General features: G+C 71.2%; 105 protein-coding genes and 1 pseudogene (1 of these 106 cut by a window edge). 42 read left to right on the top strand and 64 right to left on the bottom strand.

Annotation, left to right across the window (positions count from 1 at the left end; all coding sequences use genetic code 11):
- Positions 1–100: 100 nt before the first annotated feature.
- Together ACGFIO_RS00680 and ACGFIO_RS00685 are read right to left on the bottom strand one after the other, a co-directional pair.
- The gene (locus tag ACGFIO_RS00680; RefSeq protein ID WP_392820220.1) at positions 101–1,417 is read right to left on the bottom strand and encodes an MFS transporter; all 1,317 of its coding nucleotides are present in this window, start codon (positions 1,415–1,417) and stop codon (positions 101–103) included.
- Between the two features lie 100 nt (positions 1,418–1,517).
- The gene (locus ACGFIO_RS00685; RefSeq protein WP_392820223.1) at positions 1,518–2,945 is read right to left on the bottom strand and encodes a M1 family metallopeptidase; all 1,428 of its coding nucleotides are present in this window, start codon (positions 2,943–2,945) and stop codon (positions 1,518–1,520) included.
- Between the two features lie 71 nt (positions 2,946–3,016).
- Here ACGFIO_RS00685 and gatB point away from each other — a divergent pair, with 71 nt between their 5' ends.
- Positions 3,017–4,510 carry an Asp-tRNA(Asn)/Glu-tRNA(Gln) amidotransferase subunit GatB gene (gene gatB, locus ACGFIO_RS00690; protein WP_392820225.1) on the top strand — a complete coding sequence of 498 codons (1,494 nt, stop codon included), beginning with the start codon at positions 3,017–3,019 and terminating at the stop codon, positions 4,508–4,510.
- Between the two features lie 622 nt (positions 4,511–5,132).
- Entirely contained in the window at positions 5,133–5,549 is a 417-nt protein-coding gene (locus ACGFIO_RS00695; protein ID WP_392820227.1) for a VOC family protein, read from the top strand.
- Positions 5,550–5,919: 370 nt separating this feature from the next.
- On the opposite strand, the gene ACGFIO_RS00700 is transcribed toward ACGFIO_RS00695, so the two are convergent.
- The 8 genes from ACGFIO_RS00700 to mnmA form a co-directional block, all read right to left on the bottom strand.
- Positions 5,920–6,864, bottom strand: coding sequence for a hypothetical protein (locus ACGFIO_RS00700; RefSeq protein WP_392820229.1), 945 nt, complete (start codon positions 6,862–6,864; stop codon positions 5,920–5,922).
- 579 nt (positions 6,865–7,443) lie between these two features.
- Positions 7,444–8,907 (bottom strand): Asp-tRNA(Asn)/Glu-tRNA(Gln) amidotransferase subunit GatA, encoded by a 1,464-nt coding sequence (gene gatA / locus ACGFIO_RS00705; RefSeq protein WP_392820232.1) that lies wholly within the window; start codon positions 8,905–8,907, stop codon positions 7,444–7,446.
- A gap of 4 nt (positions 8,908–8,911) precedes the next feature.
- Complete coding sequence (gatC, locus tag ACGFIO_RS00710) at positions 8,912–9,211, bottom strand: Asp-tRNA(Asn)/Glu-tRNA(Gln) amidotransferase subunit GatC (RefSeq protein WP_364315059.1); 300 nt, start codon at positions 9,209–9,211, stop codon at positions 8,912–8,914.
- Positions 9,212–9,376: 165 nt separating this feature from the next.
- Positions 9,377–9,937: a DUF6245 family protein gene (locus ACGFIO_RS00715; RefSeq protein WP_392820234.1), complete on the bottom strand. Its 561-nt coding sequence runs from the start codon at positions 9,935–9,937 to the stop codon at positions 9,377–9,379.
- A 39-nt stretch (positions 9,938–9,976) separates the two neighbouring features.
- Complete coding sequence (locus ACGFIO_RS00720) at positions 9,977–11,983, bottom strand: putative bifunctional diguanylate cyclase/phosphodiesterase (RefSeq protein WP_392820236.1); 2,007 nt, start codon at positions 11,981–11,983, stop codon at positions 9,977–9,979.
- Positions 11,984–12,110: 127 nt separating this feature from the next.
- The gene (ligA, locus tag ACGFIO_RS00725) at positions 12,111–14,216 is read right to left on the bottom strand and encodes an NAD-dependent DNA ligase LigA (protein ID WP_392820237.1); all 2,106 of its coding nucleotides are present in this window, start codon (positions 14,214–14,216) and stop codon (positions 12,111–12,113) included.
- 167 nt (positions 14,217–14,383) lie between these two features.
- On the bottom strand, positions 14,384–15,367 hold the full coding sequence (locus ACGFIO_RS00730; protein ID WP_392820238.1) for a methionine synthase: 984 nt from the start codon (positions 15,365–15,367) through the stop codon (positions 14,384–14,386).
- Positions 15,360–16,550, bottom strand: a complete 1,191-nt coding sequence (gene mnmA, locus ACGFIO_RS00735) for a tRNA 2-thiouridine(34) synthase MnmA (protein ID WP_392820240.1) — start codon at positions 16,548–16,550, stop codon at positions 15,360–15,362. The genes ACGFIO_RS00730 and mnmA overlap by 8 nt, the downstream gene beginning before the upstream one ends.
- Before the next feature lie 116 nt (positions 16,551–16,666).
- On the opposite strand from mnmA, the gene ACGFIO_RS00740 reads away from it, so the two are divergent.
- A complete protein-coding gene (locus tag ACGFIO_RS00740; protein WP_392820242.1) occupies positions 16,667–17,836 on the top strand; it encodes a cysteine desulfurase family protein in 1,170 nt (389 codons plus the stop codon).
- 132 nt (positions 17,837–17,968) lie between these two features.
- On the opposite strand, the gene ACGFIO_RS00745 is transcribed toward ACGFIO_RS00740, so the two are convergent.
- Both ACGFIO_RS00745 and ACGFIO_RS00750 read right to left on the bottom strand, forming a co-directional pair.
- Positions 17,969–18,928 carry an electron transfer flavoprotein subunit alpha/FixB family protein gene (locus ACGFIO_RS00745; RefSeq protein ID WP_392820245.1) on the bottom strand — a complete coding sequence of 320 codons (960 nt, stop codon included), beginning with the start codon at positions 18,926–18,928 and terminating at the stop codon, positions 17,969–17,971.
- A 14-nt stretch (positions 18,929–18,942) separates the two neighbouring features.
- Positions 18,943–19,719: an electron transfer flavoprotein subunit beta/FixA family protein gene (locus ACGFIO_RS00750; RefSeq protein WP_392820247.1), complete on the bottom strand. Its 777-nt coding sequence runs from the start codon at positions 19,717–19,719 to the stop codon at positions 18,943–18,945.
- A 315-nt stretch (positions 19,720–20,034) separates the two neighbouring features.
- On the opposite strand from ACGFIO_RS00750, the gene ACGFIO_RS00755 reads away from it, so the two are divergent.
- Genes ACGFIO_RS00755 through ACGFIO_RS00765 form a run of 3 tightly spaced genes read left to right on the top strand, consistent with a single transcriptional unit; the run spans position 20,035 to position 21,163 of the window.
- Positions 20,035–20,421 carry a YidH family protein gene (locus tag ACGFIO_RS00755; RefSeq protein ID WP_392820250.1) on the top strand — a complete coding sequence of 129 codons (387 nt, stop codon included), beginning with the start codon at positions 20,035–20,037 and terminating at the stop codon, positions 20,419–20,421.
- The gene (locus tag ACGFIO_RS00760; RefSeq protein WP_392820252.1) at positions 20,418–20,759 is read left to right on the top strand and encodes a DUF202 domain-containing protein; all 342 of its coding nucleotides are present in this window, start codon (positions 20,418–20,420) and stop codon (positions 20,757–20,759) included. The genes ACGFIO_RS00755 and ACGFIO_RS00760 overlap by 4 nt, the downstream gene beginning before the upstream one ends.
- Positions 20,760–20,797: 38 nt before the next feature.
- Entirely contained in the window at positions 20,798–21,163 is a 366-nt protein-coding gene (locus ACGFIO_RS00765; RefSeq protein WP_392820254.1) for a PLD nuclease N-terminal domain-containing protein, read from the top strand.
- A 49-nt stretch (positions 21,164–21,212) separates the two neighbouring features.
- On the opposite strand, the gene ACGFIO_RS00770 is transcribed toward ACGFIO_RS00765, so the two are convergent.
- The 4 genes from ACGFIO_RS00770 to ACGFIO_RS00785 are packed head-to-tail and all read right to left on the bottom strand — an operon-like array spanning position 21,213 to position 25,924.
- Positions 21,213–22,823: an acetolactate synthase gene (locus ACGFIO_RS00770; RefSeq protein ID WP_392820257.1), complete on the bottom strand. Its 1,611-nt coding sequence runs from the start codon at positions 22,821–22,823 to the stop codon at positions 21,213–21,215.
- A gap of 39 nt (positions 22,824–22,862) precedes the next feature.
- Positions 22,863–24,521, bottom strand: a complete 1,659-nt coding sequence (locus ACGFIO_RS00775) for an Hsp70 family protein (protein ID WP_392820259.1) — start codon at positions 24,519–24,521, stop codon at positions 22,863–22,865.
- Between the two features lie 27 nt (positions 24,522–24,548).
- Positions 24,549–25,109, bottom strand: a complete 561-nt coding sequence (locus ACGFIO_RS00780; protein ID WP_392820261.1) for a hypothetical protein — start codon at positions 25,107–25,109, stop codon at positions 24,549–24,551.
- Positions 25,110–25,150: 41 nt separating this feature from the next.
- Positions 25,151–25,924 (bottom strand): enoyl-CoA hydratase/isomerase family protein, encoded by a 774-nt coding sequence (locus ACGFIO_RS00785; protein WP_392820264.1) that lies wholly within the window; start codon positions 25,922–25,924, stop codon positions 25,151–25,153.
- Between the two features lie 50 nt (positions 25,925–25,974).
- Between ACGFIO_RS00785 and ACGFIO_RS00790 the strand changes: the two genes are divergently transcribed.
- The 3 genes from ACGFIO_RS00790 to ACGFIO_RS00800 are packed head-to-tail and all read left to right on the top strand — an operon-like array spanning position 25,975 to position 27,961.
- Complete coding sequence (locus ACGFIO_RS00790; RefSeq protein ID WP_392822510.1) at positions 25,975–26,433, top strand: DUF6232 family protein; 459 nt, start codon at positions 25,975–25,977, stop codon at positions 26,431–26,433.
- A 56-nt stretch (positions 26,434–26,489) separates the two neighbouring features.
- Positions 26,490–27,032 (top strand): PAS domain-containing protein, encoded by a 543-nt coding sequence (locus tag ACGFIO_RS00795; RefSeq protein WP_392820266.1) that lies wholly within the window; start codon positions 26,490–26,492, stop codon positions 27,030–27,032.
- The gene (locus ACGFIO_RS00800) at positions 27,029–27,961 is read left to right on the top strand and encodes a methyl-accepting chemotaxis protein (RefSeq protein WP_392820268.1); all 933 of its coding nucleotides are present in this window, start codon (positions 27,029–27,031) and stop codon (positions 27,959–27,961) included. Before ACGFIO_RS00795 ends, ACGFIO_RS00800 begins: the two co-directional genes overlap by 4 nt.
- Here ACGFIO_RS00800 and ACGFIO_RS00805 read toward each other — a convergent pair.
- Positions 27,939–28,733 (bottom strand): alpha/beta fold hydrolase, encoded by a 795-nt coding sequence (locus ACGFIO_RS00805; protein ID WP_392820271.1) that lies wholly within the window; start codon positions 28,731–28,733, stop codon positions 27,939–27,941. The two genes, ACGFIO_RS00800 and ACGFIO_RS00805, sit on opposite strands and share 23 nt — an antisense overlap.
- An 88-nt stretch (positions 28,734–28,821) precedes the next feature.
- Here ACGFIO_RS00805 and ACGFIO_RS00810 point away from each other — a divergent pair, with 88 nt between their 5' ends.
- Complete coding sequence (locus ACGFIO_RS00810; RefSeq protein ID WP_392820272.1) at positions 28,822–29,316, top strand: MarR family winged helix-turn-helix transcriptional regulator; 495 nt, start codon at positions 28,822–28,824, stop codon at positions 29,314–29,316.
- Here the strand turns inward: ACGFIO_RS00810 and ACGFIO_RS00815 are convergent.
- The 3 genes from ACGFIO_RS00815 to ACGFIO_RS00825 are packed head-to-tail and all read right to left on the bottom strand — an operon-like array spanning position 29,272 to position 32,183.
- Positions 29,272–30,162, bottom strand: a complete 891-nt coding sequence (locus tag ACGFIO_RS00815) for a ribokinase (protein WP_392820274.1) — start codon at positions 30,160–30,162, stop codon at positions 29,272–29,274. The two genes, ACGFIO_RS00810 and ACGFIO_RS00815, sit on opposite strands and share 45 nt — an antisense overlap.
- Positions 30,162–30,989, bottom strand: a complete 828-nt coding sequence (locus ACGFIO_RS00820; protein ID WP_392820276.1) for an ABC transporter ATP-binding protein — start codon at positions 30,987–30,989, stop codon at positions 30,162–30,164. The genes ACGFIO_RS00815 and ACGFIO_RS00820 overlap by 1 nt, the downstream gene beginning before the upstream one ends.
- Positions 30,990–31,004: 15 nt before the next feature.
- Complete coding sequence (locus tag ACGFIO_RS00825) at positions 31,005–32,183, bottom strand: ROK family protein (RefSeq protein ID WP_392820278.1); 1,179 nt, start codon at positions 32,181–32,183, stop codon at positions 31,005–31,007.
- 156 nt (positions 32,184–32,339) lie between these two features.
- On the opposite strand from ACGFIO_RS00825, the gene ACGFIO_RS00830 reads away from it, so the two are divergent.
- The 4 genes from ACGFIO_RS00830 to ACGFIO_RS00845 all read left to right on the top strand — a co-directional run bounded on the left by ACGFIO_RS00830 (position 32,340) and on the right by ACGFIO_RS00845 (position 35,542).
- Positions 32,340–33,758 (top strand): glycoside hydrolase family 3 protein, encoded by a 1,419-nt coding sequence (locus ACGFIO_RS00830; RefSeq protein WP_392820281.1) that lies wholly within the window; start codon positions 32,340–32,342, stop codon positions 33,756–33,758.
- A 173-nt stretch (positions 33,759–33,931) separates the two neighbouring features.
- The gene (locus tag ACGFIO_RS00835) at positions 33,932–34,435 is read left to right on the top strand and encodes a hypothetical protein (RefSeq protein WP_392820283.1); all 504 of its coding nucleotides are present in this window, start codon (positions 33,932–33,934) and stop codon (positions 34,433–34,435) included.
- On the top strand, positions 34,432–34,857 hold the full coding sequence (locus ACGFIO_RS00840; RefSeq protein WP_392820286.1) for a thiol-disulfide oxidoreductase DCC family protein: 426 nt from the start codon (positions 34,432–34,434) through the stop codon (positions 34,855–34,857). Before ACGFIO_RS00835 ends, ACGFIO_RS00840 begins: the two co-directional genes overlap by 4 nt.
- Positions 34,838–35,542, top strand: coding sequence for a TetR family transcriptional regulator (locus tag ACGFIO_RS00845; RefSeq protein ID WP_392820288.1), 705 nt, complete (start codon positions 34,838–34,840; stop codon positions 35,540–35,542). Before ACGFIO_RS00840 ends, ACGFIO_RS00845 begins: the two co-directional genes overlap by 20 nt.
- Before the next feature lie 482 nt (positions 35,543–36,024).
- Here the strand turns inward: ACGFIO_RS00845 and ACGFIO_RS00850 are convergent, their stop codons facing one another.
- Together ACGFIO_RS00850 and ACGFIO_RS00855 are read right to left on the bottom strand one after the other, a co-directional pair.
- The gene (locus ACGFIO_RS00850) at positions 36,025–38,136 is read right to left on the bottom strand and encodes a heavy metal translocating P-type ATPase (RefSeq protein WP_392820290.1); all 2,112 of its coding nucleotides are present in this window, start codon (positions 38,134–38,136) and stop codon (positions 36,025–36,027) included.
- A 46-nt stretch (positions 38,137–38,182) separates the two neighbouring features.
- Positions 38,183–43,114: an NAD-glutamate dehydrogenase gene (locus tag ACGFIO_RS00855; RefSeq protein WP_392820291.1), complete on the bottom strand. Its 4,932-nt coding sequence runs from the start codon at positions 43,112–43,114 to the stop codon at positions 38,183–38,185.
- Positions 43,115–43,395: 281 nt separating this feature from the next.
- On the opposite strand from ACGFIO_RS00855, the gene ACGFIO_RS00860 reads away from it, so the two are divergent.
- A complete protein-coding gene (locus tag ACGFIO_RS00860; RefSeq protein ID WP_392820293.1) occupies positions 43,396–45,300 on the top strand; it encodes a penicillin-binding transpeptidase domain-containing protein in 1,905 nt (634 codons plus the stop codon).
- A 1,028-nt stretch (positions 45,301–46,328) separates the two neighbouring features.
- Here ACGFIO_RS00860 and ACGFIO_RS00865 read toward each other — a convergent pair.
- A pseudogene (locus ACGFIO_RS00865) lies at positions 46,329–47,483 on the bottom strand (arginase family protein); the annotation flags it as partial.
- 19 nt (positions 47,484–47,502) lie between these two features.
- A complete protein-coding gene (locus ACGFIO_RS00870; RefSeq protein WP_392820295.1) occupies positions 47,503–48,435 on the bottom strand; it encodes a tetratricopeptide repeat protein in 933 nt (310 codons plus the stop codon).
- Positions 48,436–48,622: 187 nt separating this feature from the next.
- On the opposite strand from ACGFIO_RS00870, the gene ACGFIO_RS00875 reads away from it, so the two are divergent.
- Positions 48,623–49,465: a DNA-3-methyladenine glycosylase family protein gene (locus ACGFIO_RS00875; protein WP_392820298.1), complete on the top strand. Its 843-nt coding sequence runs from the start codon at positions 48,623–48,625 to the stop codon at positions 49,463–49,465.
- Between the two features lie 170 nt (positions 49,466–49,635).
- On the opposite strand, the gene ACGFIO_RS00880 is transcribed toward ACGFIO_RS00875, so the two are convergent.
- Positions 49,636–50,130: a MarR family winged helix-turn-helix transcriptional regulator gene (locus tag ACGFIO_RS00880; protein ID WP_392820300.1), complete on the bottom strand. Its 495-nt coding sequence runs from the start codon at positions 50,128–50,130 to the stop codon at positions 49,636–49,638.
- A 28-nt stretch (positions 50,131–50,158) separates the two neighbouring features.
- Here ACGFIO_RS00880 and ACGFIO_RS00885 point away from each other — a divergent pair, with 28 nt between their 5' ends.
- A complete protein-coding gene (locus ACGFIO_RS00885; protein WP_392820301.1) occupies positions 50,159–51,802 on the top strand; it encodes an FAD-dependent oxidoreductase in 1,644 nt (547 codons plus the stop codon).
- Positions 51,803–51,972: 170 nt separating this feature from the next.
- On the opposite strand, the gene ACGFIO_RS00890 is transcribed toward ACGFIO_RS00885, so the two are convergent.
- Both ACGFIO_RS00890 and ACGFIO_RS00895 read right to left on the bottom strand, forming a co-directional pair.
- Positions 51,973–54,138: a ricin-type beta-trefoil lectin domain protein gene (locus tag ACGFIO_RS00890; RefSeq protein WP_392820303.1), complete on the bottom strand. Its 2,166-nt coding sequence runs from the start codon at positions 54,136–54,138 to the stop codon at positions 51,973–51,975.
- A 141-nt stretch (positions 54,139–54,279) separates the two neighbouring features.
- On the bottom strand, positions 54,280–55,395 hold the full coding sequence (locus tag ACGFIO_RS00895) for an FAD-dependent oxidoreductase (RefSeq protein WP_392820305.1): 1,116 nt from the start codon (positions 55,393–55,395) through the stop codon (positions 54,280–54,282).
- 63 nt (positions 55,396–55,458) lie between these two features.
- Between ACGFIO_RS00895 and ACGFIO_RS00900 the strand changes: the two genes are divergently transcribed.
- Complete coding sequence (locus tag ACGFIO_RS00900) at positions 55,459–56,043, top strand: PadR family transcriptional regulator (RefSeq protein WP_392820308.1); 585 nt, start codon at positions 55,459–55,461, stop codon at positions 56,041–56,043.
- Here ACGFIO_RS00900 and meaB read toward each other — a convergent pair.
- Entirely contained in the window at positions 56,026–56,973 is a 948-nt protein-coding gene (gene meaB / locus ACGFIO_RS00905; protein ID WP_392820310.1) for a methylmalonyl Co-A mutase-associated GTPase MeaB, read from the bottom strand. The two genes, ACGFIO_RS00900 and meaB, sit on opposite strands and share 18 nt — an antisense overlap.
- Entirely contained in the window at positions 56,970–58,148 is a 1,179-nt protein-coding gene (locus ACGFIO_RS00910) for an acetyl-CoA C-acetyltransferase (protein ID WP_392820313.1), read from the bottom strand. The genes meaB and ACGFIO_RS00910 overlap by 4 nt, the downstream gene beginning before the upstream one ends.
- 47 nt (positions 58,149–58,195) lie before the next feature.
- Between ACGFIO_RS00910 and mce the strand changes: the two genes are divergently transcribed.
- The 4 genes from mce (at position 58,196) to ACGFIO_RS00930 (ending at position 63,049) form a co-directional block, all read left to right on the top strand.
- Positions 58,196–58,630, top strand: a complete 435-nt coding sequence (gene mce / locus ACGFIO_RS00915; RefSeq protein WP_392820316.1) for a methylmalonyl-CoA epimerase — start codon at positions 58,196–58,198, stop codon at positions 58,628–58,630.
- A gap of 257 nt (positions 58,631–58,887) precedes the next feature.
- Positions 58,888–60,195 carry a DivIVA domain-containing protein gene (locus ACGFIO_RS00920; protein ID WP_392820318.1) on the top strand — a complete coding sequence of 436 codons (1,308 nt, stop codon included), beginning with the start codon at positions 58,888–58,890 and terminating at the stop codon, positions 60,193–60,195.
- Between the two features lie 210 nt (positions 60,196–60,405).
- On the top strand, positions 60,406–61,899 hold the full coding sequence (locus tag ACGFIO_RS00925) for a Laminin subunit beta-1 (RefSeq protein WP_392822512.1): 1,494 nt from the start codon (positions 60,406–60,408) through the stop codon (positions 61,897–61,899).
- Between the two features lie 22 nt (positions 61,900–61,921).
- Entirely contained in the window at positions 61,922–63,049 is a 1,128-nt protein-coding gene (locus ACGFIO_RS00930; RefSeq protein ID WP_392820320.1) for an AI-2E family transporter, read from the top strand.
- A gap of 78 nt (positions 63,050–63,127) precedes the next feature.
- On the opposite strand, the gene ACGFIO_RS00935 is transcribed toward ACGFIO_RS00930, so the two are convergent.
- Positions 63,128–63,928 carry an alpha/beta hydrolase gene (locus tag ACGFIO_RS00935; protein ID WP_392820322.1) on the bottom strand — a complete coding sequence of 267 codons (801 nt, stop codon included), beginning with the start codon at positions 63,926–63,928 and terminating at the stop codon, positions 63,128–63,130.
- A gap of 10 nt (positions 63,929–63,938) precedes the next feature.
- Positions 63,939–64,265, bottom strand: coding sequence for a hypothetical protein (locus ACGFIO_RS00940; protein ID WP_392820325.1), 327 nt, complete (start codon positions 64,263–64,265; stop codon positions 63,939–63,941).
- A 38-nt stretch (positions 64,266–64,303) separates the two neighbouring features.
- Between ACGFIO_RS00940 and ACGFIO_RS00945 the strand changes: the two genes are divergently transcribed.
- From ACGFIO_RS00945 to ACGFIO_RS00955, 3 genes are read left to right on the top strand one after another with little or no spacing between them, the layout of a single operon-like run.
- Positions 64,304–65,797: an aldehyde dehydrogenase family protein gene (locus tag ACGFIO_RS00945; protein ID WP_392820327.1), complete on the top strand. Its 1,494-nt coding sequence runs from the start codon at positions 64,304–64,306 to the stop codon at positions 65,795–65,797.
- A 23-nt stretch (positions 65,798–65,820) separates the two neighbouring features.
- The gene (locus ACGFIO_RS00950) at positions 65,821–66,456 is read left to right on the top strand and encodes an ATP-binding cassette domain-containing protein (protein ID WP_392820329.1); all 636 of its coding nucleotides are present in this window, start codon (positions 65,821–65,823) and stop codon (positions 66,454–66,456) included.
- Positions 66,457–66,461: 5 nt separating this feature from the next.
- The gene (locus tag ACGFIO_RS00955; RefSeq protein ID WP_392822515.1) at positions 66,462–67,931 is read left to right on the top strand and encodes a DUF6297 family protein; all 1,470 of its coding nucleotides are present in this window, start codon (positions 66,462–66,464) and stop codon (positions 67,929–67,931) included.
- A gap of 336 nt (positions 67,932–68,267) precedes the next feature.
- Here ACGFIO_RS00955 and nucS read toward each other — a convergent pair whose 3' ends face one another.
- Complete coding sequence (nucS, locus tag ACGFIO_RS00960; protein ID WP_392820330.1) at positions 68,268–68,927, bottom strand: endonuclease NucS; 660 nt, start codon at positions 68,925–68,927, stop codon at positions 68,268–68,270.
- Between the two features lie 56 nt (positions 68,928–68,983).
- Between nucS and ACGFIO_RS00965 the strand changes: the two genes are divergently transcribed.
- From ACGFIO_RS00965 to ACGFIO_RS00985, 5 genes are read left to right on the top strand one after another with little or no spacing between them, the layout of a single operon-like run.
- Positions 68,984–69,574 (top strand): DUF4126 domain-containing protein, encoded by a 591-nt coding sequence (locus ACGFIO_RS00965; RefSeq protein ID WP_392820333.1) that lies wholly within the window; start codon positions 68,984–68,986, stop codon positions 69,572–69,574.
- A 23-nt stretch (positions 69,575–69,597) separates the two neighbouring features.
- Positions 69,598–70,947, top strand: coding sequence for a hypothetical protein (locus ACGFIO_RS00970; RefSeq protein ID WP_392820335.1), 1,350 nt, complete (start codon positions 69,598–69,600; stop codon positions 70,945–70,947).
- A gap of 37 nt (positions 70,948–70,984) precedes the next feature.
- A complete protein-coding gene (locus ACGFIO_RS00975) occupies positions 70,985–73,558 on the top strand; it encodes an FtsK/SpoIIIE domain-containing protein (RefSeq protein ID WP_392820338.1) in 2,574 nt (857 codons plus the stop codon).
- The gene (locus ACGFIO_RS00980; RefSeq protein WP_392820341.1) at positions 73,545–74,276 is read left to right on the top strand and encodes a hypothetical protein; all 732 of its coding nucleotides are present in this window, start codon (positions 73,545–73,547) and stop codon (positions 74,274–74,276) included. The genes ACGFIO_RS00975 and ACGFIO_RS00980 overlap by 14 nt, the downstream gene beginning before the upstream one ends.
- Before the next feature lie 51 nt (positions 74,277–74,327).
- Positions 74,328–75,926, top strand: a complete 1,599-nt coding sequence (locus tag ACGFIO_RS00985) for an alpha/beta hydrolase (RefSeq protein ID WP_392820343.1) — start codon at positions 74,328–74,330, stop codon at positions 75,924–75,926.
- A gap of 3 nt (positions 75,927–75,929) precedes the next feature.
- Here the strand turns inward: ACGFIO_RS00985 and ACGFIO_RS00990 are convergent, their stop codons facing one another.
- On the bottom strand, positions 75,930–76,517 hold the full coding sequence (locus tag ACGFIO_RS00990; protein ID WP_392820346.1) for a TetR family transcriptional regulator: 588 nt from the start codon (positions 76,515–76,517) through the stop codon (positions 75,930–75,932).
- Positions 76,518–76,569: 52 nt separating this feature from the next.
- On the opposite strand from ACGFIO_RS00990, the gene ACGFIO_RS00995 reads away from it, so the two are divergent.
- A complete protein-coding gene (locus ACGFIO_RS00995) occupies positions 76,570–77,016 on the top strand; it encodes an SRPBCC family protein (RefSeq protein ID WP_392820348.1) in 447 nt (148 codons plus the stop codon).
- Positions 77,017–77,099: 83 nt separating this feature from the next.
- Here the strand turns inward: ACGFIO_RS00995 and ACGFIO_RS01000 are convergent, their stop codons facing one another.
- The gene (locus tag ACGFIO_RS01000; protein ID WP_392820350.1) at positions 77,100–77,948 is read right to left on the bottom strand and encodes a 3-hydroxyacyl-CoA dehydrogenase family protein; all 849 of its coding nucleotides are present in this window, start codon (positions 77,946–77,948) and stop codon (positions 77,100–77,102) included.
- A gap of 105 nt (positions 77,949–78,053) precedes the next feature.
- On the opposite strand from ACGFIO_RS01000, the gene ACGFIO_RS01005 reads away from it, so the two are divergent.
- Positions 78,054–78,392 (top strand): hypothetical protein, encoded by a 339-nt coding sequence (locus ACGFIO_RS01005; protein ID WP_392820352.1) that lies wholly within the window; start codon positions 78,054–78,056, stop codon positions 78,390–78,392.
- 59 nt (positions 78,393–78,451) lie between these two features.
- Here ACGFIO_RS01005 and murA read toward each other — a convergent pair whose 3' ends face one another.
- Positions 78,452–79,738: a UDP-N-acetylglucosamine 1-carboxyvinyltransferase gene (murA, locus tag ACGFIO_RS01010; protein WP_392820354.1), complete on the bottom strand. Its 1,287-nt coding sequence runs from the start codon at positions 79,736–79,738 to the stop codon at positions 78,452–78,454.
- 152 nt (positions 79,739–79,890) lie between these two features.
- Here murA and ACGFIO_RS01015 point away from each other — a divergent pair, with 152 nt between their 5' ends.
- Together ACGFIO_RS01015 and ACGFIO_RS01020 are read left to right on the top strand one after the other, a co-directional pair.
- A complete protein-coding gene (locus ACGFIO_RS01015) occupies positions 79,891–80,466 on the top strand; it encodes a cob(I)yrinic acid a,c-diamide adenosyltransferase (protein WP_392820356.1) in 576 nt (191 codons plus the stop codon).
- Positions 80,463–80,855 carry a VOC family protein gene (locus ACGFIO_RS01020; protein ID WP_392820358.1) on the top strand — a complete coding sequence of 131 codons (393 nt, stop codon included), beginning with the start codon at positions 80,463–80,465 and terminating at the stop codon, positions 80,853–80,855. The genes ACGFIO_RS01015 and ACGFIO_RS01020 overlap by 4 nt, the downstream gene beginning before the upstream one ends.
- Here the strand turns inward: ACGFIO_RS01020 and ACGFIO_RS01025 are convergent.
- The 13 genes from ACGFIO_RS01025 to glyA form a co-directional block, all read right to left on the bottom strand.
- Positions 80,819–81,295 (bottom strand): DUF2550 domain-containing protein, encoded by a 477-nt coding sequence (locus ACGFIO_RS01025; protein WP_392820361.1) that lies wholly within the window; start codon positions 81,293–81,295, stop codon positions 80,819–80,821. The genes ACGFIO_RS01020 and ACGFIO_RS01025 overlap by 37 nt on opposite strands.
- 7 nt (positions 81,296–81,302) lie before the next feature.
- On the bottom strand, positions 81,303–81,584 hold the full coding sequence (locus ACGFIO_RS01030) for a F0F1 ATP synthase subunit epsilon (protein ID WP_392820364.1): 282 nt from the start codon (positions 81,582–81,584) through the stop codon (positions 81,303–81,305).
- 56 nt (positions 81,585–81,640) lie between these two features.
- Positions 81,641–82,774 (bottom strand): LCP family protein, encoded by a 1,134-nt coding sequence (locus ACGFIO_RS01035; protein WP_392820366.1) that lies wholly within the window; start codon positions 82,772–82,774, stop codon positions 81,641–81,643.
- Between the two features lie 161 nt (positions 82,775–82,935).
- Positions 82,936–84,378 carry a F0F1 ATP synthase subunit beta gene (gene atpD / locus ACGFIO_RS01040; RefSeq protein WP_392820369.1) on the bottom strand — a complete coding sequence of 481 codons (1,443 nt, stop codon included), beginning with the start codon at positions 84,376–84,378 and terminating at the stop codon, positions 82,936–82,938.
- Positions 84,378–85,307 (bottom strand): F0F1 ATP synthase subunit gamma, encoded by a 930-nt coding sequence (locus ACGFIO_RS01045; protein WP_392820370.1) that lies wholly within the window; start codon positions 85,305–85,307, stop codon positions 84,378–84,380. The genes atpD and ACGFIO_RS01045 overlap by 1 nt, the downstream gene beginning before the upstream one ends.
- A 2-nt stretch (positions 85,308–85,309) precedes the next feature.
- Positions 85,310–86,956: a F0F1 ATP synthase subunit alpha gene (gene atpA, locus ACGFIO_RS01050; RefSeq protein ID WP_392820373.1), complete on the bottom strand. Its 1,647-nt coding sequence runs from the start codon at positions 86,954–86,956 to the stop codon at positions 85,310–85,312.
- A gap of 59 nt (positions 86,957–87,015) precedes the next feature.
- Positions 87,016–87,837: a F0F1 ATP synthase subunit delta gene (locus tag ACGFIO_RS01055; protein WP_392822517.1), complete on the bottom strand. Its 822-nt coding sequence runs from the start codon at positions 87,835–87,837 to the stop codon at positions 87,016–87,018.
- Entirely contained in the window at positions 87,834–88,376 is a 543-nt protein-coding gene (locus ACGFIO_RS01060; protein ID WP_392822518.1) for a F0F1 ATP synthase subunit B, read from the bottom strand. Before ACGFIO_RS01060 ends, ACGFIO_RS01055 begins: the two co-directional genes overlap by 4 nt.
- A 38-nt stretch (positions 88,377–88,414) precedes the next feature.
- On the bottom strand, positions 88,415–88,642 hold the full coding sequence (locus ACGFIO_RS01065; protein ID WP_392820376.1) for a F0F1 ATP synthase subunit C: 228 nt from the start codon (positions 88,640–88,642) through the stop codon (positions 88,415–88,417).
- 85 nt (positions 88,643–88,727) lie between these two features.
- Entirely contained in the window at positions 88,728–89,519 is a 792-nt protein-coding gene (gene atpB, locus ACGFIO_RS01070; protein WP_392820379.1) for a F0F1 ATP synthase subunit A, read from the bottom strand.
- A gap of 16 nt (positions 89,520–89,535) precedes the next feature.
- Positions 89,536–89,670, bottom strand: a complete 135-nt coding sequence (locus ACGFIO_RS01075; protein ID WP_392820382.1) for a hypothetical protein — start codon at positions 89,668–89,670, stop codon at positions 89,536–89,538.
- A 307-nt stretch (positions 89,671–89,977) separates the two neighbouring features.
- Positions 89,978–90,508 (bottom strand): hypothetical protein, encoded by a 531-nt coding sequence (locus tag ACGFIO_RS01080; RefSeq protein ID WP_392820384.1) that lies wholly within the window; start codon positions 90,506–90,508, stop codon positions 89,978–89,980.
- On the bottom strand, positions 90,505–91,767 hold the full coding sequence (glyA, locus tag ACGFIO_RS01085) for a serine hydroxymethyltransferase (RefSeq protein ID WP_392820387.1): 1,263 nt from the start codon (positions 91,765–91,767) through the stop codon (positions 90,505–90,507). Before glyA ends, ACGFIO_RS01080 begins: the two co-directional genes overlap by 4 nt.
- A gap of 79 nt (positions 91,768–91,846) precedes the next feature.
- On the opposite strand from glyA, the gene ACGFIO_RS01090 reads away from it, so the two are divergent.
- Positions 91,847–93,358 (top strand): SDR family oxidoreductase, encoded by a 1,512-nt coding sequence (locus tag ACGFIO_RS01090; RefSeq protein WP_392820389.1) that lies wholly within the window; start codon positions 91,847–91,849, stop codon positions 93,356–93,358.
- Here the strand turns inward: ACGFIO_RS01090 and ACGFIO_RS01095 are convergent.
- From ACGFIO_RS01095 to prmC, 4 genes are all read right to left on the bottom strand, one after another.
- On the bottom strand, positions 93,282–94,220 hold the full coding sequence (locus ACGFIO_RS01095) for an L-threonylcarbamoyladenylate synthase (RefSeq protein WP_392820392.1): 939 nt from the start codon (positions 94,218–94,220) through the stop codon (positions 93,282–93,284). The two genes, ACGFIO_RS01090 and ACGFIO_RS01095, sit on opposite strands and share 77 nt — an antisense overlap.
- The gene (locus ACGFIO_RS01100) at positions 94,217–94,792 is read right to left on the bottom strand and encodes a phosphotyrosine protein phosphatase (RefSeq protein WP_392820394.1); all 576 of its coding nucleotides are present in this window, start codon (positions 94,790–94,792) and stop codon (positions 94,217–94,219) included. Before ACGFIO_RS01100 ends, ACGFIO_RS01095 begins: the two co-directional genes overlap by 4 nt.
- Before the next feature lies 1 nt (position 94,793).
- Positions 94,794–95,438 (bottom strand): L-threonylcarbamoyladenylate synthase, encoded by a 645-nt coding sequence (locus ACGFIO_RS01105; protein ID WP_392822520.1) that lies wholly within the window; start codon positions 95,436–95,438, stop codon positions 94,794–94,796.
- A gap of 148 nt (positions 95,439–95,586) precedes the next feature.
- Positions 95,587–96,459: a peptide chain release factor N(5)-glutamine methyltransferase gene (gene prmC / locus ACGFIO_RS01110; RefSeq protein ID WP_392820396.1), complete on the bottom strand. Its 873-nt coding sequence runs from the start codon at positions 96,457–96,459 to the stop codon at positions 95,587–95,589.
- Positions 96,460–96,511: 52 nt separating this feature from the next.
- Here prmC and ACGFIO_RS01115 point away from each other — a divergent pair, with 52 nt between their 5' ends.
- On the top strand, positions 96,512–98,029 hold the full coding sequence (locus tag ACGFIO_RS01115) for a diguanylate cyclase domain-containing protein (RefSeq protein WP_392820399.1): 1,518 nt from the start codon (positions 96,512–96,514) through the stop codon (positions 98,027–98,029).
- Positions 98,026–99,435 (top strand): hypothetical protein, encoded by a 1,410-nt coding sequence (locus ACGFIO_RS01120; RefSeq protein WP_392820402.1) that lies wholly within the window; start codon positions 98,026–98,028, stop codon positions 99,433–99,435. The genes ACGFIO_RS01115 and ACGFIO_RS01120 overlap by 4 nt, the downstream gene beginning before the upstream one ends.
- On the opposite strand, the gene prfA is transcribed toward ACGFIO_RS01120, so the two are convergent.
- Together prfA and rpmE are read right to left on the bottom strand one after the other, a co-directional pair.
- On the bottom strand, positions 99,419–100,510 hold the full coding sequence (gene prfA / locus ACGFIO_RS01125; RefSeq protein WP_392820405.1) for a peptide chain release factor 1: 1,092 nt from the start codon (positions 100,508–100,510) through the stop codon (positions 99,419–99,421). The genes ACGFIO_RS01120 and prfA overlap by 17 nt on opposite strands.
- A gap of 69 nt (positions 100,511–100,579) precedes the next feature.
- The gene (gene rpmE, locus ACGFIO_RS01130; RefSeq protein ID WP_392820408.1) at positions 100,580–100,804 is read right to left on the bottom strand and encodes a 50S ribosomal protein L31; all 225 of its coding nucleotides are present in this window, start codon (positions 100,802–100,804) and stop codon (positions 100,580–100,582) included.
- Positions 100,805–100,979: 175 nt separating this feature from the next.
- On the opposite strand from rpmE, the gene ACGFIO_RS01135 reads away from it, so the two are divergent.
- Positions 100,980–101,390, top strand: a complete 411-nt coding sequence (locus ACGFIO_RS01135; RefSeq protein ID WP_392820410.1) for an AAA family ATPase — start codon at positions 100,980–100,982, stop codon at positions 101,388–101,390.
- On the top strand, positions 101,387–101,962 hold the full coding sequence (locus ACGFIO_RS01140; protein WP_392820412.1) for an RNA ligase family protein: 576 nt from the start codon (positions 101,387–101,389) through the stop codon (positions 101,960–101,962). Before ACGFIO_RS01135 ends, ACGFIO_RS01140 begins: the two co-directional genes overlap by 4 nt.
- Before the next feature lie 91 nt (positions 101,963–102,053).
- Here the strand turns inward: ACGFIO_RS01140 and ACGFIO_RS01145 are convergent, their stop codons facing one another.
- The 3 genes from ACGFIO_RS01145 to thrB all read right to left on the bottom strand — a co-directional run bounded on the left by ACGFIO_RS01145 (position 102,054) and on the right by thrB (position 106,673).
- Positions 102,054–103,241 carry a nitric oxide synthase oxygenase gene (locus tag ACGFIO_RS01145; protein ID WP_392820415.1) on the bottom strand — a complete coding sequence of 396 codons (1,188 nt, stop codon included), beginning with the start codon at positions 103,239–103,241 and terminating at the stop codon, positions 102,054–102,056.
- A gap of 109 nt (positions 103,242–103,350) precedes the next feature.
- The gene (rho, locus tag ACGFIO_RS01150; protein ID WP_392820418.1) at positions 103,351–105,414 is read right to left on the bottom strand and encodes a transcription termination factor Rho; all 2,064 of its coding nucleotides are present in this window, start codon (positions 105,412–105,414) and stop codon (positions 103,351–103,353) included.
- A gap of 314 nt (positions 105,415–105,728) precedes the next feature.
- Entirely contained in the window at positions 105,729–106,673 is a 945-nt protein-coding gene (thrB, locus tag ACGFIO_RS01155; protein ID WP_392820420.1) for a homoserine kinase, read from the bottom strand.
- 38 nt (positions 106,674–106,711) lie between these two features.
- Here thrB and ACGFIO_RS01160 point away from each other — a divergent pair, with 38 nt between their 5' ends.
- The gene (locus ACGFIO_RS01160) at positions 106,712–107,095 is read left to right on the top strand and encodes a hypothetical protein (protein WP_392820422.1); all 384 of its coding nucleotides are present in this window, start codon (positions 106,712–106,714) and stop codon (positions 107,093–107,095) included.
- Here the strand turns inward: ACGFIO_RS01160 and ACGFIO_RS01165 are convergent.
- On the bottom strand, positions 107,016–108,272 hold the full coding sequence (locus tag ACGFIO_RS01165; protein ID WP_392820425.1) for an MFS transporter: 1,257 nt from the start codon (positions 108,270–108,272) through the stop codon (positions 107,016–107,018). The two genes, ACGFIO_RS01160 and ACGFIO_RS01165, sit on opposite strands and share 80 nt — an antisense overlap.
- A complete protein-coding gene (locus ACGFIO_RS01170; RefSeq protein ID WP_392820427.1) occupies positions 108,260–108,724 on the bottom strand; it encodes a MarR family winged helix-turn-helix transcriptional regulator in 465 nt (154 codons plus the stop codon). Before ACGFIO_RS01170 ends, ACGFIO_RS01165 begins: the two co-directional genes overlap by 13 nt.
- 90 nt (positions 108,725–108,814) lie before the next feature.
- Between ACGFIO_RS01170 and ACGFIO_RS01175 the strand changes: the two genes are divergently transcribed.
- Entirely contained in the window at positions 108,815–109,393 is a 579-nt protein-coding gene (locus ACGFIO_RS01175; RefSeq protein WP_392820430.1) for an NADPH-dependent FMN reductase, read from the top strand.
- Positions 109,394–109,521: 128 nt separating this feature from the next.
- Here ACGFIO_RS01175 and ACGFIO_RS01180 read toward each other — a convergent pair whose 3' ends face one another.
- Entirely contained in the window at positions 109,522–110,079 is a 558-nt protein-coding gene (locus tag ACGFIO_RS01180) for a TIGR03086 family metal-binding protein (protein ID WP_392820432.1), read from the bottom strand.
- A 168-nt stretch (positions 110,080–110,247) separates the two neighbouring features.
- Here ACGFIO_RS01180 and ACGFIO_RS01185 point away from each other — a divergent pair, with 168 nt between their 5' ends.
- Entirely contained in the window at positions 110,248–110,928 is a 681-nt protein-coding gene (locus ACGFIO_RS01185) for an SGNH/GDSL hydrolase family protein (RefSeq protein ID WP_392820435.1), read from the top strand.
- A 47-nt stretch (positions 110,929–110,975) separates the two neighbouring features.
- Here ACGFIO_RS01185 and ACGFIO_RS01190 read toward each other — a convergent pair whose 3' ends face one another.
- The 4 genes from ACGFIO_RS01190 to ACGFIO_RS01205 all read right to left on the bottom strand — a co-directional run.
- Complete coding sequence (locus ACGFIO_RS01190; protein WP_392820437.1) at positions 110,976–111,665, bottom strand: SDR family NAD(P)-dependent oxidoreductase; 690 nt, start codon at positions 111,663–111,665, stop codon at positions 110,976–110,978.
- Positions 111,666–111,757: 92 nt separating this feature from the next.
- Entirely contained in the window at positions 111,758–112,153 is a 396-nt protein-coding gene (locus ACGFIO_RS01195) for an ester cyclase (RefSeq protein ID WP_392820440.1), read from the bottom strand.
- Positions 112,154–112,367: 214 nt separating this feature from the next.
- Entirely contained in the window at positions 112,368–113,060 is a 693-nt protein-coding gene (locus ACGFIO_RS01200) for an NADPH-dependent F420 reductase (RefSeq protein WP_392820443.1), read from the bottom strand.
- On the bottom strand, positions 113,057–113,086 hold the end of the coding sequence (locus ACGFIO_RS01205; RefSeq protein WP_392820445.1) for a helix-turn-helix transcriptional regulator. Its footprint extends 855 nt past the window's final position; 30 of the gene's 885 nt are visible here — the last part of the coding sequence; its start codon lies beyond the right edge, outside the window; the stop codon is at positions 113,057–113,059. The genes ACGFIO_RS01200 and ACGFIO_RS01205 overlap by 4 nt, the downstream gene beginning before the upstream one ends.

Consider the following 113,086-nt stretch of genomic DNA (forward strand, 5'->3'; position numbering starts at 1 on the left):
CGCCCCGGTCACCGCTCAGCCCCGGTCACCGCTCAGCCCCGGTCACCGCTCAGCCCCGGTCACCGCTCAGCCCCGGTCACCGCTCAGCCCCGGTCACCGCTCAGCGGCGCCTTGCTGCCGCCGCGAGCAGTGCCACGGCGGCGGTGGCCGCGGCGGCGACCAGCAGACCGTCGGCGGCTCCGCCGTGGTCGACCGCCCAGCCCGTCGCCGACGACGCCGCCGCCGAGCCCGCCACGCTCGCCGTGTTGAGCCACGTGTAGGCCTGGGTCAGCACCGCCCGCTCGACGATCAGGGTGGTCCGCACGTTGCTCAGCACCAGAATCACCGGAACGACCAGGCCGGTCAGCACCAGCCCGGCCCCGACCAGCAGCACCCCACCGGGCCACCCGTCCCCAGTCAGCAGCAACCCGTCCCCGGCCGACGCCAGCCCATCCCCAGCCAAGCGCAACCCGTCCCCGGCGAATGCCAGCCCATCCCCAGCCAGGGGCAACCCGTCCCCGGCGAATGCCAGCCCATCCCCAGCCAACGACAGAGCGGCGGCCCGCGACGGCCCACCGAACGGCGCGGAAGCGAGGGCCAGCAGAACGCCGCCCAGGGCCATGAGCGCTCCCACGGTGGCGAAGCCGAGACGACGAGGGCGCCGGCCATAGAGCCATCCGCCCAGCAGGCTCGCCCCGCTCGACATCGCGAACAGCGCCGTCACGGCGTACCCCCGATGTCTCTCGATCGTGAACGCGGTGACCGCGACCGGCACCGCCCCGAAGAAAACGCCCAAGGCCGCGTTGAGGCCGGCCAAGGTCAGGAAGGCGGGGCGGAGCAGCGTCCCACCCGTGCCGGCCCGGCGGACGCGGCCGGCCGGCGGTGGCGCGGTGCCACGCAGGGCGGCCAGCCACAGGCCGCCGACGACGATCAGCCCGGCCGCCACCGCGGGGCACAGCACCGGATGTCCCGTGGCGGCGATCGCACTGACCAGCACCGGGCCGACGAGGAACGCCGCCGAGTTGGCCAGCGACTCCAGCGCGAAGGCGGCCGGCAGCGCCTCCGAATCCAGCAGCGCCGCCCAGCGTGTGGCCGACAACGCCCCCAGCTGCGGAATCGTGGCACCGAGAAGCACACCGGCGACCGGCGGCATCCATCGTGGACCGGCGGCGAGCAGCAGTCCGGCCGCGGCCGCGTGACCGAGCAGCAGTGGTGGCAGGACGCGGGTCTGCCCGTACCGGTCGATCAGCCGTGCCATCTGTGGCCCGGCCACCGCCTCGGCCGCGGCGAAACAGCCGGCGACCAGGCCGGCCGCGGCAAAAGACCCGGTTCGGTGCTGAACCAGCAGGACCACGGCCAGCGCACTGGCGGCGATCCCGACGCGACCCACTCCGGCCGCGACGAAGAACGGAACACGCGACAAATCGCGATAACGCACGGAAATGCCCCTCCATCGACCGGAGGGGCGAGACTTCGCCGGGGGCCGTGCTGTGCCGGCCCCCATCGCCGGAGCTTTACGTGAAAGTCGAGGCTAACAGTTATGCCGGAGTGGTTTTCGAGTCGAGCCAGGTGTTGATCAGCTTGGTGAAGTCCTTGCCCGTCTTCTTGTTGACGAAGGCGATGAACGAGGCGCGGTCCTGGTGGCTGTTCTTCTGGGTCTGCACCCAGTCGCGGGCCAGGGCCAGGAACGCCTTGTCGCCCAGTTTGTCGTTCAGTTCCTTGAGCATGGCGGCGGGACAGATGTAGACGTTGCTCTCGGCGAAGTAGGCGGGGTTCGGCTTGCCGGGCGGGCCGGCCTTCTTGCGCAGCTTGGCGTCGCCGTCGCGGAGGAAACGTTCCAGGTCGGCGTCGCTGAAGCCCTCCTGCTCCTGCTCCCAGAGGTATTCGGCGTAGGTCGCCCAGCCCTCGTTCAGCCACAGATCGGTCCAGGTCCGCGGGGTCACCGCGTCGCCGAACCACTGGTGGGCGTACTCGTGGACGAGCACGCCGCCGAGACCGGTGATCTTGTCGCCGAGGGTGACCATCTGTTGCGTCTCCATGGCCGACGTCGAGTCGACGGTCACCGCGCCGACGGTCGGGAACGGGTACCGGCCGAACTTCTTCTCCAGCCACGAGATCGCCGCCGGTGACTTCTTGAGCTCGGCGAGCTTCTTGTCGTCGACGCCGGTCCGGGTCCAGTAGGTGAGCGGCAGGCCGTGCGGGCCGGTGGCGGTCGTCTTCCGATATCTGCTCGCCGCCATCGTCACCAGGTAGCTCGCCACCGGATCGGTGCTGCGGTAGTGAAAGCCCTTTCCGGGTACGGGCGTGCCGCTCGCCACCGCCGACCAGCCCGCGGGCACCGTCACCGCGATGTCGTAGAGCGCCTCGTCGGACGGGTGCTCGTTGACCGGGTACCAGGTGAGCGCGCCCCACGGCTCCTGCATGGTCCACAGCGAGCCGTCCTTGGTCACGTGCATGCCCAATCCCTCTTCGGCGTCGCCGCGGCGGGACGGCATCGGCACGGACTTCGGCGTCCCGTGGTAGCCGACGATCAGCGTGACCGGCTGGTCGGCGGTCACCGCGACCGGCACCGTCAGCTTCTCCTTGGTCACGGTGCCGGTCGCCGGGGTGTTGTCCACGGTCACCTGGTCGACGGTCAGGCCGGTGAAGTCGAGCGAGATGCCGGCGGCGTCGCGGGTGGGGCGGATGCGGAGGGTGGCCGTACCCGTCAAGGTCTTGGTCTTGGGCGACCACTCCAGGGCGAGGTCGTAGTGCAGCACGTCGATCCCCGGGTTGCCGCGCGCCGGGTAGAGCTTGTCGGCCACCGGCGTCGACGTGCCGCCGGACCAGGCCGCGTAGTCGATCGTGGGGGCGGCGGACGCGGACGGGGCGACCGACGACGCGGGTGCGGACGCGGCCGGCGAGGGCGTGGAGGTGCAGCCCGCGACGAGCAACAGACAGGGAATTACGGCGAGGGGACGCGGCATGCACGAGACCGTAACGAACTGATCTTGACCCGTGGGGGCGGCCCGATCCGCCGGCCGATTAGGCTTGCCCCATGACCGTCACCACCCTGCCGTCCTACGACGAGGCGACCAGCCGATACGAGCCCGTGATCGGCCTCGAGACGCATGTCGAGCTGGGGACCAGGACGAAGATGTTCTGCGGCTGCCCGACGGAGTTCGGCGCCGAGCCGAACACCCAGGTGTGCCCGGTCTGCCTGGCGCTGCCCGGCTCGCTGCCGGTGGCCAACCGGGCCGGCATCGAGGCGACGATCCGCATCGGCCTGGCACTCAACTGCGACATCGCGACCTGGTGCCGCATGGCCCGGAAGAACTACTTCTACCCCGACATGCCGAAAAACTTCCAGACGTCGCAATACGACGAGCCGCTGTGCACCGACGGCTACGTCGACGTCGAGATCGACGGCGAGACCGTGCGAATCGGCATTGAGCGCGTCCACCTCGAGGAAGACACCGGCAAGACGCTGCACGTCGGCGGGGCCACCGGCCGGATCCACGGCGCGACCGAGTCGCTGGTCGACTACAACCGGGCCGGCATCCCGCTGGTCGAGATCGTCACCAAGCCGGTGCCCGGCATCGGCGCGCGGGCGCCCGAGGTGGCCCGGGCCTACGTCACCGAGCTGCGCGACATCATCCGCTCGCTCGGCGTCTCCGACGTCCGCATGGAGCAGGGCTCGCTGCGCTGCGACGTCAACACCTCACTGAACAAGCCCGGCGACGAGTGGGGCACCCGCACCGAGACCAAGAACGTCAACTCGCTGCGCTCGGTCGAGCGCGCGGTCCGCTCCGAGATCATCCGGCAGGCCGGCATCCTCGACGCGGGCGGCCGCATCCTCCAGGAGACCCGCCACTTCCAGGAGGACACCGGCGACACCCGGTCCGGCCGGTCCAAGGAAACGGCGACCGACTACCGCTACTTCCCCGAACCCGACCTGGTGCCGATCGCGCCCGACCCGGCCTGGGTCGAGGAGCTGCGCGCGTCGCTGCCCGAGAAGCCGAGCATCAAGCGGTCCCGGCTGCGCGAGCAGTGGGGCATCAGCGAACTCGACATGCAGTCGGTGGCCAACGCGGGCGCCGTCGAGCTGATCGAGGAGACGATCGCCGCCGGTGCCTCGCCGGCCGGCGCACGCAAGTGGTGGATGGGCGAGCTGGCCCGCCGCGCCAACGAGTCGGGCATCGAGCTCGCCGCCGTCGGCGCGACCCCCGCCCAGGTGGCGCAGCTGCAGGCGCTGGTCGAGGAGGGCAAGCTCAACGACAAGCTGGCCCGCACGGTCCTCGAGGGCGTCGTGTCCGGCGAGGGCGATCCCGCCGCGGTCATGTCCGCCCGCGGCCTCGGCGTCGTCTCCGACACGGGTGCCCTGCAGGCCGCCGTCGACGAGGCCATCGCCGCCAACCCCGACATCGCCGCCAAAATCCGCGACGGCAAAATCGCCGCAGCCGGTGCCCTCGTCGGCGCGGTCATGAAGACCACCCGAGGCCAGGCCGACGCCAAGACCGTCCGCGAACTGATCCTGTCGCGTCTTTCCTAAAACCCTTCCCCTGGTACGCCCACCCGAAAGCCGGCGTGGCACTCACGCCGGCTTTCGCGTCGGCCCACTCCCTCCGCCCCACCGCCGGGTCGTCCCGGTGGGGTCACCCCCGCACGCCCTGCCCCGCACTGACCGTGTCCCACACTCACCGTGTCCCACCGTGCCTCCGCCCGGCCCCCACCGCCCATCCACCCCGCACCGCATCACCTCAACCGCGCGCAGCACCGCCCCGCATCGCCCCACTCCGCGTCAGCCCACGCCGTCCCACCACCGCCCCACTGCTGCCCACCACCGCGCTGTATCACCGCGCGCCGCACCACACCGACCGCATAGCTCCTGCGGCGCCACCACCGCGCCGCACCACCGCGTGACCGCACCGCACCCCGCCCACCGCACCGCCCGCATAGCTCCTGCGGCCCCACCACCGCGCCGCACCACCGCGTGACCGCACCGCACCGCGCACCGCACCACCGCGTGACCGCACCGCACCGCGCACCGGGTGCTGCCACACCCCCTTGCACACCGCGCCGCACCACCACACCGCGCCAGCCGATTCACCCGGTCGCGCGGCTGGTCCAGACGCGCGTTTCCCGCACCGCGTACATGGGCAACTGATTCGATCGTGGTCGACTATCCCCAGATGCTGCACACCGTCCTCGACACCCCGAACGCGCGCGAGCTGGCTGACTTCTACCGCCACCTCCTCGGCTTCCACTATCGACCCGGCGACGAGCCACCCACCGACGCGGACGCCGACGACAACCCCGACTGGTTGGTCCTGACCGACGACGCGGGCAACCACAAGCTGGCGTTCCAGCAGGTCGACGAGCTCAAGCGGACAACGTGGCCGAAGCACGAAATCCCGATGCAGCTGCACGTCGACTACACCGTGCCGACCATCGAGGAACTGCAACGCCAGCGTGCGCGAGCCGAATCCCTGGGCGCCACGATCCTGTTCGACCGCTCCGACGACAAGACCGAGCCGCTCTACGTATTCGCCGACCTGGCCGGCCACCCGTTCTGCATCTTCGTAGCCTGATCGCCCCCCACCGCCCACACCAACCACTCCCAAACCAGTGGTAGTCCAGCGCGCCATCCGCCCCGCGCAAGCCGCCCGGGCTACCACTCACCCCAACAGTGGTAGTCAGGGCACGGACGCCGCGCGCCCACCACCGCCTCGAAGTGTGGTAGCTCAGCGCGCCGTCCGGGGCGTGGACGCCGCCCGCCGCTACCACTTCCACGAGCAGTGTTAGCGCAGGGCGGGGCTGGGGGCGTGGACACCTGGCCAGGGCCCATCACTTCGACGAGCGGTGGTAACACGGCGCGGCGACCGGGGCCCGGACGCCGCCAGGGTCTACCACTTCTGCGAGCGGTGGTCGGTCGAGCGCCATGGGGCGGGGCGGGATGGGCTACCAGTGGGGCGGGGCGTTGAAGTGGGGCGGGAGCTCGGAGGGCAGGGGCGGCCAGGATGGGTCGGGGCGGAAGTCGCACCATGTGCCGTCGAACGGGAAGTTGCCGGATTCCGCCAGCGCGATTATGGAGAGGCCGGCCTTGCGGACTCGGGGTTCGTCGTGGACCCAGTACGACTCCGGTTGGGTCAGGCGCTTGGTGAAGACGTCCTCGTCCTTCCACGCCCACGTGCGGTCGGGGTGGATGACTACGTCGAGGTCCCAGTCGACGGTGTCCAGGAAGGCCGCATACATAGGCGAGGCGCCCGACTGGTCGGCGGCGCCCGGAGAAGGCCAAGGGACGCCGTCTCCCGGGGAAGGAGAAAGGTCGGCACCGGGAGACAGCGAAGGGACGGCGCCCGGAGACGGCGAGGAGTCGGCAGCCGGAACGCGGGAGGAATCGGCGGGCAAGGAGCCGTCAGCCAGACGAGGCGTGGGGCGGGCAACTGGAGAAGGCGAGAAACCGCCGGCCGGTGACGAGGAGCCGTCAACCGGCAGAGGCGCGAGGCGGGCAGCCGGAGGGGGCGGGAGACCGCCGGCCGGCGGGGGCGCAAGGCCGGCGGGCGGGAAGTTGGGTGAGAGGGCGGCGGGAGCTTCGAGGTTGCCGTACCAGCGGGCGAAAGTGCCGTCGGGGTGGAAGAACCAGCGGAGCGAATAGTCGCGGGCGGTGGGATGCCAGGACAGTGTGGCGTGGCCGGAGGGGTGGGGGACGGGAACGCGCGGGGTCGACGACCACGATGCCAGCGGGGTTTCGGGCAGGCGGCGGCCGTCTGGCATGTTGAACAGCCAGCCTCGGGTGGAAGCCGGCGCCCACAGCAGGATGCCCTCGTCGTCGCGGTGGAGCAGGTGGAACGGGAACACCCCGCCGAGTTGGTCGCGCTGCCAGTGCCGGACGTAGATCACCATGGGCGGAGACGCTCCACTTCGGAGGCGGAAAGGGTTGGTTCGCAGGGCGGCATTCTCGGCGGGTCTGGTGCGCACGTCCGGCGGGAGGTTCGGGTCGCGAGGATGCGCACGCGCGGGTCGCGGCCGGGGGCTAAGCGGCGTGGGTGTTCCGGCGGGAACTCGGGCGCGGAAAGCACGGACGCTCGGCGGCGGCCGGGGCGACCCGATCGCCGACGTTCCGGAGCATCGCGGTGCCGACGTTGCTGTCCGCGTCGTCGACGGGCCACCACACAAGATCCGGCAGGAACAACGCCCACCCACACGAACTCCGGCGGGAAATGAGGCGAGCACGGACTCCGGCCGGAACACCGCCCGCCCACACGAACTCCGGCAGGAGCACGGCCCGCCGCACAACCTCTGGCGGGGAACGCGGCCACCGCACGAAATCCGGCGAGAGCCCGGCCCGCTCACCACAGCGAAGGGGACCATCATGGCGCAACCGACCGGGACAACCCGGCGGTGGGGCAACGGGGGTGACCACCGCGAAAGCCGGCGTGTGAGCCACGCCGGCTTCTGCGTCGCGCGTACCCCCGAATGGTTTTAAAGAGCCGGCGGCGTCAACGTGCCGACCGCCGACTCGAGGGCGGCCGCCACGCGGTACATGCGGTCGTCGGCCATGGTGGGAGCCATCACCTGGAAACCGACCGGCAGGCCCTCGGAGAGGCCGCACGGGACGGAGATCGCCGGGCCGCCGTAGAGGTTGGTCGGGATGGTGTAGAGGTCGGCGAGGTACATCTGGTAGGGGTCGGACGTGCGCGAGCCGAACGGGAACGCCACGAAAGGGGTGGTGGGCGAGACGAGGACGTCGACGCGTTCGAAGGCGGACTCGAAGTCGCGGGTGATCAGCGTGCGGACCTTCTGCGCCTGGCCGTAGTAGGCGTCGTAGTAGCCGCTGGACAGGGCGTACGTGCCGAGGATGATGCGCCGCTTGACCTCGGGACCGAAGCCGGCCTCGCGGGTCAGCGACATGACCTCCTCGAGCGAGCGGTTGCCGTCGTCGCCGACGCGCAGGCCGTACCGGACGCCGTCGAAACGGGCCAGGTTGGACGAGCACTCGCTGGGGGCGATCAGGTAGTAGGCGGGCAGCGCGTACTCGAAGTGCGGGCAGGACACCTCGACGACCTCGGCACCCAGTTTGACCAGGGCGTCGAGTGACTCGCGGAACGAGGCGAGCACGCCCGGTTCGGCGCCTTCGCCGGCGAACTCCTTGACCACGCCCAGTTTGACGCCGGTCAGGTCGCCGTCGGAGCCGAGGCGCGCGGCCGCGACGACGTCGGGCACCGGCTGGGGGACTGAGGTCGAGTCGCGCGGGTCGTGGCCGGCGATCACCGAGTGCAGCAGCGCCGCGTCGGCGACGGTGCGGGCGCACGGCCCGGGGGTGTCGAGCGAGGACGAGAAGGCGATCAGCCCGTACCGTGACGTGCCGCCGTAGGTGGGCTTGGCGCCGACGGTGCCGGTGACTGCGCCCGGCTGCCGGATCGAGCCGCCGGTGTCGGTGCCGATGGCCAGCGGTGCCTCGTACGCCGCGATGGACGCGGCGCTGCCGCCACCCGAGCCGCCGGGGATGCGCCCCAGGTCCCACGGGTTGTTGGTCGGCCCGTAGGCGGAGTATTCGGTGGAGGAGCCCATCGCGAACTCGTCCATGTTCGTCTTGCCGAGCATCACGCTGCCGGCCGCGCGCAGCCGCTCGACGATGGTGGCGTCGTAGGGCGGCCGCCACCCCTCGAGGATCTTCGACGCCGCCGTCGTTGGCACCCCGCGCGTGGCCAGCACGTCTTTGACGGCGACGGGCACTCCGGCCAGCGGCGCGGACTTGTCCCCGGCGTCCACCTCGGCCGCGGCGGCCAGCGCGCCTTCGCGGTCGACGTGCAGGAACGCGTGCACCTGCGGGTCGACCGCCTCGATCCGGTCGAGGTGCGCGGTGGTCACCTCGACGGCGGAGACGTCCCCGCTCTTGATCAGCCCCGCGATCTCGGTCGCGCTGAGCCGGGTCACATCGGTCACGGGGTCAGACCTCCTCGTCCAGGATCCGGGGCACGCGGAAGCGGCCCTCGGCCTGATCCGGCGCGCCGGACAGCACCTCGGCCTGGGTGAGGCTGGGCTGCACGACATCGTCGCGGTAAACGTTCGTCAACGGCACGCTGTGTGACGTGGGCGGAATGTCGTCGGCGGCGACCTCACCCACCCGCGCGACCGACTGCAGGATGACGTCGAGCTGCCCGGCGAACCGGTCCAGCTCCTCCTCGGTCACCGCGAGCCGCGACAGGCGCGCGAGATGCGCGACCTCGTCACGCGAGATGGCAGCCATCGTCCGTCCTCCATCGCCGTTGGTCCGTCCCGAGGAGTCTATTTCGCGGCGCGTGGGGTCCACCGGCCGGGGCAAGATCAAAAGATGGGGGTCGCACCTGGGTGGGTGGTACAGACCGCTGCTCCCGCCGAGGTCGCTTCGCTCCACGTGCGTGAGGGGTCACCCTCAAAGATCAACCGACCCCAGCAGCTCCAGCAACACATCGGTGTTGTCCAGGGCCGCCTGCAGGGCCTTGCGAGCTTCCCGCAACCGCGAGGCCTGCACGGCCAGCCGCCGCACATCGCCGTCCTCCACCGCGCCCCGGGTGGCCGCGCCGACCGCCAGCAGCGTCTGCAACGCCTCGGCGGCCTGCGCGGCGGCCAACGGGATCGGATCGCTCCGGTGCTCCTGCGCGATGGCCGGCAGCTGGGCCGAAGCCCGCCGCACCTGCCACTGGATGAGGGCGGCCCGCCGGGCGGGATCGGACGAGACCCCGGCCGCGTCCAGTTGCCGCTGCCACACCGCATAGCGGGAGTCCCGGCTCAACGGCAGCCGATCGGCGACCATGGCCTCGGCCTGAGCCGCCCCCAGCAGGGCCGAGGCCAGCCACGCCCGATAGGCGTCCGGTCCACCCAGCTCGTCCACGGCCGCCAAGTGCTCTTCCTCGGTGCGGGCACCCTCGACGCCCAACGCCACCAGAGCCGAACTGAGCCGCCAGACCGAAGCCCGAACATCATCGCCGTCCACAACCGCGAACCTATCGACTCTCGTGGAGACGTTCCACACCTACCCGACCGGATGCACCGGCCGGTACCGTCCCCACCACCCCGCCAGCTCCCCGGCGGGCATGGGCCGGGCGTGGAACCACCCCTGGCTGGCGTCGCACCCGAGCGCCCCCAGCACCCGCCAGGTCCGCTCGTCCTCGACCCCTTCGGCCACCACCCGCAGCCCCAGCGCCCCCGCCAGCCCGATCACCGACCGTACGATGGCCGCGTCGTTGCGATCCCCGGCCATCCCCAGCACGAACGACCGGTCGATCTTCACCTCGGCCAGCGGCAGCCGCCGCAGATGCTGCAACGACGAATACCCGGTCCCGAAGTCGTCCAGGCTGATCGCGATCCCCATCCGGTCGAGGCGCGAGATCGTGTCCATCACCCGGTGCGGATCAGCCATCAACGCGCTCTCGGTGATCTCCAGTTGGAGCAGCGACGCCGGGACCCCGTGCGCGGCGAGCATGTCCGCGATCCGGTCGGCGATGTCGCCGGCCCGCAGATCGCGCACGCTGACGTTGACCGAGGCCCGCACGTCGCGCCCGGCCCGCCGCCACTCGGCCACCTGCGCGACAACGGTCCGCAGGACCCGATCGGTCAGCAGCCGCATGACCGGTGTCGGCTCGACCACCCGCAGCAGCTCGTCCGGCCCGACCATCCCCCGCACCGGGTGCCGCCACCGCAGCAGCGCCTCCACCCCCACCACCTCCCCGGTCGCGATGGCGATCTGCGGCTGGTAATAGATGGTGACGCCGTCGTCCGCGGACGACGAGGACAGCGCCCGGCGCAGATCGGACTGCAACGTCAGCCGCTCGGGCGAGTGGTGCGCGGCGTCAGGCCCGTAGACCGCTACCCCGGCCCCGCGCTGCTTGGCGTCGTACATGGCCGCCTCGGCCTGCCTGAGCAGGGCCGCCCCGTCGGACCCACGTTCCTGCCGGACCGCGATCCCGATCGACGCGCTGACGTCGACGGTCGTACCGTTCAGGGCGAACGGCCGCCCCAGCGCCTCGGTCAGATGCCCGGCGATCCGGCGGGCCGCCGCCGCGCCGTCCACCCGCGTGGCCAGCACCGCGAATTCGTCCCCGCCGAGCCGCACGACCAGATCGTGCGCCGGCACCACGTCGGCGAGCCGGCGGGCCACCTCGACCAGCAGCCGGTCCCCCGAGGCGTGCCCGAGCGCGTCGTTGACCGTACGGAACCGGTCGATGTCGAGCAGCAGCAGGGCACCCACCCCGCGCTGGACGACGGAACTCTGCAGGGCCCGCCGGTTGGGCAGCCCGGTGAGCGCATCGGTCCGTCCGGCCCGCTCCGACTCCCCGCTCGACCGCACCAGCCGATGCACGGCGATCAGAGCGAGCAGCGCCAGGGGTACGAGCGCCGGCCCGCCGTCCGCCGCCGCCAGCACCACCGGCCCGAGCAGCAGCAGCGCCGCCGTGGCGAAGAGCTCGACCGGCCGCACCCGCTGTCTCCGGGGCTCCGATCGCCAGTGCGCGACCAGCGCGGCGAGCCCGTACCGGGCCCCCATCCAGGCCGCCGCCGCCCCGACCGTGACCAGCGCGTCGTCCCAGCCCGGATCACCGGCTCGCAGGCCGGTCAGCGAGACGACCAGGGTCACCGCGGCCAGAGCGGCGCCGTGCTGCAGCATCAGGTGCAGCGTGCGGCGCACCGGCCGCCGCGTCTGTCCGGCGGCGACCGTCACCGCGGCGGTCTCGGCCGCCAGGGCCGGGACGATGCCCCAGGCCAGCGCGATGGCGAAGGTGAAGCAGATGGACGGCAGGATGACCGAGCTGGCCCGCCGGTCGGCGACCAGGTAGGGCCGCACGTCGACGGCGACGGCGAGCACGGCCATCACCCAGTACGCCGCCGGCAGCCGGTCGAGCCCCGGACCGGCCCACAGCGCGAGTTCGGCGCCGGCCGCGAGGACGAACACGGTCAGCCGGCCGGAGGGGCGCGGCCGCCACCGTTCGGGCACTCCCGCCTTGAGCCTGACGGGCACCGCGCGGCGCAACAGAGCGGTCCCCATGCGACCTCCACGATGGCATCGATCGACCGATGTTCCTCACCATAGGCGTGAGTGAACATATCTACGCGAAACAGACTCGCCAGATATCAGGCCGAGAAGGGCCGCCGAACGCGCTACGGCGAAAGAATCACTCGTCCGTGGCGATCTCCGCGACCTCACGGGCGGCGTCCGGGCCGTCGGCCAGCAGCACTGCGAAGCCCGCGTCGTCGAGCACCGGCACCTTCAGCGACAACGCCTTGTCGTACTTGCTGCCCGGATTTTCACCAACCACCACGAACGACGTCTTCTTGGACACCGAGCCGCTCACCTTGCCGCCCCGCGAGGTGACCGCCTCGGTCGCGGCGTCGCGCGAATAGCTGGCCAGGGTGCCGGTCACGACCACGGTCAGGCCGGCCAGCGGCTTCGGGCCCTCGTCGGTCCGCTGGTCCCGCATCCGCACCCCGGCGTCCCGCCACTTGCGCACGATCTCGCGGTGCCAGTCGACGGTGAACCACTCGCGCAGGCTGACCGCGATCGTCGGGCCCACCCCGTCGACGTCGGCCAGCCGCTCGGCGCCCTCGTCCGAGGCGACCGCCTCCTCGATGCCCTCCATCGCCCCGAACTCGCGGGCCAGCGCCTGCGCCGCGGTCGGGCCGACGTGCCGGATGGACAGCGCCACCAGCACCCGCCACAGCGGGCGGCCCTTGACCTCCTCGAGGTTCTCCAGCAGCTTGGTCGCGTTGGTGCCCAGGCTGCCGTCCTTGTTGACGAAGAACGGTGAACGCCGCAGATCGTCGGCGGTGATCCCGAACAGGTCGCCCTCGTCGGCGATGATCTGCTCGTCGAGCAGCGCCTGGGCGGCCTTGTAGCCCAGCACCTCGATGTCGAAAGCACCCCGGCCGGCCAGGTGGAACACCCGCTCGCGCAGCTGCGCCGGGCAGGACCGGGTGTTGGGGCAGCGGATGTCGACGTCGCTCTCCTTGGCCGGAGCGAGCGTCGTGCCGCAGGACGGGCACTCGGTCGGCATCACGAACTGGTGGGCGTCGTCCGGCCGCAGCTCGATGACCGGGCCCAGCACTTCGGGGATGACGTCGCCGGCCTTGCGCAGCACGACCGTGTCACCGATCCAGACGCCCTTGCGTTCCACCTCACGCGCGTTGTGCAGGGTGGCCAGGCCCACAGTGGAACCGGCCACCTTCACCGGCTCGAGCACAGCGAACGGGGTGACCCGCCCGGTCCGCCCGACATTCACCTGGATGTCGAGCAGCTTGGTGTTGACCTCCTCGGGCGGGTACTTGAAGGCGATCGCCCAGCGCGGCGCGCGGCTGGTCGAGCCGAGCCGCCCCTGGATGGACACCGGGTCCACCTTGATCACCACGCCGTCGATCTCGTGCTCGACGTCGTGCCGGTGCTCGGCGTAGTAGTCGATGTAATCCCGCACGCCGGGCATGCCGTCGACCAGTTTCCACCGGCTGCTGGTCGGCAGCCCCCACGATTTCAGGGCTTCGTACGCGTGCGACTGCGAATCAGGCGTGAAACCCTGACGCGCGCCGATGCCGTGCACCACCATGCGCAACCCCCGGGACGCGGTGATCCGCGGGTCCTTCTGCCGGAGACTGCCCGCCGCCGCGTTACGCGGGTTGGCGAACGGGTCCTTGCCCTGCTCGACCAGGAGCGCGTTGAGGTCGGCGAAGGCGGACACCGGGAAGTAGATCTCGCCGCGCACCTCGAGCAGCTCGGGCGGGTCGTCGCCGGCCAGCCGCTCGGGGATCTCGCGGATGGTGCGGACGTTGGCGGTGACATCCTCGCCGGTACGCCCGTCGCCCCGGGTGGCCCCGCGGACCAGCCGCCCCTTCTCGTAGGTCAGGTTGATCGCCAGCCCGTCCACCTTGAGCTCACAGATGAACGGCACCGGCCCGCCCGCGTCCCGCACCGTGCGGTCGGACCAGGCCTGCAGCTCATCGAGGCTGAAGACGTTGTCCAGCGACATCATCCGCTCGGCGTGCTCGACCGGCGTGAACTGCGTGGAGAACGAGCCGCCGACCCGCTGCGTCGGCGACTCGGGCGTACGCAGCGAGGGGTATTTCTCCTCCATCGCCTCGAGCTCTTTGAGCTTGGCGTCGAACTCGGCGTCGGAGACGGTCGGCGAGTCCAGCACGTAGTAGCGGTACTGATGACCGAGCAACTCCTCGGCCAGCTCGGCGTGGGCCGCGCTGACCTCGGCCGGCGGGTCGGCAATCTCGTCCGTGGGCACCGTCTGACCTCCGTGTTTCGTGCTTGGAGGCCCAATTTAGTACGCGCCCCTGACAGTTTCGGGGAGCCCGTCCCCAGGTCTTGTCTCGCAGTCCGACCGGGGCCGCGGGGTGGCGGCGGGCGGCCTCGCCACACGCCTTCAGCTCGGTTGGACGGCGGAAACTCGGCCTAGACTTCGGCGAGGCGGCGGGCGGCCTCGCGACACGCCTTCAGCGCCGCGCGGACGTGCTGCGGCGTGGACGACGCCAGGCCGCAGGCGGGCGTGACGACGACCTGTCCCGGCAGCCGGGTGACCGGGAAGCCGAGGCGCTTCCACAGGGTGCGTACCCGATCGGCGACCTGTTTGTCGGAACTGACAGCGTCGGTGGGAAAAGCACCGGCGAACAGGCCCAGCCCGGCCTCGATCGCCTCACCGAGCGGGTCGAGATCCCTGAGCAGCGCCAGGTCGAGCGCCACCGCGGTCGCGCCCGCGTCCCGCAGCACCTGAAGCGGCACGTCGGGCGCGCACGAGTGCACGACCACGGGTACGCCCGCCGCCTCGATCACCTCACGCAACGTGGCCGCCGCCAGGGCACGGTCGACCGCCCTGTACGCGCTCAGCCCGCTCTCGGTCGGCACCTGCCCGGCCAGCACCGCGGTCAGCGACGGCTCGTCCAACTGCAGCAGCACCCGCGCCCGGGGCAGCCGCTTGCGGACCTCGTCGACGTGCCGGCGCAGGCCCTCGGCGAGCGACCCGCCAAGATCGCGCACCGCACCCGGGTCGCGCAGCATCCGCCCGCCGATCGGCAGGTCGAGGCCGGCCGCCAGGGTCCACGGGCCGGCCGCCTGGATCTTGATCGTTCCGGCGTATCCCTCGCCCTGCTCGGTCAACTGGTCGAGGTCGCGTTGCCGCAGGTCGGCGGTGACCCGCAGGTCGCGGCCGGGCCGGGGAGCGACCTGCCAGCGCCCCGCATAGAGCTGCACCGGCAAATCGACCAGCAGGCCGGCGCCGCGGCCGATCAGGTCGGCCCCCGGCCCGCGGGCGGGCAGCTCGGCCAGGTGGGGCAGGTCGGGCAGCTCGCCGAGAATCAGCCGCTGCGCCTCGGCGATGTCGGTGCCGGGCAGCGACCCGATGCCGGTGGCCGCCCCGGCCGGCCAGGGAAAGTCAGGCACCGGAACGCGGCTCGGCCGACGGAAGAGCACCGGAACGCGGCCCGGCCGACGGAAGAGCACCCGCCGGCGACCCGGCCGATGCAGCCGACGCGGCCGCACCGGAGGGCGAGCCGGCGGTTTCCGAGATCGTCGCCGACCCGAGCACGATGTCACCGGCCGGGTCGGTGCGGTATGCCACCAGCGCCTGACCCGCGGCTATACCCCGGGCCGGCGTACGCAGCTCGGCCGTCAACGTGCCGCCGTCCACCGTCACCACCCCGGGCACGACCTCGCCGTGCGCCCGCATCTGGATGTCGCACTCGACCGGCGACTCGGCCGAGCCGTGCCAGATCGGCCTGGTCGCGGTGACCCGGGAGACCTCGAGCGCCGACCGCGGCCCGACCGTGACCGTGTTGTTCACCGGCGTGATCGACAGCACATAGCGCGGCTGCCCATCTGCCGCCGGCACCCGCAGGTCGAGACCCTTGCGCTGGCCGATCGTGTACGCGTACGCCCCCTGGTGCCGCCCGATCGTCGCCCCGGTGGTGGCGTCGACGATGTCGCCCGGCGCCTCGCCCAGCCGCTCACGCAGGAAGCCGCGGGTGTCCCCGTCGGCGATGAAGCAGATGTCGTGCGAGTCCGGCTTGTCGGCGACGGCCAGCCCACGCACGGCCGCCTCGGCCCGCACCTGCTCCTTGGTCGAGTCGCCGAGCGGGAACATCGCCCGCGACAACTGCGCGCCGGTCAGCACGGCCAGCACGTACGACTGGTCCTTGGCCAGGTCGACGCTGCGCCGCAGCAGCCCGTCGGGGCCGAGCCGGGCGTGGTGGCCGGTCACCACCGCGTCGAAGCCCAGGGCGACGGCCCGGTCGAGCACCGCCGCGAACTTGATCTTCTCGTTGCAGCGCAGGCAGGGGTTGGGGGTACGGCCGGCCGCGTACTCGGCGACGAAGTCGTCGACCACGTCGTCGTGGAACTGCTCGGCCATGTCCCACACGTAGAACGGGATGCCGATCACATCGGCGGCCCGGCGCGCGTCACGCGAATCTTCCAGCGTGCAGCAGCCGCGGGCGCCGGTGCGGTAGGTCTGGGGGTTGCGGGACAACGCCAGGTGTACGCCGGTGACGTCGTGCCCGGCCTCGGCCGCACGCGCGGCGGCCACGGCGGAGTCCACCCCGCCCGACATCGCCGCAAGAACACGCATGGGGTCAAGGGTAACCGTGCCGGCGCCACCGACCGCCCACAGCCTCACAGTGATGTGACGCAGGCGATGACACGTGCGGGCGGCGTCGCACCGCGTAGGCATAAGCTGTCGAATTGATGGCCTACCTGGATCACGCGGCGACCACACCGATGCTTCCCGAGGCGCTCGACGCGTATGTCGCAGCGGCCCGGCAGGTCGGCAATGCTTCGTCCCTGCACGCCGCCGGCCGGGGCGCCCGCCGGCTGGTCGAGGAGTCCCGCGAGCGGATCGCCGCGGTGCTCGGCGCCCGCCCCTCCGAGGTGGTCTTCACCAGCGGCGGGACGGAAAGCGACAACCTGGCGACCAAGGGCCTGTTCTGGGCCCGGCGCGACACCGATGCCCGGCTGCGCCGGGTGGTCGCCTCCGCGGTCGAGCACCACGCGGTGATGGACGCGGTCGACTGGCTGGGCGCACACGAGGGCGCGGCGCCGGAGTGGCTGCCGGCGAACGCGGCCGGCCGGGTCGATCCGGCCGGCCTGGCCGCGCTGGTCGACGAGCACGACGACATCGCGATGATCAGCGTCCAGTGGGCGAACAACGAGGTCGGCACCGTCCAGCCGATCGCCGAGCTGGCCGCCGTGGCCGCCCGGGCCGGTGTGCCGTTCCACACCGACGCGGTGCAGGCGGTCGGTCAGATCCCGGTGGACTTCGCGGCCAGCGGTGCGGCCGCCCTCACGCTGACCGGCCACAAGCTGGGCGGTCCGGTCGGGGTGGGTGCGCTGTTGCTGGGCCGCGACGTCGCCTGTACGCCGATCCTGCACGGCGGCGGCCAGGAGCGCGACGTGCGCTCCGGGACTTTGGACACGGCGGGCGTGGTCGCTTTCGCCGTCGCGGTCGAGACCGCGGTGAAGACCCAGGGTGAGTACGCTGCCCGCGTCGGCGCCCTGCGCGACGACCTGGTCCGCCGGGTCTGCGCGGCCATCCCCGACGCCGTCCACAACGGCGACCCGGCCGACCGTCTGCCTGGCAACGCGCACTTTTCGTTCCCCGGCTGCGAGGGCGACGCCCTGCTGTTGCTGCTCGACGCCCAGGGCATCGCCTGCTCGACCGGTTCGGCCTGCTCGGCCGGCGTCGCCCAGCCGTCGCACGTGCTGCTGGCGATGGGCGCCGACGACGACCGGGCCCGCTCGTCGCTGCGCTTCACCCTCGGTCACACCTCGACCCGCGCCGACGTCGACGCTCTGCTGGCCGCCCTCCCCGGCGCGGTAGAGCGCTCCCGCCGCGCCGCCGCCTGGAAGAGCCGCTGACCACATAGTGGTAGCCCCACGCACCGGTGGTAGCCCACAACGGATGCCGCGCGGGGCTACCACCCAAACACCCCAGTGGTCGCCCCGCGCGCTATCCGCGCGGCGGATGCCGCGCGGGGCGACCACTGTCGATTACTTGCGCTTGCGGATCTCCTCGGCGGCCTGCGGCACGACCTTGAACAGGTCGCCGACCACGCCGTAGTCGGCGAGCTCGAAGATCGGCGCCTCGGGGTCCTTGTTGACCGCGACGATGGTCTTCGAGGTCTGCATGCCGGCCCGGTGCTGGATGGCGCCGGAGATGCCCAGGGCCACGTACAGCTGCGGGGACACCGTCTTGCCGGTCTGACCGACCTGGAACTGGTGCGGGTAGTAGCCCGAGTCGACCGCCGCGCGGGAGGCGCCGACCGCGCCGCCGAGCAGGTCGGCCATCTCCTCGACGAGCTTGAAGTTGTCGGCGTTGCCGACGCCGCGGCCGCCGGAGACCACGATGGAGGCCTCGGTCAGCTCGGGGCGGGAGCCCTTCTGCTCGGCGACCCGCTCGACCACCTTGGTCAGCTTGTCCTTGGCGCCGACCTCGACGGTCAGCTGCTCGACCGACGGGGTGGCCGCCTGCGGAGCCGGGGTGACCGAATTGGGGCGGATCGTGACGATCGGCAGCCCGCGGGTGACCTTGGACTTGACGATTGTCGAGCCAGCGAAGACCACCTGCGTGGCGGTGCCGTCGGCGGCCAGCTCGACCGCGTCGGTGAGCAGGCCGTTCTCCAGCTTGACGGCGAGCCGGCCGGCGATCTCCTTGCCCTCCTGGGTGGAGCCGAGCAGCACGGCGGCCGGTTCGACCCGCTTGACCAGGTCGGCGAGCACTGTGGCCTTGGGCGCGACCAGGTATCCGTCGATGTCCTCGCCCTCGGCGGCGTAGATCTTCGAAGCGCCGTACTCGCCCAGCCTGCCGGCGAGAGCGGATGCCGCGCCGGCGCCACCGAACACGACGGCGGACACGTCGCCCAGGGTGCGGGCGATGGTCAGCATCTCGAGCGTGACCTTCTTGACGCCGGCAGCCTGCGAGGCCTCGACGACGACCAGTACCTCAGCCATTACGAAAGCCCCTCTCAGACAAACTTCTCGGTGGCCAGGTACTCGACCAGCTGCTGGCCGCCCGTACCCTCATCAGTGATCTTGGTGCCCGCGGAGCGAGCCGGGCGCCGCGCCGACGAGACCACCGACGAGGTCGCCCCGGCCGTGCCGACCTCGTCGGCCGCAACGCCCAGATCAGCCAGGGACAGTGTCTGCACCGGCTTTTTCTTGGCCGCCATGATGCCCTTGAAGGAGGGGTAGCGCGGCTCGTTGATGGTGTCCCAGACGCTGACCACGGCCGGCGTGGCGGCCGAGACGACCTCGTAGCCCTCGTCGGTCTGCCGCTCGGCGGTCAGCGTGTCACCGTCCACGGTGAGCTTGCGGGCGCCGGTCAGCGCGGCCACGCCGAGGCGCTCGGCCAGCATGTGGGGCATGACCTGCACGCGGCCGTCGGTGGACTCGGCGCCGCAGATGATCAGGTCGGCCGAGAGCGTGCCGAGGGCGGCGGCGAGGACCTTGGAGGTGGCGACCGCGCAGGAGCCGTGCAGCGCCTCGTCGGTGACGTGCACAGCCTTGTCGGGGCCCATCGACAGCGCCTTGCGGATCGACTCGGTGGCCGCGTCCGGTCCCATGGTCAGGATCGTGACCTCGCCACCGTGCGCCTCCTTGATCTTCAGCGCCTCCTCGATGGCGTACTCGTCCATCTCGTTGATGACGTTTCCGGAGCCGCGCTCGACCGTGTTGTCCGTCGCGCTCAGGGAACGCTCGGCGCCGGAGTCGGGCACCTGCTTGACCAGTACGACGATGTTCATCGCGCTTAGACGACCCTCCTGTAGACGTGCCCAGCACTCGAAAGGTTACTAGCGAGTAGCTTATGCGGACCGTGACACACCTCACCCGCGGAGTTCTCAAGATCGGTACGATTCGAGAACAGGAGGAGGTATGCGACATTTTCCGAACGGGTTGCGCCCGTCCGCACCCCATCCTCTACCACGACGATCTCGCCATCGCATCGATCCCGGCAGCGCCCGCTGCACGTGTGGCCGCCCCCGCGAAGCCTGCGTACGTGACGCAGTGCGCAAGGTCTGGGCCGACCCTTCTTCACCCGAGCGGTCAATAATCGAACGGTGATCGGCGACCTGCGGCAGTGGTTCGACCCGGAACGGGCGGAACGGGTGGGCGAACCTCCCGACTACCGCTTCTCGCTGGCCAACGAGCGCACCTTCCTGGCCTGGATCCGCACCGGCCTGGCCCTGATCGCCGGCGGCCTGGCCTGCGCGCAGTTCCTGCCCCCGCTGCCCATCGCCCACCTGCGCGAGGGCATCGCGGTCGCGCTGCTCGTGCTCGGCGGGCTGGTCGCGCTGCGGGCGGTCGACCACTGGGCCCGCACCGAACGGGCCATGCGGCTCAAGCAGGACCTGCCGCGCTCCCGATTCCCGGCCGTCCTGGCCATCGTGGTCGCGGCCGGCGCGGTGATCCTGGTGATCACCGTGCTGTCCCGGGCCTTCGGATGACGGACACCGACAACGACCCCGGCACGCAGGCTGCCCAGACCGACAACGACCCCGGCGCGTCGGCCGCACGGACCAGGCTGGCCTGGCGGCGGACCGCGCTCACCGGCACCGCGGCGGCCCTGCTGGCGCTGCGGCCGGCCTTCGCCGATCCGGGGCCACGGCAGCTGCTGGCGGCGAGCGGGGCCATGATCGGCTTCGCGGCGCTGGTTGCCCTCTCGTACCGCCGCAGCCGTGGCCTGAAGCGGCACCCACCGCGACCGGGCCGCCGCGCCGTGGTCGCCTGCGCGCTGGTGACGACCGGCCTCGCCATCATCGGTGGACTGGTTGTCACCCTCTGACCCATGCCGTTCCCAGCTTGGCGCGTCATCATTGCCACATGGTCCGGTTGTTCGTCTTCCTCGCGGCCGCGCAGCTCGTCCTTCTCGTGCTGGGGTTGATCAGCTGCCTCGCGGCCGACCGCGTACGCAACCTGCCACGTGCGCTCTGGGTGCTCGTGATCCTCGTCGTGCCCCTGATCGGGCCGATGGCCTACTACGGCTGGGGCCGTCCGGCGATCGCCCGGCCGGTCAGCCCGCGCCGCCCGGCCTCGCCCGACGACGACCCCGACTTCCTGCGCTCGATGGACAGCGAGCAGGCCCGTCGTGACCGCGAGCTGCTGGCCCAGTGGGAGAACGAGGTAAAGAAGCCCCCGGAAAACCGGGAGCCCGACCACCAGCACAACGGCGACGAGAAGAGCCCCTGAGGCGCACTCTGGACCTCGCCTCACACTTGGCCGGGTTATCAAACGCGCCCTAGGCGAGATTCGAGCTGCGGGGGTACGCGTCGGCCGGGTCGGTAAGCACGTTGACCAGGTACGGGACGTTGGCCGCGAACGCCCGCTCGAGCGCCGCGCCGATCTCACCGGGCTTCTCCACGGTCTCGCCGGCGCCGCCCAGGGCCTTCACCACGTCGTCGTAGCGCAGGCCCGGCTGCAGGTCGGCGGCCACGTCGTAGCCGTACATGGCCTGCATGGGGTGTTTCTCCAGGCCCCAGATGCCGTTGTTGCCGACCACGATCACCACCGGCAGCTGCTGGCGGACCAGTGACTCCACGTCCATCAGCGAGAAGCCGGCCGCCCCGTCGCCCATCAGCACGCAGATCTGCCGGTCGGGGTAGGTGACCCGGGCGCCCATGGCGTAGCCCATGCCGGTGCCGAGGCAGCCGTACGGGCCCGGGTCCAGCCAGGTGCCGGGGCGGGCCGGTTCGAGATAACGGCCGGCGTACGAGACGAAGTCGCCACCGTCGCCGATGGTCACCGCGTCCTCGGCCAGCACCTTGCGCAGTTCGCCGTACACCCGCGCGGGTTTGATCGGGTCGGACTCGGCCGCCATCGCCTCGGCGTCCCGGGCCTTCCCGGCGTCCTCGGCCGACCGCAGCCCGGCGATCCACTCGGCGTGATCGGCGTTCTTCTGCGACAGGGCCGTGAGGATCCGGACCAGGTCGCCGGCGGGCGAGACGGCCGGGGTGACGTGCGTGGCGCGCTGCGAGGGGGCGTCCACGATGTGCACGACCGCCGCGTCGAACTCGCCGAACCCGAGCCGGAAGTCGAGCGGCGTGCCGATCACGACCACCACGTCGGCCTCGTTCAGGGCCGGGCGGCGGGCCTTGGCGAAGGCCAGGGGGTGGCCGGGCGGCAGCGCGCCCCGGCCCATGCCGTTGGTGAACACCGGCACTTGCAGGGCCTCGGCCGCGGCGCGGAGGGCGTCGACGGCGCCGCCGGCCCAGACGTCCGAGCCGGCGATGATCACCGGGCGTTCGGCCGCGGCGATCAGGCCGGCCGCCTTGGCCACGTCCTCGGGGTCGGCCTCGAGCGGGGCGATCGGGTTGGCGACCGGGACCGCCGCGTCGTCGGAGGAGAAGAGCACTTCGAGGGGTACGTCGAGGAAGGCCGGCCCGCGGTGCGGTGTGAGCGCGGCGGTCAGGGCGGCGGACACCTCGCCCGGGATCGAGGCGGTGTCCGCGGCCGTGGCGGCGTACTTGGTGACCGGCGTGACCAGCGGCAGGTGGTCGATCTCCTGCAGGCTGCCGGACCCCCAGCGGAAGGCCGGCGCCCGCCCGCCCATCACCAGCACCGGCGACGCGTTGAAGAAGGCGCTGGTCAGCCCGGAGATGCCGTTCGTCACGCCGGGGCCGGCGGTCAGCACGGCCAGGCCCGGCCGGCGCTGCAGCTTGGCCACCGCCTCGGCCGCGAACACGGCGGACTGCTCGTGGCGCACGTCGAAGATCGGGAAGCCGGCCTTGTGCGCGGCGTCGTAAAGCGGGAAGACGTGCCCACCGGAGAGGGTGAACATCTCTGTGACCCCGTACGCCCGCAGCATCGCCAGCGCGAGTTCGCCGCCGTGCCCCTCGATGGTGTCCGCCATGCCCGCACTCCCAGGTGTCAGTTGTGAATCCCGTTCACCTTATGCGCCGCTGATCAATCGCGCGATGTCGGCGAAGACCTCTCGGACGTCCGTGATGAAGGGTTCGCCGTTGCCGTACCCATAGGCCATCGCCATGGCCAGGACCGGCGCGGTGACCAGTACGAGCACGCTGAGCAGGATCTGCAGGAACCGGACGAATCCCCGGGTGCGGCGCCGGGGCTTGCGTACCTTGGCCGGCTTGGCCGCCGGCTGCGGCGGGGGAACCGGCCGGACCGGCTGCGACCGGGTGATCGGCCGCGACGTGTGCTCCGCGAACGGCCGGGTCTGCGCCGGCACCGGCACCGGCGTGCTGAACGGCTCGTTGACCACCGTCGCGGACGGGTCCGGCGCCCAGGGCATCGGGGGCGCGTCCGCCCACGGGTCCACGGCCGGCCGGATCTCCCGGCTCGGCTCGTCACCCGGCGGCCCGAAGTCGTACCGGCTGTAGTCGAAGGTCTCGGGCACGACCTCGGGCTCGGACGGCGGGGGCGTCGGCGTGGGCGTGGGTTCGTGCGCGGGCGGGCGGACCACGCCGAACCGCGGCATCTCCTCGGTTGGGCCGGGCGCGGCCGGCTCGCCGGCCAGCAGCGCCGCGTCGGCGAACAGGCTGCCCTCGGCCACCACCAGCTCGGGCTGCTCGATGGCCACCGGCGCGACCCCGATGGCCCGGTGCAGCAGCGTCGCCACCAGCGGGATCCGGCTGGCCCCGCCGACCAGGAACACCCCGGCCAGCCGCCCCTCGGGCAGCCGGGCCCAGTCGAGCAGGTCCTTGGTCACCTGAACGGTCCGGTCGAGCAGCGGCCGGGCCAGCTTCTCGAGCTCGTCCCGGGTGATGTGCACCTCGTGGTTGAGCATCGGCACGACCAGGTCGGCGGACTGGGCCCGGGACAGCCGCTCCTTGGCGATCCGCACGTCGTCCCAGAGCTGCCGCTGGGCCCGGCGCTCGGCCAGCGTCCCGGGCATCAGCAGCGGGCGCCAGCGGTCGTCCCCGGCGGCCAGGTGCTCGATCAGCGCGGCGTCGATGTCCAGCCCGCCGACGTCGTCGCGCCCGTCCACGGCCAGGACCTCGAACCCCTCGGCGGTACGCGCGACGACGCTCGCGTCGAACGTGCCGGCCCCGAAGTCGTGCACCACCACGACCGACCCGATCGGCACGTCCCGCCCGAGCACGTGGGCGAAGTAGGTGGACGCCGCCACCGGCTCGGCGACCAGCCGCGCGTCGGTCAGCCCGGCCATCGTCGCGGCCTCGGCGAGCAGTGTGCGCCGGGTCGCGCCCCAGGCCGCCGGGCAGGTCAGGGTGACCGCGGGCTGCACCGGGCCGGCCGCGTTGCGCCACTCCTCGGCCACCCGGGACAGCACCGCGGCGAACATCTCGACCGTCCGCACCTCACGGTCGCCGAGCAGCACCCGGTCCTCGTCGATGCGGCGTTTCGGGTTGGGCTCGAACCGGGATGGGTCGATCCGGGCGCTGTACACGGCATCACGGCCCACGGCCAGCGGACCGTCCGGTTCGGCGTAGACGGCCGAGGGCAGCAGCGGCGACCCGTCGATCAGGAGCGGCCGGGCGCGGCCGTCGGGCCAGCGCGCCACCGCGACCGTGTTGGACGTGCCGAAATCCACGCCGAGGGCATGGCCCTGCCGACCCTGGTCGATGGACATGAGGAGGATTCTAGGCGGAAGCTGTGATCAGACCGGCTGCCAGCTCAGCGCGCCGTCGTCGGCTTTCGCACAGCGCATGGCCGCACCGTCCGTGGTATGGCCGCGCTGACCCTCGGTCTCGCACTCCGCACCCTCCTTGACCGGGGCGGTCAGCTCGTTGCCGGGGGTGCCGGTCGGCACGAGGCCGTTGGGCGGTTTGGGCGGCGCGGGCGCGAGGCCGTCGTCGGGCGCGCTGATCGGGCGGGGCGGCGCGGTGCTCTTCCTCGGGCTCGGCTTCGCCGTCGCCGCTTTCTTGACCGCCGCGGCCGGCTGGTGGGTGCGCCGGGCCGGCGGCTGCGGCTCGGTGCGGCTCTCGGCCGGCTTCCGGGGTACGGGCGGCAGCGGCGCCGCCGGCAGCCCGATGCTCGCCGTCGGCATGATGACGGGCGCTTGCGCCTCAGCACCACGACCGGCGGCATCCGGGCCCGGCCCGCCCCCGATCGTGAGATAACCGATCACCGCGCAGAGGGCGGCCTGACCGGCCACGAGAGCGACGGCGACGCGCACGGTGCGGCGCGGCGACGTCGCGCTCGGGACCGGTTCCGTCACGGGGGCGACACTATGTCAAACCATCGATCGAAGCGAGCGACCTAACGGCCTTTGAACTCGGGTTTGCGCTTTTCGACAAACGCTTCGGTGCCTTCGACCCGGTCCTCGGTGGCGAACAGGCTCGCGAACAACTGACTCTCCCAGGCCAGCCCGGAGGCGAGATCGCGGTCCAGGCCGCCGTCGATGGCCAGCTTGGCCGCGCGCAGGGCCAGGGCCGGACCGGTCACGTACGGCTCGAGCACGCCGACCGCCGTCGAGTAGACCTCGGCCGCCGGCGCCACCCGGTCGGCCAGCCCGATGCGCAGCGCCTCCTCGGCGTCGACCATGCGGCCGGAGAAGATCAGGTCCTTGGCCCGGGCCGGGCCGACCAGCCGGGCCAGGCGCTGGGTGCCGCCGGCGCCGGGGATGAGGCCGAGCCGGATCTCGGGCTGGCCCAGCTTGGCGTCGTCCGCCACCACCCGCCAGTCACAGGCCAGGGCCAGTTCGCAGCCACCGCCGAGGGCGTAGCCGGTGACCGCGGCGACGGTCGGCTTCGGGATCTCGGCCACCGAGTTGAAGGCGCCGGTCAGCGCGGCCGCGCGTACCGTCATGTCCTGGAAGGTCTTGGTCGTGAACTCGTTGATGTCGGCGCCGGCCGCGAACACCTTCTCGCCGCCCCAGACGATCACCGCGCGGATCTCCGGGTCGGCCGCGGCCTGATCGGCGGCAGCTCGCAGCTCCTCCTGCACCTGGGTGTTGAGCGGGTTCATCGGCGGCCGGTCGAGCCGGATGGTGCCGATGCCGCCGGTCGTCTGCAGGGTCACGAACTCGCCCACGAGGCCTCCTCATCGATGACGTCAGACCCACCCTACGTAGGGTGGAGGTGATGCTCACCTACTACCGGGACGCCGACGTGGTGGTCACCTCGACCGGTGTGCGGATGGCCGGCCGCCAGTTCGCGCTGGCCGACTTCACCGCCGTCTGGCACCGCCGCAGCCGCCGGTCCTGGGGCATCGTGGCCGGTCGCGGCGTGATCGGGCTGGCCGTCGCCGTGCCGGTCCTGGTCGGCCTGCTCGGCATCGGCGTCGCGCTGCTCATCCACGCCTCCGCGGGCACCACCGTCGCGCTGATCGGCGGCGGCATCCTGGCCGGGCTGCTCGCCCTGCCGCTGGCCGACGTGCTGCTGGACCGGGTCGACCGCTCGTACGACCGGGGCAGCCGCAGCCTGGAGATCTGGGGCCGGGTCGGCGGCGCCGACGTGCTGCTGCTGCGCACCGGCGACCGCCGCCGCTTCGGTCAGATCTATCGGGCTCTGCAGCGGGCGCTGGACAGCGGCCCGGCCTGACCAGTTCGGCCGAATCACCGCCGGGACCGGCCACGACCAGGGACGATCAGGAAGTCATGAGAGCGACCCAGGTTCGTCCCACGGGCGCCGAGCGGACGTTCGGCGAGGACGAGATCATCGTCACCAAGACCGACCTGCGGGGGATCCTCACCTACGCCAACGACGTCTTTCTGCGGATCTCGGCGCTGACCGAGGACGAGGCGATCGGTCAGCCGCACAGCCTGATCCGGCACCCGGACATGCCCCGGGCCGTGTTCAAGCTGCTGTGGGACACGTTGAAGGAGCGCAAGGAGCTCTTCGCGTACGTGGTGAACCTGGCCGCCGACGGCGCCCACTACTGGGTCCTGGCCCACGTGACACCGTCGTTCGACGCGCGCGGCGAGGTGGTCGGCTACCACTCCAACCGGCGCAAGCCCGAGCCGGCGGCGATCAGCGCGGCCGGTGAGCTCTACCGCAAGGTCCGTGACGAGGAAAGCCGCCAGTCCAGCTCGCCGGCCGGGCTCGACGCCGGGTGGCGGATGCTCCAGCAGACGCTGACCGACCGCGCGCAGACGTACGAGGAGTTCGTCTGGGAGCTGACCAACGGAGGCCGGTCGTGATCCGCCGGGCGCCGTCGGTCGGTTCCGGTCCGGGGACTGTGGACGGCACCCGGACGCTCACGCTGATCGCCGACGTGTGCCGCAAGGCCGCGGCCGGCGACCTGGAGGCACGGCTGCCGGCGATCGGCGACTCGGCCGAGGCGGTCGCCGCCCGTACCGCTCTCAACGGTCTGCTCGACAACACCGACGCGTTCGTCCGTGAGGCCGGCACGGCGTCCGAGGCGGCCGCCGAGGGCCGGTTCCACCGACGTTTCCTGACCCGCGGCATGCAGGGCGCCTTCCGCAACTCGGCCAAGCAGATCGCCCAGTCGAGCGACCAGATGAGCGTGTCGGCGGGCCGGGTGGCCGAGGCGACCCGGTCCCGGCTGGCCCTCGCCGACGAGCTGGAGTCGGCCGTGCTGACGGTCTCGGAGCAGGTGGCCACCGCGGCGACCGAGATGGGCGCCTCGGCCAACGGCCTGGCCGACTTCGCCCGTGAGGCGGTGGTCGACGCCGAACGGGGTCTGGACACGGTGACCTCGCTGCGGACCGCGTCGGACCAGATCCGGCTCGCCGTCGACCTGATCAACCAGGTCGCCTCGCAGACCCGGCTGCTCGCCCTGAACGCGACAATCGAGGCGGCCCGGGCGGGCGAGGCCGGTCGCGGCTTCAGCGTGGTCGCGGGCGAGGTCAAGACGCTGGCCAACGAGACCTCGGGGTCCAGCGAGGAGATTCTGGGCCAGGTCAACACCGTCCAGCAGGCGGCCGCCGACGCGGTCGCGGTGCTGGAGGCGGTGACCGGCAGCATCCGCGAGATGGGCAACCTGGTCAACGGCATCGCGGCCGCTGTCGACGGCGGCCACGAGTCCGGTACGGCCGGGCTGTCCCAGCTGGCCGAGGTCCTCCGCTCCGAGGTGCACCGCTTCGTCAACTCGGCCCGGAGCGCGTGACCTCGAACCTGTTCCGGGCATAGAAGTCCAGCAGCACCTCGGCCAGTTCCCCGGGCGCGTCCGTCGCGGCATAGTGCCCGCCCCCGATCCGCGCCGAGCGGAACTCGCCGGCCGCCACCCGCGCCATCGTGCCGCTGGTGAAGTCGCCGGTGCCGGCCCCGACGGCGAGCACCGGCACGGTCAGCCGGAGACCCTTGAGTTCGTCGCCTTCCCGCAGCATCGACCGGTAGAGCCCGGCCGCCCCACGCCAGCCACCGGGCCGCGCGTAGGCCCGGACCACCTCCTCGGCGGGTTCCGTCCCGAGGATCATGGTCAGGAACTCCCGCTCCTTGCCGGCCAGCATCAGTTCGGGAACGCCGGGCGCGGCCATGACCCCGATGTGCCAGGTGCCGCCGTGGGTCACGTCGGCCAGCGCCTCGAGCCCGAACCCGGCCAGCCCCATCTCGATCGCGGTCAGGCTGAGCAGGTCGTCCGGGTGGGCGGCGGCGAGGCGGACGACGGCCGCGCCGCTGATGTCCTGGCCGGTGAGGTGCACCGGGCCGACGCCCAGGTGCTCGATCAGCTCGTGCAGGTCGGCGGCCGCGGCCGCGCTGTCGAAGTCGTCCGGCGCGATCTCGGAGTCGCCGAACCCGCGCAGGTCGGCCGCGAAGACCCGGTGGTTCCGGGCGAGCAACGGCATCAGCCGTCGGAACGCCAGGGATGTCTCGGGAAATCCGTGAACCAGCAGGATCGGCGGCCCCTCGATGCCTTCGGACCGATAGTGCAGCACCATGGCTCCTCCTCAGTTAGACAGCCTGGTTGTCCAAAACAATAGACACCCAGGCTGTCTTTCTTCAAGGGCCCTGCCGTAACCTGCGGATATGTCTCGATCCGGCGCGGACCTCGCGCTCCTGCTCCTCGGCGGCTTCCGGTCCCTGGTCGACGACGCGGTCACCGAGCTGGCCGCCCATGGCTACCCGGACGTGCGGCCGGTGCACGACTTCGCGATGAGGGCCATCGTCGCCGGCGCCGACAGCGCCTCCGAGCTGGGCCGCCGCCTGTCGGTGACCAAGCAGTCGGCGGCCAAGACGATCGCCGTGCTGCAGGAACGCGGCTACGTGTCGAGCGAGCCCGACCCGCGCGACGCCCGGCGCAAACGGCTCCAGGTCACCGAACTCGGGCACGACGTGATGCGCACCGGCGAGGCGATCTTCGACCAGCTACGCGCCAACTGGGAGCGCCGGATCGGCGCGGCCGCGGTGGAAACCATGGAACGGCAGCTGGCGATGCTGGTCGGCGCCAAGCCGGTGCGTTTCGACACCCCCGGCGGATCAGCCGTGGTAGATCTCGTCGATGTCCGCCCGGGAGGGCAGTGACGGGTACGCGCCGACCTTCCGCACACACGCCGCCCCGGCCGCCGATGCCCAGCGCACCGCGTCCACCAGGTCGCGCTCCTCGCCCCAGGCCACCGCGAGCGCCCCGCAGAACGCGTCGCCGGCCGCCGTCGTGTCGACCACCTCGACCGGGAACGCCGGCACCTTGACCGACGTGCCGTCCCGGTCGGCGTACCAGGCCCCGGCCCCGGCCATCGTCAGCACCACCCGCGGCACCGCCTCGAGCAGCGTGGTCGCGTCCGGTTCGGCGGCGCCGGTGATCGCGCGGGCCTCGACCTCGTTGACCACGAGCAGGTCGACCGCGGCGAGCAGCTCGGCCGGCAGCTCACGGGCGGGCGCCGCGTTGAGCAGCACCCGGGTGGCACCGGCCTGGGCCGCGCGGGCCGCCTCGGTCACCGTGGACAGTGGGATCTCCTGCTGGCAGACGAGCACGTCGGCCCCGGCGATCAGCGACTTCTCGGCGTCCGAGAGGTTGAGGAAGCTCCGGTTGGCGCCCGGGCTGACCAGAATCGAGTTCTCCCCGGACCGGTCCACCATGATCACTGCGACGCCGGAGGCGCCGTAGCTGGTGCGCACGGCCGACACGTCGACCCCGGCCGCGGTGAGCCGGGCGTTGATCGTGACCCCGAAGGCGTCCGACCCGATCGCGCCGAGGAACGCGCAGTCGCCGCCGGCCCGCGCCGCCGCGATGGCCTGGTTGGCGCCCTTGCCGCCGGGCGTCATGACGAAGTCGTCGCCGAGCACCGTCTCACCGGGCGCGGGGAGGCGGGGCGCCAGACCGACCAGGTCCATGTTGGCGCTGCCGACCACCGCGACCCGGGGCCTCATCAGGCGGCCCGGGCTGTGTACCGGTCGCCGCGACGCTCGACCACCAGCGGCAGCCCGAACGTCTTGGACAGGTTGTCCGCGGTCATCGTCTCGCCGAGCAGCCCGGCCGCCACGACCGTGCCCTCACGCAGCAGCAGCGCGTGCGTGAAGCCCGGCGGGATCTCCTCGACGTGGTGCGTGACCAGCACCATGGCCGGGGCGTCGGGGTCCTCGGCCAGCTCGGTCAGCCGGCCCAGCAGATCTTCCCGGCCGCCCAGGTCGAGGCCCGCGGTGGGCTCGTCGAGCAGCATCATCTCGGGGTCGGTCATCAGCGCGCGGGCGATCTGGGTGCGCTTGCGCTCGCCCTCGGAAAGGGTGCCGAAGGTGCGGTCGAGCAGGCCGCCCATGCCCATCTGGCCGAGCAGCTGCCGGGCCCGGGCCTCGTCCAGCGGGTCGTACTCCTCACGCCAGCGGCCGACCACCGACCAGGCGGCGGTGACGACCACGTCGAGGACCCGCTCATCGCCCGGGATGCGCTCGGCGAGCTGCCCGGTGGTCAGGCCGATCCGGGTACGCAGCTCGTTGATGTCGGTCCGGCCGAGGCGTTCACCCAGCACGTACGCCGTGCCGCGGGTCGGGTGCATGCGGCCGGTCGCGAGGTTGAGCAGGGTGGTCTTGCCCGCCCCGTTCGGGCCCAGGACCACCCACCGCTCATCCAGCTCCACCTGCCAGCTCAGGTTGCGCAGCAGGTGGTTTCCGCTGCGGACCACGCTCACGTTGTCGAACGCGATCACGGTGTCTTCGTGGGGCGGGATGGCGACAGCAGCCTCAGGCACGGCACCATCCAATCACGCCCGGCCGGCTCACCCCGTCGTCGACCCGAAGACCTCGTCGCGTACGGCGTCGAGCGCGGTCCGCAGCGCACCGTGCATGACCGGCTCGACCGCCACCTGCCCGGGCACCACCTTCGGGGTGACCAACGTCATGGCCGCCACCTCGCGTTCCACCCGGGACGCCAGCTCGGTCCCGCCGGCCTGACCGATCTCACCGGACAGCACCACCAGGGGTGGGTCGAGCACCACGCAGATGGACGCCACGCCGAGCGCCAGCCGACCGGCCAGCTCGTCGAGGAACGGCTCACCGGCCGGGCCCGCGGCCACCGCCGCCCGCACCACGTCGGCTCCCTCGGCGCCGCGGAAGCCGTGCTGCTTGCCGACCGCCTTGACCGTGTCCGCGCCGACCAGCGTCTGGAACGAGCCGCGAACGCCACGCCGGGTGACGTTGCGCGGCACCTCGGCGCCGGGCACCGGCAGCCAGCCGATCTCACCGGCGGCACCGCTCACGCCCTGGTGCAGCTTGCCGTTGATCATGGTGGCCAGGCCGACGCCACGGTCGACCCAGATCATCACGAAGTCCTTGACGCCCTCGGCCGCCCCGTTGTGCGCCTCGGCCACCGCCGCCATGTTGACGTCGTTGCCGAACGAGACCGGGATGTTGAGGTCGCGGCGCAGGTCGTCGAGGAGGCCGCGGTGCCAGCGGGGCAGGTCGTACGCGAACGAGATCTCGCCCGACTCGGGGTCGACCAGGCCCGGCGTACCCAGCACGACCCGGCGCACCGACGACATGTCGGCACCGGCCCGCCCGGCGGCCTGGATCACCGCGCTGTGCACCACGCCGACCGGATCGTCGGTGTCCTTGGTGGAGTGCTCGACCCGGCCGATGATCGCGCCGGTGATGTCGGCACAGGAGGCGATGACCCGGTCGGGACCGACCTCGACACCGATCACGTGGGCGCTGCCTGGCGTGACCGCGTACAGCTGCGCGTTCGGCCCCCGGCCACCGGCCTGCTCACCGACCCGCCGGACCAGCCCGCGCTCCTCCAGCCGTTCCACCAACTGGGAGGCGGTGACCTTGCTGAGGCCGGTCATCTCACCGAGCTGCGCCCGGGTCAGCGGACCGCGGGTCAGCAGCAGCTCCAACGCCGCGCGGTCGTTGAGGGCCCGCAACAACCGGGGCGTTCCCGGGAGACGCGTAGCGGCCATAATGGTATCCCCTGCCATTTAGGTTTCTTTCCTATCATATTCAACGCATGACCATCTGGAGCCGCAGCGGGTCACCATGGCGAGGATATGCAGCGGAGATGCCAATTCACATCGATCGCGCCGCCGGGATCGCCGGCCGGGCGCGGAGGGGACATCATGTCGATCGACCCCGGGCTACGTCGTCTCACCCTTCGGACGCTACTGGCCGCCTTCCCCGGCCCGTCGGCCCCCGAATGGTCGCTGCACCTGATCAGTGAGGGTCTGGCCGGGCTGACGCTGTTCGGAAGCAACGTGGTCAACCCGGTTCAGGTGTCGAGCCTCACCGGTGAATTGCGCGCTGTACGCCATGATGTCCTATTGGCCATCGACGAGGAAGCCGGTGACGTAACACGTTTGCACGCGAGTACCGGAAGTCCCTTCCCTGGCAATGCAGCACTGGGCACAATTGACGACCCTCAGTTAACCCACGACATCTATCAGTCAGTGGGATCCGACTTGGCCACCTTGGGACTCAACCTGAACCTGGCCCCCACCGCCGACGTCAACACAACTTCCGAAAACCCCATCATCGGTACGCGCGCCTTCAGCGCCGACCCCGCGATCACGGCCCGGCACACCGCCGCCGCGACAACCGGCCTGCAGTCGACCGGCGTGGCCGCCTGCGCCAAACACTTCCCCGGCCACGGCTCCACCACCACCGACTCCCACACGTCCCTGCCCACGGTCCCCCTCTCGCGCCCCCGCGACCTCCCACCCTTCCAGGCCGCGATCGAGGCCGGCACGCAGGCGATCATGACCGCCCACATCCGCATTCCCACCATCACCGGCGCCGACCCCGCCACCTTCAGCCCCGCCATCCTGCGAACGCTGCTCCGCCACGACCTGGCCTTCACCGGCGCCATCGTCACCGACGCCCTGTCCATGGCCGGGGCCATCCAGGCCGCCGGCACCATAGGCACCGCCGCCACCCGTTCCCTGTCCGCCGGCGCCGACCTCCTATGCCTGGGCCGCCGCGTCACCAGCGACCTGATCGAAACCATCGTCGAGGCGATAGCCACCGCGGTAACCGAAGGCGACCTGCCTCTCTCCCGCCTGGAGAACGCCGCACACCGCACGGCAACCCTGGCCGCCTGGGCCGGCCGCCCGCCGACCCCCAAGCCCCACGGCCCCACCCTCGGCCTGGAGGCGGCCCGCCGGGCCATCCACGTCGAGGGCACCCCCACCGGCTTCACCGAGGCCGTCCTGATCCAGCTGGACACCCCCCACTCGGTAGCCGAGGGCAGCACCCCTTGGGGCCTGGCGCCACTGATCAAAACCCTCGACAAGATCATCGCCCCGCCGGCCGAGGTGACACCCCCACCCGGCCGGCCTCTGATCATCGTCGGCCGCCGCCTCCACCAGGACCCAGCGGCCAGAAACCTGATCACCACCCTCACCGCCACCCACCGCGTAGCCGTAGTCGAGATGGGCTGGCCCTCCCCATGGCGCCCCGCCGGCGCGACCGCTTTCATCACCACTTCCGGCGCAACCCAGTCCCTGAGCCAGGCCGCCGCCGAGGCCCTGACCCTGCGCTGACCTCACGGCGAAACCACAACGGGGTCGAGGGGCGGGCGGTTGCCCAGGAGCCCATCAGGCTTGCTGCCTCCCGGGGCAACCGCCCCTCGACCCCCACCGTGACCACCCCCACTCTTGAACATGTTCAACAAGTGGTCCAAACTCATAGTTGAACACGTTCAAGGGAGAAGGAAATGGACCACAAGGTCTGGATGTACCTGGCCTACCTGGCGATCAGCGTCGGCCTCACCGTCTGGGTGGCCACCACGCTGTCAAGGAACGGAATGGTCTTCCTGGAGGACGTCTTCCAGGACACCAAACTGGCCAAAGCCGTCAATCAGCTCCTGGTCATGGGCTTCTACCTGCTCAACCTCGGCTACGTAGCGGTGGCGATGACCTCCACCGCCAGCATCCCCACCGCGGCCAAGGCCCTCGAGACACTGAGCTGGAAGATCGGCCTGGTGCTGCTCGTCCTGGGCGTCCTGCACTTCTTCAACGTCTTCTTCCTCAACCGCTACCGCCGCGGCCGCCTGCGCGCCCAGCAGCAGCAACCGCCGCTGCCGCCGATCGGCCGCCTGCCCGGTCACCCGCAGCAACCGCAGAATCCCGGCCCCGCCGGGAACTGGCCGAGCCACCCCGCCGTCCCAGAGAGGCCATCGCCGCGCCCCGGGACCACTCCTCCCCCGGCCCCCGCGTGACGATCGGTGCCGATCCGGCCGGTCACGAGGCCGGCCGGATCGGGTTCTTCTTCGTCCTGTACGACGAGGGCTGCCCGATCTGCCGCACCGCCCACCGGTGGCTGGAGAGCCGGGCTCAGCTCGTACCCCTCGTGTTCGTCCCCGCCGGATCGGCCGAGGCCCGCACCCGCTTCCCCGGCCTGGACCACACGGCCACCCTGCGGGATCTGACCGTGATCAGCGACCGCGGCGACATCTACGCCGATGACGGTGCGTGGCTGGCCTGCCTGTGGGCGCTGGCCGACTACCGCGGGATGGCCGAGCGGCTGGGTACGCCGTCGCTGCTGCCGACGGCCCGCAGGTTCATCAAGGCGGCGAGCGCCGTGCGTCGCCAGACCCGTGGGGACGACTACGGTGACGTGTGTGACGACTCCTGCCGATGACGCGCCGGCCACTCCGCGGCGGGGCCGGGCGCGGGGCGAGCAGACTCGGCAGCTGATTCTGGAGACGGCGTTGAGGCTGTTCCGCGAGCGGGGGTACGCCGAGACGACGATGCGTGCCATCGCCAAGGAGGCCGGGGTCGCGGTCGGGAACGCGTATTACTACTTCGACTCGAAGGAACACCTGATCCAGGGGTTCTACGACCGCAGCCAGGCGTCGTTGCGGGCGGCGGTGGCGCCGGTGCTGGAGTCGGAGCGGGATTTCGCGGCGCGGCTGCGGGCGACGATGCACGCCGGGATCGACGTGAACGCGCCCTACCACTCGTTCGCGGCGACGTTCTTCAAGACCGCGGCCGAGCCGACGTCGCCGTTGAGCCCGTTCTCGCGGGAGTCGTCGCCGGCCCGGGAAGCGGCGATCGGCGTGTTCCGCGAGGTGATCGACGGTTCGTCGGCCAAGCTCGATCCGGAGTTACGGCGCGAGCTGCCCGAGCTGTTGTGGCTCGGGTGGATGGGCGTGGTGCTGTTCTGGGTGTACGACCAGTCGCCGGGCCAGCGGCGGACGCGGCGCCTGATCGACGGGGCGGTGCCGCTGATCGACCGCCTGGTGTCACTGTCCCGGCTGCGGGTGCTGCGTCCGGCGCTCCGTCAGATCCTCGCCTTGATCGAGTCCATCCGCCGCGACGACTGATCACTCTCGGTCACACCGGTGCAGTTACTCTGAGCTAACCCCTTGGCGGATAGCTCCTGGCCGAACGGATGGTTTGCCTACCCGGGCCTTCCGCCGAACTGTTACCGCCACGTAGCGTCATGTCGGCAGGTGGATCTGGGGACGTCGCAGGCGGATTCGAACTTCGGGACCAGTTCGAAGACGCGCTGCGGCACTGGGCGAGCCGGGCACGCGGTCGATCTCGGGAGCGGTCGCCTCGTGCCCGGCTCGCCACTTGCTTCCCCAAGTCGCAGCCCCGCACTTTCTCGAGTGGTAGCCCAGCGCGCCGTCCCGCCGCCGATACCGCCCTGGCCTACCACCGTGCTGACGCCGCGCCCTCCTCGCCAGGCGTCGGGCGCCGGGAGGCCTTTCCCGCACCGAGCGCTTACGTGAGGCAGGCGCTTATGGGTGGTAGGTCTGGGCGGAGCGGATGCCGCCCAGACCTACCACTTGGGCCGGGGGTGTCAGTGGAAGGTGCGCAGGCGCAGGCTGTTGAGCACCACGAAGATCGAGCTCAGAGCCATCGCGCCGCCGGCGATCATCGGATTGAGCAGACCGGCCGCGGCCAGCGGGAGGCCCGCCACGTTGTAGGCGAAGGCCCAGAACAGGTTGCCGCGGATCGTGTTCAGGGTGCGCCGGGACAGGCGGACCGCGTCCACCGCGGCGGTTAGGTCACCCCGGACCAGGGTCAGGTCGGACGCCTCGATCGCCACATCGGTGCCGGCGCCCATAGCCAGCCCCAGATCGGCCTGGGCGAGCGCGGCCGCGTCGTTCACGCCGTCGCCGACCATGGCGACCGAGCGGCCCTGGGCCTGTAGGTCCTTGACCACGTCGACCTTGCCGGCCGGCCGGACGCCGGCGATCACCCGTTCGATGCCCACCTCGGTCGCGACCGCCTCGGCCACCGGCTGGGCATCACCGGTCAGCAGGATCGGGTCGAGCCCGAGCCGCCGCAGCTCCCGAACGGCCTCGGCACTGGTCGGCCGCACCGCGTCGGCCAGCGCGATCGCCCCTTCGACGCGCCCGTCCACCACGACCTCGACCCACGTGGCAATCCGCTCAGCCGCCGTCGCGCCGGCCCGCCGGACCTCGACGTCTCGGCCCTCCACCTGGCCGCGGACGCCGACGCCGGCCGTCGCCTGGAAGGCCTTCACCGGGGGCAACGGGCCGGCCGCGCGGGCCGCCGCGGCGATCGCACGGCCGAGCGGATGCTCCGACGCCGCCTCGACCGCCCCGGCCAGCCGCAGCACATCGCCGGACACCTCGACCACCGTCATCGCGCCGGTGGTGACCGTGCCGGTCTTGTCGAGCAATATCGTGTCCACCTGCCGGGTCGACTCCAGCGCGGTCACGCCGCGGATCAGGATGCCCAGCTGGGCGCCGCGGCCCGTCCCCACGAGCAGGGCGGTGGGGGTGGCCAGCCCGAGAGCACACGGGCAGGCGATGATCAGAACGGCCACGGCCGCGGTGAAAGCCTGCGTCGCGCCGCCGCCGGTGCCCAGCCAGTAGCCGAGCGTACCCACCGAAAGCGCCAGCACCACGGGCACGAAGACCGCGGCGATGCGGTCGGCCAGCCGCTGCACCGCCGCCTTGCCGTCCTGCGCCGCCTCGACCAGCCGCGCGATCTGGGCCAGTTGGGTGTCCGCGCCGACCCGGGTCGCCCGCACCAGGAGGCGGCCGCCGGCGTTGACGGTCGCGCCGATCACCGGGTCGCCCGGGCCGGCCTCGACCGGCACCGACTCGCCGGTGACCAGGCTCAGGTCGACGGCGGAAGTGCCGTCGACGACTACGCCGTCGGTGGCGACCTTCTCGCCGGGCCGGACGACGAACACGTCGCCGACCATCAGCTGGTCGATCGGGACCGAACGTTCGCTCTCTCCGTCGACGATCGTCACCGTTTTGGCGCCGAGTGACAGCAGGGACCGCAGCGCGTCGCCGGCCCGGCGCTTGGCCCGCGCCTCGATATAGCGCCCGGCCAGCAGGAACGTGGTGACCCCGGCGGCCGCTTCGAGGTAGATGGCATCGCCGCCGCGGGCGGTGAGCGAGAACGGATGCGTCATCCCGGGCATCCCGGCGTCGCCGAGGAACAGCGCCCACACCGACCACCCGAACGCGGCCAGCGTGCCCAGCGAGACCAGCGTGTCCATGGTCGCCGCGCCGTGCCGCAGGTTGACCGCCATGGCCCGGTGGAATGGCCCGCCGCCGTAGGCGACGACCGGTGCGGCGAGCGTCAGCGACAGCCACTGCCAGTAGTCGAACTGCCAGGCCGGCACCATGGCCAGCACGATGACCGGCGCGCTGAGCACGGCCGACAGGATCAGCCGGGTACGCAGCGGGTCACCCGGCGATTCCACGGATTTCTCGGAGGCGGGCAGGACAGCTGTGTATCCGGTCTTTTCCACCACCGCGATCAGGTCGTCGGCCGACACCGAGGAAGGCACCCGGGCGCGTGCCTTCTCGGTGGCGTAGTTGACCGTCGCGGTGACGCCTGCCACCCGGTTGAGCTTCTTCTCGATGCGATTGGCGCACGCCGTGCACGTCATCCCACCGATCTCGAGCTCGATGAGCCGCTCCATGCGACCCACCATACCCCAAGGGGGTACCCGTATCAGGAGATCAGCGTCACCTCGCCGCCGACGTCTTCACCAGCGTGCGGATCTGGCGGAGCAACACAGACAGCGCCGCCAGGTCGGCCGGCGAGTCTTCCACGTTGCCCATCGCGTTGCCGGCCCGGGCGATCGACGCCGCGTTCTCGTGCTCCCACTCGGAGACCCGGTCCTCGGCCGCCGCCTCGTCCGACGTCGACTGCAGCACCTCGGCGGTCAGCCCGGCCAGCGCGGCGTACAGGTCGTAGCGCAGGGCCATCCGGGCCAGCGTCTGCCACCGGTCGTTGCGGGGCAGCCGGGAGATGTGCGACAGCAGCGCGTCGATCTGGAACCGCTCGGAGATCACGAAGTAGACCTTGGCCACCTCGACCAGGTCGTGGTCGGTGCCCTTGGCCGTCTCGAGAATGTCGAAGAACCCGAAGCCGTAGACCACCCGGGCGATCCGCTCGGCCAGATCCTCGGGCACGCCCAGGTCGACGATCAGCGCGACATGGTTGTCCAGCGACTCGCGTTCGTCGCCGACGAGCACGTCGGCCAGGCCGCCGAGCAGGGTACGCACCCCCGGCCCGAGCCGCTCGACCTCACCGGCCACGTCGATCGGCGAACGCCGGTTGCTGACCAGCCAGCGGGTGGCCCGGTCGAGCAGCCGCCGCGACTCCAGGTAGACCTTGACCTGGGCGGTCGTCGGCACCTCGTGGTCGAGCCGCTCGGTCGCGTGCCAGATGTCGTTCAGCCCGTACACCTCGCGGACCACCATGTAGGCGCGCACCACGTCGGGTGCGGACGCCCCGGTCTCCTCCATCGCACGGAACACGAACGACGTGCCGCCCCGGTTGACCACCTCGTTGACCAGGACGGTGGCGATGATCTCGCGGCGCAGCCGGTGCCCCGCCATGCGGCTCGCGAACCGCTCCCGCAACGGCGTCGGGAAGTAGTGCGCGAGGATCTGGTTGGTCCACTCCTCGTCGACCAGGCTGTCGCCCAGGACCTCACGTTCAAGACCGATCTTGACGTACGCCAGGAGCACGGCGAACTCCGGCGCGGTCAGCCCGTCGCCGGCCTCGTAGCGCGCGGCCAGGTCGTCGTCCGAGGGCAGCGCCTCGAGCTCGCGGTTGAGGTGACCGGAGCGTTCCATCTCGTTGAGCATCCGGCGGTGCACCGGCAGCAGCGAGTGGGCCTGCGCGGCGGCGTTGCCCAGTGCCGTGGCCTGCTCGTAGTTGTCCCGCAGGACCAGCGCGGCGACCTCGTCGGTCATCGCGGCCAGCAGCTCGTCCCGTTCGGGCAGCGTCATCTCGCCGTCGGCGACCGCCCCGCCCAGCAGGATCTTGATGTTCACCTCGTGGTCGGAGCAGTCCACGCCGGCCGTGTTGTCGATGAAGTCGGTGAAGATCCGGCCGCCGTTGCGGGCGTACTCGATCCGGCCGCGCTGGGTCAGACCCAGGTTGCCGCCCTCACCGACCACCCTGGCCCGCAGGTCGCGGCCGTTGACCCGGATCGCGTCGTTGGCCTTGTCGCCCACCTCGGCGTGCGTCTCGGCGACCGCCTTGACGTAGGTGCCGATGCCGCCGTTCCACAGCAGGTCGACCGGGGCCAGCAGGATCGCCCGCATCAGCTCGGCCGGGCTCAGCGCGGTCACCTCGCCCAGATCCAGCGCGGCCCGGACCTGCGGCGAGATCGGGATCGACTTGGCCGTACGCGCGTACACGCCGCCGCCCTCGCTGATCTTCGACGTGTCGTAGTCGGCCCAGCTCGACCGGGGCAGGTCGAACAGCCGTTGCCGCTCGGCGAACGAGGAGGCGGCGTCCGGGCCGGGATCGAGGAATATGTGCCGGTGGTCGAAGGCGGCCACCAGCCGGATGTGCTCGGACAGCAGCATCCCGTTGCCGAACACGTCACCGGACATGTCACCCACGCCGACCACGGTGAAGTCGTCGGTCTGGGTGTTCGTACCCATGTCTCGGAAGTGTTTCTTGACCGACTCCCAGGCACCACGCGCGGTGATGCCCATCTTCTTGTGGTCGTAGCCGGCCGAGCCGCCGGAGGCGAACGCGTCGCCCATCCAGAAGTCCTTGCCGACCGAGATCTCGTTGGCGATGTCGGAGAACGTGGCCGTGCCCTTGTCGGCCGCCACGACCAGGTAGGGGTCGTCGCCGTCGTGCCGGACCACCTCACGCGGCGGCACGATCTTGCCGGACTGGATGTTGTCGGTGACGTCGAGCAGCGCGGTGATGAACCGGCGGTAGCAGGCCACCGCCTCGTCCCGGTCGCCCGGCTTCTGCTTGAGCACGAAGCCGCCCTTGGCCCCCACCGGCACGATCACGGCGTTCTTGACCATCTGCGCCTTGACCAGGCCGAGGATCTCGGTGCGGAAGTCCTCCCGGCGGTCCGACCAGCGCAGACCGCCCCGGGCCACGTCGCCGAAGCGCAGGTGGACACCCTCGAACCGGGGTGAGTAGACGAAGATCTCGTACTTCGGGCGCGGCTGCGGCAGGCCCGGGATCGCCTGCGGGTCGAGCTTGAACGCGATATAGGACTTGGGTCGCTGATCGGGGCCGCGCTGGAAGAAGCTGGTGCGCAGGGTCGCCTGGATCAAGGTGAGGTACGAGCGGAGAATGCGGTCCTGGTCGAGGCTGTCGACGTCGTCGAGCAGCGTGGTGATCTGCTCGGCCAGCTCGCCCGAGAGCCGGGTGCGCTCGGCCTCGCCGACCACCAGCCCCGGCGAGAAACGGGTCTCGAAGAGCCGCACCAGCAGCCGGGAGATCTCTGGGTAGGCGACGAAGGTGGACTCGATGTAGCGCTGCGAGAAGACCTGCCCGGTCTGGCGCTGATATTTGGCGTACGCCCGGAGCACGACCGCCTGCCGCCAGGTCAGCCCGGCCCGCAGCACCAGCTCGTTGAAGCCGTCGACCTCGGCCTCGCCGCGCCAGGTGGAGGCGAACGCGTTCTCCACCTGCGGCCGCACCTCGGACAGGTCGCGGTGCTCGGTCGGCGGCTGCAGCCCGAAGTCGTACAGGTAGACGGTGCCGTCGGGCCGGCGTACCTCGTAGGGCCGCTCGTCCACCACCTTGACGCCGAGCGAGTGCAGCACCGGCAGCACCGCCGACAGCATCATCGGCTCGCCGTACCGGTAGACCTTGAACCGCACGTCGTGGTCGTCGGGCTCGGGCTCGCCACTCGCGCCCGGGTGCCGCTTGCGGTAGAGGTGCATCTCGAGCTGGCCCGGCTCCTCGAGCAGTTCCAGCTTGGCCAGGTCCTGCACCGCTTCGTACGGTGTGTGCCCGTCCTTGTAGCTGTCCGGGAAGGCTGTCGCGTACCGCGCGAACAGATCCTTGGCCGGCTCCTCGCCCAGCTTGCGTTCCAGCACCAGGGAGAAGTCGTCGTCCCAGATCCGGGTGGCGTCGGCCAGCAGCTCGGCCAGCGCGTTCGGGTCGACCTGGCCGGGCGGGTCGGCCGGGTCGGTACGCACGATGAAATGCACCCGCGCGAGCATCCGTTCGGTCACCCGGGTGGTGTAGTCGACCCCGATGCCGTTCAGCTCGCGCAGCAGGATCTCTTGCATGCACAGCCGGTTCTGCGTGGTGAAGCGGTCGCGGGGCAGGTAGACCAGGCACGAGATGAACCGGCCGTAACCGTCGCGGCGGAGGAAGAGCCGCAGCTGGCGGCGGCCGGCCATCCGCAGGACGCCGATCACCGCCTCGTACAGGTCATCGGTCTTGATCTGGAAGAGCTCGTCGCGCGGGTAGGTCTCGAGGATCTGCAGCAGGTCCTTGCCGCTGTGGCCGCGCGGCGAGAGGCCGGAGCGGTCCAGTACCTCGCCCACCTTGCGGCGGACCACCGGCAGCTCGCGAACGCTGGTGCGGTAGGCCGAGGACGAGAACAGGCCGAGGAAGCGGCGCTCGCCGACCACCTGACCGTGCTCGTCGAAGACCTTGACGCCGATGTAGTCGAGGTAGGACGAGCGGTGCACGGTAGCTCGCGAGTTGGCCTTGGTGATCACCAGCAGGCGTTTTTCCAAGGCCCTCTGGTACGCCTCCGGCGTCATCGACGACAGTGCCCGCGGCGTGCCCGGCCCGCGCAGGATGCCCAGCCCGCTGCCGTCGACGGTTTGCAGGACGTCGTCGACCAGCTCGTATTCCCGGTAGCCGAGGAACGTGAAGTGGTCGTGGGCCAGCCATTTGAGCAGCTCGACCGAGTCGGTGACATCCTTGTCGGGCACCGGGAGCTTGCGCTCGGAGCCACGCGCGGCGGCCAGCTCGTCGGCGATCACCAGCGCCCGCTGGCGCATCTTGGGCCAGTCCTCGACCGCGTCCCGGACGTCGGTGAGCACCCGCCGCACCTCATTGTGCAGCTGCTCACGGGCCTCCGGGTCGCGGACCGGGTCGATCTCGATCCGGATCCAGCTCTCGACCAGGTCGCCGTCGATCGCGTCGTCCGGTTCGACCTCGGCCTCCACCTGCGACAACTCGCCCAGCGACGCACGCCGCACCACGATCAACGGGTGCACCAGCAGATGCACCTCGAGCTGATGCGCGGCGAGCAGCGCGGTCACCGAGTCGACCAGGAACGGCATGTCGTCGGTGACGATCGAGACGACCGTTCGTGGCTCCTCGCGCCCCGGCGGGCTGATGTCGAGCTTCAGCTCACCCGGCCGCCGGACCGCGGCCAGCTCACGATGCTGCGTCGCGGCAGCATGCATCTCATCCGGCGTGAAGCCGACCAGCTCCTCGTCCGGCGCGAACCGCCAGAAACGGTCGACCAGCGCCGCCGCGACGTGATCGTCGCCGGCCAGCCCCACCGCCGCGGCCACCAGCCGCTCGGCGTTGGGCAACGGCTCCTCGAGCTCGCTGTCCTCGGATGTGCCGAGCCGGCCGGTCACAGCCAGCCCAGGACCCGGCACGAAGTCGATCTCTGGGTCGGAATCGGTCGCTGCCTCGTCGGCGACAGCCATGCCTGGCACTCCCCTCAGCCCACCGCTCTGTGGGCTAAACGCTTCGGGGACAGCCTACGGCGTGCCTACGACCGGAATCCGGGGCGTCGGTCACGCCGAGGTCGCGAACATGCCGAACCGTTGCACGAATTTGCTACAGATCACCCAGCACCGGACAGCGCCGCGAGCCTGGAGTGACTACCGTTCGCTGAGTCGTGTTTCGCTCTCAGCCGCGCCCCGAAACACGACGTCAGTTCCTGGCTGTCCGGATCCCCCGGCTGTCGGATCCGGAAGGAGACACGATGCGACCCGTCCTGCGCGCCTCGGCCGCCCTGCTCGCCGTGGTGATGCTCGGCGCCGGAGCCGTGGCCTGTGGTTCCGACGGCGCCGGGGACACGCTCGACGACTTCCTCTCCGGGTGGCGCTCCGGCGACCTGTCGAAGGTGGGATTCGTCACGGCCGCCGGGCAGCCGATCAAGGCGGCCGACGTGCTCACCGAGCTGACCGGGCTCGCCGGTGAGCTACCGGTGAAGACCCTCCAGGTCAACCGGGCGGGTGACGCCAAAGAGACCGGGGACATCGCCAACGGGCCGATCAAGGTCAACTGGACGCTGCCCGGGGGCGTGCCCTGGTCGTACCCCAGCACGGTCCGGCTGACCAAGCGCAACAGCGACGGCTGGCGGGTCGTCTGGGAACCGGCCATCCTGCAGAAGGACATGGTCGGCGGGGACAAGCTCGCCCTGCGCCGGGTGCCGGCCGAACGCGCCAGCATCCTCGACGCCGCCGGCAAACCGCTCGTGACATCGCGGCCGGTCGTCACCGTGGCCCTCGACCCGGCCCGGGTCACCGACGTCCCCAAGCTGGTCACCGCGCTCACCGCCGCCTTCAAGAAGATCGACGTCAGCCTCGACCTCAAAGACCTGCCGACCCGGATCAGCAAGGCGGCGGAAGGCAGCCGCGTCGACGTCCTGACCCTGCGCCGCGAGGACTACCTCAAGATCAGGAACGACGTACGCCCGCTGCCCGGCACCACCTTTCCCGAGGAGCAGCGCGACCTGGCCCCCACCCGGATGTTCGCCCGCGCCCTGATCGGCACCGTCGACCTGGCCACCGCCGAGGACATCGACAGCAGCCAGGGCGCCCTCGCCCAGGGCGACAAGACCGGGCACGGCGGGCTGCAGCAACGCTACGACGCCAAGCTGCGCGGCACCTCCGGCCTCTCGGTGATCATCAAGCGCAGCGGCGACGCCGAACCGGCCCAGGTCTTCAGCACCAGGCCGGTCGCCGGCACACCGGTCAAGACCACGATCGATGTACGTACGCAGAACGCCGCCGACGCCGCCACCGCGGCCGAGAAGAACCCGAGCGCCATGGTCGCCATGCGGATCAGCGACGCCACCGTGCTCGCCGTGTCCAACGGCCCCGACGGCGGCGGCGACAACGTGGCCCTGACCGGCCAGGTGCCGCCCGGGTCGACCTTCAAGATGATCTCGGCGTACGGGCTCCTGCAGAAAAAGGCCGTCACCCCCGACACCACCGTCGACTGCCCCAAGACGAAAGAGGTCGGCGGCAAGACCTTCAAGAACTCGCACGACATGGTCCTCGGCAAGGTCCCGTTCCGCACCGACTTCGCCAAGTCCTGCAACACCGCGTTCGTGAACCTGGCCCCCAAGCTGGGCGCCGACGGCCTCCAGGCGGCGGCCACGGCACTTGGGCTGGGCGGCCAGTGGGACCTGGGCGTCCCGACGTTCAGCGGCAAGGCGTCACCGGCCGACAGCCCCGCCGAGCTGGCCCAGGCCAGTTTCGGCCAGGGCCAGACCGCGGTCAGCCCCGTAGCCATGGCGGGCGCCACGGCGGCGGTCGCGCGCGGCAAGTTCGTGCAGCCCAAGCTGGTGCTCGACCCCGCACCGGCCAAGCCCGCGGCGGACGGCGCGGAACTCGACAAGGCCGCCGTCGAGCCGCTGCGCCGGCTGATGCGTGAGGTGGTGACGTCCGGCACCGGGACGGCTCTGAAGGGCATCAAGGGCAAGCCGGTGTACGGGAAGACCGGCACGGCCGAGTTCCAGGAGGGCTCGAAGGACACGCACGCCTGGTTCGTCGGCTGGCAGGACGACATCGCCGTCGCCGTGATGGTCCCCAAGGGCGGCGCCGGCGCCGAAGCCGCCGTCCCGATCGCTTCCCGCTTCCTCGCCGCCCTCAACCGCTGAGCCGCTGAGCCACTGGTAGGCCCGGGCGGTGCCCGGGCCCCAGATACCGCCTGGCCCCACCACTTGCGCTTTGGCCTGCCAACTCCGCTGTGGCCTACCACTCGGCGGACGCGCGCTCCGGCGGGAGGCTGGGCGCGGGCGGCACGCTCGGGTGGGGGTCAGGTGATGTCGGCGGGCTCGCCGGTGCCGAGATCGAAGGCCGGGCGCTGGGCCGGCAGGCTGAAGCCGCTGTCCTCCGGTGGGCGGGGTCGGAGCATTCCCGGGCGGGTGGCCGGTAGCGGCTCGGAGTCGAGCAGCGGCGCCGCCCCGAGCGGTCGCGGCACGATCGGCCGGGCCGGCTCAACCACCCCGGCGCCGTTGACCTCGGCGGCCGGCTCGGTCGCCGCGGCCGGCTCGATCACGATGTCGGGTTCGGTCACGAGCTCCGACTCTGGCTCAGCGGCGGGCTCGGATCCGGCCAACGGCTCGGATTCGGCAGTCGGCTCGGGCCGATCGGCTACGTCGGCGGGCTCGACCGGATCGGCCACGTCAGTGGGCTCAAGCGGATCGGCCACGTCAGTGGGCTCGACCGGATCGGCCACGTCAGTGGGCTCGACCGGATCGGCCACGTCAGTGGGCTCGACCGGATCGGCGACGTCAGTGGGCTCAAGCGGATCGGCGACGTGGCCGGCCTCGGGCGGGTCGGCTACGTCGGTGGGCTCGACCGGCTCTGGATCGCCGGAAGGCTCTGTCGGATCGTGATCATCGCTGGCCGGGGCGGATTCCTCGTCGGCGTCGGACAGGTCCGCGTCGTCGGCGATCGGATCCGGGTCGGGCTCGGCGGTCGCCTCTGGCTCGGGCTCGGCGGTCAACGACAGCTCGGTGGAGAGATCGGTCCCGGCGTCGGTGTCCGGCTCGGCGGAAAACTCAAGCTCGGAGGAGAGTTCAGGCTCGGAGGAAAACTCAGGCTCGGGGCGAACCTCGAGCTCGGAGGAAACAATCGGCTCGGCGGAGGGGTCCGGTCCAGCGGCAGGCTCGGCGGAGGGGTCCGGGACGGCGGCGAGCTTGGGGTAGGGATCGGACGCGGCGGCGACCTTGGTGTAGGGATCGGACGCAGCGGCGAGGTCGGCGTAAGCATCGGGCGCGGTGAGCGGCTCGGCGGGGTGGACGGCGGCAGGTTGGGCGGCGGCGGTTTGGGCGGCGACCCAGGCTGCGGCGGACTCCGTTACCGGGTCGGAGGCGGGGGGCTCGTCGATGTCCTCGCGGGCGGCCGCCAGGTCGGGGCGGGGCGCGGCCGTGCGGACCGGTGACAAACCGGCCACCAGCGTGGACGTGATCTCGGCGGCGTACGCACCGTCGTGGTCGTAGTCGGGGTCGAAGACGGTGATCTCCACGCCGAGGCAGTCGGGCGTGTCGACCAGGCCGGCCAGCAGCAGCTCGAGCTCGGGGAACGCGATACCGCCGGGGGACGGCGCGTCGACGGCGGGCATCACGGCAGGATCGAGTACGTCCATGTCGACGTGCACCCAATAGCCCGCGCAGTCGACCAGCTGGTCGCGGGCCCACTGGGCGCTGCGGGCGGCGCCCTCGGCGCGGAGGGTGGGCACCGGCCGGGTGACGATGCCGGCCGCCTGCAGGTCGAGGCGGTACTCATCTTGGGCGCGGATGCCCATGACGACCACGTCGATGTCGCGGAAGTAGGGCCGGCGGCCCTCGATGGCGGCCAGGTCGGCCTGGCCGCGGCCGGTGACCAGGGCCAGGTCCTCGCCGGCGGCCGCACCCACGTAGGACGCGTTGCCAGGGTGGCGGAAGTCGGAGTGGCCGTCGACGAAGACCAGGCCGATGCGGCCGCCGATGTCGGAGCCCAGGCGGTGCATGGCCAGACCGGAACCGATCACGATGGAGCAGTCCCCGCCGAGGATCACCGGGAATTCGCCGGCGTCGAGGATGCCGGCGATGCGGTCGGCCAGGCGGCGGGAGTACGCGTTGATCTGTTCCGCGTGGCACACGCCGTCGCCGGGGCGCCAGTCGCCGGGGTCGTATCGTGGCGGGGTCAGGCAGCCGGCGTCGCGGGCGTGCAATCGTTCCAGCAGGCCGTGGTCGCGCAGGGCCCCGGGCGCCTTGGCGCACCCCGGCACCGACGTCACGGTCGGCGGGCGCAGACCGAGATTGGACGGTGCGTCGAGGATCGCGATCCGGCGCATGCGGGGCCCTTCCCTTCCTCTAGAACAGGGCGCGGGCCAGCGCGCGGCGGGCGTCGGACACCGCCGGGTCGTCCGGTCCGGCCACCGTGAACAGGGACAGCAGATGCTTGCGGACCTCGTCGCGTTCGTCGCCGCTGGTGCGTTTGACCAGGTCGACGAGGCGCTGGTAGGCCTCGGGGGCCTGGCCGCTGAGCACCTCGATGTCGGCGGCGAGCTGCTGGGCGGCGATGTCGTCGGGGTCGGCGGCGGCCTTGGCCATCGCCGCGGCGGCGTCCACGCCCTGGATCCGGCGGTACAGCTCGACCTGGGCCAGGCCGGACTCGGCGGCGTGGTCCTGCGGGGTCTCGGCCAGGATTTTCTTGTACGCCGCCTCGGCCTCGTCGAGGTCGCCGGTCATCAGCGCGTCGTCGGCGGCGTCGAGGCGCGGGTCCTCGGCCTGCGCCACGGCGACTCCGCCGGCCTTGAGGACGGCATCGACGTACTGTTTCACCTGGGCCTCGGGCAGCACCCCGGTGAAGCCCTCGACGAGCTGGCCGCCGACCACCGCGACGACCATCGGGATGCCCTGCACGCGCAGCGCCTGGGCCAGCCGCGGGTTGGCGTCGACGTCGACCTTGCCGAGCACCCAGGCGCCGCCGCCGGCCGCCGCCAGCTTTTCCAGCACCGGCGACAGCTGTTTGCAGGGCTCGCACCAGTCGGCCCAGAAGTCGAGGATGACCGGCGTGGCCAGCGAGCGTTCCAGCACCTCGGTCTGGAAGTTGGCCTCGGTCACCTCGATGACGCCGGCACCGCCGCCGGGCAGGGTGGGCGAGGGTGTGCCGGGCGCCGCGGCGGCGGGCGGGCCTGCGGACGGGCCGGCCGACGCGGCGGGGCGGGCCGGAGCGGGGCGCAGCGCGCTGAGATCGACCGCGCCGCGGGTGAAGATCGACGGAGTGCTCCGTGGGTCGCTCATGGTTCCCTAGTCTCGCACGCAGCGCAGCCACCCGGCCGCGCCGCCGGGCAGCTCATATCGGACGTCACATCAGCCGTCGCACCGCTGATGCGTATTTGTGCTCAGAGCGCTCTGAGCACAAATATGGATCGGGCGCGGTCAGAGGCCGGCCGGCTCCTGATGGACGCTGAAGTGCTTTCATTCTCGGATGACGTTCCGGCTGTCGACGCAGGGTCCGTTCTCGCTGGCCGAGGCGGCCCGCTTCCAGATGTCGTTTCCCGCCTTCCGGGGCACGCCGCTGGCTTTCCCGGCCGACGGCACGTGGTCCACGGTCGGCGTGCGGGTCACCGACGATCTGACCGGGCACGTTGTCGCCAACCCCGGCGGCCTGTCCGAGACTGATATTTCCGGGCAGGTCGCCCGCATCCTGTCGCTGGACGTCGACGGGCGCGGCTTCCCCACGATCGGCGAGCGCGACGAGGTGGTCGGCGACCTCCAGCGACGGTTCCCCGGACTGAGGCCGGTGCTGTTCGCCAGCGCGTACGAGGCGGCGGCCTGGGCTCTGCTCACCCACCGCATCTCTCGCACCCAGGGCGCGGCCCTGCGCCGTCGGATCGCCGAGGAGCTGGGTGATCCGGTCGACTTCGACGGCGAGGTGGTGTACGCGTTCCCGCCGCCCGAACGGCTGGCCGGGCTCGCGCCGATGCCGGGCATGTTCATCCGCAAGGTGGAGAACCTGCGTGCCCTGGGCGAGGCGGCCGCGGCGGGCGACCTGGATATTGATCTGCTGCGCGCGATGACTGTCGACGAGGCGATGGCCCATCTCAAGAAGCTGCCCGGGATCGGCCCGTTCTCGGCCGAACTGATCCTGATCCGCGGCGTCGGCGTCGTCGACCTGTTCCCCCGCGAGACGCCGCGACTGCACCAGATCATGGGCGAGCTCTACGACCTCGGTCCCGAGCCCGCGCCGGCCCAGCTGGAGTCGATCGCGTCGGCGTGGCGCCCGTACCGCGGCTGGGTGTCCTTTCTTTTCAGAAACGCGGGTTCTTAGGGGTACGGGCGACAGATCGCCGACGTGACACACCCGCCGGGTCCGTTCTGCCGATGAGCGCGATGCCGTTGAACGCTCAAGAGTGATGCGCCGTTGTGCTCAGAGCAAAGGGCCACCCAGCCTCCTACTGGTGTTCGCGCGGAGGCCCGAGTGGTGGCCGCCGCTAGGGATCAGCGGTTCTCATCGCGCCACGCTCGGGTCAGGTTGTCGCGCAGTTGCGCCAGTGCGGCGTCTCCCAGCTGCTCGCCGAGTTCCTGTTCCAGGTCACGAAGGATCCCGGACGCGACGTCGCGCCGGCGGCGGCCCGCTTCGGTCAGGGCGATGAGGGTGCTGCGTGGGAATCCGGGGCCGGGTGTGCTGATTAGCAGGCCTTCGTCGAGGAGCTGCGTGACGGCACGGTGCATCGTCTGACGGGTGACGCCGGCTCGGCGGGCGAGTTCGGCGATGTTCAGCGGTGTGTCGTGCCCCAGGTGGGCGAGCACCCCGGCGTGCGCCGGTGTGATGGGTTCGACGCCCTCGGCTTCGAGGCGCTGCAGCAGTTGGTCGGAGAACCACCGGACACCTCGCTGCAGGAGTGCCAGCAATGGCAGGTTCGCGTCGGTGTAATCCCCGGCACTCATGGCTCCCGGTCCCTTCGTCCCTCCGATAACCTTCAGTGTCAGCATTGCTAACACTGGAGGGGTCGTGCATGCCATGACAAACTATGACGTCGACGTGCTCGTGGCGGGGGCCGGTCCGGTCGGACTCACGGCGGCGTTGCAGCTGGCCCGATCGGGTGTCTCGGTCCGCCTGGTCGATGCCGCGCCCGGTCCGGCCACGACCAGCCGGGCATTGGGCACGCATGCCCGCAGCCTGGAGATCTACGATCAGCTCGGGATTCTCAGCGACATCGCGCCGCACGGTACGAGGATCAACGCGTTCGTCCGCCATCAGGGCCGGCGCGCCGCCCGGGTCGACTACGAGTTCGGCGATCTGGTGACCCGATTCCCGTACATGTTCAACATCGATCAGGTGATCACCGAACGCGTGCTGCGCGGACACGCCGCCGCGGCCGGGGTCGAGGTGGAGTGGAACACCGGGCTGGAGTCGTTCGAGCAGGACGACGAAGCCGTCACCGCCATCTTGCGCCGCCGCGACGGCAACATCCACGAGAGCGTACGGGCGCGATATCTCTGGGGCTGTGACGGCGGACATTCGACCGTCCGCAAGAGCCTGCGGCTTCCCCTGACCGGGGAGGCCGCGCACACCTGGCTGATCGCCGACGCGACGGTGAACACCGACCTGGATCGGGACGGCGTGCACTGGCTGTTTCCCGGCGGCGGCGCGCTGATGGTGTTCCCGTTCCCCGATCCGCACAAGTGGCGGCTGCTGGACACGACCGGCGACGGCGATCCCGAGCAGCCCGGGCAGATCGCCGAACAGTTCAGCACCAAGTTGTCGAGGGCCCTGGACCGGGACACCACGGTGGACAACCCCACCTGGGCGTCGAAATTCACCATTCAGCAGCGGGCGGTACCCACGATGCATGTCGGGCGGTGCTTCGTTTCCGGCGACGCCGCCCACGTCCATTCGCCGGCGTCCGGGCAGGGCATGAATACCGGCATCCAGGACGCGTACAACCTGGCGTGGAAACTGGCGATGGTCATCCACGGCCACGCCCACGTCGAGCTGCTCGACACCTACGACGCCGAGCGCGTTCCGATCGGGCAGGCCCTGCTCGCCTCCACCAGCGAGGTCATGACCACGGCCATGGTCGACACCGGCGGCGAGGACACCCAGGACGCCGATCACGGCTTCATGCTCCAGCTCATCCAGAGCATGTCGGGTCTGGGCATCGGCTACCCCGACAGCGCGCTGACCGTGCCCGGCGACGAGGCCGCCGAAGGTCCACGACCCGGCCGGCGACTCACCCAGATCTCCACCGCCGACGCCCAGTCACCCGGCTGGACGGCGCTACGCGCGCTACTGCGGACCCCGGCCTGGCATCTGCTCGTCTTCGCCGCGGACCGGCACACCCTCGGCCGCGACCAGGCCGGCGCATCGGCAGCCCCGCCGCCCGGCCAGCCGCCTCTCGACCCCCAAACCTTCATCCCGACCGGGCCACTGCCGGCCTGGCTGGAGACGGTGACCATCAGCCGCGGACGACCGGCCGCGGACGACCGCGGCGTGTGGGATGCCGACGGCCGAGTCCGGGCCACGTTGGCCGCGACCGACGGCGACTGGATCCTCGTACGCCCCGACGGCTACCTCAGCGCTCGCGGCACCGCGGACACCCCGATCCGGACCACCCTCAACCGGTTGACCGCGCTGCGCATCGGAATGCCGGCCCATCGATGACCACGAGTTCGGGGGCACCCAACTCGCCGAAACCTGCACGATGCTCAACCGTGCGGCCTTCATGCTGGTGCTGGCGGAGTTCGCGTTCTGGACGGCGCGAAGGCGGACCGCGTCGATCGCCACGGGCCGGCGGGCGGCAACCACGGTTGCCGCCCGCCTCGTTGTTTGGGTCAGGGGCCGGAGACCAACGGCTCCTCGGTGTGGCCGGCGCGGACCGCCGCCCCGAGGTTGTTGATCACATGGGAGATCGTTCCGGTGCCGCCCAGGGACACCGTGATCATGTTGTGGAAACGGATGCCGGACCTGGCCGGTGTCTCGAAGGCCCGGGCGTTGACCACCGACGAGTTGACATTGAAGAAGCAGTAGCTGCCCAGCCCCCACGCCTCGTGGGTGGTGACCGAGTCGGCCACCTTGTACGCCGCCCAGCCCTGCGTATTGCCGTTCATGTACGCGGCCTGGTTCGGCGGGTCGTACGGCATCTCGTTCTGGTAGAAGTACGTCCGGCCGCGGTCGCCGTTCCAGATGGTCTGGTACTGCTGGTAGTGCTCGACGAAGAGTCCGTAGAAGGTGACGTCGTTCCCGTTGACGATCAGGCCGTTCCGGGCCGGGTTGACGTTCCAGCCGACGACGCTGTTGTTGATGCCGTGGTCGGCCCGCCAGATCCAGGCGTGGTCGCCGATCACGTTGTTGCTGTTGATCTCCATGCTGATGGTGGCCTTGCCGGCCACCGCGCCGCCGACGCGGACGAAGACGTCGGAGAGCACTGTCGGGTTGGCGGCGTGCGACTGCGCCGAGCCGGCCGGGCCGACCTGGAGCAGCGTGTTCGAGTTGGTGGTGTTGGCGTCGAACAGCACGCCGGCCAGCCGGACCCCGTCGACGTCGGCGATGTGCATGGCGTCGACGCCGTTGTCGGGCATGAAGGTGGCCAGGCCCAGGCCGAGGATCACGGTGTTGGCGCGGGTCACGTTGAGCGTCTGGTTGAGGTGGTAGACGCCGGGCGTGACGAGCAGGTCCTTGCCGGCGGCCAGGGCCGCGTTGATCGTCGCCGCGGTGTCACCGGACTTGACGATGTAGAACGACGAGATCGGCCGGGATGAGCCCGCCGGGTTGCCGCCGGCCCAGGTGGTGCCGGCCGCGTTGGTGCGGAGCGCGGGTACGAACACCTGGTACGCCCCGGCCCCGTCGACGTAGAGGTACGGCTTCTCGGCGATCACCGGCGACTGGGCCACGCTGGTGTACTTCGGGTTCGGGAACGTGTTGCCGGGCGCGCCCTGGTCACCGACGAAGACCGCGTTCCAGTTGCTGTTCGCGTACCCGGACATCTGGGTGTTGCGGAAGAGGAACTGCTGCTGCGACCCGTTGTCGATCTGCCCGTCCACCTTGGTGTCGGCGATGAAGCCGCCGGACGACCAGCCGCCGTCGGACAGCGCGAGCCGGCCGCGCAGGTGCATGCGGCGGTACGGCGCCGCCTGCGACACGGCCCAGCGGTCCTGGCCGTCGGCCGGGGTCACGGACAGGCCCTCGGCCGAGCGCCAGAAGTTCTGGGTGGCGTTCTGCGACCCGTCGTGCCACCAGTCGGCCTCGACGTGCACGTGGCCGTTGATGTTGGTCTGGTCGGGGCTGAGCCCGAGGCCGGCGACCTGGGTGAAGAAGCCGACGTTGGCGTCCACGTTGTAGCTGCCCGGCTTGAACAGCAGCGCGTACCGCTGGTTGCCGAACTGGTTCTCGACCTGCTGGCCGAAGACCTGGTTGAGCTTGTTCTGGATGGTCGCCGAGCTCATCGACGGGTCGAAGATGGTGACGTTGGGGCCGAGGTCGGGGGCGGCCGGGTCGTTGGGCGGGAGCGTGCCGCCGCCGGAGAAGGTCCACTTCTGGTTGGCGCCGCCGCCGCAGTCCCAGAGCTGCAATTTGGCTCCGTTGGCGAGGTTGTTGTCCTTGATGTCGAGGCACTTGTTGGCGGCGACGTTGACCAGGTCCTGGCCCGCGGTCAGGGTCCACTTCTGGGTGGCGACGGTGTCGAAGCAGTCCCACAGGTGGACGACGGCGCCGTTGGTGGTGGCGTTGCCGGCCACGTCGAGGCACTTGCCTCGGGCCTGCACGGTTCCGTTGTCGGCGAAGGTCCAGTTCTGGTTGGCGTTGCCGCTGGTGCAGTCCCACATCTGGGGCTGGTTGCCGTTGGCGGTGGAGCCGTCGGTGACGTCCAGGCACTTGCCGTTGGCCGAGCTGACCAGTGTGCCGGAGGTGGCGGCGAGCGCGTCGGTGGTGCCCAGGACGACGCCGAGGGCACCGACGACGACGCTGAGCGCGGCGCCGGCGAGGAGTTTGCGTGGGGACACGGAAGGGGGTCCTTTCGAGCGGGGAACGGGGGAACCGAAAGGTTGATTAACAGTTCCCCCGTCCCGCTCGGACGGTCAAGCGGCCATCGACCGACTTAAGTTTCCCTTAAGTTGCGGAACCGGTTCCGGCATGTGGGATGACTACACGCGGTGATCGAGGATCCAGGCCTGCGGGTGCCCGTTGCGATAGAGCAGGCGCATCATCGGCGGCATCATGAAGTCTCGGACAGCGGCGCCCACCGGCCCGGCCGCCTTGCCGCTACCATTGCGCCGACCAGCCTGAACGACCTTCTGCACACGCGGCCGGCGGATCTCCTCGTAGGCCGCCAGCCCCGCCGGCACCGAGGCCGAGGACGCCAGCGCCTCCCCTAGCACGACCGCGTCCTCGAAGGCCATGGACGCACCCTGACCCGAAGACGGTGACGCGGCGTGAGCGGCGTCGCCGACCAGCACCACGTTGTCCGAACGCCAGGTACGCACCCGCGGCAGATCGTAGGTGTTCCACGGCCCGAGCGCGTCCGGTGTGGCCCGGACGATCGCCGCCGCCGGGCCCTCGTCCACCGACAGCAGATCGATCAGATGCTCGCGCCAGCCGTCGGAGGATCCATGGTGGGGCGTACGCGACGGCGGATTGGCGAACCACCACACCGAGCCGTCCGGTGCCACGCTCCAGCCGAAGAAGCACCGCCGCCCGAAGGTCATGTGCATCAGGCCGGGCGTGGGGTCGACGTCGGCGGCGACCGGCTCCGAGGTGAAGCCGCCGGCGTTGAGCAGCCCGAGGTACCGGGGCCGGGCGTCGTCGAGCTCGCGACGTACCTGCGAGTTGATCCCGTCCGCCCCGACCAGCAGGTCGGCGTCGTGCGTGACCCCGGTGACCCGGCGGCCGTAGTGGATCGGGATGCCCGCGTCGCGCACGGCCGTGCGCAGTGCCAGGTAGAGGTCGGCCCGCCGGATCGTGGTGGTGACCAGGCCGTCGTCGGTGGGGCCGCCGAGCGGCGCCCGGGCCAGTTCACGTCCGGCTCCGTTCCGGAGCACGCACGTGGGGGTGGGATAGCCGCCGGCCAGTGCCACGTCCGGGTTGATGCCGAGGGTACGCAGGGCCGCGATGCCGTTCACCGCGACAGTGAGGAACGCGCCCCGTTCGTCGGCGTCCTCGCCCCGGGCCTCGAACAGCGAGACGTCCCATCCGATGCGATGCAGCGCGAGAGCCGTGGCCGTCCCCGCGATGCCGCCTCCGGCCACAATCGCTTTAGTCATGCGTTGACTATGCAACTTATGACTAAGATCCGGCAACCCCGAAAGAACCCCTAGGCTGGCCGGGTGGGGAAACACTCGCCGCTGGCGATCGTGCTGCTCGCCCTGCTCCTCGAGGACTCGATGCACCCATACCGGATGCAGCAGATGATCAAGGAGCGCGGGCAGGACCAGCTGGTCAACGTGGCCCAGCGCAACAGCGTCTACCAGGCCCTGGACCGCCTGGTCAGGGACGGCCTGGCCCGGCCGGCCGGCACCGCGCGGGACGGCGGGCGCCCGGAGCGCACCACCTACGAGATCACCGACGCCGGGCGGGACGAACTGCACCGCTGGGTGACCGGGCGGCTGCCGGCGCCGGCCCGGGAGTTCCCCGAGTTTCCGGTGGCGCTGGCCTTCCTGTCCATCCTCGCCCCGGCACAGGCGCGTGACCTACTCGCCGAGCGGGCGTCGGCGCAGGCGGCGAGGCTGGCCGCGATCGAGGAGCAGGCGCCACCGGGGCTGCCCCGGCTCTTCCTGATCGAGGACGAATACCGGGCGGCCATGCTGCGGGCCGAGGTCGGCTGGCTGCGGGGCGTGGCCGACGACCTCGACGCGGGCAGGCTGACCTGGGACCGGGCAATGATCGAGGAGACGCTACAGCGTTTTCAGTAGCTCTTCGGCGGCCGCGTACGGGTCCAGCTCACCCCGAGCCACCCGGGCCGCCAGCGCGCTCAGGGGCGTACCGTCGCGCAGTGAGCCCATCCGCGCACGCAGCGTGCCCAGCGCGATCGCCTCGACCTCGACCGCGGCCCGCTGCTCGCGCCCGGTCCGCAGCGCGCCCGAGTCGGTGAGCCAGTGGCGGTGCTTGTCGATCGCGGCCACGACCTCGTCGATGCCCTCGCGCCGAACCGCCACCGCCCGCACCACCTGCGGCCGCCACTCGCCCGGAGCGCGCTCGCCCAGCGCCAGCATGCCCTGGATGTCGCGGTAGGTGTGGTCGGCGCCGGGCCGGTCGGCCTTGTTGATCACGAAGACGTCGGCGATCTCCAGGATGCCGGCCTTGACCGCCTGGATCGCGTCGCCCATGCCCGGCGCCAGCAGCACCAGCGTGGTGTCGGCGAGCTGGGCGATCTCGACCTCGGCCTGCCCGACGCCGACGGTCTCGACCAGGATGACGTCGCATCCGGCGCCCTCGAGCACGCGCACCGCCTGGGGCGTGGCCGCGGCGAGCCCGCCGAGCTGGCCCCGGGTGGACATCGAGCGGATGTAGACGCCCGGGTCGCCGGCGTGCTCCTGCATGCGGATCCGGTCGCCGAGGATCGCGCCGCCGCTGAACGGGCTGGCCGGGTCGACGGCCAGCACCCCGACCCGCCTCCCGGCCGCGCGCAACGCCCGGACCAGCTCGTTGGTGGTCGTCGACTTGCCCACGCCGGGCGCGCCGGTGAGGCCGACGACCTGGGCCTGGCCCGCGAACGGAGCGAACGCCGCCGCCACCTCACCCAACGCCGGCGACCCGTCCTCGACCAGGCTGATCAGGCGGGCCACCGACCGCGCGTCACCCGCACGGGCCCGGGCGACGAGGGAAGCGACGGAACGGGTCACGGAACGGAAATTATCAGCGCGTCGCCCTGGCCGCCGCCACCACAGAGCGCGGCCGCGCCCACGCCGCCGCCGCGCCGGCGCAACTCGTACGCCAGCGTCAGCACCAGCCGGGCCCCCGACATCCCGATCGGGTGCCCCAGGGCGATCGCACCGCCGTTCACGTTGACCCGGTCCTCGTCGACCTTGAGCTCGCGCATGGACTGGATGACGACCTGCGCGAAGGCCTCGTTCATCTCGATCAGGTCGAGGTCGGCGACGGTCAGCCCGGCCTTGCCCAGGGCGTGCCGGATCGCGTTGGCCGGCTGGGACTGCAGCGACGAGTCGGGACCGGCCACGTTGCCGTGCGCCTTGATCTCGGCCAGCCAGGTCAGGCCCAGCTCCTCGGCCTTGGCCCGGCTCATCACCACGACCGCGGCGGCGCCGTCGGAGATCGGGGAGGCGGTGCCGGCGGTGATGGTGCCGTCCTTGGCGAAGGCGGGGCGCAGCTTGCCCAGGGTCTCGGGGGTGGCGTCGGGGCGTACCCCCTCGTCGGTGTCGATCAGCTTGTCGGTGTCGCGCAGGCCGGCCTTGATCGGGGCGATCTCCTCGGCCAGCCGGCCCTCGCGCTGGGCCGCGGCCGCGCGCTGGTGGCTGAGCGCGGCGAAGGCGTCCTGCTCGGCCCGGCTGATGCCCAGCCCGGCGCCGCTGCGCTCGGTGCCCTCGCCCATCGCGATGCCGTCCCACGGGTCCATCAGGCCGTCGACCGCCATGTGGTCGCGGACCAGCACGTCACCGAACTTGCTGCCCTGGCGGTGGTTCATCAGCAGGTGCGGGGCGCTGGTCATCGACTCCATGCCACCGGCCACCACGATGTCGAACTCGCCGGCCCGGATCAGCTGGTCGGCCAGCGCGATCGCGTCGAGCCCGGAGAGACAGACCTTGTTGACGGTCAGGGCCGGGACGGTCATCGGGATGCCCGCCGCCACGGCCGCCTGACGTGCGGTGATCTGCCCGGCGCCGGCCTGCAGCACCTGACCCATGATGACGTACTGCACCTGGTCGGGCCGCACGCCGCCACGCTCGAGCGCGGCCGCGATGGCATGGCCGCCGAGCGCGGTGGCGGGCAGGTTCTTGAGGTGGCCGAGAAGACGACCCATGGGTGTACGCGCGCCGCTGACGATTACCGAGGTGCTCACGGAGCCTCCGCCGACTGAACGATGGTTAGGGTGCCACACTATCCGGTATGGCGAACCTTCCCCTTGTCGGATTGTTGCGCATCGACCACGTCGGCGTCGCGGTGCCCGACCTGTCCGAGGCTGTGACGTTCTACGCCGAGACCTTCGGGATGCGGTGTGTCCACGAGGAGGTCAATGAGGAGCAAGGGGTACGCGAGGCAATGCTGGCCGTCGGCGACGATCCCGGCGCGCCTCGCCTGCAGTTGCTGGCACCGGCCCGGCCCGACTCGGCGATCGCCAAGTTCCTCGGTCGCAGCGGCCCCGGCCTCCAGCAGCTGGCCTACACCGTCCGCGACGTGCGGGCCAGCAGCGACGCCCTGCGGGCGCGGGGCCTGCGGCTGCTCTACGACGAGCCGCGGCGCGGCACCGGGGGCTCACTGATCAACTTCGTGCACCCCAAGGACGCTGGGGGTGTGCTGGTGGAATTGGTGCAACCTGCCTGATTTGTACGCCGCCCGGGTGAACCGGTCCCACAGCGCCCTCCGAGCCTGGCAGGATCGTTCACGCGGTCGGCCGTACCCATGGGATCATCCCTGGTCAAACCGTGACACAGCAGGTGAGCGCGGGAACGAGCGGCCGGGCCCCACCCACCGAACGGTCGACGACCCCCCTCGACAGGCGGAAGAACCTGATCTTAGGGGGCTGATTCTTAGGGCCCCTCCCCCTTGCATGCCCCAGAGTGGTTCGCAAGGATGGCGCAATGCCCCAGCAGCAGGACCAGAATCTCGCGTTCTTCGAGACAGCTAATTCACAGCACGACTTCACGGTTGTCCTGCGTGGATACGACCGTGGTCAGGTCGATGCGCACCTCGGCCGGCTGGTCGCCGCGCTGAACCAGTCCGAGCAGGCCCGCGCCGAGGCCGAGCAGCGGATGAACGACGCGCAGCGCCGCCTGCGCCAGGCCGAGCAACGCCTCAACGCACTCGAGCAGAAACTCGCCGACAGCAACAAACAGCTGGAGGAGAACAACAGACCGACGCTCTCCGGGCTGGGCACCCGGGTCGAGCAGATCCTGCGGCTGGCCGAGGAACAGGCCAACGACCACCGGAACGAGGCGAAGCGGGAGTCTGAGGGCATTCTCTCCGCGGCCCGCCTGGAGGCCCGCGAGATCACCGACAAGGCCCGCGCCGAGGCCGCCGCGATGAAGGCGACCGCCGAGCGCGAGGCCGGTCAGGTCCGCACCCACGCCGAGCGCGAGTCGGCCGAGACCCGGGTGCAGGCCCGGCGCGAAGCGGACACCCTGCGGTCCGACGCCGACCGCGAGACCAAGCAGCTACGTACGGTCACCGCCCACGAGGTCGCCGAGCTCAAGTCGACCGTCGAGCGCGAGGTCAACGCGCTGCGGGCCACCGCCGAGCGAGAGATCACCCAGCAGCGGGCCAAGGCCGGTCGCGAGGCCGAGGAAAAGCGCGCCGAGGCGACCAAGATGCTCTCCGACGCCCGCGACAAGCGCGACAAGGACCTGCAGGCCCTGGCCTTGGAGATCGCCGAGCGGCGCGAGAAGGCCGAGCGCGAGGAGGCCGAGCGGCACGCCGCCCAGGTCAGCGCCACGCAAAAGATGGTGGCCGAGGCCGAGGAGCGGGCCCGGGCGGCCGAGGACCGGTCCAAGGAGATCTCGCAGCGCGCCGAGCAGCGCCGGGTCGAGGCCGACCGCAACGCCAACGAGACCGTCGAGAAGGCGCGGGCCCTCTCCGACAAGACCGTCACCGAGGCCCGGGCCGAGGCCAACCGGCTGCTCAGCGAGGCCCGCACCGAGGCCGAGCTGACCACCCAGGCGGCCCGGCGCGAGGTCGAGGACCTCACCCGTCAGAAGGACGCGGTCACCAACCAGCTCGGCCAGATGCTGTCCGGCCTGTCCGGCCTGGTTCCCTCGGTGGGCGCCGCGGCCAAGGCCGCGGTGGAAAACGCCACCAAGCCGGCCGAGAAGTCCGAGGCCGCTCCGGCCCAGCGTAACGGGGAGAAGGAGGACGCCGGCGACAAGCCGGTGGCCGCCAAGACAAACTCCTGAGACGTCGCTGACGGCATTCAGCAGTTGCACAGCTCGCGCCAGTGCGCGACGGTAGTTCAGTGGCATGACTCGATGCGGGCCGTACCGGAGAAGCCTCCGGTGCGGCCCGATCGTTTGTGTGCCGGGTGCACCTGACAAAATCACAACCAGACGCACCTTCCGTCCAAGCCGGTGTGTATCGGCACATCAGCGGACGATGCGTATGTGAGGATGGACAGCATGTCGCACGGCGGTGAAATCTTCGGTCTCGGCGGGGACGCGGCCACCGAGCCCAGCTTCGAGACCGCCCTGCGGGGTTACGAGAAGAAGCAGGTCGAGCGCTACGTAACGCGGGCCGAAAGCGAGATCTCGGCGCTCTCGACCGAGCGCGAGCAGGCCTACCAGCAGATCCAGGCGATGGCCACCCAGGTCGACCGACTCCAGCAGGAGCTCACCCAGGCCCGCCGCAACACCGGCGTCGGTGCCGAGGTGTCGTTCCGGCACCTGGGTCCCAAGGTCGAGCAGATCCTGGCCACCGCCGAAGAGGTGGCGGCCGACATCAAGCAGTCGGCAACCGACGACATCGCCGCCCGCCTGGCCGAGGCCGAGCGGATCCGGGCCGAGGCCGAGGCACACGCGCACGACGGCATTCGCGACTTCGAGATCGCGCTGGCCGCCCGCCGCGCCGAGGAAGAGAAGTCGGACGCCGCCCGGCGCGCCGCCGCCGAAAAAGCGGTGGCGAGCACCCGGCAGCAGGCCGAACAGATGCGCGCCGAGGCCGAGTCCACACTGACCCGGGCCCGGGCCGAGGCCCAGCAGTTCAACGAGAAGGCGACGGCCGAGGCGCAGCGGCTACGCAGCGAGGCCGACGGGTACGCCAAATCCACCCGGCTGCAGGCCGACCAGGAGGTCAAGGCGCTCCGGGACAAGGCCGCACAGGACATCGCCGCACAGCGCACCGCCGCCGAACGAGAGCGGGGCGAGGCCAAGGCCGCCGTCGAGCACGAGCTGGTGCAGCGCCGGCAGGGCGTGGTGGCCGAGCTCAGCCAACTACGGACCGGCGTCGAGAAGCAGTGCGCCGACCTGCGCAGCGAGGCCGACAAGTACGCCGAGGACGTGCTCCGCAAGTCCGACGAGCAGGCCACCAAGGTCCGCAAGGACATCGAGGCGCAGCAGACCCAGCTGGCCCAGGCGGCCGAGGACCTGACCGTCGCCCAGGCCAAGGTGGCCGAGGCCGAGGCGAAGGCCACGGCGGCCACCGAGCGGTCCACCGCCGCCGAGCGCGAGACCGACCGGGTCCAGCAGCGCCTCAGCGAGGTCCAGAAGCAGCTGGAGGCCGAGCTCAAGCGGGTCGCCGAGGCGAAGCGCGCCGGTGAGGCGGCCGAGCGGCACGCCGCCGATGTCCGCCGCCAGGTGCAAAAGGAGGCGAAGCGGGTGGCCGAGCTGGCCGCCGCCGCGGTGCTGGCCGCCGCCGCCTCGCCCGATGACTCCGCCTACGGCGGTGCCGGCGCCGCGGACGGCGAGCCCATCCCGGCCCCGGCGACCGCCACCGCCACCGCGGCGGTTCCGGTGGAAAAGCCGGTCTCCGCCACGGCCACCGTCCCGGTGGAAAAGCCGGCCGCCGAGAAGGAGCAGCCGGAGGCCGCGCCCGCCCCCGGAAAGATCACCGCGTCCGCTAAGGTGACGGTTCCGCCGTCCGCGAAGGTCGGGGCGGACGCCGACTGACGTTCTCCCCGGGAGGTAACCGGTGACGGCCGACGAGACCAAGGATTCGCCCGCACCGTCTCCCGAGGACGACCAGACGCCCGCCGAGGAACCGGCCCAGCCACGCTTCGGCACGCCCGGCCCGCCACTGGACCGGCGCAACCCGTTCTTCATCGGCTTCCTCGGCGGCGTCGGGCTGCTGGTGGCGTACGCCTCCTTCATGGGCATCCGCAACGCCACCTCGATCCTGGTGCTGATCTTCGTGGCGATGTTCCTGGCCATCGGCCTCAACCCGGCCGTCACCCGGATCCACAAGTGGGGCGTGCCTCGCGGTGGCGCGGTCGCCATCGTCGCCCTGATCGGGCTGGCCGTGCTCGCCGGCGCCCTGATCGCGCTGGTGCCGCCGCTGGTCACCCAGACCGGTGAGCTGATCAACAACATCCCGGGCTACATCAACAACCTGCGGACCAACGCCACCATCAACGACCTGGTCCAGCGCTACGACCTGCTCAACAAGGCGCAGAGCGCGATCAGCGCCAGCACCGTCGGCAACACGCTCGGCGGCATCGCCGGTGCGGCCGGGCTGATCTTCGGCACGATCTTCAACGTGCTGACCGTGCTGGTCCTCACGATCTACTTCATGGCCGCCTTCGAGCGGATCAAGAAGGGCGCGTTCCGGCTGGTCCCGGCCACCCGCCGCGACCGGGTGCGACTGCTCACCGACGAGATCCTGACCAAGGTGGGCGCGTACATGATCGGCGCGGTGATGATCGCGCTGCTGGCCGGGGTGAGCACCTGGGTGCTGGTGCTGATCCTCGGGCTGGCGTACCCGTTCGCTCTGGCCGTCGTGGTCGCCGTGCTCGACCTGATCCCGCAGATCGGCGCGACGCTCGGCGCGGTCGTGGTGAGCCTGGTCGGGCTGGCCCACTCGCTCACCGCCGGCCTGGTCTGCGCCGGGTTCTTCATCCTCTACCAGCAGATCGAGAACTACTTCATCTACCCGCGGGTGATGCGCCGCTCGGTCGAGGTCAGCGACGTCGCCGCGGTGGTGGCGGCCCTGCTCGGCGCGGCACTCTTCGGAGTGATCGGCGCCCTGGCCGCGATCCCGATGGTGGCCGCGATCCAGCTGATCGGCCGCGAGGTCGTCCTCCCCGCCGCCGAGCGCCGCTGAAAGTTCGCCCTGCCACTGCTCGCCGTCCCGGCCGCCCACGGTCGCCGCAGCAGCCCTGGGTGATCCGTCAGATGCGCCCTAGTCCGACATCGGCCGCGGGACCGGCTTGTCGGCGAAAGCGGCCACCGTGCGGTTGGCGTACGCGTTCATGTCGCCCGTCTCCATCGGCCCGTCCCAGGTCGACGGCAGCGGCGTCGCGACCGGCGGCGCCACCCGGCGGACCACCTCGTCGAGGACCGTCTCGGCGTCGCCCACCCACAGGTGCTTGGCGCCGGCGACACCGATCACCTCGGCCTGCGGCACCACCGCGAAACGCTCCTTGGCCTCGGCCGGGCGCAGATAGTCGTCCAGCTCGGGAACCAGCGCGACCAGCGGCTTCCCGTCGGCGGCCCACGCCTGGAGATGCTCCGGCTTCGAGAAGCGCAACGGCGGCGACAACAGGATCGCCCCGGCCACCGCCGGGTCGAGGCCGTGCATCAGCGTCAGATCGGTGCCGAACGACCAACCCAGCAGCCAGACGTTGGGCAGATCGTGGAACTCGGCGAACTCGATCGCCGCGGCCACGTCGAACCGCTCGCCCACCCCGTTGTCGAAGGAGCCCCCGCTGGTGCCGCGGACGCTGCTCGTACCCCTCGTGTTGAACCGCAGCACCGCGACCCCGGCCAACGCCGGCAGCCGCCACGCGGCCTTGCGGAAAACGTGGCTGTCCATCATGCCGCCGTGCGTGGGCAGCGGATGCAGACAGATCAGGGTGGCCACCGGCGGACCGCCGAGCGGAAGCGCCAGCTCGCCGACCAGGGTCAGGCCGTCGGCGGTCTCCAGCTCGACGTCCTGCCGTTCGGCGGGCAGCACACTGTTGGCGCGAATGGGTGCACTCACGAGATCATCCTTACCCATAGCGCGGCGCGTTCCGCGACCGCTCCACCGACGGGCCACGCCGGTCCCGGGCCTTCCAGCAGCCGGAGTGCCAGTGCCGCCGGTCCCCCGCGTCGCCGCGCTCATCGGCCGGCCAGGCCACGACGTGCGCCACGCCCGGCCGGATCTGCTGCATGCAGCCGGGGCAGAGGTACGTCTTGGTGGCCGCACCGCCGAAGATCGACCGGACCATCCACTCGCCGTCCTGATATTGCTGGACGCCGTCGATCCCGCGGCGCACGTGCTCCTCGCGGGGCGGCTCGGCGGCCGGCCGCTTGGGGCGATTTCGTCGCGGGCTCACAGGTCCCAAGAATACGTGCGCGAACTAAGCTCACGTTCATGACGGCGACGCGCACGCCGGGACTGCCGGCAATCGAGAACGGGCTGCTCATCTCCACCAACCCGGCCAGCGGGGCCGAGGCCGGCCGGGTGCCGGTCGCGGACGAGGCCGCGGTGGCCGAGGCGGTGACCGTGGCCCGCCAGGCCGCCGCGTGGTGGGCCGGCCTCGGCTTCGACGGCCGCAAGGCCAGGCTGCTGCGCTGGCGCGCCGTTCTGGCCGACCGGATCGAGGAACTGGGCGAGCTGGCCCTGCTCGAAGGGGGCAAGCCGGTCACCGACGGGGTCGTCGAGGCCGCCGCGGCGATCGAGCACATCGACTGGGCGGCACGCAACGCGCGGCGGGTGCTCGGGCCGCGCCGGGTCCGCAGCCGCGCGATGGTGCTCGAGCACAGCGGCCACCTGGAATATCAGCCGTACGGGGTGGTCGGCGTGATCGGGCCCTGGAACTACCCGATCCTCACCCCGATCGGTTCGATCTCCGGCGCCCTGGCCGCCGGCAACGCGGTGGTGTTCAAGCCGAGCGAATACACCCCGATCGTCGGGCAGTGGCTGGTCGACACGTTCGCCGAAGCCGTACCCGAGCATCAGGTCTTCCAGGCGGTGCACGGGCTGGGCGAGGTCGGCGGGGCGCTGTGCCGGGCCGGGGTCGACAAGATCGCGTTCACCGGGTCGACCGCCACCGGCAAAAAAGTCATGGCCGCCTGCGCCGAGACCCTCACCCCGGTGATCATCGAGGCCGGCGGCAAGGACGCGATGATCGTCGACGCGGACGCCGACGTCGCCGCGGCGGCCGAGGCGGCGGTCTGGGGCGGGATGACCAACGCCGGGCAGACGTGCATCGGAATCGAGCGGGTGTACGCGGTCGCCCCGGTCTACGACGCCTTCGTCGCGGCCGTGGTCGACAAGGCCGGCAAGCTGCGCACCGGCGAGGAGATCGGGCCGATCACCATGCCCAAGCAGCTGGACATCATCAAGCGGCACATCGACGACGCGCTCGACCGTGGCGGTGAGGCGGTGCTCGGCGGCCGCGACTCGGTTCAGGCACCGTACGTCGCCCCGACCGTACTGGTCGACGTACCCGAAGAATCCTCGGCCGTGCGAGAGGAAACCTTCGGGCCGACGCTGACCATCACCAAGGTCGCCGACGCCGACGAGGCGGTGACCAAGGCCAACGCGCTCCCGTACGGGCTCGGCGGCGCCGTCTTCGGCAAGGCCAACGCCATCCGCATCGCCCGCCGGATGCGCTCCGGCATGGTCGCGGTCAACTCGGCGCTGGCCTTCGTCGGCAACGCCAACCTGCCGTTCGGCGGGGTCGGCGACTCCGGCTTCGGCCGCATCCACGGCGACGACGGGCTACGCGAGTTCGCCCGGTCAAAGTCGGTGTCGGTGCGGCGGGGCCCGTCACTCATCCCGGCGATGACCTTCGAACGCACCCCCGCGCAGGTGCGAAGACTGATCAAAACCGTCAAGATGCTGTACGCGCGAAAGCGGTGACGCGCGCTGCTAGCGTTCCAGGAGTGGAAGATCACCCCGCGGTCCAGGTCGACGGGCTGGTGGTCGGCTACGGCTCGACCCCGGTCCTGACCGGCGTCGCCCTGCTGGTCCCGGCCGGCACCGGCGTCTGCGTCACCGGTGAGAACGGCATCGGCAAGTCGACCCTGCTGCGCTGCGTGGCCGGCCTGCAGCAGCCCGACGACGGCGAGATCCGCGTCTTCGGCGGCGCGCCCGGCTCCACACCGGACTTCTGGCGGGCCGTGGTGACCACGGTGGAGCCACCGACCTGGTATCCCGGGCTGACCGCCCGCGAGCACGCCGAGCTGGTCTGCCGCGCGCACGGGCAGGACCCGTCCGCGGCCGGCATCGACGAGGCCCTGTCCCGGTTCGGCCTGGCCGGCCACCGCGACGCCATCCCCGCCTCGCTGTCCTCCGGGCAGAAGCAGCGCCTCACGCTAGCGCTGGCCCTGCTGCGCCCGAGCAGCCTGCTGATCTTCGACGAGCCTGAGCAGCGCCTCGACCGAGACGGCCGCGCCCTGGTGGCCGAACTGCTGGCCGACTACCTGAAAACCGGCGGCTCGATCCTGATGGCCAGCCACGACGACGACTTCGCGGCCGCGTCCGGCGCCGAGATCACCACGATGGAGTCCCTCTCTTGACCACCGTGGCGGTGACCCCGCTCCGGCGCTGGATCCGCCGCACCCAGGCCGCCCACCTCGAACGCGGCGAACGCTTCGGCACCTTCTACGTCGTCGTGCTGTCCATCCTGATCCTCGGCAGCATGATCTGGAGCCGCGTCCGGGGCCTGGTCTGGCCGTCCGCACCGGACATCTCCGCCCTGGCCGCCGGGTCGCTCACCGCTATCCTCGGCGGCGGGCTCTACCTGGCCCTGCGCCGCCTGGGCCCGCTCGCGGTCAGCCGTCCGGCCGCGTCCTGGCTGCTCACCGCCCCGATCAGCCGGCGCCGTCTGCTGTGGCCGTCACTGGCCCTGTGTGCCACCCTGGCCATGCTCGCGGCCGCCGTCGCCACCCTGGCGATCCTCGGCCACGCCGGCCCGCGACCCATCCCCGTGGCCATGATCGTGATCGGCGCCCTCGGCGGCGTGGCGCTGCTGCTGATCACGCTGGCCGCCCAGTCCGGCGGGTGGCTCTTCACCGTCCTCGACAACGGCGTCGCCCTGCTGGTCGCGGCCGGACTGGCCGGCCTGGTGGTGGACGCGGCCGTCGGCGCGCCCCGGCTCGGCGGATATTTCCCCGGCCCGCCGGTGGTGCTGGTGCTGGGTGCGGTCACGCTGGCCGGTTTGCTGACGGCCGTACGCGATCTGGGCCGTACGCCCGACCACCGCATCCTCGACGCCTCCCGCATCGCCGGCACCCTCGCCGACTCGGCCTTCGGCGTGGAACCGACCTGGGTCGCCGACATGATCGAACGCCGCTACTGGTCCCACCGGAAGCTCCGCTCGGCCGCCCTGAACCCGCGCCTGCCCGTGCTGGCCGCCCAGGACCTGCGCCTGGCCCTGCGCCGGCCCCGCCGCCTGCTGTGGCTCCTGCTGGCGACCGCTCTGCCGGCCCTGCTGTCACACGCCCCGGCCGGCCTCCTCGGCCCCGCCGTGCTGATCGGCGCCCTCCTCGCCGCCGGCACCACCACGGCCACCACCCGCACCGACGCCGCCAACCCGGTGCTGCTGCGCCTGCTCGGCCTCAACTCCCGCGAAGCCCTCACCCAGCGCCTGCTCGTGCCGACCGTCCTCGCCGCCGTGTGGGCGGGGCTCGCCCTGGGCGTCCTGACCTTCCTGGACGCCCTCCCGGCCGGGCCGTGGTGGGCGCTGGGCGTCACGCTGGGGCCGATCGGGGCGGTGGCGGCGATCCGGCGGGCCCGGGTCGGATTCGTCGACAACTCGCTACTGCCCCTCGACACGCCTATGGGCACGGTGTCGACCGGGCCCGCCCTGGCCTCGGTGGTCGGGTACGACCTTCTACTCCTCGGGCTTCCGGCAGTCATCATGATCGCTACGGGGGGTCGGTTGCCCTGGGTGGGGGTGCTTGTGCAGGCAGGGGTTGCCGTGTTGGGGGCCCGCTTCTACCTGGTCGGCAGCACCGATCCGGCCCGAGTCGACCTGACCAGGCCCGCCTGACCCACCTCGGTCCTTCCACGCCCGGTCCCCACACTGCGGCCCGTCACCCACGGCGGGTGGCCGCGGCGGAACCCACCCTCACCGCGGCCCGTCACCCACACGGGGTGGCCAAGGCCATGCCGGCGGCTGCCTCATCACCCTCACTGCGGCCGCTCACGCTCGGGCGATGCTCACGCTTGCCCGGCGCTCACGCTCGTGCGATACGGTGCCCGGTCGGTGGTCGGTGACAGTGGTTGCTCTGGGCGGCATTTGCCCTGTGCCACCCACTCGCGCACGACATCCCGCTCGATCTTGAAGTCGGCCGCGAGGAAGGGAGGGAGCTAACGGCGTCCTCGGCTAGAAGAGGGTTAGCTCGTTGCGTTCGGTGCCCCGGAGCTTGTCGTAGTCGACGACCACGCAGCGGATGCCTCGGTCGGTGGCCAGGACGCGGGCCTGGGGCTTGATCTCCTGGGCGGCGAAGACGCCGGTGACCGGGGTCAGGAGCGGGTCGCGGTTCATCAACTCGAGATATCGGGTGAGCTGCTCGACGCCGTCGATTTCGCCTCGGCGCTTTACCTCTACGGCTACGGCGGCGCCGGCGGCGTCGCGGAGCAGGAGGTCGACCGGGCCGATGGCGGTCATGAACTCGCGCCGGACCAAGGTGTAGCCCTCACCGAAAGTCTCGGGGTGGGCCGCCAGCAGCTCCTGCAGGTGGGCCTCGACGCCGTCCTTGACCAGGCCGGGGTCCTGGCCCAGCTCGTACGACGTGTCCTGGAAGATCTCCTCCAGGTGGATCCGCAGCTCCTCGCCGGCCTTGTTGACTACCTTCCACACGCCGGGCGCCTCCTGCAGTTTGCAGGGCGGGCTCATCCAGTTGAGGGGCTTGTACGCTCGGTCGTCGGCATGGATCGACACCGAGCCGTCCGCCTTGACCATCACCAGCCGGGTCGCCGACGGCAGGTGGGCGGAGAGGCGGCCGACATAGTCCACGGAGCACTTCGCGATGACCAGGCGCACCCGACGAGGGTAGCCGCACCCGAGCGGCACGAGCGCGGCGGTGCCATCCTGGAGGCGTGTTCGAAGCGTTGACGGGGGCGGGGCTGGCCGCATCGGCTGGGCTCAATGCCTATATTCCGCTGCTCACGGTGGGGCTGATGGCCCGGTACACCGACTTCATCGATCTGCCGTCGGGCTGGCAGTGGCTGGGCAACGGCTGGGTGATCGGCATCCTCGTGGTGCTGCTGGCGATCGAGGTGGTCGCCGACAAGGTGCCGGTGGTCGATCATGTCAACGACATCGTGCAGACGGTGGTGCGGCCGACCGCGGGCGGGCTGGCGTTCGGGGCGGGATCGTCGTCGGAGACGGTGACGGTCAGCGACCCGGGGCAGTTCTTCTCGTCGCATCAGTGGGTGCCGGTCGCGGCCGGCATCATCATCGCGTTGAGCGTGCACGGGGTGAAAGCGGCGTCGCGGCCGGTGATCAACGCGAGCACCGCGGGCGTGGGCGCGCCGGTGGCGAGCACGGCCGAGGACGTGTCCAGCATCATTCTGTCGATCCTGGCCATTCTGGTGCCGATCCTGGTCCTGCTCGGCCTCGTCCTGTTGGTGTCGTCGGCTGTCTGGGTGGTCCGGAAGAGACGGGCGCGACGGGCTGTCGGTGCGTAGCGGACATTTGATTGACTAACGTCGTGCCCCCGGTAGTCGTCCCTGTTTTCGCCCTCGCGGTCTGGCTGGCGAGTTATCTGGTCGGGCGGGATCCGCGCCGGCGGCTGCACTGGCGGGCGGCGGCCGCGCTGATCGCGTACGCGGCGGGGGTGGCGGCCTGGACCATCGCCCCGGGCGGCGCCCCGGCCCAGGTGCTGCTCTGTGTTCCGGCGCTGATGTGGGCGGGAGTGGCCATCGGGCTGCTCCCGGAGGAGATGCCGGAACGCACCCCGCTCGACAAGGGCTGGCTCCTGATCTCGGCGCTGTTCCTGGCCACGGTGGTCGTGGTGCCGGGCGCGGCGCGGCTGGTGGCGGTGGCGCCGCTGGTCGGCGGGCTGGTGCTGCTCTGGCGGTTCCACGAGCGGGTACGCCCGGCCGTGCTGCCCGCCGCGGTGACGGTGGTGGCCGCGCTCTACACGTTCACCCTGGTCGCCCTGCTCCTGCCGGTCGATCTGGGCGCCCCGGCCCTGGTGCTGGCCGCGGCCGGCCTGGACCTGGCGGTGCTGGGCTATCTGGTGGCGGTGGCCGACGCGACCGACGCGGGTGAGCGGCTCTGGCCCGACCTGCGGCGCTCGGCCGTCGGCGCGGCGGCCGGTGCGCTGCTGGTCGGCGGGCTGGCCACGCTGACCATGCTGGCGGTGCCGGATCGGCGGCTGCTGACCGGGTTGCAGTTCGGGCTGGTGGGCGTCGTGATGGCGTACGCCGGCCTGATCGGCCCGGTGCGGCGCGGCCTGGACCGCGTCGCCTTCCCGCACGACGACCGGCTCCGCCAGGACCGGCAGGCGCTGGCCCTGCTCAGTGAGGCCCTGCCGCGCCGGCGGGAACGGCACACGCTGCTCGCGGTGAGTGAGCAGGAGTTCCGCCGGCTGACCGTGCAGGCGCTGGACAACTTCGGCGACCTGGCCCGGTTGCTGCGCAGCCCGCTGATCGACCTGCCGACGGTGGACCGGCGGCTGGCCGGGGAGAACGCGGAGCGGCCGATGGCCCGGGCGCTGCAGTTGCGGGCGGTGCTGCAGGAGAGCGTCGCGCGGCTGAAGCCGGATGGGTTGTTCGGCACGACCGAGGAGTGGCGGCATTACAACGCGCTGCACTTCTGCTGTGTGGTGGGGCTGCGGCCGTACGACCGCAAGCCGGTGACCGACGGGCTGGACCGGGATTCGCGGCGGGCGCTGGAGTGGTTCCGGCGTTATGTGCCGCGCCGGTCGCTGCGGCAGTGGCAGCGGGAGGCGGCGGCGCTGGTCGCGGATCGGCTGTGGGGCGAGTTGATGCGTACGGATCCGCGCTGGCTGACCCGGGCCGGAACGATGGCCGCTCCACCGACACGCAGCCCGTAGAATCGGTCATTGCGCCCAAAGTGGCTAATATCTCCGCGTGGGTAGCCACCGCAACGCGCTGGTCGAAGCGGTCCGGCACGAGCTCGCCGAAGCCCGTGGGACCGCTCGCGCGGTGCTGGCCGCCGCCGAATCGGCCCGGGCCGAGGCCCAACGCCACCGGCGGCTGGTCCGCGACGCCTACGCGACCTGCCTGAACCAGCTGGCCGAGGCACGCGACGCGGCCCGCGACGCCATCGAACGCCGGTACCGGCACGAGGCCAACGCGCTGGCCGGGAACGCCGGCTCGCTGGCCGCCCTGTGCGCACCGGGCGCCGCCGGCTCCTCCTGGCGAATGTGGTCGCCGACCGAACCCGACCGAGGCACCCACCCCGGGCTGCTGCGGATCGGCACCATCGCGTTCGAGCACACCACCATGCCGGCCCTGGTCCCGCTGCTCGACGCGGCCCATCTGCACGTCAGCGGCGACGACCGGATCGCCGTCGACGGCGTGATCTCCGGGGTGCTGCTGCGGGCGCTGGGCACCACCCGGCCGGGCGACGTGAGGCTCACCGTCTACGACCCGGAGCGGCTGGGCGGGACGTTGGCCGCGTTCGCGCCACTCGGGCTGACCTTCGTCGGGCCCGGCGGACTCGGCCCGATGCTGGACGAGCTGGTCGAGCACATCTGCCGGGTCAACGAGTCGGTGCTGGGCGGCGAGTTCGGGTCGCTGGCCGAGCTGACCGCGGCCACCGTCGGGCCGCGGCCGGAGCCGTGGCGGGTGGTGGTGCTGCTGTTCGACGGCGAGATCACCGCGGCCCAGCGGGCGCAGCTGGACCGGATCCTCCGGGTCGGCGTGGCCTGCGGCGTACACCTGATCATCCGTGGCCTCGCCGCCGACGGGGCCGAGCGGATCGTCGTACGCGACGGCATCGGAGCCGCCGACACCACCGGCGACCTGTCCATCCGCCTCGACCCGCCGCCACCGGCGGACCGCGTCGCCGCGTTCTGCCGCGCCACCGCCGAACGCCTGCGCGCCGGGCCACCGCCGGCCCGCCTCGCCGACCTGGAACCGCCCCGGCTGTGGCGCGAGTCGTCGGCGCGGGGGCTGGTGGCGCCGATCGGCGACGGCCCGGACGGCGCGCTGATCGAGGTGCCGCTGGGCGACGATCCGCCGCACGCGCTGATCGGCGGGCCGTCCGGCTCGGGCAAGACCAACCTGATCTACGCGTGGCTGGGCTCGCTGTGCGCCCGCTACGACCCGGGCGAGCTGGCGCTGTACCTGCTCGACTTCAAGGAGGGCGTGTCGTTCGCGCGGTTCACACCCGGGTCCCGCGACGACAGCTGGCTGCCGCACGTACGGCTGGCCGGCATCAACGTCAACAACGACCGGGAGTTCGGCCTCGCCCTGCTCCGGCACCTCGGCGACGAGCTGCGGACCCGGGCCCAGGCGGCCAAGCGGCACGAGGCGACCAAGCTGGCCGAGCTGCGGGCCGAGGACCCGGACGGGCACTGGCCGCGGATCGTCGCGGTGATCGACGAGTTCCAGGTGCTGCTGGGCGGGCGCGACGCGGTCGCCGACGAGGCCGTCACGCTGCTCGAGGACCTGGCCCGGCGCGGCCGGTCGCAGGGCATCCATCTGGTGCTGGCCAGCCAGGACGTGTCCGGGATCGAGGCGCTGTGGGGCCGGTCCGGGCTGATCGGACAGTTCACGCTGCGGATCGCGCTGCCCAAGGCGCGGCGGATCCTGGCCGAGAACAACCTGGCCGCGGCGGTCATCCCGCGCTTCCACGCGGTGGTCAACACCGAGTCGGGCGCGGCCGGGGCCAATCAGATCGTCCGGCTGCCGGACGCGTCGGATCGGGTTTCCTGGCGTACGCTCCAGCGCCGCCTGTGGCGCGCCAAGCCGGCCGGCTGCCAACCGCCCCGGCTCTTCGACGGTGACGCGGTGCCTTCGCTGCCGTCCTTCGCCCAGGCCGCCACCCAGGGCTCATCGCCGGGTGCGGTGCTCGGCGAGCGCATCGACGTCGCCGCCCGGCCGGCCCGGCTGCGGCTGGGCCGGATGCCCGGGCGCAACCTGGCCGTGCTCGGCACCCGGGTCGACGAGGCCTGCGACATTCTCGCCTCGGCGGCGCTGTCGCTGGCCGCGCAGGGCCCGGCGCACTTCAGCGTGGTGTGCACGCTGCCCGAGGCGCAGCACGCGGCGGCCCGGCTGATCGCCGAGCTGCCCGAGGCCGCCTGGTACGACGAGTCGGACCTGGCCCAGCTGTTCGAGGTGGTCCCCGACGACATTCCGCACTACGTCCTCGGGTACGCGCTGGACGCGGTGCCCGGCCACAAGGACCGGCTGCGGCGCCTGCTGGCCGACGGACCGTCCGCCCGTACCCACGTGCTCGGCTGGTGGCGGTCGGTGCCCCGGTTGCGCGACGACCTGGGCGGCCCGGGTGCCCGGCTGGACGCGATCGGCGCCTGGGTGGCCCTGGACGTGCACGGCGCCGACCTGGGCCCGCTATGTCCGGTGCCGGGCGGCCCGGTGTGGTACCCACGCCCCCGCCGGGCGCTGTTCTTCGACCGTTCCGTGCATCGCGTCCCCGAAGTGATCGTCCCGTACGAGGTGAACAGTGACCCCACGTGACCGCGACTACCAGCTGATGATGAACGCGCTGGCCGACATCACCCGGCGCCGCGAGACCGAACTGGACCACGCCGACCAGGCCTACCAGGACAGCACCGCGCGGGCGGCCGGTGAGCTGGCCCGGGCCGAGGGTGAGGCGTCGTCGGCGGACCGGTGGGCGGCGGCGGCCGCGGCCCAGGTGCTCGACGTCGACCGGGAGGCGGCCCGGCTGTGGGATCAGCTGCGCCGGGCCCGCGGCGTGCGGTCGCGGGCGCTGGGCGAGCTGCCCGAGCCGTCCTCGGTGGAGTCGCTGCCCCGGGTCGCGTTGCAGCGCCGGCCGACCGACAACGCCCAGGCCCCCCGCGATTCGGCGCGCGCGCTGCTGTCGCGCGCGGCCGAGCGGATCGACGACACGGTACGCCCGGCCGCCCGCCGCCCCCTGCCGCGCTGGACGCTGCCGCTGCTCCCACTGCTGGGCGCCCTGGTCGCCGGCCTGACCGGTCTGCTCGCCGCCGGCCTGGTCACGATCGGCGGCGCCGGTGTCCCGGCCGGCGAGGTCGTCCGCGGCGCCGGCTGGCTCTGCTTCCTGCTCGCCCCCTCCTCCGGCGTCCCGGTCGCCACCGTCTATGCCCACCGCCGCCTGCAGGCCCGCCTGGACATCGGCGGCATCGGCCTGACCCTGCTGGGCGGCATGATCGCCGCCGCTTTGCTGTCGCTGGTCTTCGCCTCGTCGCGCTGAAACCGGGCCGGGGCGGGAACTCGGGTCACCGGAAAATCGACTCACGTCAGTATGAGGATTGATTCTTCGTACGCCTTGTCCCGCGTACCCCGGCTTCTGACCGCCGCGCTGGCCGGCCTGGCGCTGGCCGGCGGTGCCGCGGTTCCCGTCCGAGCCGCGGCTGCCGCTCCGGCACCGCCGGTTGATGCCGTTCCGACCCCGGTGCTCGACTGGCGTCCGTGCCACGACATCGCCGAGTGCGCCACGGTGCGGCTCCCGCTCGACTATGACGAGCCCACCGGCGAGACCGTCGGGGTCGGTGTGTTGCGGGTCAGGGCCAGGGACCAGGCGCACCGGATCGGCAGCCTCTTCGTCAACCCGGGCGGGCTGGGCAACCCGGCGACGGCATTGGCGCTGAGCGCACCGACTCTTCTCAGCGGGCCGCTGCTGGACCGGTTCGACATCGTCGGCGTCGACCCGCGCGGCGTCGGCTCCAGCGAGCATCTCGACTGCTTCACCTCCGCCGCGGACCGGGCCGAGGTGCTCGACCTGCTCAGCGTGCCGTTCCCCGTCACGCGGGCCGAAACCGATGATTACCTACGCGGTTCGCGACTGCTCGGCCAGGCCTGCTCCACCACCGGTCGCCGGCTCGCCGGCTCGGTGTCCACCGCCGAGACCGCCCAGGACATGGACGTCATCCGGCGGGCGGTCGGCGATGAGAAGCTCACCTACTACGGGCGGAGCTACGGCAGCCAGCTCGGGCAGGTCTACGCCAACATGTTCCCGGACCGGTTCCGCGCGCTGGCCGTGGACGGCACGTTCGACCCGACCGCGTGGGTCGGCCGGACCACCCGGGTGATCTTCGACGAACGGGCCCACTTCTCCAACGGCACCTACCGGACGCTGATCGAGGTGCTACGACGCTGCGACACGGCCGGAGAACGCTATTGCGTGTTCGCGGCCGGCGACCCGGTGCGGAACTTCGATTCGATCGCCCGCCGCCTCCGGCACCGGTCCCTGGTGTTCGACGGCGGGACGATGACCTACGCCGAGTTCGTCATGGCCACCTCGACCTCGCTCTTCAGGCCGGACGCCGGAGCGCGAGTGACCCGGATAGCGGCGGACGTCCGGACCGCCCTCGATGACGGCCCGGACCCCGCGACGGCCGAGCGGCTCCGCGCCGTGGTGGCCGCCGTGCGCGCCGTCGCGGACGACAACATGACGGAAGCCGGTAAGGCGCTCCAGTGCACCGACGGCCTGTACCCGGCCGACGTGGCGAGCTGGCCGGCCGCCGTCGCCGCGCGGAACCGTCAGGCACCGTATTTCGGGAGCGTCTGGGGCTGGTTCGACAGTGTGTGCGCCCGCGGCACCTGGACCGTGCGCGACGAGGACGCGTACACCGGCCCCTTCAACCGCCGGACCGAGGCACCGGTCCTCATCGTGGGCGCCATCCATGACCCCGGAACCAACTATCGCGGGGCGGTGGCGGCCAGCCTGCTGCTCCCCCACTCGACGCTGCTGACCAGCAACAACTGGGGCCACACGAGCTATGGCCGGGGTCCATGCGTCACCGCGCGGATCGACGCGTACCTGCTCAGCGGCGAACCACCGACCGGCGGCGCCACCGTCTGCACCGACGCACCGCAACCTTTCCTCGAGCCGTTGCCGTAGCCGTCAGTGGGCCGGCGGTTCCGGTCGGGCGGCCAGCCCGGTGGCGACCTGGTCGAGCATGGCGCGAACCTGGGCTGTGCGGGTGGGAGCGGGGTCGTCGACGTTCCAGTGGTGGACTGCTGTGCCCAAGGCTGTGACCGCTACGTTGACAGTCAGCATGACCTCGGGCTCGGTCAGGTCGGGGTGGCGGCGCAGGGACCACTCGCTGAGGTCGGCGACCAGGCGGCCGGTCATCGGGCGGGCCGAGCGGGTCAGGGTCGGCGAGCCGGGCTTGAGCCGCAGGTGCTTGACGATCTCGGCCTCGAACTCGATCAGGTAGCCCTCGATGACCGCCACCACCGAGTCCCACAGCGGCTCGCCGGCCGGCCGTTCGTCCATCAGCCGGCGCTGGAACTCGGCCTCGTGGGCGCCGTAGGTGACGACCACCGCTTCCTTGTTCTCGAAGTAGTTGAAGAACGTGCCCCGGGCCACGCCGGCCGCGGCGACGATGTCGTTCACGCTGACCGCGTCGAAACCACGTTTCTCGAACAGGGCCAGCGCGGCGGCCCGGATCGCCTCCCAGGTTTCCCGTTTCTTCCGATCGCGCTGCACGTTCCCACCCTACAGTTTTGTACTCGGTACAAGTTTTCCCTACGGTGGGCCGATGCGAACGATCGAGATCGTCACCGACATCGCCGCCTCGCCGACACGGGTGTGGCAGATCCTCACCGACTTCCCGGCCTATCCGCGCTGGACCACCTACATCCAGGAGCTGGCCGGGGAGGCCCGGGTGGGCACGAAGATCAAGGTGGTCCTCGGCCCACCGGACCGGCGCCCGTACGTCGTCCACGCCCCGGTCCTCGAGGCGACACCAGGCGTCCGGCTGGCCTGGGCCGCCGTCATCCCCGGCGCGACCTGGCTGCCCTCCGCGATCTACCACGGCGTCCACGAATTCCGGCTGACCGGGCGGCCGGACGGGTCGACCCGCCTCACCCACCGCGAAGAGTTCGGCGGCCTGCTGTCCCGCCTCACGAAGGAGGGCCCGGCCGGCGGTGACGAGGGTTTCGCCGCCTTCAACCGGGCCCTCAAATCCCAGGCCGAAAGGCCTTGAGAAAGGGCGACCGATCACGCACGTGGAGCGAAGCGACCTCGGCGGGAGCGACGGTCAGCACCACCCACCCAGCTACGACATCTCTAGTAGGTGTAAAAGCCCTTTCCCGCCTTGCGGCCGAGGTCGCCCGCCGTGACCATGCGCTGGAGCAGCTCGGGCGGGAAGAACTTGGCGTCACCCGTATCGCGGTGGATGTTGCCGGCCGCGTTCAGCATCACGTCGAGGCCGGTCAGGTCGACCGTGGCCAGCGGGCCCATGGTGTGCCCGAAGCCCAGCTTCATCACCGTGTCGAGGTCGGCGGCCGAGACCACCCCGGACTCGACCAGCTTGATCGCCTCGACCAGGAGCGCGGAGAAGAGCCGGTTGGAGACGAAGCCGGCCACGTCCCGCTTGACCTCGACGCAGGTCTTGCCGACCTCCTCGGCGAAGTCGCGCGCCTCGGCCAGCGTCTCGTCCGAGGTCTGATAGCCCCGCACCAGCTCGACCAGCTTCATCATCGGCACCGGCGAGAAGAAGTGGATGCCGACCACCGACTCGGGACGCTGGGTGACCGCGGCGATCTGGGTGATCGGGATGGCCGAGGTGTTGGTGCCGAGGATCGCGCCGGCCTTGCAGATCTTGTCGAGCTGACGGAACACGTCGTGCTTGGCCTCGACCCGCTCGAAGATGGCCTCGACCACGATGTCGGCGTCGGCCGCCGCGTCCAGGTCGGTGGTCGTGGTGATCCGGCCCAGTGTCGCCTCGGCGTCCTCCTCGGTGATCTTCCCCTTGGCCGTGAACCGGGACAGTGAGTCACGGATCGCCGCCAGGCCACGGGCGGTGGCGGCGTCGTCGACGTCGCGCATCGTCACCTGCCAGCCGGCCTGCGCCGACACCTGAGCTATACCGGAACCCATCAGACCCGACCCGATGACCGCGAGCCGACCCGCCATGTCCAGCCTCCTTGTTGAGCCACGCCTGCTCCTTAACGCAGGCTCAGCCACTCTATCGAGTCAATTCTTCGGAAAATCGCCGATCTCCGGTGCCAGACTGTGCCCATGGCCCCGAGCGACGGCTGGTACCTCTTCGGACCGCTGCTTGCCGTTGCCCTGGTGGCCCTGCTCGGCGTGGTCTTCTGGCGGCTCGGGCTGTCCTGGATCGATCAGGCCGACGACCCGTACGGCGGCCTGTCGATCTTTTCCGACCCGTTCGACACCGACGACTTCGGCCTGCTCTGTCCGGCCGCCGTCACCGACACCACCGGGGAGGCGGACGACATCCGGATGCTGCTCGCCGACGCGGGGATCCGGTCGACCCAGGGCATGCGGCGGGACGGACGGATCGCGGTGCTGGTCTTCGCCGAGGAACTGGAAGCCGCCCGCCGCCTGATGCTCTGACAGTGGTAGCCCAGCGTGGCATTCCGGTGCGGAATGCCACGCTGGGCTACCACTGAAGGTCAGAAATCAAAAGACGGCTCGGGTACGTCGGCCCGCTCGACCTCGACGCCCAGGCTGGCCAGGTCGGCGACGAAGTTCGGGTAGCCGCGGTCGACGTGGTGCACCTCGCCCACCTCGGTCACCCCGTCCGCGCACAGCCCGGCGATCACCAGGCCCGCGCCGGCCCGGATGTCGGTCGCCCGCACCGGCGCCCCGGAGAGCCGGGCCCGCCCGCGCACCACCGCATGGTGGCCGTCGGTCCGGATGTCGGCGCCCAGCCGCACCATCTCGTTCACGAACATGAACCGGCCGTCGAAGATGTTCTCGGTGATCAGCGACGAGCCCTCGGCCACCGCGGCCAGCCCCAGCGCCATCGGCAGCAGGTCGGTGGCGAAGCCGGGGAACGGCAGGGTCACGATGTCGACGGCCTTGGGGCGGTCGGCCATGCGGACCCGGAACTGGTTGTCGCCGGGCTCGACCACGGCGCCGGCCGAGACCAGCTTGTCCAGCGCGATGTCGAGGAACTCCGGGCGTACGCCCTGGACGGTCACGTCGCCGCGGGTCATCGCCGCGCCGAACGCCCAGGTGCCGCCGACGATCCGGTCACCCACCGTGGTGTGCCGGACCGGACGCAGCCTGTCCACACCCTCGATCTCCAGCGTCGACGTGCCGGCCCCGGCGATCCGGGCGCCCATCGCGGTGAGCATCTCGCAGATGTCGACGATCTCGGGCTCGCGGGCGGCGTTGTCGATCTCGGTGACGCCCTTGGCCAGCACGGCCGCCATCAGCAGGTTTTCCGTGGCGCCGACGCTCGGGAAGTCGAGCCAGATCTTGGAGCCTTTGAGGCCGGCCGGAGCCGAGGCGATCACGAAGCCGTGCTCGCCGGAGATGTCCGCGCCCATCCGGGCCAGGCCGGACACGTGCATGTCGAGGCCGCGGGAGCCGATCATGTCGCCGCCGGGCAGGGCCACCCGGACGTAGCCGCGGCGGGCCAGCAGCGGGCCGAGCACGCAGATCGAGGCACGCAGCCGGCGGACCAGGTCGTAGTCGGCCTCGCTACCCGGTTCGGCCGGCACGTCGATGTGCGCGCTGGTGCCGTCCAGGGTCACCTGGCAGCCCAGCCGGCGGAGCACCTCGGCCATGATCGCGATGTCGGTGATGCGCGGGACGTTCTCCACGACGCTCTGGCCCTCGGCCAGCAGCGCCACCGCCATCAGCTTGAGCGCCGAGTTCTTGGCGCCGCCGACCGGCACCTCTCCGATGAGGGGGGCGCCGCCCTTGACCCTGATGACATCCACCCGCGCCATGGTAGGGGTCCCACCCCGGGCCGGGGTCCGTAGGGCCTGTCCTGGCGGTCAGCCGAGAGCGCGGCGGGGTCCAGAGCGCGTCTGGCGTCGGCCGCGCTCTGGACCCCGCCGCAGCCCCGGCTGACCGCCAGGACAGGCCCTAAGGTGGAGGGATGGCCGTGCATCTCACCCGCATCTACACCCGCACCGGCGACGCCGGCGAGACCAGGCTGGGCAACAACGAGGTGGCCGCGAAGACCGACCCGCGGATCGTGGCCTACGCCGACACCGACGAGTGCAACGCCGCGGTGGGCGTGGCGCTGGCGTTGGGCAACATCAAGGCCGATGTACGCACGGTGCTGACCGCCGTGCAGAACGATCTGTTCGACGTGGGCGCCGACCTGTGCAACCCGATCGCCGAGGACCCGCCGTACCCGCCGCTGCGGATCACCGAGGCGTACGTGACCCGGCTCGAGGGCTGGTGCGACGAATACCTCGAGGGGCTGCCCGCGCTCGACTCCTTCATCCTGCCCGGCGGCACACCGGGCGCGGCGCTGCTGCACGTGGCCCGGACGGTGGCCCGGCGGGCCGAGCGCTCGGCCTGGGCCCTAGTCAAGGACGACCCGGAGCGGACCAGCGACCTGCCCGCCAAATACCTCAACCGGCTCTCCGACCTGCTGTTCATCCTGTCCCGGACGGCCAACCCGGACGGCGACGTGAAGTGGGTGCCGGGCGGTTCGGCGCGTTGACCCTGCACCACGTCGAGCTCTGGGTGCCCGACCTCGAGGGCGCGTTGACGCCGTGGGGCTGGCTGCTGGGCGAGCTCGGCTACACGGTGTTCCAGCAGTTCGAGGGCGGCCGCTCGTTCCTCAAGGACGGCACCTACCTGGTCCTCGAACAGTCCGCGGCGCTGACCGGCCGGCGGCACGACCGTTGCGCACCCGGTCTCAACCACCTGGCTTTCACCGTCGCCGGCGAAAGCGAGGTCGACCGGCTCAGCGGCCTCTCGGAAACCCACGGCTGGTCGCTGATGTACGCCGACAGGCACCCGCACGCGGGCGGCCCCGAGCACTACGCCGCCTACCTGGAGGACGCCTGGGGTTACGAGGTCGAGCTCTGTGCCGGCCCGCCGAAGTGACGCGGGATCAGCCGGCTGCTGCCGGGCGGACCGGGCGGGCCCGCCTCGAGCCATGAGCTGAACCCGGTGACTGTCGACTCGGCCATCGCGATCTCGACCGGCGAGTCGGGCGTGGTGCAGGCCAGGATGATCGAATCGCCGGGCAGGATGAGCCGCTCGGGGCCCTCGGGGAGGCGGCGGGCGCCGACCGTGAGGGTGCGGCGGTTGAGCACCAGCTTGGGCCGGATCGAAAAGGTGAAGATGCGGTAGAAGCGCATCTCGTCGCCGACGAACTGGGCGACCCCGGCGGACCAGCCACGACCCCGAACCATCGTGGTGACCCGGACCTGTAAGCGAATGGTGCCGCCGCCGGCCATCAGGAGCCGGCGGCGGAAGAAGATCAGGAACAGCAGCGCGAGCAGCGCGGCGACGCAGATTCCGGCAACCTCCAGAATCCGCATCGCGTGGTCAGCGGGACTCGGGCTGAGCGGGCGAGGCGCTCTCGGCCAGGACCGTCACGCCGTCGGCGTCGATCGAGAGGAAGCCGCCGGTCACGTCGTAGGTCAGCTGCTCGCCGCCGGCCAGCTTCACGCGGACCTGTGAGGGCTCCTTGAGCAGGCCCAGCAGCGGTGCGTGGTGGGGCAGCACGCCGATCTCGCCCTCGGTGGTGCGGGCGACGAGCATCTCGGCGTCGCCGGACCAGATCTTCTCCTCCACGGCGACGACCTGGACGTGCAGCTGGTTGGCCACGAGGTCTCCTCAGCTCTCCGGCAGTTACAAACCCTGTCGGGTGAAAGTCTAGGTGGTCAGGCCTTGTTGATGAATTCGGGGTGCTGCAGAAGGAACGTGTCGACCGTCTCATCGCGGATCGAGGCGAAGAACTCGTCGGCCGTGTCGTCCAGCGCCTCACCCTTGTACGACCCGTTGGTGATGACCGAGCGCCCGGGCAGTTTGATCAGCGTCATGTTGGCCGGTCGGATGTTCTTCAGCGCGAACGCCCAGTCGACCACCGAGTTGCCGTTGCCGTCGAAGATCAGCGACTTGCCGGCCGCCTCGAGCACGGCGCCGAGCTTGGCCGGGTCGGTCACCACGTCCTTGCTGAACGCCTGGTCGGCCATCGCCTTGATGAACTGCTGCTGGTGACGCTGCCGGTCGTAGTCGCTGTTCTTGAGGCCGTAGCGCTGCCGGACGTAGTCCAGGGCCTCCCAGCCCTGCAGGTGGTAGGTGCCGGGCTTGTAGGTCTTCTGGGGGCCGGTGTACGGGTGGTCGCAGTTCGACCGCGGGTCACGGCACCGGGCCGAGCGCGGCCGGGGCGAGCCGTCCGGCGCCAGGTGCTCGGACTTGACCAACTCGTCGACGGTCATCGTGACGCCGCCCATGGCGTCCACGATCTTCTTGAAGCCGCCGAAGTTGATGATCGCGCCGGCGTCGAAGGTCTGGATGCCGGTCAGCTTGCTCACGGTCTTGGCCAGCAGGCTGAAGCCCTGCGGCACGTCGTGCTTGCCGTTACCGACCGAACTGCCGTACGACATCGCGGCGTTGATCTTGGAGGTGCCGCCCCGGAAACCGGTCTTGGCGAACGGCGGAATGTCGACGATCAGATCCCGGGGTACGGAGAAGAGGTACGCCTCGCTCATGTCCTGCGGGATGTGCACCACGATGATCGAGTCGGACAGCGGCGCGGTGGTGTCGTTCCGCGGGTCGATGCCGACCAGCAGAATGTTCAGCGGGCCCTTGATGTCGGCTCGCTTGACCGGCGCGCCCGGCTCGACCGGCAGCAGATCGCCGGGCGGGACCGCCCCGTTGACCCGGGCGGTGACCACCTGGGTGGCCACGATCGTGCCGCCGCTGATCACCATCAGGATGCAGCCGAAGATGGCACACAGCCGCGCCCACAACGGCGACTTGCGCTTCTTTCGAGGCTTGTCCGGGTCGGTCACCAGGTCTCCCGCGCTCCAGCGAGTGATACCCGACCACAGTAGCCGCGTAACCTGTGCCGCCCGTGCGCCCATGACCTGGTCAAACGACCCCAACCGGGCCAGGAAACGCAAAAAGCCGCGCCGGACCCCGAGGCCCGGCGCGGCTCTTCGAAAGGGCTGGATCAGCCCTTCATCAGCTCGTGTGCGTTCTTCTCGAGGTCCTCGAGGCCACCGCACATGAAGAAGGCCTGCTCGGGGAAGTGGTCGTACTCCCCCTCGGAGATCTTCTTGAACGCCTCGATGGTCTCCTTCAGCGGGACCGTCGAGCCGGGGACGCCGGTGAACTGCTCGGCGGCGTACGTGTTCTGCGAGAGGAAACGCTCGATGCGGCGAGCCCGCTGCACCGTGACCTTGTCCTCCTCGGAGAGCTCGTCCATACCGAGGATGGCGATGATGTCCTGCAGGTCCTTGTACTTCTGCAGGATCCGCTGCACCTCACGGGCGACCGCGTAGTGCTCGGCGCCGACGTACTCCGGCGCCAGGATCCGCGAGCTGGAGGCCAGCGGGTCCACGGCCGGGTAGATGCCCTTGTCGGAGATCGACCGCTCGAGGTTCGTGGTCGCGTCCAGGTGGGCGAACGTGGTCGCCGGGGCCGGGTCGGTGTAGTCGTCAGCGGGCACGTAGATCGCCTGCAGCGAGGTGATCGCCTTGCCCCGGACCGAGGTGATGCGCTCCTGCAGCTGGCCCATCTCGTCGGCCAGGGTGGGCTGGTAACCCACCGCCGACGGCATGCGGCCCAGCAGCGTCGACACCTCGGAACCGGCCTGGGTGAACCGGAAGATGTTGTCGATGAAGAGCAGCACCTCCTGGTTCTGAACGTCCCGGAAGTACTCGGCCATGGTCAGCGCGGTCAGGGCGACCCGCAGGCGGGTGCCCGGCGGCTCGTCCATCTGGCCGAAGACCAGGGCGGTCTTGTCGAGCACGCCACCCTCGTCCATCTCCAGGATGAGGTCGTTGCCCTCACGGGTGCGCTCGCCGACACCGGCGAACACCGAGGTGCCGCCGAAGTTCCGGGCGACCCGGATGATCATCTCCTGGATGAGCACCGTCTTGCCCACGCCGGCGCCGCCGAACAGGCCGATCTTGCCACCGCGCACGTACGGTGCGAGCAGGTCGAGCACCTTGATGCCGGTCTCCAGCATCTCGGTCTTCGGCTCCAGCGAGGCGAACGGCGGCGGCGGCCGGTGGATCGGCCAGCGCTCCTGGATGTCCAGCGTCGACGGGTCGACGTTGAGCACCTCGCCCAGGGCGTTGAACACGTGGCCCTTGGTCACGTCGCCGACCGGCACCGAGATCGGCTCGCCGGTGTTGCGGACCTCGCTGCCGCGGACCATGCCGTCGGTGGGCTGCATCGAGATCGCCCGGACCAGGTTGTCACCCAGGTGCTGGGCGACCTCCAGGGTCAGGGTGCGGGTGCCCTCGGACAGCGTCACGTCCACGTGCAGGGCGTTGTAGATGTCCGGGATGGCGTCACGGGGGAACTCGGCGTCGACGACCGGGCCGATGACCCGGACGACGCGGCCGACGCCGGTCTCCGTCTTGGTGGGCTCAGCAACAGCAGTCATCACTCATCACTTCCCGCCGCGGCCAGCGCGTTGGCGCCGCCGACGATCTCACTGATTTCCTGGGTGATCGCAGCCTGCCGCGCGGAGTTCATCTCGCGCGTGTACCGCTTGAGCAGGTCGTCCGCGTTGTCGGACGCACTCTTCATGGCCCGCCGGCGCGACGCCGACTCGCTGGCCGCCGAGTCCAGCAACGCCGCGTAGATCCGCGTGTTGAGGTACTTCGGCAGCAGCGCGTCGAGCAGTTCCTCGGCCTCCGGCTCGAACTCGTAGGCCGGACGGAGCCCGGGCTCGCGCTCGTGCTCCTCGACCTGCATCGGCGCCAGGAAATGCGCCTCCGCGGACTGGGTCATGAGCGACTTGAACCGGGTGCTGACGATGTGCAGCTCGTCGACGCCGGGGATGCCGTCCGGGCCGTGCTCCTCGCCGGCGTCGTCGGCGCCGGCCACGAAGGCCTCCAGCAGCGACTCGCCGACCTTCTTGGCGTCGGAGAACGTCGGTCGCTCGGAGAAGCCGGTCCAGCTGGCCGCGATCTCCCGGTTGCGGAACCGGTAGTACCCGGTGCCCTTCCGGCCGATCACGTACAGCGCCACGTCCTTACCGTCCTCGCGCAGCCGGGCGATCAGCTGCTCGCAGGTGCGGATCGCGTTGGCGTTGTAGGCGCCGGCCAGGCCGCGGTCGCTGGTGATCAGCAGGACGCCCGCCCGCCGCACGGTCTCGCGCGGCTTGAGCAGCGGGTTGTCGACCGACGCGTTGGACGCCAGGGCGGTCAGGACCTGGGTGATCGCCTCCGCGTAGGGCTTGGAGGCGTTCACCCGCTCCTGCGCCTTGGCGATCCGGCTGGTGGCCACGAGCTCCTGCGCCTTGGCGATCTTCTTGGTCGACTTGACCGTGCGGATGCGCCGCCGCAGGGCCTGTACCTGACCGGCCATGGCTAGCTCTCGTCCTGGGCCGGCCGGACCTCGCGGGTCACGGTCTCGTGGCTCTGCTCGCCCTCGAGCGGCTTGGCCTCCGGCTCGTTCACCGAGACGCCGGTGTCGCCCTGCTTGAACAGGTCCTTGAACTCGTTGATGCCGGACTGGAGGCTCTCGACGTTGTCGTCGGAGAGCTGACCGGTCGACTCGATGCTGGTCAGCACCTCGCTGCGGTGGCGCTTGAACCAGTCGATCATCTCGCCCTCGAAGCGACGCACGTCGCCGACCGGGATGTCGTCGAGCTGGCCGGTGGTGCCGGCCCAGATCACCAGGACCTCTTCGACCACCGAGTAGGGCGAGTACTGCGGCTGCTTGAGCAGCTCGACCAGGCGCACGCCCTTCTCCAGCTGGGCCCGCGACGCCTTGTCCAGGTCGGAGGCGAAGGCCGAGAAGGCCTCCAGCTCACGGAACTGGGCCAGGTCGAGACGGAGCCGGCCCGACACCGACCGCATCGCCCTCACCTGCGCCGAACCGCCCACCCGGGACACCGAGGTGCCCACGTTGATGGCCGGACGCACACCGGAGGCGAACAGGTCGCCCTCGAGGAAGATCTGGCCGTCGGTGATCGAGATGACGTTGGTCGGGATGTAGGCCGAGATGTCGCCGGCCTTGGTCTCGATGATCGGCAGGCCGGTCATCGAGCCGCCACCCAGGTCGTTGGAGAGCTTGGCGCAGCGCTCCAGCAGCCGGGAGTGCAGGTAGAAGACGTCGCCCGGGTACGCCTCACGGCCCGGCGGGCGGCGCAGCAGCAGCGACACGGCGCGGTAGGCCTCGGCCTGCTTGGTCAGGTCGTCGAAGACGATCAGGACGTGCTTGCCGTTGTACATCCAGTGCTGCCCGATGGACGAGCCGGTGTACGGAGCGATGTACTTGTAACCGGCCGGGTCGGACGCCGGGGAGGCCACGATCGTCGTGTACTCCAGAGCGCCCTGCTCCTCGAGCGTCCCACGGATGCTCGCGATGGTGGAGGCCTTCTGACCGATGGCGACGTAGATGCAGCGAACCTGCTTCTCCGGGTCGCCCGACTCCCAGTTGGCGCGCTGGTTGATGATCGTGTCGAGCGCGACGGTGGTCTTGCCCGTCTTGCGGTCGCCGATGATCAGCTGGCGCTGGCCGCGACCGATCGGCGTCATGGCGTCGATCGCCTTGATGCCGGTCTGCAGCGGCTGCTTCACCGGCTGCCGCGCCATCACGTTCGGCGCCTGCAGCTCGAGCTCGCGGAAGCCCTCGCTCTCGATGTCGCCGCGGTCGTCGATCGGCTCGCCGAGGGCGTTCACGACGCGTCCCAGGAACGCGTCGCCGACCGGCACGGAGAGAACGCGGCCGGTCCGCTTGACCTGCTGCCCCTCCTCGATGCCGGCGAACTCGCCCAGGACCACGACACCCATCTCGCGGATGTCGAGGTTCAGGGCGACACCCAGCGTGCCGTCCTCGAACTCGAGCAATTCGTTCGCCATCGTCGAGGGCAGACCCTCGACGTGCGCGATGCCGTCGCCCGCATCGGAGACGATGCCGACCTCCTCACGGGAGACCTCGGGCGTGTAGGACGAGACGTAGCGCTCTAGCGCCCCCCGGATCTCGTCCGAGGAGATGGTCAGCTCGGCCATCCTCTGCCTTCTCTAGTCAGCTCGGGACGTCGGTCACCGAGGGGAAGTCGGAAAAACGATTACTTGGCGAACGCCTGCTTCGCCTCGGTGAGGCGGCGCAGGATCGTGCCGTCGTAGAGGTCGGAGCCGACCCGGACGCTGACGCCGCCGATGACCCGCGGGTCGACAGCGACCTTCAGCGAGACCTGGCGGCCGTAGATCTCGGACAGTTTGGCGCCGAGGCGGTCCTCGTCGGCGTCGGCCAGCGGCTTGGCGACGGTCACGTAGGCGACCTCACGGTCCCGCTTCGCGGCGGTGAGCTCCACCAACCGGGTCAGCGAGGCCTCGAAGCCCCGGCCGCCGAGGCCCTCGATCGCCACCTCGACGAGTCGGAGCGTGGCCGGCTGGGACTTGCCCTTGAGCAGGTCCTCGACCAGCTTAGCCCGGCGCGGTGCAGCCGCTCCGGGGTCACTGAGCGTGACCGCGAGCGCGGGGTTCCCGCTGACGATCTGCCCGAAGCGGAACAGCTCGTCCTCGACGTCGGCGAGCTTCCCGGACTTGTCGGCGGCGCTGAGCGTCGCGTCCACACCGAGACGTTCGGCCGCGTTGAGCAGCTCGGTCGGCCGCGACCAGCGACCGGCGACGAGCACCGCGAGGGCGTCCACCGCGGTGGCCGACACCTTGCCGCCGAGCAGCGAGACGAGCAGCTCGGACCGATCCTGCCCGGGGCGGGCCGGATCGGTCAGCGCGCGGCGCAGCCGGGGCTCGCCGCGCAGCAGACCGGCCACCGCGAGAATCTCGGCGGCGACCTCGGTCAGCTGCGCGGCCGTGGCCGTGGCGGTGCCGGCGGCGAGCTTTTCCTCCGCCGCGCCGTAGGCCTCGCGGGTGGCGGTCGCCATCAGCGCCGCCCGCCCGTCGAGTCCAGGTCGGAGATGAAGCGGTCGACCGTGCCGCGGCTGCGCGCCTCGTCGGCCAGCGACTCACCGACGATCTTGCTGGCCAGGTCGACGGCCAGCGTGCCGACCTCGGACCGCAGGTCGCGCACGATGCTCTCGCGCTGGGCGGCGAGCTGCTCGCGACCGGCCGCGATGATCCGGTCGGATTCCTCACGAGCCTTGGCCAGGACGTCCTGCCGGATGCCCTCGGCGTCGGCGCGCGCCTCGTCGCGGATGCGAGCCGCCTCGGTGCGAGCCTCGGCGAGCTGCGCGCGGTACTGCTCGAGCAGCGAGTTGGCCTCGGCCTGCGCCTCCTCGGCCCGCTTGATCCCGCCCTCGATCGCGTCGACCCGGGCGCGGAACGTCTCCTCCATGCGGGGGAAGACGAACTTCATCAGGACGAAGCAGACGATCGCGAACGCGATCGTGCCGAGGATGAGTTCCGGGATCAGCGGGACGATCGGGCTGTGCTTGGCCTCCCCGCCCTCAGCGGCCAGGAGGATCAAAGATGACGGCATGAGCACCTCCTAAACGAGGCCGAGGGTCACTGGCCGGACCAGATGAAGCCGAACGCGATGCCCAGCAGGGCGAGAACCTCGACCACGGCGAAGCCGATCCAGAGGAACGGCTGCGTGATGCGGGCCGCCTCGGGCTGGCGAGCGGTCGACTGGATGTAGGCGGCGAAGACCAGGCCCACGCCGACGCCCGGGCCGATGGCCGCGAGGCCGTAACCGATGGCGGCGGTGCTACCCACTACTTCGGCAAGTGCCATTTCGGGATTCCTTCCGAATCTCGCATGAGTGTCATGCGGGACGACAACGGGTGTTACAAGGGAAATCAGGGACCGAGGCGGCGGGTTAGTGCCCCTCGGCGAGCGAGCCTTGGATGTAGCTGGCGGTCAGGACCGTGAACACGTACGCCTGGAGCGCGATGATCGCGAAGTCCAGGAACGTCAGCGCGATCGTCATCAACCAGCTCAGCAGCGAGACCGGCGCGAGCAGCACGTTGGAATTGATCATCGCGAACCCGCCGAGCGTAAACACCAGCAGCAGCATGTGACCCGCGAACATGTTCGCGAAGAGCCGGATGGCCAGCGAGAACGGCCGGACGATGAAGTTCGAGAAGAACTCGATCGGCACCAGGATCGGCAGGATGAACCACGGCGCCGGCGGGACCAGGGCGATCTTCAGGTAGCCGATGCCGTGCCGCTTGAACCCGAGGTAGATGAACATCACCCAGCTGATGATGGCCAGGATGATCGGGAAGGCGATGTGCGAGTTCGGCGAGATCTGGAAGAACGGGATGATGCCCCAGATGTTCATCATGAAGATGAAGCAGAACAGGGTGGCCAGGTAGGGCGCGAAGCGCAGGCCTTCCTTGCCGATCATCTCGACCGCGATGTTGTTGCGCACGAACCCGTAGGCCGACTCGGCCAGCCACTGCGCCTTGGTCGGTACCAGCTTGGGCTTGCGGTACGCGACCAGGAAGAAAATGATCAGGATGGCTACCGAGAGCCACAGCATCAGCGTGATCTTGGTGAACCACTCGCCGTGGCCACCCCAGGGCACGATGCTGGGCAGGTAGAAGTCCTCCACCGTCGGCGGGAACGGAACATCCGCCGCGAGGACAGTCAACGTCTGACCGGTCACCAGAAGCCCTTCCAGGTCAGGCGCCGAGCCGGCGCGCAATGAGGTAGACACCCGCGGCCCCGCCGATCACCGCGCCGATTCCCATCGCGATGCCCTTGGTGCCGAGCAGGTAGTGGTCCACCAGCCAGCCGATCCCGCCCCAGACGAGCATCCCCCCGATGAGGTAACTGACCGCTGTCCAACCGGCGCTCGAACCAGGCGGCGGTGGGGCGTCGTCCCTCGGGGGTTCTGCTGGGGGCTGCTGACCGGCCATGACGGGAGAAAGATATCAGTGTGAAACAGGAGCCTAGCCAGGACCCCCCAGGCAACGTGATGTTGTCCGGGCGCGGGTCGGCGCTCAACTGGAGCGAGACAGTACTCCTGCCCGGCAAGCCGACGCCACGAGTGACGCGCATCTGTCACCAAATCGGGCGTGGAGAATCCCCCATTGGCCTGCCGAAACGCACTAATCCGGGAGATCACGGGGTACGTTGCCGCGCGATCCGGCTCAGCCAGAAGATCTGCACGCCGGTCAGCAGCACCGCGCCGGCGGCGATCGACCAGGCCATCGCTTTACCGCCCGGCCACTCGGCGTTCGCCACCGCGATCATCAGGAACACGATCAATGCGTACTTGATCACATAGGCGGCCAGGCCGACCGGCATCACCAGCTGCGGCCGGATCACGTCGGCCCAGGCGATCACCAGCGTCGTGATGCTCACCCCGATCGTCACCACGAGCATGCCGGCCGCGGCGCCCAGCGCGGTGGTGGCCCCGCCGATCAGGAAGCCGGCGGAGGCCGCGCAGAGCACCAGCGCGAAGCCCACGGCCAGGACGAACGGCAGGTGCTCGATGCGCCAGCGCGGGTCGTCCGGCAGCGGCGGCAGGTCGGGCAGCGGGCGATCATCGTCCTCGTCGTCCTGGTCCTTGCCCAGGATCGTGCGGAAGACACCGGCCGGTACGCGCTGCGCCGGCACGGCCTCCTCGAGGTCGTGGTCCTTCTCGGTCATGCGAACACTTCCTGCCGTCCGTAGGCGGGAAAGTCTCGCACGAGCTCGGCGACCTCGTCGGCGACAGCGCCCGGTTCGTCCCGGACGGCCCGGCCGATCAGACCGGCGATCCGCCGCATCTCACCCTCCCGCATGCCCTGGGTGGTGACGCACGGCGTGCCCACCCGGATCCCGGAGGCCACGGTCGGCAGCTCCGGGTCGTACGGGATCGCATTCTTGTTCAGCGTGATCCGGGCCCGGTCACAGCGTCCCTCGGCGGTGGAACCGCTCACCCCGAGCTCGCGCAGGTCGGCCAGGGCGAGGTGGGTGTCGGTGCCGCCGGCGACCGGGCGCATCCCCTCGGCGGCCAGACCCTCGGCCAGCGCCCGGGCGTTGGCGACGACCTGCCCGGCGTACCCGCGGAACTCCGGCTGCGACGCCTCCCGCAAGGCGACCGCCTTGGCCGCGATCACGTGCATCATCGGGCCACCCTGGGTGAACGGGAAGACCGCCTTGTCCACCCGCCGGGCCAGCTCGGCGCGGCACAGGATCATGCCGCCGCGCGGGCCGCGAAGCACCTTGTGGGTGGTGCAGGTGACCACGTCGGCGTGCGGGACCGGCGAGGGTACGGCCAGGCCGGCGACCAGCCCGATGAGATGCGCGGCGTCCACCATGAGATAGGCGCCCACCTCGTCGGCGATCGACCGGAAGGCGGCGAAGTCGATCAGCCGCGGGTACGCCGTGGCCCCGCAGATGATCAGCGCCGGCCGGTGGGCCAGGGCCAGGTCGCGCACCTCGTCGTAGTCGATCAGCTCGGTGTCCGGGCGGACCGGGTACCCGACGTGGTGGAACCACTTGCCGGAGAAGTTGACCCGGCTCCCGTGGCTGAGGTGGCCGCCGTGCGGCAGGTCCATGGCCAGCACCGTGTCGCCCGGCTGGACCAGGGCGGCGTACGCGGCCAGGTTCGCCGCCGTGCCGGAATGCGGCTGCAGGTTCGCGTGCTCGGCCCCGAAGAGCTCCCTGGCCCGGCGTACGCCCAGCTCCTCGGCCTGATCCACCTGGCCGCAGCCGCCGTAGTAGCGCGCCCCCGGATACCCCTCGGCGTACTTGTTGGTCAGCGTCGAGCCGAGCGCCGCGAGCACGGCCGGCGACGTGAAGTTCTCGCTGGCGATCAGCTGCAGGCCGGAGCGCTGCCGGTCGAGCTCACCGAGCACGATCGCCGCGATCTCCGGGTCGGTCCGCCCGAGCATGTCGAAGTCGGGACCCCAGAACGCGTCCATCAACCCGCTCCCTCGAACGGCCTCGTCGCCTTTCCGCAGCATATTGGTTAGTTCGCGGGCACGAGGGCACAGTGCGGTTATGCGTTGTCTGGTCACCGGCGCCACCGGGTACATCGGCGGTCGCCTGGCGCCCCGGCTGGTCGCCGAGGGTCACGAGGTGCGCTGCCTGTCGCGGAGCGCCGCCCGGCTGCGTGACGTCCCCTGGGCGTCCGGCGTCGAGGTGGTCGAGGGCGATCTGTCCGACCCGGCGACGCTGCCCGCCGCGTTCGAGGGCGTCGAGGTCGCGTACTTCCTGATGCACTCGCTCGGCCGGCCCGACTTCGAGCGGCTCGACCGGGAGGCGGCCCGCAACTTCGCCGCGGCGGCCGAGCGGGCCGGCGTACACCGGATCATCTATCTCGGCGGTCCCGAACCACCCGCGAGCGGCACCCGGTCACCCCACCTGCGCTCCCGTGCCGAGGTGGCGAAGATCCTGCTCGACAGCGCGGTGCCGACGGCCGTCCTGCGCGCGCCGGTGATCATCGGGTCGGGCTCGGCGTCGTTCGAGATGCTGCGCTACCTGACCGAGCGGCTGCCCTGGATGATCACGCCGCGCTGGGTCCGCAACCGGATCCAGCCGATCGCCGTCCGCGACGTGCTGCGTTACCTGATCGGCTGCGCCGACCTGCCCGGCTCGATCAACCGGGGCTTCGACGTGGGCGGCCCCGACGTGCTCACCTACCAGGAGATGATGCAGCGGTACGCCCGCGTCGCCGGTCTTCCGCGCCGCCGGATCGTGCCGCTCCGGCCGCTCACCCCGTGGCTCTCCGCCCACTGGGTCGGCCTGGTCACGCCGGTGCCCAACGCGATCGCCCGCCCGCTCGTCGGCAGCCTGATCCACGAGGCCGTGGCCCACGAGAACGACATCGCGCAGCTGGTCCCCGGCGAGACCCTGGGCTTCGACGACGCCGTCGGCCGGGCACTCGGCCGAGTCCGCGACGCCGACGTGGAGACCCGCTGGTCGACCGCGTCCGGCCTGGATCCGGCGGCCGAGCCGCTGCCCACCGACCCCGCCTGGTCCGGCGGCACGCTGCACGTCGACTCCCGGACCCGCCGGGTGCACGCCCCCGCCGCGGCGCTGTGGCAGGTCATCGAGAGCATCGGCGGCGACAACGGCTGGCACTCGATCCCGCTGGCCTGGTCGATCCGCGGCTGGGCGGACCGGCTGGCCGGCGGGGTCGGCCTGCGCCGGGGCCGCCGCGACCGGCACCGGCTGCAGGTGGGCGAGGCGCTGGACTGGTGGCGGGTCGAGGAGATCCAGCCCGGCTCGTTGCTGCGGCTGCGGGCCGAGATGCGGGTGCCGGGGCGGGCGTGGCTGGAGATGCGGGCGATCCCCGACGGGCCGGACCACTCGGTCTACCTGCAGCGGGCCGTCTTTCTGCCGCGCGGGCTGGCCGGGCAGGCGTACTGGGCGGCGGTCCTGCCCTTTCACGGCCTGATCTTCGGCGCCATGCTGCGCAACATGGCCCGCGCCGCTACCGCGCTGCCGCGCGATTCAGACGGTCGTGTACGGCCAGCCAGTCCTCGGTCGCCGGCGGCTTCTGAACGATGATCGTGGCGACGCCCAGGTCGTCCAGGCGGTGCAGGGCGGCGTAGAGGTCGGCGGCGTATTCCTCGGGGTCGTCGCCCAGGACCTCCGCGTCCGGCCGTTCGTCGACGCTGAGCAGCCCGGCGCTTTTGTCCGGATTTATGATCTCATCGACGAGAACGAGGCGTGCCCGTGGCGCGTAATGCCGCTTACTCATCCCCGGCGAGGGACGGGCGCTCCCGTCCAAGACCGCCTCCGAAGGCAGCGCGACCCGGCCGGTGACCTCGCGGATCGCCCGCAGGCTCAGCGCCCCCGGCCGCAACAGCCGCGGCGTCGCACCGGTCACGTCCAGCACCGTCGACTCGATCCCCCACCGGCAGGCGCCACCGTCCAGCACCAGCGGCACGTCGGGCAGGCTGCGCACCACATGCTCGGCGGTGGTCGGCGACAGGCTCTCGGAGCGGTTGGCGCTGGGCGCGGCGAGCGGCAGCCCGGCCGCCTCGAGCAGTCGCAGGGCCACGTCGTGGGCCGGCACCCGGATCGCGATCGTGTCGTTGGCCGCGCCCACCCCGCCCAGATCGGCCGCACGGCGGACGACCAGGGTCAGCGGGCCGGGCCAGAACCGGTCGGCCAGCTCGTCCGCGGTGCCCGGCCACTCGGCGGCCAGCTTGCGGGCCTCGGCCACGGTCGGCACGTGGACGATCAGCGGGTTCCAGGACGGGCGGTTCTTCAAGCGGTAGATCTCGGCCACGGCCTGCTCGGAGAAAGCGTGCGCGCCCAGGCCGTACACAGTCTCGGTGGGGAAGGCGACCACCGAGCCGGCCCGCAGCAGCTCGGCCGCCCGCGCCAGCCCGGCCGCGTCCGGGAGGACGATCTCGCCGGTCATGGGAGCAGCAGGGCCGCGAACGGGACGGTGGTGTCCTCGATCTCGTCGCCGACCCGCTGGAACGTCTGGTCGCCGCGGCCCCAGGGGTCATCCAGGTCGTCGCCGGGCTGGGCCGGCTCGCCCGCCCGCAGCCGCTCGGCCGCCTCGACGATGGCCACGCCCCGGGCGTACACGTCGGCGGTGGGCAGGTCGCCGGGCGGGACCGAGGCGAGCAGGCGGCCGAACTCGCCCAGCACGAACGTCCGGCCGGCCGCGTCCGGGCGCAACGCCACCACGTAGTCGTACTGGTCGGCGGTGGCGGTCAGGATCAGGTCGGCGTCGTCCAGGAAGTCGCCGCGCAGCTTGCGGGCGGCGAACCCGTCCGGCGTACCGTTGCGGGCCCGCACCTGGCGCGCGGCCGGCGGGTTCATCTCTTCGCCCTCGTGCCACCCGCCGGTGCCGGCGCTCACGCTGCGCACCAGGTCACCGGCCTGCGGCGCCCGGTCGCGAACGGCCCGGTCGAGCAGCCGCTCGGCCATCGGCGACCGGCAGATGTTGCCCATGCAGACGTGCAGGACGGTGAAGGGCGCCAACTCAGGCCTCCGCGGCGACGATGTCCGCCACCACGTCGCGGAGCTTCTCCAGCGGGATCGCGCCGGCCCGAACCACCCGGGGCACGTCGCCCGTGACGTCGACGACCGTGCTGGTGGCCGGGTCGGCGGCCGCACCGGCTTCGAGATAGACGCGTACGGAATATTCCAGCTGCTCGCGGGCCGCCTCGGCGGTGACCGGGGCGGCCGCACCGACCTTGTTGGCCGTGGTGACGGCCATCGGCCCGACCTCGCGCAGCACCTCGAGCGCGACCGGGTGCAGCGGCATCCGCACGGCGACCACGCCGTCGGTCTCGCCCAGGTCCCACTGCAGGCTCGGCGAGTGCTCGACCAGGAGGGTCAGCCCGCCCGGCCAGAACGCGTCGGCCAGCTCCCGGGCCGCCTTGGGCAGCGAGTAGACCAGGCCGTCGAGGGTGTGCCGGGACCCGACCAGCACCGGCGGCGGAACCTGCTGGTCCGTGCCGCGGGCGGTGTGCAGGGCGCGGACCGCGTGCGCGGTGAACGCGTCGGCCCCGATGCCGTACACCGTGTCGGTGGGGAACACCACGAGCTCGCCGCTCTTGGCCGCGTCGACGGCGGCGGCGATCCCCCGATCGCGATCGGCCACGGTCCGGCAGTCGTAGAGCATCACGACGTGCAGTCTGCCATGGGCCGCTCACCGGCCTCGTGTCTCGGGCCCCTTGCAAAACCCTTCAATTCAGGTCGTAGCGGGGTGGGTGGTGCAGACCGCTGCTCCCGCCGAGGTCGCTTCGCTCCACGTGCGTGCTGGGTTGCGCTCAAAACCCGCGGAAGGCGGTGGTGAAGCGAGGTCGGCCGGTCAGGTCGCTGTGGGCGGTGATCGAGGTGAAGCGGCCGTCGGCACGGAGGAGAGCGGGGACCACGTCGCCCTGGGTGTCGTCGTGTTCGATGGCGAGAGCTCCGCCCGTACGCAGAAGACGAGCCGCCGCCGCGACGACCGGCCGGATCACCGTCAGGCCGTCGCCGCCGCCGAAGACCGCGTCGAGCGGATCGTGCTCGGCCACCTCGGCGGGCACCCGCGTGCCGTCCGGAACGTAGGGCGGGTTGCACAACAGCACGTCGACCCGCCCGTCGAGCTCGCCCAGCAGCCCGGGATCGGTCACGTCGGCCTCGACCACCTCGACCGCCGAGCCCGCGTTGCGCCGCAGCCAGACCAGCGCCTCCGGCGACCGCTCGACGGCGATCACCCGCCCCGCCTCCGTCTCGTCGGCCACCGAACAGGCGACCGCGCCGCTGCCGCTGCACAGATCGACCACCGTCGCCCCGGGCGCGGTGCGCTCGATCCCCCAACCGGCCAGCAGCTCGGTCTCCGGCCGCGGGATGAAGACGCCGGGGCCGACGGCCAGGTCGAGGTGGCGGAAGGCGGCGGTGCCGATCAGGTGCTGCAACGGGACCCGCTGGGCGCGGCGGGCGATCAGCTCGGACAGCCGGGCCGCCTCGTCCGGGCGGACCGTGCCGACGAGGGCGAGCCGGCCCCGTCCGATGCCGAGGACATGCGCGGCGAGCAGCTCGGCGTCCGTACGCGGACTCGCCACCCCGGCATCGACCAGGTCAGATGCGGCGCGGCGGAGGATCGGGGCGAGCGGTGTCCGGTCCGTGCCGGGCGAGGGGTGTTCGTATCCCGGTGTCACGGCATAATCATGGAACGTCGCGTATGACGCTGAGCGGCCGGGGAGGCGCCTGGTGAGTTGGTTGGACCAGCTCGCGGATCATGTCGATGATTTGCGGGAGGCCGGGCGTCTGCAACAGGGCGGCAAGTCCGCTCGGGCGCTCCCGATCCTCGATCGCGTGCTGGACTCGACGACCGACCCGACCACCCGGGCCTACGCGTTGATCCAGCGTTTCGGGGCGCTCATCAACCTGGGCCGGGTGGCTGAGTTCGCGTCCGCGATGACCTTCGCGTCGCAGGCCGTACGCGAGGTGCCCGATCCTTACCTACGCGGTCAGATGCACGCGTTCGCCGCGCTCGCCGCCCACCTGCAGAGCGCGCTCGACCGCGGCGTCACGCACCTGGTGCAGGCGTCCCGGGCGCTGGCCGCGGTCACCGACGGCGACACCGAGACCGCCTGGGGCTGGCACGACCTGGCCATGGCGTATTCATACCTCGGTTTCCACGGCCACGCGCTGACCGCGATCGAGCAGGCCCGCGAGGTCGGCGCCGCGGCCGGCCTGGCCCCCGAGGTGTTCGCCGCGCCGGGCATCCGGCTCCGCAACGCGGTCTCCCTCGACCACCACGGCGACACCGACGGCTGCCTGCGGGTGCTGCGCGACATCGACGCGGAACTCACCCGGTACGTGCTGACCGGCGCCGACGTGCGCCTGCGCCCGCACAGCCGGGCGGTCTACGGCTACGCCCTGGCCCGCCGGGCCGCGCTGGGCGAGCGCACCGACACCGACGCGACCACCTGGCTGTCCCGCGGCGGCGACAGCGCCCGCACCCGCGACCTGCGCCACCTCGGCGGCGTGTGCCTGACCATCGCCGACGGCAAACCGGCCGAGGCGCTGGCCCAGCTCGACGCCGTCCCGGTCGCCGCCGACGTGCTCGGCGCGGCCGAACCGGCCCGGCTGCGCAGCATCTGCTACACCGCCGCGGGCGACCACGCGGCCGCGCACGCCGCCGACCGGCACGCGTTCCGGCTGGCCGCCCAGCGGATCGACCGGCTCCGCGACGGCTACCTGGACGGCGTCGCCGCCCGGCTCGACGCCCAGCAGGTCGAGCCGCGCGCGGTCGGCCGCTACGGCGACGAGACGCTCACCGACCCGCTGACCGGCCTGCCCAACCGGCGGCAGCTGGAGCACTACATCACCGCGATGCTCGACCGGGGCGAGCGGGCCGCGGTCGGCGTCTGCGACCTGGTCGGGTTCAGCGAGGTCAACGCCCGGCACGGACGCGCCCGCGGGGACCTGGTCCTGCAGCGGATCGCCGGGGTGTTGAATCGGGTCATGCGACGTGGTGACTTCGTGGCCCGGTTCGCCGGCGACGAGTTCGTGGTGGTCCTGCCCGGCGCCGGCGCGGCCCAGGCGGCCGAGGTGTCCCGGCGGCTCAGCGCGGCCACAGCGGCGGAAAACTGGCAGACCATCGTGCCGGGCACGCCGATCGGCATGGCGGCCGGCTGGTCCGAGGTCGGCGTCAACGGCCGCACCCTGGCCGCGGCGCTGGCGGCGGCCGCGGCGAACCGGATCCCGGCCGTCACCCCATGACCCTCATCGAGCTGGGCGAGGTGTCCCGGAGCTCGGCCGTCGAGCCTCCCGCCCGCCCGGTGCACCCGCACGAGCTGCGCCGGCTGCTGATCATCGTGGTGGCGTTGCTGACCGTGGTCTCGGTGACCGGTTCGGTCCGACCGGAACCACGATCGATGCGGACGCTGTGGCGCATCCCGGCGTCGCCGGAGCCGTTCACGGTGCACGGCGACACGCTCTACGTGCAGAAGACCGGGATGACGCCCGGGGTCGACGCGCACGCGATGGCCGACGGGCGCCTGCTGTGGACGTACTGGTCGAAGTCGCCGGTCGGCTACGTCAACGCCGACATTCCCGGGCTGGCCCTGGTGCCGGAGACCGCGCAGCTGGCCGACGGCAGCGAGCCGGTGCAGAGCGTCATCGCGCTGGACGCCGCGTCCGGCCGGGAGCGCTGGCGGCACGACGGCGAGCTCTACGGGTACGCGGCGGGCAAGGCTCTGCTGGTCGAGTGGGGTACGCGCGCCGGCGCCATCCTGCGGATGCACGTGATTCGCACGGTGGACGGGTCGGACGTGTGGTCGTACCAGCCGCCGGAGAACGACCCGGTCAGCACCCTGACCCTGGCCGGTGGCACCCCGGCGGAGCCGACCGACGTGATAGTCGTCGGCCGCACCGGCGCCACCCAGGTCCGCACCCTGGCTGACGGCGTGCTCGTCCGCTCCGACCGGCTCCCGTGGCTCTCCCCCGACGCCGGCAACGACGCCTACGCGTACGCCCCGGCTCTGGGCGACGTCCTGCTCATGGTCGCGGTCGAGAAGGGCGCCATGCGGATCTCAGCCCACGACCGGACCACCCTGCGCCAGCTGTGGACCGACACCATCACCGGCACCCGGCTCGGCGGCCTGTTCGAGTGCGGCGGCCTCCTCTGCCGCGGCTCCGAACAGGTCGGCGTGGACGCCCTCGACCCGCGCACCGGCCGGGCCCGCTGGCACAGCACGGGCTGGGACTACGGCCACCCGCTGGGCGGCAACCGGATGTTCGTGGAGTCGCAGAGCGGCAACGGCAACGGCATCGTCGACATGCGCACCGGCCAGTGGATCAGCCACTTTCCGATCGGCACGACAGTGCTCGACCCGGCCGGCGACCGCCTGCTGCTGCTCGCCGCCAGCCGCAGCACGGTGCCCCGGATGACCGTCAACGACCTGCGACCGGACAACACGCTCCGGCTCGCCGGCGCCCTCCCACCCACCGGCGAACAGGGCTGTCAGCTCTCCGGCAGCCGGCTGGTCTGCCTGTTTCCCCGCGACCGGCCCGCCCCGGCGCCACCACAACCGCAGGTGGCGAAGCAGCCCGAGGATCCGGCGCTGGGCGGGATGCTCCCGAACGACCCGCGGGATCAGGAGATCGTGGTCACTGACGTCGGCTGAGCTCGGTGTCCCCGGCCAGCCGGGCCTGCCGGTCGGCCTCGGCCAGCGCGTCGAGCACGCCGTCGAGGTCGCCGTTGAGGGCCAGATCCAGGTTGTACGCCGAGTAGCCGATGCGGTGGTCGGTGATGCGGTTCTGCGGGAAGTTGTAGGTGCGGATGCGCTCGGAGCGGTCGACCGTACGCACCTGGGCCTTGCGCGCGTCGGAGGCCGCCGCGTTCGCCTCCTCCTGGGCCGCGGCCAGCAGCCGGGCCCGCAGGATGCGCATCGCCGACTCGCGGTTCTGCAGCTGGCTCTTCTCGTTCTGGCAGCTCACCACAATGCCGGAGGGCAGGTGGGTGATCCGTACGGCGGAGTCGGTGGTGTTGACCGACTGCCCGCCCGGACCGGACGAACGGAACACGTCGACCCGGATGTCACCGGGCTCGATCTGCACGTCGACGTCCTCGGCCTCGGGCAGCACCAGCACGCCGGCCGCGCTGGTGTGGATCCGGCCCTGCGACTCGGTGACCGGCACACGCTGCACCCGGTGCACGCCGCCCTCCCACTTGAGCCGGGACCAGACGCCGTGGCCGCCGGCGGGCACGCCCCGGGTCTTCACCGCCACCGAGATGTCCTTGACGCCGCCCAGGTCCGACTCCTGCGAGTCGATCACCTCGACGGTCCAGCCGTGCCGCTCGGCGTACCGGGTGTACATGCGCAGCAGGTCGCCGGCGAACAGGGCCGATTCCTGGCCACCCTCGCCCGCCTTGATCTCGACGATCACATCCTTGGCGTCGTGCGGGTCGCGCGGGGCCAGCATCTCGCCGAGCTTCTCCTCCAGCGGGGGCAGCAGCGCGGCGACCGCCTCGACCTCGCCGGCGAAGCCCGGGTCCTCGGCCGCCAGTTCCTTGGCCGCGGCCAGGTCGGCCCGGGCGGCCTCGAGCTCGAGGTGGGCGGCGTTGAGCGGCGCCAGCTCGGCGAAGCGACGACCGACCCGGCGTACCAGGGCCTGGTCGGCGTGGATGGAGGGGTCCTCCATCTGCTTCTCCAGGCTGCGGTATTCCTCGAGAAGGGTGCTGAGCCGGTCGTTGCTCACTGTCTGCTCCTGTGAAAGCAAACGGCGCCCAACCCCCGGAAATCCGGAGGCGGGGCGCCGTGGAGGTCGTTACTTCTTCTTGCCGGCGTTGACCTTCGCGTACTTCGCCTGGAACTTGGCGACCCGGCCCGCGGTGTCCAGCACGCGCTGCTTGCCCGTGTAGAACGGGTGGCAGGCGGAGCAGGTCTCGACGCGGATCTCGCCGCCCTGGGCGGTGCTGCGGGTCGTGAAGGTGCTGCCGCAGGAACAGATGACCTCGGTCGCCTGGTACTGCGGGTGAATGTCGGGCTTCATGTGCGCTCGGTCCTCTCGAATGGCGGTCGCCGGGTCGCCCGTCAGGTGTATGGGCGGGAACCGGAACCAGTGGCCGATGTACCAGTCTGCCATGTCGGGCGGCGGACTGGCCTTCCGGGGGTTGGAACGTGAGCTACCCTCGCCGCATTCCCGCTTGTCAGGGCAAGATGTCCCGGTGACCAGGTTGCTGATCACCCGGGGCCTGCCGGGCGCGGGCAAGACCACTTTCGCCCGCCGGCTGCAACCCTGGGTGGTCCGGGTCAACCGTGACGACCTGCGTCGCATGTTGCACGGCCGGCGCCTCTACACCCCCTGGGCCGAGGGTCTGGTCAGCACGGTCCAGCGCGGCACCGTGGAGAGGCTGCTCGAGGCGAGGGCGGACGTGATCATCGACGACACCAACCTGCGGCCCGGCCTGGTCCGCGACTGGACGGCGCTCGCCACCCGGCTGGGGGCCACCCTCGAGATCCACGACTTCACCGGCGTACCGGTCGAGGAGTGCGTCCGCCGCGACGCCACCCGCCCGCCCGAGGAGCGCGTCGGCGAGCCGGCCATCCGCACCATGCACCGGAAGTACCTGCGATGAGCTTCCACCACCTGCCCGGCTCGGCCGGCGCCCCCATCCAGCCCGACCTGTCCTGGCTGGACGGCGAACTCGTGGTGACCGAGAAGCTGGACGGCGGCGAGCTGACCTTCACCCGCGACGGCGTACACGGCCCCGGCGGCGCCCCGGCCGAACCCTGGGACCGCCCCGCCACCGCCCTCTGGACGATGATCGCCCACCACATCCCCGACGAGTGGCGCGTCTGCGGCGAGTCGATGTGGGCCCGGCGCGGCATCGCCTACACCGACCTCCCCGGCGTCTTCGTCGTCTTCGGCATCTGGGACGAAACGGACACTCTGCTGGGCTGGGACGACACTGTGGACTGGGCCGAACGCCTGGAACTGCCGGTCGTCCCGGTCCTCTACCGCGGGGTCGGGTTGTCGGCGGCCCGCGCGGCCTGGTCTCGCTCTCGCGACCCGCGAAATTCCGAGGGCTTCGTGGTACGCAGCGCCGGCCGCATCGCCGCGGCCGACCTGCCCCATAGGCTCCTCTGCTGGGTACGCCCAGCCTTCACGACCGTTCCCGCCGGGTCCGCAGTCAACGAATTCGCCTGACGGCCTGTGGATAACCGCCCTGTTTCACCGTCGCCGCGCGCTACATTCCGACCCACCCAGTGCAGGGGTGGGGGAGGCGGCGGATCGTCGGTCAGCGCAACCCACCCTCCACCGAGGTGGGCGTTGACGCGTCGGCGTGAGGGCAACGCGTCCCGTCCCGGGCGAGAGCCGCCGCTTCCTCGTCGAGGTAGAACGCGGGCCGCAGGTCCAGCTCGTCGTAGTAGCGGTGGAACACCGGCGTGAGGCTGCTGGACATCGGCGGCACTATCCACGACCAGTCGGCCGGCACCGGGCGTCCGGCCCGCTCCTCGCTGCGTACGTGGGCCAGGAACCGCTCCGACTCGGTGTGATGGTCGGCGATCTTCACGCCGACCTGTTCGAAGGACCACAGGACGGCTCGGTTGAGCTCGACCAGCGCCCGGTCCCGCCACAGGGTCGACTCGCGGCCGGTGTCCAGGCCCAGCCGGGCGGCCACCACCGGGAGCAGGTTGTAGCGGTCGCGGTCGGCGAGGCTGCGCGCCCCGATCTCGGTGCCCATGTACCAGCCACTGAACGGCGCCAGCGGGTAGTGCACGCCGCCGATGGTCAGGCGCATGTTGGCGATCGCCGGGATCGCGTGCCAGCGCAGGCCCAGCTCGGCGAACCAGCCGTACTCGGGGTGGGTGATCGGCACCTCGCGGATCGCGCGCTCGGGCAGCTCGTACAGCCGCACGCCCTCGGCCGGGGTCTCGATCGCCAGCGGCAGCACGTCGAACGCCTCGCCCTTGCCGCGCCAGCCCAAGCCGCGCATCGCCTCGGTGAAGCGGATCTGCCGCGGGTCACCTCTCCCCGGATAACCGGCATAGCGGATCAACTGCTCATTCCACACCCGGGCGTACGGGCGACCCGGTTCCGCCGCGGCGAAAATGCTGATCACCGGCCTGATCGCCGACCGTCCCGCGGTCGTCAGGTGGTGCACCAACAGCGAAAAGATGTCGTCCGCGGTACGCGCCCGCCGCCGGTCCAGCACGACCAGGCTCCGCCAGTAGAGCCGCCCGATGCACCGGCTCGCGTTGCGCCAGGCCAGCTTCGCCCCGTACGCCAGCTCCTCGGTCGTGTGCACGTAGCTGCCGGTGGCGGCGATCTGCGCCCGCACGATGGCCAGCCGCGGCTCGACCGGACCGAGCTTGGCGTTCTCCAGGTAGCACCGCCGGAGAAAGTCCTCGGCCTCGCCGGGGTCCGCCGGTGCCACCGGGTCCCACCGTTCGGTCGGATGGTCGCGGTACCCGGGAACGTTCATCGCAGGAGGTTCGCACGACCCCGGTCGTGGCTGCTCACACCGGCTGTGCGACGCGAAAAGGCGCGGTCACCCCACGATGAGGTGACCGCGCCTTCGCGGTGCGCGGGACTTACTCGCCCGGGGTCGACTTCGCGATCTGCATCAGGAACTCGATGTTCGTCCGGCTCTGCTTGAGCCGGTCGAGCAGCAGGTCGAGGGCGGCCGCCGACTCCAGGGAGCTGAGCACCTTGCGGAGCTTGTGCACGATGGCCAGCTCCTCCTTGCCCAGCAGGATCTCTTCCTTACGGGTGCTGGAGGCGGACACGTCCACCGCCGGGAAGGTCCTCTTGTCGGCGATCTTGCGGTCGAGCTTGAGCTCGGCGTTACCGGTGCCCTTGAACTCCTCGAAGATGACCGTGTCCATCATCGAGCCGGTCTCGACCAGCGCGGTGGCGAGAATGGTCAGCGAGCCGCCGTTCTCGATGTTGCGCGCCGCCCCGAGGAACCGCTTGGGCGGGTAGAGCGCGGTCGAGTCGATACCACCGGACATGATGCGGCCGGAGGCCGGCGCGGCCAGGTTGTACGACCGGCCGAGCCGGGTCACCGAGTCGAGCAGCACGACCACGTCGTGGCCCAGCTCGACCAGGCGCTTGGCCCGCTCGATGGCCAGCTCGGCGACCGCGGTGTGGTCCTGCGGCGGACGGTCGAACGTGGCCGCGATGACCTCGCCCTTGACCGTGCGCTGCATGTCGGTGACCTCTTCGGGCCGCTCGTCGACCAGCACGACCATCAGGTGGCACTCGGGGTTGTTGTGCGTGATCGCGTTGGCGATCGCCTGCAGCACCATGGTCTTACCGGCCTTGGGCGGCGACACGATCAGCGCCCGCTGCCCCTTGCCGATGGGCATGACCAGGTCGATCACGCGGGTGGTGAGGATGTGCGGCTCGCTCTCGAGCCGCAGCCGCTCCTGCGGGTAGAGCGGAGTCAGCTTGTAGAACTCCGGCCGCCGCCGGGCCTCTTCCGGCTCCATCCCGTTGATCGTGTCCAGCCGGACCAGCGGGTTGTACTTGTCGCGGCGCGAGTTGCCGCTGGGGTCGCCGCTGTCGCGGGGCGCGGACCGGACGGCGCCGGTGACCGCGTCGCCGGCCCGCAGGCCGTGCTTCTTGACCTGGGACATCGACACGTAGACGTCGTTCGGCCCGGACAGGTAGCCGGTGGTGCGGACGAACGCGTAGTTGTCCAGCACGTCGAGGATGCCGGCCACCGGGACGAGCACCTCGTCCTCGGCGACGTGCGGCTCGCGGCCGCCGCTGTCGCGTTCGCCCTGGTCACGGTCGCGGCCCCGGCGCCGGTCACGGAACCGGCTGCGCCGGCTCCGGCGGCCACTCTCGCCGCCGTCGTGGTCGTCGTCGTCCGAGTCGTTGCGGTTGTCGTTGCGCCCGCCCCGGTCGTTGCGCTCGTTGCGCTGGTCGTTGCGGTCGGTGCGATCGCGCTGGTCGCGGTCTCCCCGCTCACCACGATCGCCGCGCTCGCCGTCGCCACCCCGGTCGGTGCGCTCGCCACGCTCACTGCGGTCGGTGCGGTCGGTGCGGTCGGTGCGCTCACCGCGGTCGGTGCGCTCGCCACGCTCGCCGCCACGGTCGTTGCGCTCGCCGCCACGGTCGCCACGGTCGGTGCGGTCACCGCGGTTGCGGTTGCGGCCACGGTCGTTGCGCTCGCGGCCCTCGGAACGCTCACGCTGGTCGGTCTCGCCGGCCGGCGCGGTCTGCGTCTCGGCGGCCACGGCCACCGGCTCCGGCGCGGAGTTCGGCTGCGGTGCGGTCGGCGCGTCGGCCGGCGGCGTGGTGACCACCGGTGCGGTGGCCACGGCGACCGGAGCCGCCTCGGCCACCACCGGGGCCTCGACAGCCGGCGCCGAGGAGCCGTTCGACCGGCTCCGGGAGGCGCGTACCGGCTCGGCGGCGGCCGTGGGCGCGCCCCCGGCCTGACGCTCGGAGATCGCGGTGATCAGCTCGCCCTTGCGCATCCGGGCGGTGCCGGAGATGCCGAGGGACGCGGCGAGACTCTGCAACTCGGGCAGCAACATCGCGGACAGGCCGGTGCCGCCACGGCGACGCTTCGTGGCCGCCGGAGTGCCGGCGCCGTCGTCAGCGACGTCAGAAACACCCGACGTCACGTCGGTGGTGTCGCTCAATGGATTCCTTCCGTCGAAAAAAGCCAAGTCACCCGGGTCTCTGCAGCCTTGGTGGCCGGGTGCCTCGGATCCCGCCGCCGCAGAGCGGAGCGGGGGTTTTGTGCAGCACGGCAGCTCGACGGTGGCCCCGGCCCCGTCGGACGATGACGGGGAAGGTCTCGTTGAAGAGCACCGGTTTCGATCTGGAGAACTGCTGCCCGGCGTGTGCCTTGAAGTGAGAGATGAGGCAGGCAAAGAACTGCCATGCTCCCGGGGGTGCGCGCCGAACCGCGGTAGATCGCTTGCCTCGCGGCTGTGCTAGGTCTTGAGCGTAGTCAACTCGTGCGACCTGCGGCAACAGTGCCCCGCTCGGCGTGTCTAACCATACTCCCTTTCGCAAGGGCTCCGCCGCCATCCACGCCCAACGACACGGCGCGCCATTCTGTTCCCGCTGTGAAATCGCCCGGGACCTCGGTGAACGCCAGCACGGAGGGTCCCGCTCCGCTCACCACGGCGGCCACGCCGACCGAGCGCAGGGCGGCCACCAGCGAGGTCGTCCCGGGCATGGCGTCGCCTCGATAGCCCTGGTGCAGGCGGTCCTCGGTGGCCGGGAGCAGCAGCGTGGGGTCGGTGGTGAGGGCGTGCACCAGGAGGGCGGAGCGACCGGAGTTGAAGGCGGCGTCGGCGTGCGGCACATCGGCCGGGAGGGCGCGCCGGGCCGAGGCCGTGTAGCCGCGTTCGGACGGGATGAAGACAGTTGGGCGTACGTCGGGATGGGTCTTGGTCGTGACCGCGCGCGCCCCGGCACCCTCGGTCCAGGCGATCGTGAAGCCGCCCAGCAGGCACGGCGCGACGTTGTCGGGGTGGCCCTCGAGCCCGGCCGCGATCCGCAGCACGCCGGCGTCGTCGAGCAGCGCCTCACCCCCCTCGACCAGGCCCCGGGCGAGCAGCACGCCGCCCACGATCGCGGCCGAGGAGGACCCCAGGCCACGCGCCTGCGGGATGCGGTTCACGCAGCTCACGGCCAGTCCGGGTGGGCGTTCCCCCAGCTCGTCGAAGGTCGCCAGCATGGCCCGCACGACCAGGTGGCCGTCGTCGGTGGGCAGCTCGTCCGTACCCTCGCCGGAGATCTCGACCCGGACACCCGGGCCGGTCACCGTGGCGGTGAGCTCGTCGTGCAGCGACAGCGCCAGCCCGAGCGCGTCGAAGCCCGGGCCCAGGTTGGCGCTGGTCGCCGGGGTGCGCACACGCGCCGGACCGGCGACGAAGGTCAGGGGCATCCGGTGATTCTCGCACCCACCCGATAACGTGCCTGGCCATGGCGTTCGCGTTTTCCAGTCTTCTCGTTCAGCTGCCACTGCTGGTGGTCCTGATCGCCGGTTTCGTCCTGATCAGCTCGCGCCGGGCCCGGCTCGGCGCCCGCAGCACCACCCTCGCGATGATCGGCCTGGCCCTGCTCACCGGCGAGCTGATCCTGAGCATGATCTGGACCATCTCGTTTCCCCAGCTGATCGCCTCGCTCGACCTCCAGCCGTCCGGTTTCGGGCTGATCAGCGCGGCCGTCAGCCTGATCCTGACGTCGCTGACCGCGGTCGGTCTCAGCCTGCTGATCGCGGCCCTGGTCAGCCGGCCGGCGGCGGATCCGGCGACCCCGCTCGCGGATCCGTACCCGCGGCAGCCTCCTCCGTATCCGGGTCACTGAGGCTCAGCCGGCGGGTGGCGATCCGCCAGCCCACCGCGTACGCCACCGTGATCAAACCGCAACCCACCAGGATCGCGCGCTCACTGACGTGATCGACCACCGCCGCCGCACCCAGCTGGCTCACGGCGATGGCCAGCGTCGCCAGCATCATGTCGGTGGCGAAGACCCGGCCGCGCAGCCGGTCCGGTACCTCGCCCTGCAGCGCGTAGTTGGAGAGCACCCAGTTGGTGCCGCCGGCGAAGTGCGCGACGAAGACCAGCACGAGCACCAGCCAGAACCAGTGGGTGAACGCGACACCGATGTAGCCGAGCCCGTACAGCGTCATCGACAGGGCCAGGCCCGGCAGCAGCCAGGAGCGTTTCCGCAGCACCTGACCCATGACCAGCGGGCCGACGAGGGCGCCGGCGCCGCGTACCGCGAAAAGCAGTCCGGCGCCGAGCGCGCCCACCCCGAACAGGCCCGCGAGCAGCGGAAAGACGGTCAGCACGCCGTTGCCCAGCCCGACCGCGGACTTGACCGTGACCAGCGCCCGGATCCGCGGCCGGGCGGCGACGTAGCGGAACGACTCGCCCAGCGCCGGGCGTTCGGACGACGTGCGCGGCGCCTGCAACGGCCGGCGGATCATCGAGGTGGCGAGCGCACCCAGCAGCAGGCAGAGCACTGTCACGCCAAAACTCACGTACGGCCCGAAAGCGCTGCTCACCACCCCGCCCAGCGACGCGCCGACGATGGTCATCGTGCCCCAGGCCGAGCCGGCGACGGCGTTGGCCGTGGCCAGGTCGGCCGGATCGACCACATTGGGCAGCGCGGCGGTGGCCGCCGGCGAGTAGAACGCCTTGGCCACCGCGACCAGACCGACCGCGACCAGCGCCAGCGGGGCGGTCGCGGCCGACCGGACCAGGAACAGCATCGACACGGCGACGATCGCGGCCAGGTTCGCGATCATCATGATCCGGCGGCGGTCGTAGCGGTCGGCGATGATTCCGGTGTACGGCAGGAGCAGCGCCGTGATGCCGGTGTCGGCCGCGAGCACCAGGGCGCCCCACACGCCGCTGCCGGTCAGCTCGGGCAGCAGCACCAGCAGCGGCACCATCACGAACCAGTCGGACCCGAAGACGACGAGCTCGGCGGCGAACAGCCGGCGAAAGTCGGGGTTGCGGAAGATCACGCCTTCCACCCCGGCCGGCCGACGGAGTCCGCGAGGCGGTCGATCTGCCGGGCCAGGTCACGCAGGCCCGCCTCGTCGAGCCCGGCGAAGACCAGCCGGCGTACCGCTGCCACGTGACCTGGGGCGGCCTCGCGGACGACCTCCCAGCCCTCTTCGGTGAGGACGGCGTTGGTGTAGCGGCCGTCATCCGGGTCGGGCCGGCGCCGCACCAGCCCGCGCCGCTCCAGCCGGGCCACCAGATGGGAGATGCGGGACAGTTCGGCGTTGGTGAGGAGGGCCAGATCGCTGAGCCGGGCCGTCCGCCCCGGCGCCTCGGACAGGCCCGCGACCACGTAGTACTCGAGCAGGCTCAACTGCGAGTCCTGCTGCAGCTGCCGGTCCAGCGCCTGCGGCAGCACCAGGAGTACGCCGTGCAGCGACCGCCAGACCCGCTGCTCCTCGGGAGTCAGCCAGGTCGCCATCCTCCGAGTGTAAGGAATCACATGAACATTCACGCGATTGTGTGCCACGCTCTCACATGAACGTTCACGTGATGACCCGAGGAGCCTCCCATGAAGATCGCCGTCATCGTTGGCAGCACCCGCCCCGGCCGCAATGGCAAAGCCGTCGCCGACTGGGTCCTGGCCCAGGCCGCCGGCCGCACCGGCGCCGACTACGAACTGGTCGACCTACTCGACTACCCCCTGCCGCACCTGGACGAGCCGGCCTCGGCCAAGCTCGGCGCCGCGCGCTACTCCCAGGAACACACCAAGGCCTGGGCGGCCAAGATCGCCGGGTACGACGGCTACGTCTTCGTCACCCCCGAGTACAACCACTCGACATCCGGCGTACTCAAGAACGCCATCGACTATTTGTACGACGAGTGGACCAACAAGGCCGCCGCGCTCGTCAGCTACGGCATGGTCGGCGGCGCACGCGCCATCGAACACCTGCGCGGCGTCCTGAGTGAACTGCAGGTGGCCCACGTCCAGCAGCAGCTGAGCTTCTCGATCTTCACCGACTTCGAGAACTACACGTCCTTCACCCCGAGCGAGATGCAGCGCAACTTCGCCGGGGTGATGTTCGGGCAGCTCGAGACCTGGGCGGCGGCCCTGCGCGACGTCCGCTCGGCCGTGCCCGCAGCCGCCTGATCGAACAGCGCGGCCCAGCACGACGGTGCACACACGGCGGCCTGATCAGACGGCGCGGCCAGCACGACGTCCGCGCGGCGGCCTGATCAGACAGCGCGGCCCAGCACGACGTCCGCGCGGCGGCCTGATCAGACAGCGCGGCCCAGCGCGGAGAGGAGTTGGACGGCGGGGTCGGTGCTGATGGTGGGCACCGGAGGGGCGACGATGCCCAGGCCGGCCATGCGCTCGGCGTTGGCCTGGGCATAGGTCAGGCCCCGGGCGACCGCGGCCGGGTCGAGCGACTCGGGCTGCCTGGTCGCCCGGGCCAGGTCCCACTCGTGGACGGTCAGGTCGAGGAGCATCTGTTCGGCGTACACGGTCAGGGGTGCTTCGCCGAAGGAGAACCGAGCCGTGCCGGACAGGTCGGCGCCCTTCCACGCCGCGAGGGATCGTGCCGCTGCCCGATCCCAGGCGCGCACCGGGTCGTCGCCCAGAACGTCACCGTCGTAACGGTCGCCCACCTGCTCCAAGCCCTCCCCGGCGAGCAGGTGTGGCACCCACAGGTGCTCGCCGACCAGGTGATTGACCAGTTCCCGGACCGTCCACTCGGTGCACGGCGTCGGATCGTCCCAGCGGGCGACCGCGTGCACCCGAGCACCGAACCGATCGATCGCGCCGGGCATCAGATCACGGACGGACTCGGGCATGACGGGCACGCTACCGCTCTTCCTCCCGAGGGTCAGCATCATCGTCGTGGAGTTCGGCCCGGATCCAGCGTGCACATCGCACCGGCCTGACAGCGCGCGGCGGGAATGCCAGGCCGGTACCAGTCCTCTGTGCGCTCCCTGCCAGCCAGGCCCATCAGGCTCGACGGCATGACGATCACCCTGCGGCCGGGCGCCACCGTGATGTTCACCGGCGACTCGATCACCGACCTGTGGCGGCCCGACGGCGAAGACCGGTACGGCTACCCGCTCCGGATCGCCGGCGAATGGAGCTTCCGGCACCCCGACCGGCCCATCACCTGGCTGAACACCGGACACGCCGGCGACAAGGTCAGGGACCTCGAGGCCCGCTGGCAGGCCGACGTGCTCGACGTACGCCCCGATCTGGTGTCGATCCTCGTCGGAGTCAACGACAACGGCTGGCACACCCTGGACCCGAATGGCCACGAGATCTCGGCCGACGAGTTCGCGGCGGGCTATGACCGCCTGCTCGCTCCCCTGGCCGGGGCCGGCACCGAGATCATCCTCATCGAGCCGTTCCTCCTGCCGATCCACGGCGTCATCGAAGCCGGTATCCACCGCGATGGCGAATCCGGCGCCATCCTCATCGACGACGACGTCCGCCGCGCCTGGCGCACCGGCCTGAACCCGAAGATCGCGGCCGTCCGCCGACTCGCCGCTGAGTACGGCGCACACCTGCTCGCCGCCGACGGCATGTTCGCCGGCCTCGCCACGAGAACCAGGCCGGAACACTGGTCCGAGGACGGGGTGCACCCGACACCGGCCGGCCACGCCGCACTCGCGGACGCCTGGCTACGCCTGGTGGCGTGACCCCACCTGTCTTTACGGGTGTCGCGGCGGGACCTGACCGGTCGGGACTACCAGGGAATGGCGCCGTCGTCATCCTGCAGAGTCGCGGTCGGGCCCTCGGGACCCAGCGTGGCCAATCTGACGACGACCTTCGCGCTCTCTTCGGCCGGACGACCTTCGATCCGCAGGGATGCCGTCATGCCGGTCGCGGTCGTGCCCGGCTCCACAGCGTTGAACTTGATACCGGGATATGCCTTCGCGTACTGGACGGTGAGCATGGTGATCGCCGACTTGGATGCCGAATAGAGTGGGAGAAAAAGACCATATTCGGGGCGGCTCGGATTGGTCACCGCCCAGAACGATCCAGCACTGCTGGAAACGGTCACGACAACAGGACTGCTCGACTCACGCAACAGGGGAAGTGCCGCTTCGGTGACGCGCACCCATCCGATTGCGTTGGTGTCGAATACCTTCAAGGCAGTCGGGCCGTCGATGACGCCGCCGCCATGGATTCCGGCATTGTTCACCAGCACGTCCAGCCGGCCCTCGGTCGAACCGACATGGGTGATGGCACGTTGAACGGAAGCGTCATCGGTAACATCGAGGGGGATGAAGCGTGCGCCGACCGTCGCTTCGGCGCGTAGTCCTTGTTTCGTGTCCCGATCGCCGATGAAGACGGTGTGGCCCAATGCGACAAGCTGCTTGGCGGTTTCAAGGCCGATGCCATTCGCGCCGCCGGTTATCAATGTGACAGGCATAGCTCTTCCCGAATCAAAGATCGGATGTTGGGACCGTGGGACGGATCCGGTCGGCGGAGGGCGGGAGCCCGCCCTCGCCGGCTCGTCGGCGGTCAGGCAGCCAGCTGCCGCTTCATCGTGGTCGCGTCGTGCAGCGCGGCCATGTGCACGAACCGCCCGTCCCTGACCTGATAGATCGCGTACTCCGTGATCTCGAAAGATCTTCCGGTGGCGGGCACCCCGAGCCACTCCTTCGCGGGAGTGCCGGTGTTGGTCAGGCGAGCGGCGAGGCGATCGCCGTCGAAAAGCAGCTCATGAAGCTCCCAATGGAGGTCGGGAACGGCATCGACATCGGCCTTCTGCACCGCCAGCAGGTCGTCCCTCGTCGCCGGCTCGCCGTTCAGCGTGGTGGTGTCGTTGATGAATTCGTCCATGCCGTCGAATTCATGGGCGTTGAGCGCCGCGATGTAGCGCTCGTACCAGGCGCGCACAAATTCTGTGTCGGTCATGATCTTCCCTTTCCTATGGCCTGTTGGGGCTGGTGATCGGCCCACAAACAACGCTACGACGGGCCCTTCGCCTCAACCAGGGCCCCAAGGAACAGGGGGATTGAAAGGACCACCGTCGCGGCGGCACGAGTATTCGCCAACTCATGGGCGGTGCGGCCAGGCGCTGCGATGACCGACGCGCGCTCAGCGGTCCGGTCTGGCCAATCGACTGCGATTACCGGCGGAAACGCGTTGCCCGTTTCAGGTTGAGGATCAACTCTTCGCGACTTTGTCCGTCGACGATGAACTGCCACATCGGCGTGCCCGCAGCGCTGCGCCAGGACTCACTGAGAGGACTGTTGTCGACCGTGTCGTACCCGAATTGGTCATAGAGATCGGTGACGAGGTCGACCGCATCCAGGTGGTTGCTGGAGACCACCAGCGCTCGCCGGTCCGTGGCTCCGGCCGGCCGGGCCAGACGGAAGAGGCCGGGCAAGGCGTCATCGGGAGTGTCCGGCCGGAGCGGCGGGTGATGCTGCACGTGCGAGAAAGCCTTGGCAATCTTGGAGGTTGGCAGCTGCTCCTGACGCAACTCATGAACGGTCTTGCGCCCAGAGCTCACCTCGGGATAAATGCCGTCGCGGGCCGCCATGTAGTTGTTGGTGTCGAGAACGACCTTGCCCGCCAGCTCATCGACCGGGAGGCGGTCCTGTGGGGTATAGCGGAAGGCGATGATCGCGAATGCGGCTCTCTCGGCGGCCTCGGCCGGGGACGCGCCCCGGGCGCGCGGACCCAGCTCGTGGAGGAAACCGGCCAGGGTCTCCGGTCCTCGCGAGTTGGCGATGACGACGTCATAGCCGTTCATGACCGACGCGCGGGCCAGCGTACGTCCGACCTGACCGGCACCCAGGATTCCGATGGTCGTCAACGGTGGTTTTCCGACCGGGGAGTCTC

Source organism: Actinoplanes sp. NPDC049265, from assembly GCF_043197135.1.
GTDB lineage: Bacteria > Actinomycetota > Actinomycetes > Mycobacteriales > Micromonosporaceae > Actinoplanes.

What these genes read in the sequence shown, in the direction of transcription:
- ACGFIO_RS00685 (WP_392820223.1), bottom strand. Translation starts at nt 2,945, where the DNA reads ATGCCGCGTCCCCTCGCCGTAATTCCCTGTCTGTTGCTCGTCGCGGGC.
- gatB (WP_392820225.1), top strand. Translation starts at nt 3,017, where the DNA reads ATGACCGTCACCACCCTGCCGTCCTACGACGAGGCGACCAGCCGATAC.
- ACGFIO_RS00700 (WP_392820229.1), bottom strand. Translation starts at nt 6,864, where the DNA reads ATGGTGATCTACGTCCGGCACTGGCAGCGCGACCAACTCGGCGGGGTG.
- gatC (WP_364315059.1), bottom strand. Translation starts at nt 9,211, where the DNA reads ATGGCTGCCATCTCGCGTGACGAGGTCGCGCATCTCGCGCGCCTGTCG.
- ACGFIO_RS00720 (WP_392820236.1), bottom strand. Translation starts at nt 11,983, where the DNA reads ATGGGGACCGCTCTGTTGCGCCGCGCGGTGCCCGTCAGGCTCAAGGCG.
- mnmA (WP_392820240.1), bottom strand. Translation starts at nt 16,550, where the DNA reads ATGCGTGTTCTTGCGGCGATGTCGGGCGGGGTGGACTCCGCCGTGGCC.
- ACGFIO_RS00740 (WP_392820242.1), top strand. Translation starts at nt 16,667, where the DNA reads ATGGCCTACCTGGATCACGCGGCGACCACACCGATGCTTCCCGAGGCG.
- ACGFIO_RS00745 (WP_392820245.1), bottom strand. Translation starts at nt 18,928, where the DNA reads ATGGCTGAGGTACTGGTCGTCGTCGAGGCCTCGCAGGCTGCCGGCGTC.
- ACGFIO_RS00750 (WP_392820247.1), bottom strand. Translation starts at nt 19,719, where the DNA reads ATGAACATCGTCGTACTGGTCAAGCAGGTGCCCGACTCCGGCGCCGAG.
- ACGFIO_RS00760 (WP_392820252.1), top strand. Translation starts at nt 20,418, where the DNA reads ATGACGGACACCGACAACGACCCCGGCACGCAGGCTGCCCAGACCGAC.
- ACGFIO_RS00765 (WP_392820254.1), top strand. Translation starts at nt 20,798, where the DNA reads ATGGTCCGGTTGTTCGTCTTCCTCGCGGCCGCGCAGCTCGTCCTTCTC.
- ACGFIO_RS00770 (WP_392820257.1), bottom strand. Translation starts at nt 22,823, where the DNA reads ATGGCGGACACCATCGAGGGGCACGGCGGCGAACTCGCGCTGGCGATG.
- ACGFIO_RS00775 (WP_392820259.1), bottom strand. Translation starts at nt 24,521, where the DNA reads ATGTCCATCGACCAGGGTCGGCAGGGCCATGCCCTCGGCGTGGATTTC.
- ACGFIO_RS00790 (WP_392822510.1), top strand. Translation starts at nt 25,975, where the DNA reads ATGCTCACCTACTACCGGGACGCCGACGTGGTGGTCACCTCGACCGGT.
- ACGFIO_RS00795 (WP_392820266.1), top strand. Translation starts at nt 26,490, where the DNA reads ATGAGAGCGACCCAGGTTCGTCCCACGGGCGCCGAGCGGACGTTCGGC.
- ACGFIO_RS00805 (WP_392820271.1), bottom strand. Translation starts at nt 28,733, where the DNA reads ATGGTGCTGCACTATCGGTCCGAAGGCATCGAGGGGCCGCCGATCCTG.
- ACGFIO_RS00810 (WP_392820272.1), top strand. Translation starts at nt 28,822, where the DNA reads ATGTCTCGATCCGGCGCGGACCTCGCGCTCCTGCTCCTCGGCGGCTTC.
- ACGFIO_RS00815 (WP_392820274.1), bottom strand. Translation starts at nt 30,162, where the DNA reads ATGAGGCCCCGGGTCGCGGTGGTCGGCAGCGCCAACATGGACCTGGTC.
- ACGFIO_RS00825 (WP_392820278.1), bottom strand. Translation starts at nt 32,183, where the DNA reads ATGGCCGCTACGCGTCTCCCGGGAACGCCCCGGTTGTTGCGGGCCCTC.
- ACGFIO_RS00830 (WP_392820281.1), top strand. Translation starts at nt 32,340, where the DNA reads ATGTCGATCGACCCCGGGCTACGTCGTCTCACCCTTCGGACGCTACTG.
- ACGFIO_RS00835 (WP_392820283.1), top strand. Translation starts at nt 33,932, where the DNA reads ATGGACCACAAGGTCTGGATGTACCTGGCCTACCTGGCGATCAGCGTC.
- ACGFIO_RS00850 (WP_392820290.1), bottom strand. Translation starts at nt 38,136, where the DNA reads ATGGAGCGGCTCATCGAGCTCGAGATCGGTGGGATGACGTGCACGGCG.
- ACGFIO_RS00855 (WP_392820291.1), bottom strand. Translation starts at nt 43,114, where the DNA reads ATGGCTGTCGCCGACGAGGCAGCGACCGATTCCGACCCAGAGATCGAC.
- ACGFIO_RS00860 (WP_392820293.1), top strand. Translation starts at nt 43,396, where the DNA reads ATGCGACCCGTCCTGCGCGCCTCGGCCGCCCTGCTCGCCGTGGTGATG.
- ACGFIO_RS00870 (WP_392820295.1), bottom strand. Translation starts at nt 48,435, where the DNA reads ATGAGCGACCCACGGAGCACTCCGTCGATCTTCACCCGCGGCGCGGTC.
- ACGFIO_RS00875 (WP_392820298.1), top strand. Translation starts at nt 48,623, where the DNA reads ATGACGTTCCGGCTGTCGACGCAGGGTCCGTTCTCGCTGGCCGAGGCG.
- ACGFIO_RS00880 (WP_392820300.1), bottom strand. Translation starts at nt 50,130, where the DNA reads ATGCTGACACTGAAGGTTATCGGAGGGACGAAGGGACCGGGAGCCATG.
- ACGFIO_RS00885 (WP_392820301.1), top strand. Translation starts at nt 50,159, where the DNA reads ATGACAAACTATGACGTCGACGTGCTCGTGGCGGGGGCCGGTCCGGTC.
- ACGFIO_RS00895 (WP_392820305.1), bottom strand. Translation starts at nt 55,395, where the DNA reads ATGACTAAAGCGATTGTGGCCGGAGGCGGCATCGCGGGGACGGCCACG.
- mce (WP_392820316.1), top strand. Translation starts at nt 58,196, where the DNA reads ATGGCGAACCTTCCCCTTGTCGGATTGTTGCGCATCGACCACGTCGGC.
- ACGFIO_RS00920 (WP_392820318.1), top strand. Translation starts at nt 58,888, where the DNA reads ATGCCCCAGCAGCAGGACCAGAATCTCGCGTTCTTCGAGACAGCTAAT.
- ACGFIO_RS00925 (WP_392822512.1), top strand. Translation starts at nt 60,406, where the DNA reads ATGGACAGCATGTCGCACGGCGGTGAAATCTTCGGTCTCGGCGGGGAC.
- ACGFIO_RS00945 (WP_392820327.1), top strand. Translation starts at nt 64,304, where the DNA reads ATGACGGCGACGCGCACGCCGGGACTGCCGGCAATCGAGAACGGGCTG.
- ACGFIO_RS00985 (WP_392820343.1), top strand. Translation starts at nt 74,328, where the DNA reads ATGAGGATTGATTCTTCGTACGCCTTGTCCCGCGTACCCCGGCTTCTG.
- ACGFIO_RS00995 (WP_392820348.1), top strand. Translation starts at nt 76,570, where the DNA reads ATGCGAACGATCGAGATCGTCACCGACATCGCCGCCTCGCCGACACGG.
- ACGFIO_RS01000 (WP_392820350.1), bottom strand. Translation starts at nt 77,948, where the DNA reads ATGGCGGGTCGGCTCGCGGTCATCGGGTCGGGTCTGATGGGTTCCGGT.
- ACGFIO_RS01005 (WP_392820352.1), top strand. Translation starts at nt 78,054, where the DNA reads ATGGCCCCGAGCGACGGCTGGTACCTCTTCGGACCGCTGCTTGCCGTT.
- murA (WP_392820354.1), bottom strand. Translation starts at nt 79,738, where the DNA reads ATGGCGCGGGTGGATGTCATCAGGGTCAAGGGCGGCGCCCCCCTCATC.
- ACGFIO_RS01015 (WP_392820356.1), top strand. Translation starts at nt 79,891, where the DNA reads ATGGCCGTGCATCTCACCCGCATCTACACCCGCACCGGCGACGCCGGC.
- ACGFIO_RS01025 (WP_392820361.1), bottom strand. Translation starts at nt 81,295, where the DNA reads ATGCGGATTCTGGAGGTTGCCGGAATCTGCGTCGCCGCGCTGCTCGCG.
- atpD (WP_392820369.1), bottom strand. Translation starts at nt 84,378, where the DNA reads ATGACTGCTGTTGCTGAGCCCACCAAGACGGAGACCGGCGTCGGCCGC.
- ACGFIO_RS01045 (WP_392820370.1), bottom strand. Translation starts at nt 85,307, where the DNA reads ATGGCCGGTCAGGTACAGGCCCTGCGGCGGCGCATCCGCACGGTCAAG.
- atpA (WP_392820373.1), bottom strand. Translation starts at nt 86,956, where the DNA reads ATGGCCGAGCTGACCATCTCCTCGGACGAGATCCGGGGGGCGCTAGAG.
- ACGFIO_RS01065 (WP_392820376.1), bottom strand. Translation starts at nt 88,642, where the DNA reads ATGGCACTTGCCGAAGTAGTGGGTAGCACCGCCGCCATCGGTTACGGC.
- ACGFIO_RS01075 (WP_392820382.1), bottom strand. Translation starts at nt 89,670, where the DNA reads ATGCTCGTCTGGGGCGGGATCGGCTGGCTGGTGGACCACTACCTGCTC.
- ACGFIO_RS01080 (WP_392820384.1), bottom strand. Translation starts at nt 90,508, where the DNA reads ATGACCGAGAAGGACCACGACCTCGAGGAGGCCGTGCCGGCGCAGCGC.
- glyA (WP_392820387.1), bottom strand. Translation starts at nt 91,767, where the DNA reads ATGGACGCGTTCTGGGGTCCCGACTTCGACATGCTCGGGCGGACCGAC.
- ACGFIO_RS01090 (WP_392820389.1), top strand. Translation starts at nt 91,847, where the DNA reads ATGCGTTGTCTGGTCACCGGCGCCACCGGGTACATCGGCGGTCGCCTG.
- ACGFIO_RS01095 (WP_392820392.1), bottom strand. Translation starts at nt 94,220, where the DNA reads ATGACCGGCGAGATCGTCCTCCCGGACGCGGCCGGGCTGGCGCGGGCG.
- ACGFIO_RS01105 (WP_392822520.1), bottom strand. Translation starts at nt 95,438, where the DNA reads ATGCTCTACGACTGCCGGACCGTGGCCGATCGCGATCGGGGGATCGCC.
- ACGFIO_RS01120 (WP_392820402.1), top strand. Translation starts at nt 98,026, where the DNA reads ATGACCCTCATCGAGCTGGGCGAGGTGTCCCGGAGCTCGGCCGTCGAG.
- rpmE (WP_392820408.1), bottom strand. Translation starts at nt 100,804, where the DNA reads ATGAAGCCCGACATTCACCCGCAGTACCAGGCGACCGAGGTCATCTGT.
- ACGFIO_RS01140 (WP_392820412.1), top strand. Translation starts at nt 101,387, where the DNA reads ATGAGCTTCCACCACCTGCCCGGCTCGGCCGGCGCCCCCATCCAGCCC.
- ACGFIO_RS01145 (WP_392820415.1), bottom strand. Translation starts at nt 103,241, where the DNA reads ATGAACGTTCCCGGGTACCGCGACCATCCGACCGAACGGTGGGACCCG.
- thrB (WP_392820420.1), bottom strand. Translation starts at nt 106,673, where the DNA reads ATGCCCCTGACCTTCGTCGCCGGTCCGGCGCGTGTGCGCACCCCGGCG.
- ACGFIO_RS01160 (WP_392820422.1), top strand. Translation starts at nt 106,712, where the DNA reads ATGGCGTTCGCGTTTTCCAGTCTTCTCGTTCAGCTGCCACTGCTGGTG.
- ACGFIO_RS01170 (WP_392820427.1), bottom strand. Translation starts at nt 108,724, where the DNA reads ATGGCGACCTGGCTGACTCCCGAGGAGCAGCGGGTCTGGCGGTCGCTG.
- ACGFIO_RS01175 (WP_392820430.1), top strand. Translation starts at nt 108,815, where the DNA reads ATGAAGATCGCCGTCATCGTTGGCAGCACCCGCCCCGGCCGCAATGGC.
- ACGFIO_RS01180 (WP_392820432.1), bottom strand. Translation starts at nt 110,079, where the DNA reads ATGCCCGAGTCCGTCCGTGATCTGATGCCCGGCGCGATCGATCGGTTC.
- ACGFIO_RS01185 (WP_392820435.1), top strand. Translation starts at nt 110,248, where the DNA reads ATGACGATCACCCTGCGGCCGGGCGCCACCGTGATGTTCACCGGCGAC.
- ACGFIO_RS01190 (WP_392820437.1), bottom strand. Translation starts at nt 111,665, where the DNA reads ATGCCTGTCACATTGATAACCGGCGGCGCGAATGGCATCGGCCTTGAA.
- ACGFIO_RS01195 (WP_392820440.1), bottom strand. Translation starts at nt 112,153, where the DNA reads ATGACCGACACAGAATTTGTGCGCGCCTGGTACGAGCGCTACATCGCG.